The sequence below is a fragment of the Allobosea sp. TND4EK4 genome, from assembly GCF_900156025.1.
In the GTDB taxonomy this organism is placed as follows: Bacteria; Pseudomonadota; Alphaproteobacteria; order Rhizobiales; family Beijerinckiaceae; genus Allobosea.
This window is the reverse complement of record NZ_FTMO01000002.1, coordinates 222,356-334,101: the sequence shown is the minus strand read 5'-3', so window position 1 is coordinate 334,101 and position 111,746 is coordinate 222,356. Positions and strand designations below refer to the sequence as shown.

Here is a 111,746-nt window from a genome sequence, read left to right as displayed (position 1 = left end):
GCCAGGAATCGATCGCGATCTACGACGCCAATGCCCGCCCCGAACTCGCCGATGGCGAGCGGGCCGAGGTCGCGGTCATTTCCGCCTATCTGCCCAAGCAGATGTCGGAGGACGAGGTGAAGGCCGCGATCGACAAGGCCATCGCCGAGACCGGCGCCACCGCCGTGAAGGACATCGGCAAGGTCATCGGCCTGCTGCGGGGCGCCTATGCCGGGCAGATGGATTTCGGCAAGGTCAGCCCGATGGTGAAGGCCGCGCTCGGCGGGTAACGCGCCGCAGTCGGGCGGGCGCTCAAGCCCGCTCGATATCCGTTTCGGAGAAATCCGCGCCTTTGTAGAGCAGCGGCCAGCCCTGGGCCTTCGCCAGCGCATAGGCCGCGCAATCGCCCATGTTCAGGCGCGCCGGGTGCCGGCCCTTGCCGTAGCGAGCATAGGCTTCGAAGGCGAGGTTGGCGTGCGCTTCGACAAAAGGGACGATGTCGATCCCTCGTTGGAGATGAAGTCGTCAAGCCAGTCTCGCGGCAGGCCTTTCGCCCCCGACACGACGAGAAGAGCCTCCAGCAGGTTGACGCTGGACAGAACGCGCCGGTGCGCGAGCGCCAGAATCCGCATGGATTCGGGCCGCTCCGGCTCTCCTGTCAGGCAGGCGATGATCGCGGAGGTGTCGACGACGATGCTCACCACATTCCGTTCTCATCGTAGCCGATGATGGCGTCCATTTCGTCCTTGGTCATGGACCGTTCGGGTGGTTCAACTCCGTACTTGCGATCGAGAGCGTCCATTCGCTTCATCGCCTCCGCCACGCGCCGCGCCTTTTCCTCTCGGACAATTCGTCCTTGCCGAGCTCGCTCCTGACGGCCTGGCGCACGGCCTCGGTCAAGCTCAGGCCGCAGCGGCGCGCGAGCAGGCGCATGGCCTCCTCGGTTTCGCGGTCCTTGATGTTGAGCGCCATGGCTTTCTTCCTTTTTCGCCCTTTTCTTTGTCACGAAGGGGCTGCTGTGGATATGTCGGCCAAGTGCCGCGCGACGCTGCAGGCCGCTTGGCAAGCGGCGGCCGAGGGCTCAGATAGAACCCCATGAAGTTCCCGCCCTCCATCCTCGAGGAGATCAAGGCGCGGCTGCCGGTTTCGGCGGTCGTGGGCAAGCGCGTGCGCCTGCAGAAATCGGGGCGTGAATGGAAGGGGCTCTCGCCCTTCAACGCCGAGAAGACGCCCTCCTTCTTCGTCAACGACCAGAAGGCCTCCTTCTTCGATTTCTCCTCGGGCAAGAACGGCGACATCTTCAAATTCGTGATGGAGACAGAGGGGCTTTCCTTCCCGGAGGCGGTCGAGAAGCTGGCGGGCGAAGCCGGGGTGACGCTGCCGAAGATCAGCCAGGAGGCGCAGGTCCAGGAGGAGCGGCGCAAGGGGCTGCACGAGGTGGTGGAACTCGCGGCGCAGTTCTTCGAGGCGCAGCTGACGGGCGAGCGCGGCGCCGCCGCGCGGCGCTATCTCTCGACCCGCGGGCTCGACGGGGAGGCGCGCACGCGCTTTCGTCTGGGCTACGGTCCGGCCGATCGCTTCGCCTTGCGCGACCATCTCGCAGCCAAGGGCGTTCCGGCCGAGCTGATGATGGAGGCGGGGCTGCTGGTGCATGGCGAGGAGATCGCCGTCCCTTACGACCGCTTCCGCGACCGTATCATGTTCCCGATCCATGACGTTCGGGGCCGCGTGATCGCCTTCGGCGGGCGGGCGATGAGCGCGGAGGTCTCGGCGAAGTACCTGAACTCGCCGGAAACGCCGCTCTTCCACAAGGGCTCTCTGCTGTTCAACCATCACAATGCCCGCAAGGCGGCCCATGACACGGGCCAGGTGATCGTCGTCGAGGGCTATGTCGATGTGATCGCGATGGCGCTGTCGGGCTTCCCGCAGACGGTGGCGCCGCTCGGCACGGCGCTGACGGAGGACCAGCTCGGCCTGCTCTGGCGCATGGCGGACGAGCCGGTGATCTGCCTCGATGGCGACAAGGCCGGCCGGAAGGCCGCGAGTCGGGCGATCGATCTGGCGCTGCCGCTGCTCGAACCCGGCAAGTCGCTCTCCTTCGCGCTGCTGCCGGACGGGCAGGACCCGGACGATCTGGCGCGTTCCGGCGGCAAGTCGGCGATCGCGGAGGTCCTGGCCGCGGCGCGCCCGCTCGCCGACATGCTGTGGCAGCGCGAGGTCGAGGCCGGCCCGCTCGATACCCCGGAGCGACGCGCCGCCTTCGAGCGCCGGCTGAAGGAGCCGCTGGGCCAGATCCGCGACGAGGCGACCCGCCGGCATTATCGCCGCGAGATGGACGAGCGGCTGGCCCAGCTCTTCGCGAGCGCCGCGCCGGCCCGGCCCGAGCGGGGAAACGGAGGCTTCCAGCGCGGCAAGGGCAGCTTCTCGGGCGGCGGGCGCGGCGGCAGCTTCCGGCAGGTGCCGCCCTGGCTCGCCGGCCCGCTGCGGGCTTCGAGCGCGCTCACCCAGTCGCGGATGATCGCCAGGGTTCGCGGCGAGGACCAGCGCGAGGCCTTCATTCTGCTGGCTCTGGCCAGCCATCCCGAGCTGATCCTGCGTTGCCTCGACGACATCGCCGAGCTCTCGCTCGACGGGCCGGCGGCCGAGCGCGTGCGCCAGGCGCTGCTCGACGCGGTCGATGAAAGCCTCGACCGGGAGCGTCTCGCCGAGCGGCTGGCGCAGCCGCGGGTGAGGGAGGCCTACAGCCAGTTGCTGGCTGTCACGGGGCCGGCCGAGCGCCTGAAACTGGCGCAAGGCGCTGATCCTGAATCGGTTTTCGACTCGATTCATCAGGCCGTCGTCTTGCATCAGCGCGCGCGGACGCTAAATAGCGAGTTGCGAGCAGCCGAGCGTGCATTGGCTGACGAAGCGACCGAAGCCAATTTCGCCTGGATCAAGGACGTCAAGGCCCGCCTCGAAACGATCGAGGGCATCGAGGCCATGTCCGAGGATTGAAGCGCCGGGCCTTGGTGGTCGCTGCCCGTCGATGTGCGCGAAGGCCTCGGGTGGTTCACGATTCGTCAACGAGGTCGGGTGCCATCTGCGAACGAGTGATTTGGGTGGGTGAGCGCGCCGGGCCTGCGGTCGCGCCGCCCTTTTATGCGTCGGTATATGGCCACGGCCATTCCGGCGCAGGAGCGGAGCGCTATTGATGGCGACGAAAGCGAGCGAACGGGACAAGACCGATCAGGTTGCGCCGGATGCCCCTCCGACCACCGACGGTCCCCTGCTCGACCTGACGGATCAGGCCGTCAGGCGGATGATCAAGCTCGCGAAGAAGCGCGGCTATGTCACCTATGACGAACTGAACGAAGTGCTGCCCTCGGAGGAGTTCTCGTCCGAGCAGATCGAGGACGTGCTCGGCCAGCTCAGCGAGCAGGGCATCAACGTCGTCGACAACGAGGATCCGGAAGCCGCCGGCGAGGACCGCGCCAACCGCAAGGAAGGCGCCGCGGCCGGCGACGAGGACGAGGTCGAGGGCGGCGACCTGGTCGAGGCCTCGCGCCAGACCCTGCCGACGGAAACCAAGCGCAATCTCGAACCGACCGAGCGCACCGACGATCCGGTGCGGATGTATCTGCGCGAGATGGGCTCGGTCGAGCTGCTCTCCCGCGAGGGCGAGATCGCGATCGCCAAGCGCATCGAGGCCGGCCGCGAGGCGATGATCGCAGGGCTCTGCGAGAGCCCGCTGACCTTCCAGGCGATCATCATCTGGCGCGACGAGCTGGTGGACGGCAAGGTTCTGCTGCGCGACATCATCGATCTCGAGGCGACCTATGCTGGCCCGGACGGCAAGAACCCGGTCGTAGCCGGCGAGGAGGGCGCAGAGGAGGCCGAGGCCGCCGAGACTCCGGAGGGGGAGACCCCGCCGGACATGGACGACGACGACATGGAGAACAACGTGTCGCTTTCGGCCATGGAGGCCGAGCTCAAGCCGCGCGTTCTGGAAACCTTCAACGCCATCGCCGACGACTACAAGAAGCTGCGCCGCCTGCAGGACCAGGACATTGCCGGCCGGCTGGAGAACGCCAAGCTCTCCCCCTCGCAGGACCGCAAATACAAGAAGCTCAAGGACGACATCATCACCGCGGTGAAGTCGCTCTCGCTCAACAACAACCGCATCGAGGCGCTGGTCGAGCAGCTCTACGACATCAACAAGCGCCTGATCGGCCATGAGACGCGCCTGCTGCGGCTTGCCGAGAGCTATGGCGTCGGCCGCGAGGACTTCCTCAAGCAGCATGTCGGTGGCGAGCTCGATCCGAAATGGGTCCTGCGCGTCTCCAAGCTGGGCTCGCGCGGCTGGAAGGAATTCGTCGCCGCCGAGAAGGACCGGATCAAGGATCTGCGGGAGGAGGTGCACACGCTCGCCTCCGAGACGGGCCTGGAAATCCAGGAGTTCCGCAAGATCGTGCTGATGGTCCAGAAGGGCGAGCGCGAGGCGCGTCAGGCGAAGAAGGAGATGATCGAGGCAAACTTGCGTCTCGTGATCTCGATCGCCAAGAAATACACCAATCGCGGCCTGCAGTTCCTCGACCTGATCCAGGAAGGGAATATCGGCCTGATGAAGGCGGTCGACAAGTTCGAGTACCGCCGCGGCTACAAGTTCTCCACCTACGCGACCTGGTGGATCCGCCAGGCGATCACCCGCTCGATCGCCGACCAGGCCCGCACGATCCGTATCCCCGTCCACATGATCGAGACGATCAACAAGATCGTGCGGACCTCGCGCCAGATGCTGCACGAGATCGGCCGCGAGCCGACGCCTGAGGAACTGGCCGAGAAGCTCGCCATGCCGCTGGAGAAGGTGCGCAAGGTCCTCAAGATCGCCAAGGAGCCGATCTCGCTGGAGACCCCGATCGGCGACGAAGAGGACAGCCATCTCGGCGACTTCATCGAGGACAAGAACGCGATCCTGCCGATCGACGCGGCGATCCAGAGCAACCTGCGCGAGACCACGACGCGCGTGCTCGCCTCGCTCACCCCGCGCGAGGAGCGCGTGCTGCGCATGCGCTTCGGCATCGGCATGAACACCGACCACACGCTCGAAGAGGTCGGCCAGCAGTTCAGCGTCACCCGCGAGCGCATCCGCCAGATCGAGGCGAAGGCGCTCCGCAAGCTGAAGCATCCGAGCCGGAGCCGGAAGCTCAGGAGCTTCCTGGACAATTGAGGTCGTTCAACCTTCTGTCTTCAAAGGGCGCTCCGGCGCCCTTTTTCACAAAACGTTATCAAGGAACGCGAATACTCCGGGCTCGGACTGTCGGAACGGGCAGGGGCACAATGGCTTTGACACGCGGACAATGGATCGCGAGCGTCCTGCTGTCGCTGGTTCTGGCGTTCCCCATGACAACGCTCATCTCGTCGATGGTGATCTTCCCGATCTTGGCCTTCGGGCTCCTGGCCCTGATGGCCAATACCGGCCCAATCTTGCTGATCATCGTCGCGGGCTTGCGCCGCTTCGGCTGGGCCCCGGATTGGCCCCGCCTCCTTCCCATGTGGCAAGCCTCGGCCATCCTCTGGATTGGCTGTGCCTACGGCTTGTCGCATTGGGGCGATGTCGGTTCGAGCATCGGCGCGAAAAACAGTTCCTATCTCAAGATGCTGTTCGCGCCGTGGCTCTTCCTCGCAGGCCAGCCAATTGTGTAAGGCGCCGGCAACGCCGGGACTGAGCTAGGCGTCATAGACCGGCGAGGCAGGCCGCCTCCCTCACATCCCCTTCACCAGCGCCACCAACTGGTCGAGCGCCGTGCCCCAGCCCTGCTGGAAGCCCATCTCCTCGTGCTGCTTGCGGCCAGCCTCGTCCTTGTGCAGGGCGCGGGCGGTGTAGAGCGTTCCGATCGCCGTCGGCTCGATTTCGATCAAGGCGGTCATGAAGCCGGAGCCCAGCGGGCGGTAGCCGGGGCCGAGCGCGTCGGTGAAGACCAGCAGCGTCTCGGGGACGACGAAGAGAAAACAGCCGGTGCTGTCGTGCTTCTCGCCATTGGGGCCCTCCATCACGGTGCGGAATTGGCCGCCGGGGCGCAGGTCGATCTCGCAATGCGTGGTGCGCCAGGGGGCCGGCGTGAACCATTGCTTGAGCAGGGCCGGCTCGGTCCAGGCACGCCAGACCAGATGCGGCGGCACCGCGACCTCGCGCTTGAGTTCGAGATCGAGCGCCGGGTCGAAGGCGGCGGCGGGCAGGGTCGTCATGGGCGTTCCTCGTCATTTTTCAGTTGCAGGACGAAGGCGTCGAGCTGGTCCAGGCGCTGCGTCCAGAGGTTGCGCTGCGCCTCCAGCCAGGTTTCGGCGGCGGCGAGAGGCTCCCGGCACAGGGAGCAGGTGCGCACACGCCCGGATTTCGCCGTGGTGACGAGCCCGCTCTCCTCCAGGACCTTGAGGTGCTGAAGGAAGCTCGGAAGCGCCATTTCGAAAGGCCGGGCGAGTTCGCTGACCGAGGCCGGCCCCCGCCCCAAAGCCTGCACCACCGCGCGCCGGGTCGGATCGGCCAGGGCGCGGAAGGTGTCGTCGAGGGCGGGGGGCGTCGCGGACATGGCGCGATCCAAGCCCAGAAAAATACTTAGGTCAATACCTAAGCTTTATGGTCGCGGGCGGATAGGCCCGGCAGCGGGGTTGATCCCGGCCGCGGCTTGCGGCTTGCTGGCCGCTGCTCCCCGGAGGCTTGCGCCCATGTCCCCCGAATTCCTGCTCACCTCCCTGATCATCGTCGCCTCGCCGGGCACCGGCGCGCTCTACACCATCGCCGCCGGGCTCACGCGCGGCTCGCGGGCCAGCCTGCTCGCGGCCTTCGCCTGCACCCTCGGCATCGTGCCGCATCTGCTCGCGGCGATGCTGGGGCTGGCGGCGCTGCTGCATGCCAGCGCGCTCGCCTTCGCGGTCGTGAAATATGCCGGCGTCGCCTATCTGCTGTTCATGGCCTGGCAGACGCTGCAGGAGCATGGCGCGCTTTCGGTCGATACCAGGCCGGATGCGCGCTCTGCCTGGCGGGTGCTGCGCGACGGGCTGGCGCTCAACCTGCTCAATCCCAAGCTCTCGATCTTCTTCGTCGCCTTCCTGCCCCAGTTCATCGCAGCCGACGGGGCGGGCCCGATGGCGCGGATGCTGGAATTGTCGGGCGTCTTCATGGCGATGACCTTCGTGGTCTTCGCGCTTTACGGCGCTTTCGCCGCAGCGATGCGGGACAAGGTGGTGAGCCGCCCGGCGGTGATGGCCTGGCTCAGGCGCAGCTTCGCGGCCGCCTTCGTCGCGCTCGGGGCCAAGCTCGCCCTGACGGAGCGTTGAACTTGGCCCGCCAGACGCTTCTGACGGTCGAGACGCGCGGGCCCGGCCTTTACGAGTTCACGCGCCGGGCCGACGCGTTCCTGCGCGAGGGCGGGGAGGAGAGCGGGCTGATGACGGTCTTCGTCCGCCACACCTCCTGCTCGCTGCTGATCCAGGAGAACGCCGATCCGGACGTGCAGCGCGATCTCGACGCCTTCTTCCGCAGGCTGGTGCCATCGGCGGACGATCCGGCGATGGATTATCTCGTCCACCGGGCGGAGGGTCCGGACGACATGCCCGCCCATATCAAGGCGGCGCTGAGCCCGGTCAGCCTCTCGATTCCGGTGATGGGCGGGCGGCTGATGCTCGGCACCTGGCAGGGCCTCTACCTGTTCGAGCATCGCGTGCGCCCGCATCGCCGCGAGGTGGTTCTGCACCTCGCGGCGTGAGCAGGCTTCTCAGGCGGGTGGCGCCACCACGAGCGCGACCATCCTGCGGACCAAGGGCAGGATGACCAGGAGCGTCGGGAAGGCGACGAGCCAGGACAGGCCCCAGGAGATGGGCCAGACCCTGAGCAGATCGGGGCCGAAGCCCAGCGCCTTGAGGGTTGCGATGCCCGAGACCACGAAGGTCATCAGCACCGAGAGGATGAGCGGCATCACCACCGCGCCGTAGCGGGCAGGGAGCTTGCGGTATCCAGATCGTGACATGGGTTAGGTCTTTCGCAAGCGGCAGGCCATCGATGAGCATCCTGACGGCCGAGCCGAGGAGGATGCGTTGCCTGACGTGAGACGCTTACGAACGGGCATGGACCCGATGAGGGCTCCATAATCCAAGCCCTTGCCCTTGCCAAGATGCTGCTGGCCACGGGGAGGCCGCTCTGGTGGCGCTCGTGCCGGCGCTTGGCAGGAGGGATGCGGGCGACTACTTCTCCCTGCATCGACGATCATGGGCCAATCTGTTCGGGCCGGAGGAGTGCCGCGATGTCCTTCCTGAAATCGCTGTTCGGCGGCGGGCGCAAGCCGGCCGAGGAGAAGCCCGCCGGCCCGGTCAAGAGCATCGAGCACAACGGTTTCACCATCCATGCGACGCCCTACAAGGAAGAGGGCGGCTATCAGCTCTGCGGCGTGATCGAGAAGGTCGTCGAGGGCGAGACGAAGAGCCACCGCTTCATCCGCGCCGACCGCTTTCCGGGAGAAGAAGACGCGGCGAACTTCACCCTGACCAAGGGGCAGCAGATCGTCGATACGGAAGGCGAGCGCATCTTCCGCTGAGGTCATCTGCGAGCGCGAGACACGCGCGCGACCTTTTGTCCGGGAACGCTTCGGGCCGCCGGCTGTTCACCTGAACACATCCCCATCAAGTTCAGGAGAACGCCATGAGCGATCTGGCCGGTAAGAAAATCGCGATTCTCGCCACCAACGGCTTCGAGCAGTCGGAGCTCGACGTGCCGCATGCCGCGCTGAAGAAGGCCGGCGCCATCGTCGAGATCGTCTCGCCGGAGCAGGGCGAGATCAAGGGCTGGGACCAGAAGGATTGGGGCCGGCCGGTGAAGGTCGACCGCGCGCTGGACCAGGCTCGCGCCGATGATTACGACGCCATCGTGCTGCCGGGCGGGCAGATGAACCCCGACACGCTGCGCGGCAACGACAAGGCGCTGGCGCTGATCAAGAGCTTCTTCGAGCAGGGCAAGGTGGTCGCCGCCGTCTGCCACGCGCCGTGGCTGCTGATCGACACCGGCATCGCCAAGGGCCGCAGGCTCACCTCCTACAAGACGATCAAGCAGGACATGATCAATGCCGGTGCGCAGTGGGAGGACAGCGAAGTCGTCACCGACAAGGGCGTCGTGACCTCGCGCAATCCGAACGACCTGCCGGCCTTCGTCGCCAAGATCATCGAGGAAGTGAACGAGGGACGCCACGAGCGCCGCGCCGCCTGACCCGGCCTGTATCACCCGGTCTGCATCTCCGGAAGCCGCGGCCCTCGGGCTGCGGCTTTCTTGCGAAACGCATTCCTCGCCTGTGTCGGCGGCAGTTGTTCTCGCGCCGTTAGCTGCTAAGCCTCGGCTTGAAGGCCGCGAGAGCCAGCGCCGAGGAAACATGGCCCCGAACGACGATGCGGCGCGCTATGCGCCCGATTCTTCTTATGCCTGGCTGCGGCTCGCCGTCGCGCTGCTCGTCGGGACGGCCGCCTGCGTCGGCACATGGTCCGTGGTCGTGGTGCTGCCTTCGGTGCAGCAGGAGTTCGATACGCTGCGCGCGGGAGCGGCGCTGCCCTATACCTGCGTGATGCTGGGCTTCGGCTTCGGCAACATCGCGATGGGGCGCATCGCCGACCGCTACGGCATCCTCGTGCCGATCGTTCTGGGAGCGCTGCTGCTGGGCCTTGGCTACATGGTCGCGGGGCTGACTCAGACGCTCTGGCAGTTCGCGCTGGTCCATCTTTTCATCGGCGTCGGCGGCGGAGCGGGCTTCTCACCCCTGATCGCCGACCTCTCGCATTGGTTTCGGCGGCATCGCGGACTGGCCGTGGTGTTCGGCGCTTCCGGCAGCTACCTCGCCGGCGTGATCTGGCCGCAGGTGATCACCTGGGGCGTGGCGCATCACGGCTGGCGCGCGACGCATATCGGGATCGGCATCGCCGTGCTGGCGGTGATGCTGCCTCTGGCGGGTTTCTTCCGACGGCGGCCTTCGGCCGCGAGCCTCGCGGCCGCCGAAGCGGCCAGCGCCGGGGCGCGGGGCGATCTGGGTCTTTCGCCGAACCAGCTGCAATGGCTGCTCGCCGTCGCCGGCTTTTCCTGCTGTGTCGCGATGGCGATGCCGCAGGTCCATCTCGTCGCCTATTGCGGCGACCTTGGCTATGGCGTCGCGCGCGGCGCGGAGATGCTCTCGCTGATGCTGGCGCTCGGAATCGTCAGCCGCATCGGCTCGGGCTTCGTCGCGGACCGCATCGGCGGGGCGGCGACGCTGGCGCTGGGCTCGCTGATGCAGGGGCTGGCGCTCTTTCTCTATCTCTGGTTCGACGGGCTGACCTCGCTCTTCATCGTGACGGGCATCTTCGGGCTGTTCCAGGGCGGCATCGTGCCGATGTACGCGGTGATCATCCGCGAATACCTGCCGGCGCGGGAGGCGGGGACCCGCATCGGCATCGTCATGTCCGCGACGATCCTCGGCATGGCCTTCGGCGGCTATGTCTCCGGCGCGATCTTCGACGCCTTCGCCTCCTATCGCGCGGCCTTCCTGAACGGGCTGGCCTGGAACCTGCTTAACCTCGCGATCGTCTGCTGGCTGATGATGCGGGCGCGGCGCGCGGCGGCGGGCGGCGCAACGCCGGCCGCGGCCTGAGCAGGGGCCTTTTCGCCTGCGGCGGTTGATGGCGTTCGCGCTTGCCGCTACCGACGATGGCCGGACGCGGGGCGCGCTGCGGGGCGAGGAGAGGCATGATGGACGAGGTCGGTGTCACACGGGACGAGGCCCCTCGCGGCCAGCTGACGGTTCGCGTCAATGCGATGCCGGCAGATACCAATGCCAATGGCGACATCTTCGGCGGCTGGGTGATGTCGCGCATGGATGCTGCCGGCGGCATCGCCGGCGTGGACAGGGCGCAAGGGCGCGTCGTCACCGTTGCGGTGGAGGCAATGACCTTCATCCATCCGGTCAAGGTCGGCGACGTGCTCAGCGTCTATACCGAGATCGAATCGGTTGGCCGGACCTCGATGCGCATCCATATCGAGGCTTGGGCGAAGCGCTTCAGGACCACGCTGCACGAGAAGGTCACCGATGCGACCTTCACCTTCGTCGCGATCGATGAGGAGGGGCGCCCGCGGCCGGTGCCGCGGGAAGAGACCACGGACGAACCGAAAACCTAACGTTAGGTCAATCAGAGTGAATCCAGATTGATTCAAAACGGGCCAAGTTTAAACGTTCTTTAAGCGCAGTTGCGCATCTTTCCTCGACAAGCCGGGTCAAGCCGGCGCGGGGAAAATCCTTCATGTCCGTTCGACGCTGCATGCGGTTCCAGCCGCCCGGCCACCCCGCCGGGAGGATGAGGATTCGCGTGCCGGCCGCAACGGAATCGCCCTTTTCCCGGTTGGCGGACACACCGCCTCCGAGCCGCTGAATCCTTCTTCTCGCGTCGCGTAATGCGGAGACGACCTCATGACGAATGCCAAGCCAGCGCGTGAGCGCAAGCCGATGCGGATCGGCATCGCGACCCGCATCTATGCGGCGCTGGGCACGCTGACCGCGCTGACGATCGTCTCGACCGGCGTCGCGTTCCTGTCCTACCAGCGCGTCGAGACGACGGTCGACGATCTCGTCGAGCAGAAGATGCCGGTGGTCCAGCTCGCGCTCGAGCTGTCGCAGGCCGCAACGCAGTCGACCGCGCTCGCCGCCCGCTTCAGCGAGGTCGCGACGGTCCAGCAGCGCTCGGCCCTGACCGGCGAGCTCGACAAGGTCGAGTCGCGGCAGATGGATTTGCTGCGTCGCATCTCCCAGCAGGGCAAGGTCGACCAGTCGAAGACGCAGAAGGCGATCGACGCGCTCTCGCGGGAGATCAACGACATCAACGATCTCACAGGCGACCGCCTGCGTAACGGCGCCGACCAGGTGACGGCGCTTGCCAACCTGACCAAGGCCCGCGACGCTTTCAGCAGCATCGCCGACTTCGAGACTTCCGACGCACAGTTCAACCTCAAGATGGGCATCTCCAGCGCCGCTCAGGTGTCCAGCGACCAGGTCGAGGCCGCGGTCAACCAGATCATCGACAAGGATCTGGCCCTGGTCTCGTCGCTGCAGGCCCTGCAGCTCCAGACGAGCGAACTCGTCGGCCTGCTGCGCGAGATCTCCCAGGTGGACAGCCCGGTGCGCTTCGGGCAGCTCAAGACGCAGCTCAATGCCAATATCAAGCGCCTGATGGCCCTGCTCTCCGATGCCGAAGCCCTGCGGCAGAATCCCGAGCGGTCCAAGGCCGTGCAGGCGATCGTCAACCTGAGCGCCGACCGCAACGGCGTCGTCGCCATCCGCGACCGCGAACTCGAGACGCGTGCCGGCATGGACAAGGGGCTGGAGCAGACCCGCGCTGCGGCCGACGCCGTTCGTCACGAGGTGGACCAGCTCGTCACCGCCTCGCGCAACGGCGCTGCGGCGACCAGCGCTTCGACCAGTGAGATGATCCAGCAGAGCAAGATGTGGCTGGGAGTCATCGGGGCAGGCTCGCTGCTGATCGCGCTTGCGCTGGCGCTGCTCTATGTGCGGCCGGCGATCGTTGGGCGTCTCAACCGTCTGTGGGGCGCGACGCGCGCGATCGCCGACGGGGCCCTCGAGACCGTCGTCGATACCCGCGGCAACGACGAAATCTCCGACATCTCGAAGAGCGTCCTGCTCTTCCGGGACAATGCGGTGGCGCTGCGCGCCGCCGAGGCCGCCAAGCTCGAGGACGAGCAGCGGTCGCAGGAGCAGCGCCGCCAGATGATGCAGGAACTCGGCGAGGCCTTCGGCGTCGTCGTCGCCGCCGCCGCCGCCGGCGACTTCAGCCAGCGGGTCGCGGCGCAGTTCGCCGATCCGGAGCTCAATGCGCTCGCCGGCTCGGTCAACGAGCTGCTCGGGACCGTCCAGTCGGGCCTGTCCGAGACTTGCAACGTGCTGGCCGAACTTTCGGCCGGCCACCTCTCCACCCGCATCGAGGGTCTCTATCAAGGCGCCTTCGCCGAGCTCAAGGACGGTACGAACGCGCTGGCCGACGAGTTCGAGAGCACGCTGGCGCGTCTGTCGGAGACCGTCTCTGCCGTGCGCAGCGCCACGAGCGAAATTCTCGACGGCGTGACGGATCTCGCCGAGCGGACGAGCGAGGAGAGCAACGCCGTCTCGATGGCGACGAACCAGCTCGGCGCCTTCGCCGGCACCGTCAAGAAGACCGCGAGCGAGGCCGCGCAGGCGACCGGCATGGCCCAGAACGCCGAGGAGCGGGCCCAGCAGGGCGAGAAGGTGGTCGCCTCCGCGCTGGAAGCGATGCAGCGCATCCGGCAGTCCTCAAGCAAGATCTCGGAGGTCATCGCGATGATCGACGAGATCGCCTTCCAGACCAACCTGCTGGCGCTGAACGCCGCCGTCGAAGCCGCCCGTGCCGGCGATGCCGGCAAGGGGTTTGCGGTGGTCGCCACCGAGGTCCGCAGCCTCGCCAAGCGCTCGGCCGACGCGTCGAACGACGTCAAGAAGCTCGTCGAGGCCGCCCATGGCGACGTCAAGGTCGGCGTCGGCCTCGTCGAGGAAACCTCGGCGATGTTCGGCGCGATCGTCGGTTCGGTGAATGAGCTGACCGGTCTGATGAACGGCATCTCGCAGACGGCCCGCAGCCAGGCGAGCGACGTCTCGGCGATCAACACCGAGATCGACGGCATCGGCACGATGGCGCACCAGAATGCGGCGCTGGTCGAGGAGACCAACGCGGCGCTGGCGCTGACCGACGAACAGACCCGCGCCCTCACCGAGCACATCGCCCGCTTCCAGTTCCGCGAGGGCCACGCCGCCCATAGCGAAGGCCAGAATCTGGCGCACGCGGCCTGATCCCGGCCTCAGGAAACGACACAGTGAGGAGCCCCGCGGCGCATGCCGCGGGGCTTTTCTTTTTTCCGGGATGCTGTAGGCGAGGAGCGGGCCGGTAGCTCAATGGTTAGAGCTCGCTGCTCATAACAGCGCCGGTGCCGGTTCGAGTCCGGCCCGGCCCACCACTTCCGTTGAGGACAGCGAACCGACCGACCCCCGCGGTCTATCAGGCGGCGAGATCGAGCACGACGCGGCCTTCGATCTGGCCCTTGTGCATCCGCTCGAAGACATCGTTGATGTCCTCGAGCCTGGCGGTCTCCACCGTCGCCTTGACCTTCCCATCGGCCGCGAAGTCGAGCGATTCCTGCAGGTCGAGCCGCGTACCGACGATCGAGCCGCGCACGGTGATGCCGTTCAGGACCATCCCGAAGATGTCGAGCGGGAAGCCGCCCGGCGGCAGGCCGTTGAGCGCGATCGTGCCGCCGCGCGCGACCATGCCGATCGCCTGTTCGAAGGCCTTGGGGCTGACCGCCGTGACGAGCACGCCCTGCACGCCGCCGCCGGTCTCGCGGCGGATGACGGTCCGCGGGTCCTCGTTGCGGGCATTGACCGTGACGGTCGCGCCCAGCCGCCTGGCGAGATCGAGCTTCGCGTCGTCGATGTCGACGGCCGCGACGTTGAGGCCCATGGCCTTGGCGTATTGCACCGCCATGTGGCCGAGCCCGCCGATGCCGGAGATCGCGACCCAGTCGCCGGGCTTGGTGTCGGTGACCTTGAGCCCCTTATAGACCGTGACACCGGCGCAGAGCACCGGGGCGATTTCGGTGAAGGATATGTTCTTCGGCAGGTGGCCGACGAAGTTGGGGTCCGCGACGACATAGTCCGCGAAACCGCCATTCACCGAATAGCCGGTGTTCTGCTGCGTCTCGCACAACGTTTCCCAGCCGCCGAGGCAGTGCCGGCAATGGCCGCAGGCGGTGTAAAGCCAGGGCACGCCGACACGGTCGCCCTCCTTGACGTGCTTGACGCCCGCGCCCACCGCCGAGACGAAGCCGACGCCTTCATGGCCGGGGATGAAGGGCGGGTTGGGCTTCACCGGCCAGTCGCCCTCTGCGGCATGAAGGTCGGTATGGCAGACCCCGGAGGCCTTGATCGCGACCTGGATCATGCCTGGGCCGGGCTCGGGTACCGGCACCTCGTCGATCGTCAACGGCTTGCCGAACATCCGCACAACGGCGGCCTTCATCGTCCTGGCCATAGCTGGACCCTCCATCTGGAATGGTTCGGAACGTCGGACGCGATCCCGACTCCGGTGCGCGATAAACTATGAGCCCGCAGACGGAAGAGGCGCTTGATTCAACGCAAGGCGCGCCGGCTGGTGCGTTGTTGCCGGACGCAGGCCAAAAGAGAGCACCCCCTGGGGGCCGCGCTGCTGGAGCATAAGCGAAGATGATGAGAGGCCGCAATGATTCCGCGGGCCCCGAGGACATCGGGCGCGGCTCGTCGCGCTGTGGTACGACCCACTGTGCCTTCGTCCAGATGGGAGGCCGTCGTGAACCCTCCATCGCCCTTTAAACGGTCAGGGGCTTTGCGATAGGACAATGGGCGTGGCGTTCGGCTCGCCATGGAGGCAGGGTGAGTCGACCCGCGCAACGGCATAAGGCGAGATGGACTGAATGGCCGATCCGGCAGTGAACGACCCGAACGCCTTGCCGCCCGCTACGCATCCCCTGGCGAAAGCATTCCCGCTGGCCGAGGTCGTCAGCGATCTCGGACTCATCTTCATCGACGAGGGCGCGAAGATTGCGAGCTGGAATGTCGGGGCGGCTCATCTGACCGGGTGGGAGCCCGGAGAGATCATCGGCCAGGACATGGCGGAGCTGTTCGCGGCCGATGCGTGTTTCGGTGTCGAGGCGCTGCTGGCGGGAGCGCGTGCGGCGGGAACCGCCTCGGCGCTCTCGCGCCTGCGGCGCAAGGACGGGTCGTCTTTCCAGGCCAGCATCTCGGTGTCGCCTCTCGTCGATCGCCCCCCGATCCCTTCCGGATACGCGCTGGTGCTCCGCGACGTTTCGGCGGAGGTCGCGAATGACGAGGCGCGCCAGGCGCGCGAGGCCCATCTGCGGTCGATCCTGGAGACGGTCCCCGATGCCATCGTGGTGATCGACGAGCGGGGCGCCATCCAGTCCTTCAGCACCGCCGCCATCCGCCAGTTCGGCTATACGGCGGAAGAGGTGCAGGGCAGGAACATCAAGATCCTGATGCCGTCGCCCTATCGCGAGCATCATGACGGTTATCTTGAGCGCTACCTCGGGACGGGGGAGCGCAGGATCATCGGCATCGGCCGGGTCGTGGTGGGCCAGCGCAAGGACGGCTCGACCTTCCCGATGGAACTCGCGGTCGGGGAGATGCACTCCGGCGGGCGACGCTATTTCACCGGCTTCATCCGGGACCTGACCGAGCGCCAGAGGACGGAAACCCGGCTTCAGGAACTGCAAACCGAGCTCGTCCATATGTCGCGCTTCACGGCGCTCGGCGAGATGGCCTCCACGCTCGCCCACGAGATCAACCAGCCGCTCACCGCCATCGCCAACTACCTCAAGGGGTGCCGGCGTATCCTGCAGCGCATGGAGGGCGACCAGGTCGCCATGCTGGAAGACGGGCTGAACAAGGCGGCCGAGCAGGCCTTGCGGGCCGGGCAGATCATCCGCCACCTGCGCGACTTCGTGGCGCGGGGGGAAAGCGACCGCCATGTCGAGGTCCTGACCAAGCTGATCGAGGAGGCGAGCGCGCTCGCCCTGGTCGGCGCGAAGGAGCGGGGCATCCGCGTCGCCTATCTGTTCGACCCGAAGGCCACCTTCGTCCTGGCCGATCGCATCCAGATCCAGCAGGTGCTGCTCAATCTCATCCGCAATGCCATCGAGGCGATGAGCGGGGAGAAGCGGCGCGAGCTCGTCGTCGCGACCGCCCGCATCTCCCATGAAGCGATCGAGGTGTCCGTCACCGACACCGGGCCCGGGCTCGCACCGCAGATCGTCGAGCAGCTTTTCCAACCCTTCGTGACGACGAAGAAGCATGGCATGGGCGTCGGCCTCTCGATCTGCAGGACGATCGTCGAGGCGCATGGGGGGCGGATCTGGGCCGAGCCGGTCCCGGAAGGGGGAACCCGTTTCGTTTTTTCACTCAGGGCGGTCGATCCCGAGGAGATGACCCATGCAAAGTGATGCCATCGTCCATGTGGTCGATGACGACGTGGCCGTCCGGCAGTCCCTGTCGTTCCTGCTCGCCTCCGATGGGCTTCCGGTCCGGCTGCATGAATCGGCCGGGCATTTCCTGGCCAGCGTCAAGGAGCTTTCGGCGGGGTGCATCATCACAGATGTCCGCATGCCGGGCATCGACGGCATCGAGTTTCTGCGCCAGCTCGGGCAGCGCGGGATCGCGCTGCCCGTCATCGTGATGACCGGCCATGCCGATGTCCCGCTCGCCGTGGAGGCGATGAAGCATGGGGCGATCGATTTCATCGAGAAGCCTTTCGACGACGAGTTGATGATCTCGACCGTGAAGGCCGCTCTCGACCGGTATCAGCATCAGGCGAAGCGAGACGCCTTCAGCAGCGATATCCAGGCGCGGATCGATGCCCTGAGCGAACGCGAGCGACAGGTGCTCGAACGGCTGGTCGCCGGAAAGGCCAACAAGGTCATCGCCCATGAACTCGGGATCAGCCCCCGGACGGTCGAGATCTATCGCGCCAATGTCATGACCAAGATGCGCGCGACGAGCCTGCCCGAACTCGTGCGGTTCGTGCTGTTCACGTCTGGCGCTGCCTTGCCCTGAGCCGGACGCCCGGCGCGCCGCAGCGCCGCGCCGGGCGAGAGCTGCCATAGGGGATTTTCCTGAATTGGGGCGCCGGAGCGCTCCGGGCAGAATGCGCGCGGCAGGGCATCCAGCCCGCGTGGCCGAGGCAGGCGCGTTCATGACTGGCAAGACGGGGCCGACCGTCATCGTCGTCGACGACGACGATGCGGTGCGGCATTCACTTCAATTCGCGCTCGAGCTGGAAGGTTTCCAGGTCCGGACGTACGGAAACGGCGAGCAGCTCCTCTCGGCCGGCCTGATCGCCCGTGGCGGCTGCCTGGTGATCGACTACTCGATGCCGGGGCTCGACGGGCTCGCCCTCCTCGCCAGGCTGCGGGCGAACGGCGTCTGCGTCCCCGCGATCCTGATCAGCGCAAGGCTGACCGAAGACGTTCGCCGCCGTGCGGCCGAGGCGGGGTACCGGCGCATCCTGGAGAAGCCGCTCGAAGGGCCGGCCCTCGTCGACTGCATCCGCCAGGCCACATCTCCTGACGTTGGGGGATCCGGAACCTCCCTTAGGTGATCAATCCGAATAGGGGGCAGGCCCGCAGAAGGGTAGATTCGGGCATCGATTGACCGAACATGAGATTGATCCTCGTGCTCTCCCTGGCTCTGCAGACCTCCTCCCCCATCGCCGTCGCGCCCCAGCTGCGCCCGGCCGCCAGCACGCCGCGCATCTTCCGCAAGGACGAGGCGATCTTCATGCAGGGAGACCCCGCATCCTGCATCTACCAGGTGCTCTCGGGCGCGGTGCGGACGTGCCAGCTGCTTCGGGACGGAAGCCGGCAGGTGGACGGCTTCTTCCTCCCCGGCGACGTCTTCGGCATCGAGTGCACGAAGGTCTACAGCTTCAGCGCCGAGGCGATCGACACCACTGCGGTGCGGATCGTCCCGCGCCACCTGTGGAACGAACCGGGCGGCAGCGCCTTCGATGCGGTGATGCATGCGCTGGAGCGCACGCGCGCCCATCGTCTGCTGCTGGGCCGCAAGAACGCGGTGCAGAAGGTCGCCGCCTTCCTGCTCGACCTCTCCGACCGCATGGACGAGCAGGATTGCTTCGACCTGCCGATGTCGCGCCACGATATCGGCGACTATCTCGGGCTCACGATCGAAACCGTCTCGCGCACACTCTGCCAACTCGAGCGCGACGGAATCATCGAGCTGCCGAAGCACCGGCGCTGCATGGTCCTGCGTGACCGGCGGCGGTTGCAACGGCTCGATATCTGACTTTCACCTCGCCTTCAGGAACGTGACGACATCGTCGAGGACCGGAGCCTGCCACGGCAGGAGCCGGGAGAGGGCGATCGCGGTTCCGGCGTGGCCGAGGCCGGGATAGATCTTGAGCGTGACGGAGCCGGCGCCGGCCTGCCGCAGCGCCTGCGCGAGACGCTCGCTGTTGCGCGGCAGGACCGTCGTGTCGTCCGAGCCGGTGCCGAGGAAGATCGGCGGGGCGTCGCGACGGGCAAAGGTGACCGGCTGTGTCTGGGCCGGAACGCGCGCGTTGCCGAAGGCGTTTTTCGTGACGTCGATATCGAAAGGCAGGAAATCATAGGGGCCGGACAGGCCGACCGTGGAGCGGATGTCGCCGGCGCCAAGGCCCACGGCGGCGAGGTAGCGCCTGTCCAGCGTCAGCATCATCGCGTTATAGGCGCCGGCCGAATGCCCCATGAGGTGGATCTTGTCCGGCGCGCCGCCGAAGCGGGCGATGGTGTCGCGCACGACACGCAGCGCGAGCGCTCCATCCTCGATGAACGCCGGAAAACGGACCTCCGGCACAAGGCGATAATCCGCGATCACGGTGACGAAGCCGCGGGCCGACAGCGCATCGCCGACGAAGGAATAGGCTTCCTTCGTTCCATTGGCCCATGAGCCACCATAGATGAAGAAGACGACAGGCTTCGGGCCATCTCCGCCGCCCCTGGGCACATAGATGTCCATGCGCTGGCGGGCATGGGGGCCATAGGCGACATCGCGCGCGCCCTCGGTCAGGGCGCCCGGCCGCAGGGCGGCGCAGGCCGGCAGGGCAAGTCCCGCGAGCAGCGGAAGGAGCGTGCGGCGGGCGATCCGGGTCGTCATCGTCACCATGGGCCTGAGAAGCATGATTGCTGATACGGTGCGGCGCACCATGCCGGATCTACCCCGCCGTCGCATGACGCGCCTCGGTCGGTCCTCGACCGGACTGAACCAGCTTGCGGAAGCCCGCGTATCTCCCTTGAAAATCCTCGGAGATCGCCATGCGCTTCCTCGCCGGCTACATTGCCTTCCTCGTCGCCTTCGGCATCTGCGACGCCATCTGGCTCAGCACGATGACGGCGAAGCTCTACCGCCCCGCGCTCGGCGATCTGATCGTGGAGCAGGTGCGCTACTGGCCGGCGGCGCTGTTCTATTTCGGCTTCCCGCTCGGCGTGGTCTATTTCGCGCTGATGCCGGCGCTGCGGGACGGCAATGCCGGGTCGGCGCTGCTGAACGGTGCGCTGATCGGGCTGCTGGCCTACGCGACCTACGACCTGACGAACTACGCGACCTTGCGTCCCTGGACACTGACGATCACGCTCGCGGACCTCGCCTACGGCACCCTCGTCGTCGGTTTCTGCACCTGGGTTGCCTATCACGCGGTTCGCGTGGCGGGGCAGTGGGGCTGGGTCTGAGCCAGCTCTCCGCCCCATCTGCTCAGGTGGGGCTCAGCCTGTAGTGGTGGACGCCCCAGGCGTTTCCGCCCGCATGCCCGAAGAGGCCGCTGGTCGCCAGGAAGAACAGGCGCCAGCGTCGGCGCCAGAGCGCGGCATCCGAGCCATAGACCTCGCGCAGGATCGGATCGATCATCGGCAGGTTGCGGTCGAAATTCTCCAGCCACTGCTCGGCCGTCGCGCGGTAGTGCTCGCCGCTCCAGCGCCACTCGGCCTCGACGGCAAAGAGGTCGGGAAACTGGTGGGCGAGGGTCGCGCTGGGCATCAGCCCGCCGGTGAAGAAATGCTGCGCGATCCAGTCGCCGGCGTCGGCGGAATCGAAGCGGTAGCAGCCGCGGGCATGGGCGAAGACGTGGATGAAGAGCCGGCCATCCGGCTTCAGCCAGCCCCGAACCTGCCCGAGAAGCGCGCGCCAGTTCGCCATATGCTCGAACATCTCGACGGAGACGACGCGGTCGAACCGCTCCTCCGTCGCAAATTCGTTCATGTCCGCGGTGACGACTCGCAGATTTCCAAAATCGTGGCGGCGGGCCTGCTCCTCGATGAAGGCCCTCTGCGAGGCCGAGTTGGAGACTGCGACGATCCTTGCATCGGGATAATGCTCTGCCATCCACAGTGAGAGCGAGCCCCAGCCGCAGCCGAGCTCGAGGATGTCCTGCCCATCGGCAAGGCCGGCATGGTCCGCCGTCAGGGCCAGCGCAGTCTCCTCGGCAAAGGCGAGAGTGTCCCCCGGTGCGGCATAGTAGCAGCAGGAGTATTTCCGCCGAGGGCCAAGGATCTGGGCGAAGAAAGCGGAGGGCACCTCGTAATGCTGGGCGTTGGCGGCATCGGTATGGAGGGCGATCGGAAACGCCGCCATCTCGCGCGCGAAGGCGGCGGCGTCCGGCGATTGGGTGGCGAGAGACCGGTCGGTGCGCCCCACCAGCGAGGCGATCACCATGCGGCTGACCGCGTCCGGAACGGGAAGAGCCTCGCCCCAGTTCGAGAGCCTCCGCATGATGGTCATGGCGTCGCTCCTCCGGGGGGCAGCGGGATCAGGGCGCTCGTCCGCGCCTGGTAGGCGCGGTAGGCGTCTCCGTGCTTGGCGAGCATGTGCTCTTCCAGCGGCGGGATGCCGGAAATGCGGGTTAGCAGCAGCGTGATGCAGGCCGGCGCCAGCAGAGCGAGCCAGCCGAAGGCATAGCCCCCCGCCAGCGCTATCACCGCGTAGGAGCACCAGAGCAGACATTCGAAGAAGTAGTTGGGATGCCGCGACCAGCGCCACAGTCCGCGGTCGCAAACGCCGCCCGCGCCGGATCTGGCGAAGTCACGCAACTGGCCATCGGCGATGGCGCCGCCGGCAATGCCGGCGACGAAGACGAGGACGCCGATCAGGTCGCCCCAGCCGAGCGACGGGGCAGGGCCATGAGCGGCCAGCACGATCCCCATCCCCAGCGGGATGCTGGCCAAAGCCTGCATCTGCAGCATCCGGGCGAGTTGCCTGGGTGCGGCCGCGCCCCAGTCGCGCTTCAGTTTCGCATAGCGCGGGTCCTCGGTGATGCCCCTGGTCCGCCGGGCGATGTGCAGGCCGAGGCGCAGGGCCCAGGCGAGGGCCAGCGCAGCCACGAGCATGCGCCGCGACACCGGCCCCGTCCCGAACGGCAGCAACGCGCCCGCGACGCCCGTCGCTCCCAGACCGAAGGTCCAGACCACGTCGATCCAGCCGGAATTGCCGGTCCGGCGCTCGATCACGCTCGCCAATGCCATGGAGGCCGACATCGCCGCTGCCACGAAAACAAGGGCTGCTGCGAAGGATGCGAGCGTCAAAACCGCACCAGCGGTTGCAGCAGCCGGCCAAGCCAGCCCTGCAACTGCACGCCGCCGGTCATCGCGACGATGCAGGTGCATCCTTCGACGGGATCGACGCGCGGCGTATGCACATGCTCCGCATCGGCCTCGTCGAAATCGCCGGCCGCGTAGCGTCCATATTCATGCTCATAGGCGCCGGAGAGGATCGTGGTCCATTCGAACCCGGTGTGCTTGTGGTGCGGCAGGGCGATGCCGGGCCCGGCGCGCAGCATGAAGACGCGCGCCTCGGCGCGGGGGACGTCGACGCGCCGCATGGCGATGCGGATGCCGATCGGCCGCCACGGGCCGAGGCCATAGGGGCGCAGGACCGCCGGCATTTCCGGCTCGGTGGGCAAACCTGCCGGATCGTGAGGCCCGGCCGGCGTCCTGTGCTCCGGATCCGGCGGCCCGGCCGTCATCGGCACGGGCTCGACCCGGTCCAGCAAGGCGCCCTGCACGGCCTCGAGCTCGTGCACGCGCTCGCGGCTGCGGCGATCGGCGGCGACATGGCAGGCCACGACCACGGCCAGCCCTTCATCGAGCTGCCCGCCCGCGAAGGCGGCGAGCGTTTCGTCCGAGGGGCGATGGACGACGCTCATCGCAAATCCTCCAGCCGGCCGCGCAGATGCGAAAGCGCCAGCCTCAAGCGGGATTTCACGGTTCCCAGCGGAATGGCCAGACGCTTTGCGACATCCTGGTGGCTGAAGCCTTCCAGAAAGGCGAGCTCGACCACGCGGTATTGATCGGGCGAAAGATGGTTCATCGCGGCACGCACGCGCGCCTCGCGCTCGGCGCCGGACAGCACATCATCGGGGCGTTCGGGGTCTTCTTCATCCAAAATCTCGTAAACTTGCGACAGGCGCGAGCGTGTCTCGCGGCGGGCGATGTCGATGCGCAGGTTGCGCGCGATCGTGGCGATCCAGGTCGAGGCACTGGCTTTTGTCGGATCGAAGAGGGCCGCCTTTCGCCACACCGCCAGCAGCGCCTCCTGAGCGACCTCCTCGGCGAGCTCAGCCGAGGCCCCGCCGCGCATCAGCAGTCCCTTCACGCGCGGCGCGAAATGGTCGAACAGCTCGGCAAAAGCCTGCCTGTCGCCCGAGCGGGCGATGGCGGCTATCAATCGATTGGGGTCGAACAAGACGACGGACCGGCCTCTCTGCACCATGGCTCTCGCCTTGCGCATCCCATCGACATTCAGGGCGAGTGCGGGAACCATAGGACAGATACGCGGATCTCGTCAGGTCGGATCACAGGAGGCGCGGCCATACCTTCGGCACCGGCTCACGCGGCACTGGTTCACGGGGCTGCCGTCCAGTTCACGTCCCGGCAAAGAAGGCCGCCGACGATGCAGCCGCGGGTCGTCAACTCGCCTTCCCTGGCGATGATGGTCATTGCGTAGCTTCGGTCCCGCTTGGCGTCGTAGGCGCTGCCGGAGAAGGTGCCGTCAGGCTGCCTGGCCAGCGTCATGACCAGCTTGTCGCCGACCTCCTCACCCTTGCTGGTGTCGCCGATCCAGAGATTGGTGGCGCAGACCTTGTCGCCGCAGGGTGCGATGCGGACGCGGGCATTGCCGTCGTCGCGCAGCCAGGTCCCGTCGATACCGTTGGCAGCCGCCCCGCTGGCGGAAAGGGCGACCAGGGCCAAAGCAACAAGGCGCGTCATGACGATCTCCTTTCTGGGCGTGCCTGCTGTCTACGCTCCGGTGGTCCGGTCGGTTTCGTCCGGAGGCGAATTCGTGCCGGGCCGGGTGACGAAGAGCCAGCCGATCAGTGCGGTCAGCGAGGCCGCGCTCAGAAAGTTCAGGCGCTGCAAGGCCACGTATTCCGCCGGCTGATAGACATGAAGCGGCGCCCCCAGCAGCGAGGCCGGCAGCAGACAGGCGCCGAAGCCGAGCGCCGTGAAAGCGATGGCCAAGCCGCGCTCGGAGCGCCGGAACAGCAGCATTGCCAGCATGATGCAGGGGAACAGGAAGACCTCGACCCCAGAACCGGGACCGAAGGCGGCCCGGCAGAGCAAAGTGTTGCCGATCCCGGCCAGGACAAGCAGCGAGCGGCCGAGAACCGGGCTTCGCCGCATGGCGAGTGGAACGGCGGAAAAGAGAGGCGTCGACAGGAATGTGAGGTAGGACGGCGCGATGGCCGGCGAGACCGCCCAATACAGATAGAGCGGATAGAAGGGCTGGTTCGAGACGATGACCAGCGCGACGGTGTTGGCGATGGCGGCCCGCGGATCGCGATGTGCCGCATAGGCGCCGATCGCCGCTGTCAGACGCTTCATGTGCCATGTCTCCGCGGCAGGCCCTTACCGGAAAGCGGGCTTCTTCGGTTACGCAGGAAAGCCGGGGGCGGGTCACCGGGATCCACGGTTTTGTTGGCCCGCGAGACAAATCCAGTCCGACGCGCCCCGCGTATAGCCGACATGGACAATCGAGAGCGGATGATGGGGCGAGCGCAGTACAGGCCGATGAGGATCGCCGTGATCGGCGCCGGTATCTCGGGTCTCTCGGCCGCATGGCTTCTGGGACAGGCGCATGAGGTCGTGCTGTTCGAGGCGGCGCCCCGCCTCGGCGGGCACGCGAACACCGTACGCATCTCCGGGCCTGCCGGGGAAACCCCGGTCGATACGGGCTTCATCGTCTATAACGAGTCGACCTATCCGAACTTCGCCGCGCTGATGGAGCATCTCGGCGTCGCGACGCAGCCGACGGAGATGTCCTTCGCCGTCTCGCTCGACGCGGGGCAGCTCGAATATAGCGGCACCAGCCTGGATGGTCTCTTCGCCCAACGCGGCAATCTGGTGCGCCCGCGCTTCTGGTCGATGCTGCGGGACCTCACCCGCTTCTATCGCAACGCCTCCCGCGATGCGGCCGCCGACGTCGCCCCAGGTCTTTCGCTCGGTGATTATCTCGCCGCCGGCGGCTATGGCGAGGCGTTCCGCGACGATCATCTCCTGCCGATGGCCGCCGCGATCTGGTCGGCGCCTTGCGCGGAAATCCTGTCCTATCCGGCCGCCGCCTTCCTCCGCTTCCATCACAATCACGGGCTGCTCAAGCTCACCGACAGGCCGGTCTGGCGAACAGTGAGCGGTGGCAGCGATGTCTATGTGCAGAAGCTGCGCGCGGCTTTCTCCGGCGAAGCCAGAACGGCCGCCCCGGTGCGGCAGGTCCGGCGCGGGCCCAACGACGTCGTGCTGACCGGCGAAGGCTGGAGCGAGAGCTTCGACCATGTCGTCTTCGCCTGCCATGCCGACCAGGCTCTCGCGATGCTGGCCGATCCCGGGACGGCGGAGAGCGAAGCCCTCGGCGCCTTCCGCTACAGCCGCAACCGGGCCGTGCTGCATGGCGATGCGGCGCTGATGCCGAAGCGTCGCCGGGCCTGGGCGAGCTGGAACCATCTCGGCGAGCGGGTCCGGCCTGACGCAGCCTGCGCGGTCACCTACTGGATGAACCGGCTTCAGGGCCTGCCTGAGGCGCAGCCCCTCTTCGTCACCCTCAACCCGCCGGAGACCCTGCGCGCCGGGACGGTCCTGCATGAGGAGATGTACGAGCACCCGTTGTTCGACGCCGCCGCACTCGGCGCGCAGCAAAGCCTCTGGTCGCTGCAGGGCGCCCGGCGGAGCTGGTTCTGCGGCGCCTATTTCGGCTCGGGCTTCCATGAGGATGGCCTGCAGGCCGGTCTTGCCGTCGCCGAAGCGCTCGGCGGCGTGCGGAGGCCCTGGCAGGTGCGCGACGAGTCGGGACGCATTCCGGCCTCGCTGCCGCTGGAGCGGGCTGCGTGAAAGAGCGTTCCGCCCTCTATGTCGGCCGGGTGCGACACCACCGCTTCCGGCCCCGGCCCCATGCATTGTCCTACCGCGTGTTCTGGACGCTGCTCGACCTCGACGAGATCGACGGGCTCGCGGGCGAGCTCAGGCTGTTCTCGCGCGACCGCTTCAACCTCTACAGCTTCCGCGATGCGGATTACGGGGACCGCAGCGGGAAGCCGCTGCGGCCGCAGGTCGAGGCGATGCTGGCCGAGGCCGGGATCGCGCATGATGGCGGGCCGATCCGGCTGCTGACCATGCCGCGCATCCTCGGCTATGCCTTCAACCCGCTCAGCACGTATTTCTGCTACCGCCGCGACGGCAGCCTGTGCGCGACCGTCTACGAGGTGCACAACACCTTCGGCGAGGTCCACAGCTATGTCGCTCCGGCCGTCCTCGACGGCGGTGTGCTGCGGCAGGAGGCCGGGAAGGTCTTCCATGTCTCGCCCTTCATGGGACTCGACATGCGCTACGCCTTCACGGTCACGCCGCCCGACGCGCGTGTCTCCATCGCCATCGACGCCCAGGACGGCGAAGGCCGCATGATCGCGGCTGTTCTGAGCGGCGAACGGGTGGCCCTGAGCGATACCGCGCTGCTGCGCCTGCTGGTCACGCATCCGCTCCTCACCCTCAAGGTGACTGCCGCCATTCACTGGCACGCCGTGCGGCTGCTGGCGAAGCGGATCCGCTGGCGGCCTCATCCGGCAGCGCCGGCCCGCGGCTTCACCCTCGGCAGCGCCGCGGCACCCCATGCGAAAGGACCGTTGCAGCCATGAGCCGGCCCGAAACCGACCGCCCCCTCCGCTTGGCCGCACAGGAGTTCGCGTTGCCGCGCGGCCTCAGCCTCTCACGCTGGTTCCTGCGCCGGTTGCTGTCGCGCATCGCGATCGGCCAGCTGACGATCTTCACGCCGGATGGCGAGCGCCTGTGCAGCGGCCCCGCCGCGCCCGGCCCGCAGGCGACCCTGATCCTGCGCAACTGGCGCTCGATACGCCGGCTCCTGATCGATGGCGATATCGGCCTCGCCGAAGCCTATCGCGACGGCGATCTCCAAACGCCCGATCTCACCGCCCTGATCGAGCTCGGCGCGCGGAACGACGCTACCTTGCGCGAACTCGTCTCCGGCAGCTGGCCCGCTCGCCTGCTCAACCGCACGAGGCACCTGCTCAACGCCAACACCCGCAAGGGAAGCCGCCGCAACATCACGGCGCATTACGACCTCGGCAACGACTTCTACCGCCGCTGGCTCGACGAGAGCATGATGTATTCCTCGGCGCTCTACGCGCACCCGGCCGAGACGCTCGAGATCGCCCAGCAGAGGAGGCTCGACAGGATCGTCGCGATGCTCGACCTGTCCGGGGGCGAGCATGTCCTGGAGATCGGTTGCGGCTGGGGAGCACTGGCCGAGCGGCTCGCGCGCGAAGGTTGCCGGGTGACGGCCATCACGCTGTCGCCCGCCCAGCTCGAAGCCGCGCAAAGCCGCGTCGATGCGGCGGGGCTGAGCAGGCAGGTCGAGCTGCGGCTGCAGGATTATCGCGACATCACCGGCGAGTTCGACCGCATCGTCTCGATCGAGATGATCGAGGCGGTCGGCCGTGCCTATTGGCCGTCCTATTTCGCCACGCTGGCGCGATCGCTGAAGCCGGGCGGACGGGTGGTGCTGCAGGCGATCACGATCGAGGATGCGATCTTCGAGAGCTACCAGCAGGGTACCGACTTCATCCAGCGCTACATCTTCCCCGGCGGCTGCCTGCCGTCCGTGGCCGCCTTGCGCCGCCAGGCCGCCTCCGCAGGGTTCGCGGTCGCCGAGGAACTCGGCTTCGGCGAGAGCTATGCCCACACCCTCAAGGAATGGCGCCGCCGCTTCCATGAACGTTGGCACGAGATCGCGCCGCTGGGCTTCGACGACGCGTTCCGGCGGTTGTGGGAATTCTATCTCTGCTATTGCGAGGCCGGCTTCCGGGCCAAGACGATCGATGTCGAGCTGATCGCCCTGCGCGGAGCCTGATCCATGGGGCTGGAGGCGGGAGCCCACTCTCCCGCCAGGCGGTTCATCGGCAGCCCGCTTCGCCGAGCTGCGCCGCCGGAGCCTGCTCGGTCCGGCGGGTCCCGATGAGGACAGCGAGGAGGCCGAGCGCCGAGGTCGCGGCTCCCGCCAGCGCCACCGCCGGATAGCCCCAGCCCATGGCGATGACCCCGCCGCCGAGCGCCGCGCCCGCGGCGTTGCCGAGGTTGAACGCACCGATATTGACGGCCGAGGCCAGGTTCGGCGCGTCGGAGGCCGCCGACATCACCCGCACCTGCAGCGGCGGGACCAGGGCGAAGCTCGCGATCCCCCAGAGGAAGATCAGCACGGCGCTCACAGCGGCTTGCCCCATCAGCATCGCGAAGGCCACGAGCACGGCGGTGAGCGACGCCAGGGTCACAACCAGCGTCCGGTCGACCGAGCGGTCGGCGAAGCGGCCTCCGAGCCAGTTGCCCAGCGTCAGGCCGACGCCATAGGTGAACAGCATCGCCGTGACGAAGGCGGGGGAGGCTTTCGTCGCATCCCGCAGGATCGGCGCGATATAGGTGAAAACGGTGAACATCGCGCTCGATGCGATCACCGTCAGGGCCAGCGCGCCGAGCACGGCGCCGCGGGTCAGGGCCCGCAGCTCCGCCATGACCTTCGCCCCTTTCGGCGCCGGCAGCGGCGGCAGCGTCAGCCGCAGCGCCACCATGGTCAGCACGCCGAGCGCCGAGATGCCCCAGAAGGAGGCGCGCCAGCCGAGATGCTCCCCGGCCCAGGTGGCGAGCGGCACGCCGACGACATTGGCGATGGTCAGGCCCATGAACATGGCTGCGACAGCCCCGGCCTGCCGCTGCGGCGGGACGAGGCTTGCGGCCACGATCGAGCCCACTCCGAAGAAGGCGCCGTGGTTGAAGGAGGTGAGCAGGCGCGCCGCCAGCAGCATGCCGTAGCCATCCGACACGGCCGCCAGCAGGTTGCCGGCGGTGAAGATGCCGGCGAGCGCGATCAGCAGCCTGCGTCGCGGCACGCGGCCGGTCGTCAGCGTCATCAGCGGGGCGCCGATCATCACGCCCAGCGCATAGGCGCTGATCAGCAGCCCCGCGCTGGGAATCGAGACTCCGAGGTCGTTGGCGATGATGGGCAGCAGCCCCATCGGCGCGAATTCGGTGACGCCGATGCCGAAGGCGCCGACGGACAGCGCGATCAATCCGGGATTGAGTTTCATCACGAGGCCTCAGACGGCGCGCGGGGCGAGGCGGGCAAAGCCCTCCTGCTGCCGATAGGGGGTGTGGGGATAGGGCGGGAGCACCTCGCTCGCCGCATCGAGCGCCGCGACCTGCTCGGGCGTCAGCGACCAGCCGACCGCTTCGAGATTCTGGCGCAGCTGTTCCTCGTTGCGCGCGCCGATGATCACGGAGGATACGGTGGGGCGCCGCAGCAGCCAGTTGAGCGCGATCTGCGGCACGGTGCGACCGGTCTCGGCGGCGACAATCTCGATCGCGTCGATGACGCGGTAGAGATGCTGGGTCTCGACGGGCGGTGCGAATTGTTCGGTTTCGTGCAGGCGGCTGCCGGCCGGGATCGGCCTGTCGCGCCCGATCCTGCCGGTCAGGCGGCCCCAGCCGAGCGGGCTCCAGACCAGCGCGCCGATGCCCTGGTCGAGCCCCAGCGGCATCAGCTCGTCCTCATAAGCGCGCCCGATCAACGAGTAGTAGACCTGATGGGCGACGAAGCGCGGCCAGCCATGGCGGTCCGCCACGGCCTGCGCCTTCATCAACTGCCAGCCGGGGTAATTGGAGACTCCGGCATAACGCAGCTTGCCCTGTGCGATCAGCCCGTCGAGCGTGCCCATCAGCTCCTCGACCGGGGTCGAGGCATCGAAGGCGTGGAGCTGCAGCAGGTCGAGATGATCGGTGCCGAGGCGCTTCAGCGCGGCCTCGACCGCGCGGATGAGCCGCGCGCGCGACACGCCCCAATCCTGCGGGCCGTCGCCCATGGGCAGGCCGGTTTTGGTCGAGATCAGCACGTCGCCGCGGCGCCCGCGCAGAGCCTCGCCGAGAATTTCTTCGGAGGCGCCGTTCGAGTAGACATCCGCGGTGTCGAACAGCGTCACGCCGGCCTCGAGGCAGATGTCGATCAGGCGGCGCGCCTCGCGCGCATCGCTCTGGCCCCAGGCGCTGAACAGCGGCCCCTCGCCGCCGAAGGTGCCGGTGCCGAAGCTCAGGGCCGGCACGCGCAGCCCCGACGATCCCAGTTGACGATAGTCCATGGCTCACTCTTCCTTTGCGAGGGTGAGGCACAGATAGACACCGGGTCAGCCGGTGGTTATGGGCTGATTCAGCCTAGGATATTTGCGATGAACGCAAAGATGCAGCCCAGCTCCGACAGGGCCCATGCGCTGGCGATGTTCGCCGCGGTCGTCGAGCAGGGTAGCTTTTCGGGCGCGGCGCGGCAGCTTGGGCTCAGCCCCTCGGCCGTCAGCCGCACCGTCGACCGCATCGAGTCTCGGCTCGGCGTGCGGCTTCTGCTGCGTTCGACCCGGGCGCTGACCCTGACCGCCGAAGGGCAAAGCTATCTGCAGGCGGCGCGGCGCATCCTCGCCGATCTCGACGATGCCGAGCAGCAGATCGCCGATCAGGGAACGCCTCGCGGGCGCCTGCGTGTCAGCGCGGCGCATTCCCATGGTCGGCTCTGCGTCGTGCCGCTGCTCGGCGAATTCGCGGCGCTCTACCCGCATATCCTCGTCGACATCGCGCTGACCGATGCGGTGATCGATGTCGCCGCCGGACAGGCCGATGTGGCAGTGCGCTTCGGGCCGCTTGCCGACAGTACGCTCACCGCCCGCAAGCTGGGCGAAACACGGCGGGTCATCGTCGCCTCGCCCGATTATCTCGCCCGCTTCGGCATGCCGCAGATGCCGGAGGACCTGCACGGCCATAACTGCCTGAACTTCAACTTCCGGCGGGTCGAGCCCGTCTGGCCCTTCGTGCGCAATGGCCGCGACTTCGCCCTGAGCGTGAAGGGCACGATCGAGGCGAATAATGGCGAGACTCTGGGGCAGCTCGCGGCGATCGGGGTCGGCATCGCCCGCGTCGGCGCCTTCAGCGTCGCGCAGGAGATCGCGGACGGGCGGCTCGTTCCGATCCTGGAGGCGTTCAATCCCGGCGATGTCGAAATGATCCACGCCGTCTTCGTCGGTGGCGCGAGCATCCCGGCGCGCGTCCGCGCCTTCGTGGACTTTCTCGCCGCGCGGCTGCGCTGAAGCTTACCGGCGGCCGCGCACCAGAGAGAGGGCGCCCGCAATCGCGTCGCCCTGAACGGGGGAGAGCCTGCGGCGGACATCGGGGGCGAGCCAGGCTTCCATGGCGGAAGACAGGCCGCCGATCAGGCTGACGCGGGGCACGTCGCGGTCGAACAAGGTGCGCACCATCGCATCGATCATGGCCGCCGCGTTCTGCATGATGGAGCGGGCGTGGGCGTCGCCGAGATCGGCGTGACGCAGCACCAGTGGGGCGAGCGTCGCGTAGTCGGTGGCGTGGGCCTTGTCCATCCAGGCCACGACCTCGAAGGGATCGCCCTCGAAGCGGGCGAGCACGTCGCGGGTGAAGCGGGTGGCGGGCTCGCGCCCGTCATGGGCGCGCAGCGCGACCCGGATCGCCGCGAGGCCGAGATCGGCACCGCTGCCCTCGTCGCCGATCGGAAAGCCGTAGCCGCCGATGCGCAGCTCCGCGCCGGCGATCCGGGCGAGCCCGATCGAGCCGGTGCCGACGATGACGATGCCGCCATCCTCGCCGGCATGGGCACCGAGGCAGGCGCCGAGCCCGTCGCTCTCGAAGATGGCCTGGGCGAAGGGGCTTTGCCAGGCCGCAAGCCCTTCCCGCGCGCCCTTGCGGCCAATCCCGGCGAGGCAGATGCCGGCATGGATGCGGTTCAGATCGGTCTCGCTCAAGCCGGCTTCCGCCAGTGCGCCGCGTGTCGCCTGCAACACCGCTGCGAGCGAGATTTCCTGCCCCAGCCGCAGCGAGGCGGGGCCGGCGATGCCGGAGCCCAGCACCTCGCCTTCGGCCGTCTCCAGCCGGCAGCGACAGCCGGTGCCGCCGCCATCGACTCCGAGATAAAGCGGCACGGCGCTCATGCGGGCACCCGCTCGATATCGGCGCCGCAGCGCTTCAGCTTGCGGTCGAGCGCCTCATAGCCGCGATCGAGATGGTAGATGCGGCTGACAATCGTCTCGCCCTCGGCGACGAGGCCTGCGAGCACGAGGCTGACGGAGGCGCGCAGGTCGGTCGCCATCACCGGCGCCGCCTTCAGGCGGCCGACGCCGCGCACCGTGGCGCTGGTGCCCTTCAGGGTGATGTCGGCGCCGAGCCGGACAAGCTCGGGCACATGCATGAAGCGGTTCTCGAACACCGTCTCGCGGATCAGCGATGTGCCCTCCGCCACGCACATCAGCGCCATGAACTGCGCCTGCAGATCGGTCGAGAAGCCGGGATAGGCCTGGGTCATCACGTCGATGCCGCTGAGCGCGCCCGGCCGCGTCACCATCAGGCCCCGGTCGCTCGGCCAGAGCCGGACGCCCGCCGCCTCGAGCGCCTCGCCGACAGCAGCCAGATGCTCCAGCCTCGCTCCGACCAGCTCGAGCTCGCCGCCGGTGATGGCGGCTGCGACGGCATAGGTGCCGGCCTCGATGCGGTCGGCGACGATCTCGTGGCTCGCGGTTCGCAGCGTGCTCGTGCCCTGGACAAGCAGGCGATGCGTGCCGAGGCCCTCGATCGTCACGCCCATGGCGCGCAGGCATTGCGCGAGATCGGCGACCTCCGGCTCCTTGGCGGCGTTGACGATTTCGGTCTCGCCGCGGGCGAGGCTTGCCGCCAGCAGCGCGGTCTCGGTCGCGCCGACCGAGGAGAAGGGGAAGACGATCCGCGCGCCGGTGAGGCCATTCGGCGCGGCGGCCTCGATATAGCCGCCCGTGACCGTGATCGTGGCGCCGAGCGCTTCCAGCGCCTTGATGTGCAGATCCACCGGTCGCGCACCGATGGCGCAGCCGCCGGGCAGCGAGACACGCGCCCGGCCGAACCGGGCGACCAGCGGGCCGAGCACCAGAATGGTCGCGCGCATCTTGCGGACGATGTCGTAGCTCGCCTCGCGCGGCGCGGCGCCGGCTGCATCGAAGGTCAGCGTGTCGGTCGAGCGGCCCGAGACCACGACGCCATAGCCTTCCATCAGCGCCTGCATGGTGCGGACATCGACCACGTCCGGCAGGTTGCGCAGGGTCAACGGCTTGTCGGAGAGCAGGGAGGCGGCGAAGGCGGGCAGGGCGGCATTCTTGGCGCCGCGGATGTCGACGGTTCCGGACAGGCGATTGCCGCCGCGGATCAGGAGCTTTTCCATCAGAGACGAGCCTCTCCAAGGCGGGCAGTCTAGGCGGGGGGAACCCTCTCCCGGAGGGAGAGGGCAGGGCGAGGGGCAGGCCCGTTTGAGGCGAAGCCCCACCTGACTGACCGCGGCGAAGGCAAGGCAAACTGGGTCATCGGCCTACACCTCACCCCCATCCCTCTCCTTGCAGGAGAGGGATTCCCCACGCTTGCTGGATGAGTGTTTCTCGTAGCGCAGAAAGCGGTGCTCCGCTCCGGCGAATTCACGCTGATACTCACTCGCCACCCGCCAGCCAGCCCGCTCATAGAAGCGCCGCGCGCGGTCATTGGTGCCGAAGACTTCGAGCGAGCGCGCGCCTTGCGCCTCGGCATGAGCGAGAAGGGCGGTGCCATGGCCGCCGCCGGGCGTCGCGGCGAAGAGCATGGCGATGTGGCCCCCGGCGAGGAGGAGCAGGCCTTCGATGCCGCCGTCGTCGAAGACGGTCAGATCCGCCAGATCGCGGGCGAAGCGGGCCTCGAAATGGGCCTGGTCGAAACCCAGCGCCGCCTCGCCGATGATCGGGCGGAAATGCACGGCATAGGCCTTGGCCATCAACGCCGCGGCGGCGGGGATGTCTTCGGCGCGGGCCCGCCGGATCATGTCCGGTCCCGCAGGCGCGGGTCGAGCTCGTCGCGCAGCGCGTCGCCAAGCAGGTTGAAGCCGAGCGAGAGCAGCAGGATGCCGAGGCCGGCGAAGATCGCGTTCCAGGGGGAGAGCAGCACGAAGTTGCGACCCTCGGCCAGCATCAGCCCGAGCGAAGGAGTCGGCGGCTGGGTGCCGAGTCCGAGAAAGGAGAGCGAGGCCTCGACCAGGATCGCGGCCGAAAGCAGCAGCGAGGTCTGGACCAGGATGACGGAGGCGAGGTTCGGCAGGATATGGCGCAGCATGATCCGCAGGTCGCCAGCGCCGATCGAGCGCGCGCCGGCCACGAAATCGCTCTCCATCAGCACCAGCGCGGGGCCGCGCAGCAGGCGGGCGAAGATCGGCACATAGACCACGGCGATGGCGATGGCGGCGCTCTCCGTCCGCGGGCCGAGCATGGCGATGATGCCGATCGCCAGCAGCATCACCGGGAAGGCGAAGAGGATGTCCATCGCGCGCATGACGATGCGCTCGCACCAGCCGCGATAGAAGGCCGCGAGCAGGCCGAACCCGCCGCCGATCACGAGGGCGAGACCCACCGCGATGCCGCAGGCGATCAGCGCCGTGCGGTAGCCGTAGAGGATGCGCGAGAGGATGTCGCGGCCGAGATGGTCGGTGCCGAGCCAGTGGGCGAGGCTGGGGCCTTTGAGGCGGGCGACGATGTCCTGGGCCAGCGGATCATAGGGCGCGATCAGCGGCGCACTGACGGCGAGCGCGATCTGCAAGGCCACGAAGATACCTGCGACCAGCGCGATGCGGCGGCTCTGGCTCACGACGCCGTCCTCAGCCGCGGGTCGATCAGCGCATAGGCGAGATCGACCAGCGCGTTGACCGCGACGAAACCGACGGTGACGACGAGGATCGTCGCCTGCACCAGCGGGTAGTTGCGCTCGGCGATGGCCCCAAGGATGAGGCGCCCGAGGCCGGGGATCGAGAAGACCTGCTCGACCACGATGGCGCCGCCCAAGAGATAGCCCGCCATGATGCCGACACTGGTGACGAAGGGGATCAATGCGTTGCGCAGGGCATGGCGGTAGAGCACCGCGTTCTCGGCCAGCCCCTTGGCGCGGGCGGTGCGGACATAGTCCTGCCCGAGCGCATCCAGCATCGCCGAGCGGACGAGGCGCGAGAGGTTGGCGAGGATCGGCAAGGCCAGCGCGACCGCCGGCAGAAGCATGCGCTGGAGATTGCCGAGCGGGTCTTCCGAAAACGGCACATAGCCCAGCGAGGCGAAGCCCGGCAGCCAGGCGGCGACGGCGATCAGCATGACGATGCCGAGCCAGAACGAGGGGATGGTCAGCCCCGCGATGGCACCGAGCCGCAGCACGAGGTCGGCCTTGCCGCCGCGCCATTGCGCCATCAGGCAGCCGAGCGGCACAGCCAGCACCGCGCCGAACAGAAGGGCGAGAAAGGTCAGTTCCAGCGTCGGCCAGATCTGCGCCGCGATTTCCTGGATGACGGGGCGGCCGGTCCAGATCGAGGTGCCGAAATCACCGTGCAGCGCGCGGCCGACCCATGACAGGTATTGCTCGATCAGCGGCTTGTCCAAGCCGAGTTCGGCGCGCATCGCGGCGAGCCGCTCCGGCGTCACTTCGGTGTTGGCGCCGAGCATGATCGCGACCGCATCGCCCGGGATCAGCCGGATCATCAGGAAGACGATCGCGGAAATCCCGAACAGCACGATGACGAGATCGAGGCCGCGCTGGAGCAGATGGCGAAGCATGCCTCGATCCCTGGAGCCGTCCTTGAGGCGTCAGCGCAGGCTGGCGCCGCCGAGGGAGACGAGCGAGCGGTTGGCGTAGATCTGGTAGCCCTGCAGATTGCCGCGTACGGCGCTGAACAGCGTCGGGTAGGCGATATGCGCGGCCGGGCCGGTGCAGCCGAGGATCTTCTGCACGTCGCGATAGATCGTCTGGCGCGCCGGCTTGTCGAGCGTCGCGCGGCCCTTGTCGAGCAGGGCGTCGAGCTCGGGGTTCGAATATTTGAACACGTTGGTCGAGCCGCCGGTGCGGAAGGCGCGGTAGAAATAATCGTCCGGCTCGATGCTGCCGGCATTGGTCGAGGCGAAGAGGTCGAAGTTGGAGTTGCGCCAGTCCTGCACGAACTGGCCGAGCTCGGGATTCTTCAGCTCGACCTTGATGCCGACCTTGCCGAGTTGCTGCTGCACCACCTGGGCGATGTCGCGGATATCCTGTCGGGGCAGCATCGTCATGCTGACGCTGATCGGCAGGGCGACGCCGGATTCCTTGAGCAGCGCCTGGGCCTTGGCCGGGTCATAGGCGTAGCAGGGCAGGTCCTTCACTTCGACGGCCCAGTCCTTGAGCACGGGTGGAAGCGGCGCGGCCGGCGCGCCGGCGCCGAACAAAGCGGCGTCGATGATCTCCTTGCGGTTCAGCGCGTAGTTCAGCGCCTCGCGGACCTTCGCATTGTCAAAGGGCGGCTTGGAGACGTTCATGCCGATCAGGGTGTAGGCGAGCTCCTGCGTCTTCTGCATCGTGACATTCGGCTTGCCTTCGAGCTGCATCGCCGTGGCGGCGTCGATATGCGGCAGCAGGGCGAACTGGCCGTTGCCGATGCCGACGGCACGGGTCGCGGCCTCCGGCACGAAGTTGAACTTCACCCCGGCGAGCTTCACTCCGGCGGCGTTCCAGTAGCCGGCATGCTTGGCAAGGCGGATGAAGCCGTTGGGCCGCCATTCCTCGAACTTGAACGGGCCGGTGCCGACCGGCGCGCGCTGGAGCGCATCCTTGTTGGCCTCCAGCCCGCGCGGGACGATGGCGATGCCGGTGAGCGAGGCGAGCAGCGGGGCCGAGGGCTCCTTCAGCTTCAGCTCAAGCGTCGTGGCATCGACGGCGGTGGCACTCTCCATCGCGGCGAGGCGGCTGGCAAGCGGCGAGCCGACATCCTTCGAGACGACGCGGCGCAGCGAGGAGGCGACATCCTCCGCTTCCATCGGCTTGCCGTCATGGAAGGTGACGCCGGGGCGCAGCTTGAAGGTGACGGTCTTGCCGTCCGCCGACATGGTCCAGGATTGGGCCAGGCCCGGGACGATGTTCAGGTCCTTGTCGAGCGCGGTCAGCCCTTCATAGATCGGACCCAGCACGATCTGGGAGGAGGCGAAGGCGGTGACGATATGCGGGTCGAGCCCGGCCGGAGAAGCCTCGACGGCAACCTCGAGCGTCTGGGCGCCGGCTGTTCCGGCAGCGAGCAGGAAAGCGGCGGCGGCGATGCCGCAGCGCAGGCGGCGGGAGAGCTTGGAACCCTGACGGACGTCGCGATGCATGACCCACCCCTCGCTTATGATGTGGCACCGGCAGTGTCGCAGGTGGACCACTTATGGACCAATCTGGACAACGCTTAGCCGATCGCCTAGAGCCGATGCAAGCCTTTGCACGGCAAAGCAGGCAGGGGGAAGGGCCGAAACGATGCGCGATCTCGACAAGCCGGTATTGACCGCGATCGGCGTGATCAGCGGCACCTCGATGGACGCGATCGACGTCTCGATCGTGACCAGCGACGGGCGCGAGCAGCTGAGCTTTGGTCCCGGCGCCGGATATGCCTATCCGCCGGCGACCCGCCAGGCCCTGCAGGACTTGATCGCCGCTCCCGAGCGGGCCGTCGACGACCCCTTGATGGAGCTCGAAGCAGCGGTCACGGCGGCCCATCTGGACGCGGTGCGGCGCTTCGTGGCCGAGCAGAAGCTCGATCCGGCCACCATCGATCTCGTCGGCCTGCATGGCCAGACCGTCTATCATCGCCCGGAAATCCGCTTCACCCGCCAGCTCATCGACGGGCCGGCGGTCGCCGCTGCGCTTGGAATCCCGACCGTCGATCGCTTCCGCCATGCGGATGTGGCGGCTGGTGGCGAAGGCGCGCCGTTCGCGCCGCTCTATCACCAGGCGCTGGCGCAAAGGCTGGACCAGCCGGTGATGGTGCTGAACCTCGGCGGCGTCGGCAACGTCACCTATATCGATGGCGAGGAGGTCATCGCCTTCGACACGGGGCCCGCGAGCGCGATCCTCGACGATTTCGTGCTGAAGCGGCGAGGGCAGGCCTTCGATGCCGATGGTGAGCTTGCCGCGAGCGGAACCGTGCGGGAGGATCTCGTCACCGCGTTCATGACCAATCCCTATTTCGAGCGTCCGGCCCCGAAATCGCTGGACCGGAACGACTTCCACCGCCGGGCCCAGGTGGTCGAGCCCCTGTCGGATGCGGATGGGGCGGCGACGCTGGCGGCCTTCACCATCGAGAGCGTGGTCGACGCGCTGCGGCATGTGCCGAAGCGGCCCAAACGCTGGCTGGTGACGGGCGGCGGCCGGCTCAACCGGCATTTCATGCAACGCTTCGCAGAGCGCCTCGGCGTGCCGGTCGAGCCGGTGGAGGCCGCCGGCTGGGCCGGCGACGTGATCGAGGCACAGACCTTCGGTTATCTCGCGATCCGCTCTGTGAAAGGCCTGCCGCTCAGCCTGCCGGGCACCACAGGCGTGCCGGAGCCGCTGACCGGCGGGCGGCTGAACCTGCCGCGGTAGGATTTGGCGGGGCGAAGCCCGGCCGAAGCCTGAAGCGACGATTCAGGCGCGGGGTGCAAGCCGCTGAGTGCGAATCCGTTTTGCTGGAACACGAGGGGGCAGGCCTGCTGCGCAGGCGGGTGCGGCTGTCGCGTTGCGCGGTGCCCGGCCATGCTGATCCGGCTCGACCGAGCGGTTGGAGAAATCCACGAATTCCCAGGGGGTTGGAGACTCCTTTCGCCATGTTGATTCAAGGCGTTGCCATGGCGATTCAAGCGTGACGGCGATGAAAAGGCTCCGGGGCGCCGCAGCAAGCTGCTTCCCGAAGGGGGCCGGGACGGTCGCCGGCCGCTTTTTCCCAGGGCGGGCGCTTGCTAACCAGGTTCAAGTGGACTTATTTTGGTCTGGTCACAAAGAGGCTTTCCATGGCGACCGAAGATGTCAGCGCGCGCTATCAGGAGCTGGACGCCTGGGGCGATCTCGACATCCTGAAGGCGCTCTACGAGGGCCAGCTGATGGCGGTGGCGGCGATCATGCCCGCCCTGCCGGCGATCGGCGCGGCAGTGGCGGCGGCCGTGCCGCGGCTGGAGGCCGGCGGGCGGCTGATCTACGCCGGCGCGGGCACCTCCGGGCGCATCGGCGTGCAGGATGGGGCGGAGCTGACTCCGACCTTCGACTGGCCGGAGGAGCGCCTCGGCTTCGCCATCGCCGGTGGCGACGAGGCGATCCTGCATGCCGTCGAAAATGCCGAGGATTCCGTCGATGACGGCGCCGAGGCGATGCGCAACGCGGATGTCGGACCCAACGACGTGGTGATCGGCATCGCCGCCAGCGGGCGCACCCCCTTCACCCTCGCGGCCATCGCCGAGGCCAAGGCGCGCGGCGCGCTGACCATCGGCGTCGCCAACAACCGGGGTTCGGCCTTGCTGCACAGCCCCGACCACGCCGTGCTGATCGAGACCGGCGAGGAGGTTGTTGCCGGCTCGACCCGGATGAAGGCCGGCACGGCGCAGAAGATCGTGCTCAACCTGTTCTCGACGCTGCTGATGATCCGGCTCGGTCGGGTCTATCGCGGGCTCATGGTCCACATGCGGACCACCAACGCCAAGCTCAGGCACCGCGCCGCACAGATGGTGGACATGATCACCGGCTGCGGGATGGACGCTGCGGCCCGGCATCTCGACTGTGTCGGCGGCGACGTGAAGCGCGCTGTGCTGCTGGCCAGCGGGGCGGATCCGGCGCTCGCCGAGGCGCTCCTGACGGAGCATCGCGGCAATCTCAGGCATGCGCTGGTGGCGCTCGCGGGGGGCGGCGAGTTGCAGGGGGCGGCGGCGCGCCAGGCCGCGCCGTGAGCGCGCCCGGCCCCGTTCCCGCCAAGCAGGAAGCGATCCTGCAGGCGCTGGCGGGCGACGACCCGACGCCGCGCTATCTCAGGCTCGCCGGCGCGCTGGCGCGGCTGATCGAGAGCGGCGTTTTCCAGCCCGGGGACGCCGTGCCTTCCGAGCGTGACCTTGCGCACCTCACCGGCTATGCGCGCGTCACGGTGCGCAACGCGATCGACGCGTTGATCCGGAGTGGCACGCTCTCGCGCCGGCACGGCTCGGGCACCTTCGTCGCCTCGCGCATCGAGCAACCGCTGTCGGTGCTGGCCTCCTTCTCGACGGATATCGCCAATCGCGGCGAGCGGCCCGGCTCGGTCTGGCTGTCGAAGGAGGTGGCGCGGCCGAAGCCGCAGGAGACGATGGCGCTCGGACTCGCGCCGGGCGAGAACGTCGTGCGGCTGATCCGGGTGCGCACCGCCGATGGCGAGCCGCTGGCGATCGAATGCGCGGTGGTGCCGGCCGCGGTCCTGCCCTCGGCGGACCTGATCGAAGCCTCGCTCTATGCGGCACTGGCCGAGCGGGGCGCCGCGCCTGCCCATGGCGTCCAGCGCATCCATGCGGGTCTCGCGACGGCGGAGGAGGCGCGCCATCTCGGCGTGCCGGCCGGCAGCGCGCTGCTGCGCATCGAGCGGCGTGCCTTCCTGGCCAATGGCAAGCCGGTCGAGTTCACCGTCTCGGCCTATCGCGGCGACCGCTACGACTTCGTCGCCACGCTGAAGGGAGAAGCCATGGGGCAGCCGTCATGAGCGCGCAGGAACCGACGCCCTCGCGGATGGCGCGCGAGATCGCCGAAATTCCGCAAGCTGCTGCCAGGTTGCTCGATGGAGGGCAGGGTGCCGTCGCGTCGATCGCTCGCGCGCTCGATCTTGGCCGGATCAGCCATGCCGTGGTCAGCGGGCGCGGCAGCTCGGGCCATGCGGGGACGCATCTGCGCTACCTGCTGGAGACGCGGCTGGGCCTGAGTGCCGCACCGGCGGCCCCCTCGGTGGTGACGCGCTACGGGGCCGAGCCGCGGCTCGCCGGGGCGCTCTATGTCCTTGTCTCGCAGTCCGGCCGCAGTCCCGATCTCATCGCGGCAGCCGAGCAGGCGACGGCGGCCGGTGCGCAGACGATCGCGCTGGTGAACGACCCCGATTCGCCGGCGGCGCGCGCCTGTCGCCATGTCCTGCCGATCCTGGCGGGGCCGGAACTGGCCGTTGCGGCCACCAAGACGGTGGTCAACACCATGCTCGCGGGCTCACTGCTGGTCGCCGCGCTCTCGGATGACGAAGGCTTCCGGCGCGCCGTCGAGGCCGCGCCCAAGCGGCTCGGCGAGGCGCTGACGCTCGACTGGTCGGACTGGGCACGCCATCTGGCGAGCGCACCCGCGGGCTACGTCATCGGACGCGGCTTCAGCCTGGGACCGGCGCGGGAGGTGGCACTGAAATCCGCCGAGGTCATGGGCGTACCGGTGCTCGCCTATAGCGCGGCCGAGGTCCTGCATGGTCCGAAGGCGGCGATCCGGGCCGAGCATCCGGTGCTGGGGCTCGATCCCGGCGGCGAAGTGTCGGAGAGCATCGCGTCCTCCTTGTCCGCACTGGCACAGGCCGGCGCGCCGGTCTTCGCCTCCTGCGGCGCGCGGCCCCGACTGCAGAGGCTGTCGGCCGGCGGCGATCCGGCCTTGGATGCGATCGCGCTGCTGGCACCGGCCTATCGGGCGCTGGAGGCCGAGGCGAAACGGCAGGGTCGCGATGTCGACAGGCCGCCGGGGTTGCGCAAGGTAACGGAGACGCTGTGATGAGGCGCCAGGCCTGGCGCGCTGCGCGGCTGTTCGATGGCGAGCGGATGCTCGCCGATCGGGTCGTCGTCGCTGAGGGCGGCTGCGTCACGGCGATCCTGCCCGCCGATACAGAGCCCGGCTGCGCCATCGAGGACTTGCCGGACGATGCGGTGCTGGCGCCGGGTTTCATCGACATCCAGGTCAATGGCGGTGGCGGCGTGATGCTGAACGACGGGCCGAGCGTCGAGCGGATCGTGGCGATCTGCGAGGCTCATGCCCGTTTCGGCACGCGCCATCTGCTGCCGACGCTGATCAGCGCCAGCCGCGCCGGGATCGCGCAGGCGATCGCGGCGACGCGCGATGCGCTCGCTCAGGGCGTGCCGGGCTGCACCGGCCTGCATATCGAGGGGCCGTTCATCAATCCCGAGCGCCACGGCGCGCATCCGGTCGCCAACCTGCTGCGGCCCGAGCCGGAGGATGTCGCGCTTCTCTCGGCTCTTGGCCCGACCGGAGTCACGCTGGTGACGCTGGCTCCGGAATGCGTGCCGGAGGGCTTCATCCGGGCACTGGTGCAACGGGGCGTCAGGGTCTGCGCCGGGCACAGCGTCGCGAGCTACGAGCAGATGGCGCGTGCGCAGGCCGAGGGCTTGTCGGGCGTCACGCATCTCTTCAACGCGATGTCGCAGCTCGGCTCGCGCGAACCAGGCATCGTCGGCGCGGCTTTGGCCAATGAAGGGCTGGCGGCGGGGCTGATCGCCGATGGGCATCATGTCGCCTGGCCGAGCATCCGCGCAGCCTTCAAGGCGATGGGGCCGCGGCGGCTGATGCTCGTCACCGACGCGATGGCGACCATCGGCTCGCCGCGCGAGGCCTTCGAGCTCTTCGGCGAGACGATCCATGTCGAGGGCGGCAGGCTGGTCAATGCGGAAGGGCGTCTTGCCGGCGCGCATCTCGACATGAGCAGCGCGGTCCTGAACATGGCCCGCCATGGCGGCGCGAGCCTCGAACAGGCGCTCGCGATGGCGACGGTCACGCCGGCCGCGTTCCTCGGCCTGTCGGAGAGCCACGGCCGCATCGCGGTGGGGCGTCAGGCGGCACTCTCGATTTTGCGCAGCGGCTGAGCCGTCGAGTCATCGACGTGCGCTCGTTCCGGACGGAGCGAAGCCTCGACCCGGAATCCATGCCTGAACCTTGTCCGCGCGCGGCCGAACATGGATCCAGAATGGCGCGGCTCAAGCCGCTTGTCCGGGACGACGGTGTCGTCTCATTTGCGAGCCGGCTTGCTTTTGCATAACGGCAATACCGCCGTGCTCGATTGTTGCGCCCGGTCCGATCGTCTACAGAGCGCCCCCGGAGTCCGGGGCGGGAATCGGTTCCGTCACCCCTCCGGCGCGGAGCCTTTTTGCCATGGCCGTCAGCACGCCGACCGCCGCCTCGACCGCCCAGAAGGCGATGATGCCGGTGCTGCTTACGCTCAGCCTGACGCATCTGCTCAACGACATGATCCAGTCGCTGATCCCGGCGATCTATCCGATCATCAAGGAGAGCTACCGGCTCGATTTCGGTCAGATCGGGCTGATTACGCTGACCTTCCAGGTCTCGGCGTCGCTGCTCCAACCGGCGGTCGGGCTCTACACCGACAAGCATCCGTTGCCCTATTCGATGGTGGTGGGAATGGGCTTCAGCCTGATGGGACTGATCGGGCTCGCCTATGCCGGCAGCTACGGGCTCCTGCTGCTCTCGGCGGCCTGCGTCGGCATCGGCTCCTCGATCTTCCACCCGGAAGCGACGCGCATGGCGCGCAATGCATCGGGCGGCCAGCACGGGCTGGCGCAGGGCATCTTCCAGGTCGGCGGGCAGACGGGCGGGGCGCTCGGCCCCTTGCTGGCGGCCTTCATCATCGTGCCGCGGGGGCAGGGGAGCCTCGCCTGGTTCTCGGTCGCGGCCCTGATCGCGATGATGCTGATGGTCTGGACGGCGACCAGCTATGCGCGGCTGGACCGGGCACGCCCGCTCAAGCCAGCCGGCGCGGCGAAACCCGCACCGACGCGGCCAAAGGGCGCGGTCGCCTTCGCGATCGCGATCCTGATCATCCTGCTGTTCTCGAAGAACGCCTACACGTCGAGCTTCAGTTCGTTCTACACCTTCTATCTGATGGGCAAGTTCGGGATCTCGATCCAGAACTCGCAGGTCATGCTCTTCCTGTTCCTCGCCTCCTCGGCGGCGGGGGCGCTCGGCGGCGGCATGCTCGGAGACAGGATTGGCCGCAACAAGATCATCTGGTTCTCGATCCTGGGCGCGCTGCCCTTCACCCTGATCCTGCCCTATGCCGACCTGTTCTGGACGGGCGTGCTGACGATCGTGATCAACATCATCATGTCGAGCGCCTTCGCGGCGATCCTGATCTATGCGCTGGAACTCATGCCGGGCCGTGTCGGGCTCGTCGGCGGGTTCTTCTACGGGCTGTCCTTCGGCCTCGGCGGCCTGGCGGCGGCGCTGCTCGGCGAGTTCGCCGACTGGTACGGCATCGAGACCGTCTACCGGATGTGCTCGTTCATCCCGCTGATCGGCCTGCTGGCCTGGTTCCTTCCGCGGCTCAGCGAGGGCGGCGGGGTGAAGGCGGGGCACTAGCCTGCGCCGCGTAGGCTCGGATAGCGCGGGGAACCCTCTCCCAGAGGGAGAGGGCAGGGCGAGGGGTAGGCCCCTCACCGATTTCGCCGTGAGGCGGTCGCTGCGAAGCGGCGAGGCTGCAATTCACGGGCCCAGCGGCCAACACCTCACCCCTACCCCTCTCCTTGCAGGAGAGGGGTTCCCGCGCCTTTGCTGTCCTGGTCGGGAGTCAATCTAGATCGCCAGCTTGCCGGCCTTCGCTGCGGCGTAGCGCGCGTCGATCTTCTTCCAGTCGACCACGTTCCACCAGGCCTTGAGGTATTCCGCGCGGCGGTTCTGGTACTTCAGGTAGTAGGCGTGCTCCCAGACGTCGTTGCCGAACAGGACGGTGTGCTTGTCCATGATCGGGCTGTCCTGGTTCGCCCGCGGCAGCAGAGCGAGCTTGCCAGCCTTGTCGACCGTGACGAAGACCCAGCCGGAGCCGAAGACGCGCAGGCCGGCCGCCTCGAAGTCCGCCTTGAACTTGTCGAAACCGCCGAGATCGCGGGTGATCGCGGCCGCGACCTCGCCGGTCGGCGCGCCGCCGGCATTCGGGCCCATGATCTCCCAGAACATGGTGTGGTTGGCATGTCCGCCGCCATTGTTGCGCACGAGGGTTCGGATGCTTTCCGGCAACTGGTTGAGATCGGCCAGCAGTTCTGCGACGGACGAGGCCTTGGCGATGACACCGTGCTCCTTGGCGGCATTGTTCAGCCCGGTGACATAGGCCTGGTGGTGCCGGCTGTAGTGGATGTCCATCGTCGTCGCGTCGATGTGAGGCTCCAGCGCGTTCGCCTCATAGGCACGCTTGGGCAGGGAGAACGGGCCGGCGGGAGCGGCCGGGGCCGCAGCCTGCGCCCAAACGCGCGGCGCAGCGGCAAGAGCCGTGGCGGCCGCGCCGAAGGCGAGAAGGTTGCGGCGGGAAAGTCCGGTGGCGTGCATCATCTGTCGTGCTCCCTTGATCATCGTGGACCGACTGGTTCGGTACCGGACCCTACGCGCGGGCTTCGGGCATGGTTCTTGGCGTCCGTTCACATCCCCGTGGGTTCAGCTGCTGCATCGCCGGAAGGCTTCGCAGGCAAAATCCCTCTTAACCGCCGGTTTACCGCGTTTAGCTACGGTTCGGCGACATTTGTGCCGGGAACCGCTCCATCATGCACGCACTGGCTTTCGAGGCCGAGCGCCTGCCGCCGCGCGCGGCGGCAGCGACGACGGACCACACGCCTGCCCCGGGGGCCGAGCGCGCCGTGCGCGAGATCGCCGAGCGCTTCGGCAAGCTGGGCGCGGAAATCACCGACATCGCGGGACGCATCGGCGACGTGACGCGGGAACTGGAGGGCCAGACCGATGGCCTGCGCCGGGTTGTCGGTGCCGTCGCCCAGGTCTCCGACGCCAACCGCGCAATCCAGCAGTCGGCCGAGGGCGCGCAGGCCGCAGCCTCCTCGGTGCGCAGCGGCCTGGAGCGGGTGACCAGCTCGGTCAAGCTCGGCCTCAACGCTGCCCAATCCGATATCGGGACCCTCGCCGAAGAGGCGCAATCGATGTCGCGGGCGCTGGCGCAGGCCGTCGCCGACGCCCACAAGGCCCGTGCCTCCAGCGACGCGATCCAGTCCATCACCCGCGAGATCCAGCTGCTGGCGATCAATGCCGGCGTCGAAGCCGCGCGCAGCGGCGAGGCGGGGCGGGGCTTCGCCGTGATCGCGGCGGCGGTCAAGACGCTAGCGGAACAGACCCGCGAAGCCACGGCCGCCAGCGCTGGCCAGCTCGACCAGCTCGTGCGCGCCGTCGATGGCCTGTCGCGCCGCAGCGAAGGCAACGCGCAGACGGCCGAAAGGGCGATCAAGGGCAGCCGAACGATCGCGCAGCAGCTTGGCGAGTTCGACAGCTTCGGCCGCTCCGTCGTCGATCTCATCGGCGGCATCGAGGCGATCTCGCAGCCCACCCGGGAGAATGCCGCCGCCTGTGCCAAGGCGGGGCAGGACCTGGCGGCGCTGGTCGCGGGCGTCGACCACTCGACGGACAATCTCGAACAGGCGGCGCGGCGTACCGACGCCCTCGTCGCGATCAGCGAGGGCATCCTCGGTTCGATCGCGGCATCCGGTGTTCGCACGGCCCAGTCGGAGCTGATCGCCACGGTGATGGAGACGGCAGAGGCAATCTCGGCCCTGTTCGAGCAGGCGCTGCAGCGAGGCGAGATCGGCATGGCCGAACTCTTCGACGAGGCCTATCGCGAGGTGCCGGGTTCCAATCCGGTCCAGCACATGACGCGGTTCGTCAGCCTGACAGACCGGCTGCTGCCGCAGATCCAGGAGAAGCTGCTGGAGTCGAACGCACGCATCGTGTTCTGCGCGGCCGTCGACCGCAACGGCTTCCTGCCGACACATAACCGCAAATATGCGCAGCCGCAGGGCGCCGATCCGGTCTGGAACAACGCCAACTGCCGCAACCGCCGCATCTTCGACGACCGGACCGGGCTGACGGCGGCGCGCAATCGCAAGCCTTTCCTGCTGCAGAGCTACCGCCGTGACATGGGCGGTGGCGAATTCCTGGTGATGGAAGACCTGTCGGCGCCGATCATGGTGCGGGGCCGGCACTGGGGCGGCTTCCGGATCGGGCTCAAGGTCTAACGCCGCCGGCGCCCGGGTTTTTGTGTGTTGAGTCAGTGAGTTCTGTCAGGCCGGCATCATGCATATCGCGCCTTCCTTCCCAAACCTCTCAGTCCTGCTGATCGATGCGAGCCCGCATTACCGGCGGATCATACGCACGATGCTGTATCAGGCGCAGCTCCACCGCATCTTCGAGGCGGCCGACATCGCCTCTGCGGCGACGGTCTTCATCCAGAAGCAGCCCAACATCGTGATCCTCGACTGGGACCTGCCCGACGGGGGCGGCCCAAAATGCCTGACGGCAATCCGTTCGCAGAAGACCTCGCCTTTCGCCAAGGCGCCGGTGCTGGTGATGATGGAGCGCCCGGACAAGCGCGCGGTCGTGCAGGCGGCCAAGCTCGGTGCCCATGAGATCGTTACGAAGCCGATCTCCCCGAACAATCTCTGGATGCACCTGTCCGGCATCATCAACGTGCCGCGGAAATACCGCGAGAACGAAGGTCGGGTGACGTTGGTGCCGCGGGCCATCAGCAACAGTATGTTCTAAAGTCGCGGTTCTGCCTCGCTCACGTCCAAAATATTGACGGCCGCGCGAAGGTTTAGTGAAATTTTTACCAGTTCCGCCCGAAGCTTGACCACGCGTCATTCCGGGTTGAGCTCAATGGTCATCACCGTCTCGCTACCAGCTTTCCTCGGCCGCTCCGAGGCTGCCGCCTTCCGCAACCAGTTGCTCGTCGCACTGGAGCAGAAGGAGAGCATTGCCGTGGAGTGCGCCAGTGCCGGGCCCCTGCCCAGTCTCTGGGTCCAGCTCCTCCATTCCGCAGCCACAAGCGCGGCGGCGCGCGGGCTCTCGGTCACGCTCAAGGCGGCCTCTTCGGAGTGCCGTCAATCCCTGCAGGCGATCGGCTTCAATGCCGCGCAAAGCGCTCTCGTTCTGGAGTGACCGGCATGAAAATCCTGGCCATCGACGATACCAAGACCCTGCTCAGCCTCCTGAGCCTCACGCTGCGCAATGCAGGCCACGAGGTGGCCGAGGCCGAGAACGGCGAGGAGGGGCTGACCAAATTCGACCAGTTCAAGCCCGACGTGGTCATCACGGACCTCAACATGCCGATCATGGACGGCATCGAGTTCACACGGGCCTGCCGGGCGCGCCCTGCGGGCCAGAACACCCCCATCATCGTGCTGACCACCGAGAACGGCGCAGAGATCAAGGCCGAAGGTCGCCGTGCGGGCGCCAGCGCCTGGATGGTGAAGCCGTTCGAGCCCAATACCCTGCTCGGCCTCGTCGCGCGCTACCAGAACTGAGGCTGGCCGATGGATCCGTTGGCAGAACTCAAGCAAACGTTCTTCCAGGAATGCGAAGAGCTCCTTGGGGCGCTGGAGCTCAAGCTCCAGGCGCTCGAGGAGGGCTCGGTCGATCCGGAAGACGTCAATGCCGCCTTCCGCGCCATCCACTCGATCAAGGGCGGAGCGGGCGCTTTCGGTTGCACGGAGCTGGTCGGTTTCGCCCATGTCTTCGAGGCTGCGCTGGACCATCTCCGCTCCGGGCGCGTCGCGATCGAGGATGCGCCGTTCTCGCTGTTCCTGCGCTGCTCGGACGCCGTGGCCGATCTGGTGTCCGCCGCGCGCAACGACGAGCCGGCCACCGAACGCCCGGATCTGCTCGCGGCTCTCGCCCAGGTCGGGCAGGACAGGGTCAGCGCTCCCGCAGCTGCCGCCGCGCCGGCCCCTGTCGCCGCGGCGCCGGCTGCGCCCGCCAAATCCGATGACGCGCCTCCCGGCATCGCCGCGCTCGGCAATCTGCTCGCCATGGTCGAGGCCAAGGCGGGTGCTGCCGATGCTCCGTCCACCGCGGCAGCGAATGACGGCTGGGACGACGAAGCTCCGGCGCCCGCCAAGCCCGGCCGCGACGTTACGCTGAGGATCCGGCCCGAATCCGACCTGTTCCGGCGCGTCATCGAGCCGCGCGTCGTGCTCGCCTCCCTGCCGGCGGACGACATCGTCTCCATCATGTGCGATCTGAGCCGCGTTCCGCCGCTCGAAAGCCTGGACGTCACCGATTGCTGGATGGGCTTCGACGTCGCGCTGCGGACCGAGATGTCGGTCGAAGAGCTGCACGGGCTGTTCGACTTCACGCTCGCGGCCGAGGAGTTCACGATCGAGCAGGGCGACGCGGCCGTGGCCGCGGCGCCTGCCGCCGCCGCACAGGCGCCGGTGTCCGCTCCCCAGCCGGCTCCCGAACCTGCTTCCACCTCCGAGGTGCCGAGCACGGTGGCTGCCGATCTTTCGGCGATCCTTGCGAAGCTCGGCCCCGCGACCGAGGCTGCCGCCCAGCCGGATATCCAGCCGGCGCCCGCGCCCGTAACCCCGGTGCACGCTGCCGCCGTGCCGGCGGCGGAGCCTGCCGCGGCGCGGGCTGCCGCGGTCCGCGCGCCGGCCAATGACCAGGCGGCGGCACGCCAGCGCCAGGCCGTCAGCGTGCGCGTCGATCTCGACCGCATCGACAAACTGATGAACCTCGTCGGCGAGATCGTCATCACCCAGTCGATGCTGGTCGAATGCGTGCGGTCGCTGCCCTATGATGTCTATGCCAAGACCGCCGAGGGCATCCTGACTCTGTCGCGCCAGACCCGCGAACTGCAGGACCATGTCATGGCGGTCCGCGCGCAGCCGGTGAAGGCCGTGTTCCAGCGCATGCCGCGGCTGGTGCGCGAACTCGCCCAGACGCTCGGCAAGGAAGTGCGCCTCGTGCTCGAGGGCGAAAACACCGAGGTCGACAAGACGATCATCGAGGAACTCGCCGATCCGCTGACCCACATGATCCGCAACTCGATGGATCACGGGCTGGAGACGCCGGACGAGCGCGTCGAGGCGGGCAAGCCCCGCGAGGGCGTGATCAAGCTCGTCGCCGAGCATCGCGCCGGCCGCATCGTCATCTCCGTGACCGATGACGGGCGCGGGATCAACCGCGACCGGCTCCTGATGAAGGCGCGCTCGCGCGGCCTCGTCGGTGCCGACGAGCGGTTGCAGCCGGAAGAGATCGACCAGCTCATCTTCGCCGCGGGCCTGTCCACCGCCGAGGTCATCAGCGACGTCTCGGGCCGCGGTGTCGGCATGGACGTGGTGCGCCGGAACGTCGAATCGCTCGGCGGCCGCATCTCGGTCGATTCCGAGCCGGGGCGTGGCTGCAAGTTCACGCTGGCCCTGCCGCTGACGCTGGCCGTGCTGGAAGGCATGGTGATCCGCTGCGGCGATGACCGCTACGTCATCCCGATCGCCTCGGTGATCGAGACGCAGCATCTGGCTTCCACGCCGATCGAACGGCTGCCCTTCGGCCAGGAGGTCCTGCGCTGGCGCGGCGAGGTGACGCCGCTCTACCGCCTCGGCGACGTGATGGGCTCGATGGGCACCACCAACGAGAACATCGTGATCATCGCCGAGACCGAGCGCGGCAACAATGTCGGCATCGCGGTGGACGAGATCGTGGGCCAGCAGCAGGTCGTCGTGAAGAGCCTCGAGGCGAATTACGGAGCCGTCAACGGCGCCTCTGCCGCGACGATCCTGGGCGACGGCCTCGTCGCCCTGATCCTGGATATCGACTCCATGCTGCGTCTTGCCGCCCATAGCGAGCGCAATACCCAATCTGACCTCAAGATGGCTGGATGACCATGACCCTCCAACTCGGCGAAAAGCACTTCTCGTCTGCGCAGCCGGAAGCGGCGGCGCGTCGTATCGTCACCTTCAAGGTCGGCGATCGCACCTTCGGCATCGATGTCGGCATGGTCCGCGAGATCAAGGGCTGGCAGGCGACGACGCCGCTCCCGCATGCCTCGGCGCATGTGCGCGGCGTGCTGAACCTGCGCGGCGTGATCCTCGCGGTCTACGACCTGCGCACCGCGATCGGGATGGGCGTCACCGATGCCACCGCGACCCATGTCATCGTCGTCGTCGATGTCGAGGACAAGACGGCGGGCCTGCTGGTCGACTCGGTCTCGGACATCGTCGACGTGCCGGTCTCGGCCGTGCGTCCGGCTCCGGACCTGGAGCGCGACGAGCACGGGCTGATCGAAGGCCTCGTCCTGCTCGATACCGACATCGTCGCGCTGCTCGATCTGGCAGCCGTGATCAGGGACGGCGGCGAAATTCAGGTCAAGACCAGCCGCGCCGCCTGATCCATTCCTGCAAGAAGCCCGGCGTTGCGTGAGAGAGCGGGCAAGACCAAGAAACGAACGGATTTCATGGGCAACGCGCTCGGCCCTCTCTCACCGCTCTCGATCAGCCAGCCGTTGAACGCAGCCGGCTCGGCGCTGCTCGCGGCGGGCTGTGTCTATGCCGGCAACGCCGCCGGACTGCCGGCCGGCGGGGTCGCGGCAGCTGCCCTCGTGGCAGGCTTCGGCAGTCTCGCAGCATGGCTGGCGACACGGCGCATCAAGCCGCTGCGCGAGGCATTGGTGCGCCTGGCCGAAGGTCAGCCCGGCCCGATGCCCGCACCGTCCCAAAGCGGCGAGGCCGGCGAGCTCGCCCGTGCCCTGGCGTCGCTCAGCGGCAAAACGACGGACGCGGCCCGCATCCGCGCAGCGCTCGACCAGGGCCGCAGCGCCGTGATGATCTGCGACGCGAAGGGCCATGTCGTCTATGCGAGCAAGGCGCTGCTGCGCTTCTTCGCCGAAGCGCAGGACGATTTCCGCGCGGCCTTTCCCGGCTGCTCCGCCAAGGACATGCTCGGGCGGGTGATGGAGCGCATCGGCGCCGAGCACCGCGCCCGCAGCGGCGAGGCCGTGGAGATCGCGCTGGGCCGCCGGACCGTCCGGCTGGTGCTCACGGCGCTCGAGCAGGACGGCTCGCAGGCGACGGCTGTCGAGTGGCAGGAGCTCAGCGGCGACCGCGCCTTCTCGCTGGCGCTGCGCGAGATGGCCGCAGCGGCCGCCGAGGGCGATTTCTCGAAGCGCCTGCCCGTTTCTCCCGGCTCCGGCTTCAGCGAGGCGGCAGAAGCTCTGAATGCAGTCGCGGCCTGCGCCGAGGAGGCGCTCCATGACATCGCGACGGCCGCCGAGAGGCTGGCATGCGGGGATATGACGGGCCGGATGACCGGCCGCTACAGCGGTGCCCTGGCCACATTGCAGGCCGACCTCAACGAGGCGCTGGACCGCATCGCGCTCACGCTCGAGACGGTCCGTGCGGCGGCCGACGAGGCGGCCTGGTCGGCCGACAGGGTCGCAGGCTCGGTCGAGGATCTGGCTGGGCGGACGGGGCAGGGCGCCGGCATGCTCGGCGAGGCCACGGTTTCTGCGGGCGAGGTCGCCGCCAGCGTGCGCAGCAGCGCCGCCCGCTCCCGCGAGGCCGCCGATCTCGCCGGCGCGACCATGGGGGCGGCCGAGCACGGGCAGGGCGTCGTGGCGCAGGCCGTGGGCGCCATCGAGCGGATCGAGACATCCTCGTCGCGCATCTCCGACATCGTCGGCGTGATCGACGAGATCGCCTTCCAGACCAATCTGCTGGCGCTGAACGCCGCTGTGGAAGCGGCCCGGGCGGGTGACGCCGGCAAGGGCTTCGCCGTCGTCGCCTCCGAGGTCCGGGCGCTGGCGCAGCGCTCGGCGCAGGCGGCCAAGGACATCAAGGGGCTGATCGCAACCTCCAACGGGCAGGTGGGGGAGGGCGTGCGCCTCGTCCGCGACACCGGCGAGGCTTTGGGCCGGATCGTCGGCGCCGTCGGCAAGGTTTCCGCGATGGTCGCGGACATTTCCACCGCGACCGCCGAGCAGGGGCGCAGCGTCGAGGCGATGAGCCGCAAGGTCGGGCAGATCGACGGCGAGCTGCATGAGAGCGTGGAGCTCGCCAGGCAGAGCGCCGAGGCAACGGCGGCGCTCGGCGATCAGATCGCCCGACTGCAGCAGGCGGTGGCGGGCTTCACCACCGCCGCCGCCCAGCCGATGCGGCCGGCGCAGGAGCGCCAGCCCATCGCGGCCACAGCCTTCAACCCGGCGCAACGCCGCGTCGCAGCAGGGGGCCGGCCGGCTCCGCTGCGTGCAGGGAACGGATAGTCATGTCGCGATCAGGCCTCGTCCCTCTCCCCCCCATGGGCTTCGCATCGCCCGCGTCCGCGGCCGACGTCACGCTGACGCGCGACGACATGAAGTTCATCGCGGCCCTTGTCTATGAGCAGGCCGGGATCGTCATCCGCGAGCACAAGGAAGCGATGACGCGCGGGCGCCTGGCCCGCCGCGTCAAGGCGCTGGGCCTCAACTCGGTGGCGGAGTATTGCGCCTTCCTGAAGACGCCTCAGGCCGCGGGCGAGCTGCCCGAGCTGATCAACGCCGTCACCACCAACCACACGGCCTTTTTTCGCGAGCGCCACCATTTCGACCACCTGCGCAAGGATGTGATGCCGCGGCTGGTGCAGGAGCGGGCGAGCCGGAGGGGCCGCATCCGCATCTGGTCGGCGGCCTGCTCCTCGGGCGAGGAGCCCTACTCGATCGCGGCATCCTGCCGCGAGGCGATCGGCAACCGTCACGACATCGATTTCAAGATCCTCGCGACAGACATCGACACCGACATCCTGGCGCGGGCCGAGGCCGGCATCTATCCGACCGATCTGATCGAGCGGCTGCCGGCCGATGTGAAGCCGCTGATGAAGCTGGAGGGCAACGCCGCCCGCGGCGAGGTGCGCATGGCGGACGAGATGCGCCGGATGATCGCCTTCAAGCGCCTGAACCTGATCGAGAAATGGCCGATGAGCGGGCCGTTCGACGTGATCTTCTGCCGGAACGTCTTCATCTATTTCGACACCCAGACCAAGGCTTCGATTCTCGACCGGTTCGTAACGCTGCTCGCGCCGGGTGGCTTCCTCTATCTCGGCCATTCGGAATCCTTGCCGCAGCCGCACGCCAATCTTCGCCTCATCGGCCGGACGATCTACGAGAGGACAGCATGAGCGTTACACGGTCCTCTCGCCGCTATTTCGACCCGCGCTTCGACGCGACGATCATCACCGTCGCTCCGGGCGAGCATGAGATCACCTCCGCCAAGGACGAGATCGTCGCGACCGTGCTGGGCTCCTGCGTCTCGGTCTGCATGCGCGATCCGCAGGCCGGGGTCGGGGGGCTCAACCATTTCCTGCTGCCGAAGAACAACGGCAGCGACGCCAATGCCGGCGAGCGTTATGGCGACACCGCGATGGAGGTGCTCATCAACGGCCTGCTGAAGCGCGGTGCCAGGCGCGCCAATCTCGAGGCGAAAGTGTTTGGCGGTGCGCGGGTGCTCTCGGGCGCGACGATGCTGGCGATCGGCGACGGCAACATCGCCTTCGTCAACGAGTTCCTGAAGCGCGAAGGCATTCCGATCGTCTCCAAGGATGTCGGCGGCAACCGCTCGCGGAGGATCCACTACCAGCCCGCGACCGGCCGGGCCTGGGTGCAGCACGTGCAGTCGACCGCGCGCGATCCCGACCAGCAGCAGGAAATGGCCTACCTCAACCGGCTCAAGACGCAGCCGGTCGCCGGTGAAGTGGAGGTGTGGTGATGAGTTTCACACCCTCGTCCACGGCCCCTGTCAAAGTACTGGTCGTCGACGACTCCATCCTGATGCAGAAGCTGATGACGAAGATCATCGATGCTGCGCCGGGCTTCCAGGTCATCGGGGTGGCCGGCTCCGCCGAAGAGGGCTGGGACGCGATCCAGGAGTTGCGGCCGGATGTCGTCACGCTCGACCTCGAGCTGCCGGGCCGGCACGGGCTGAAGCTCCTCGCCCGCGTGCTGAAGCAGGACCCGCTGCCGGTGCTGATCGTCTCGGCTTTCGGCGGGCCGGGCGCCGACAACACCATTCAGGCGCTGGAACTCGGCGCCATCGACTTCATCGAGAAGCCGGACGGCACGACCAACACGCTCGAAGGCTTCATGGCCCATCTCGTCGGCGCGCTTCAGCGCGCGGCCGGCAGCCGCAAGATGATCGCCGCCGCACGCCAGATGGCACAGCCCTCTGCCCTGGCCTCGGCGCGGCCTGCATCGGCGCGCGAGCCGATGCGCCCGGGCAAGACCTCCTTCATCGCGATCGGCGCCTCGACCGGCGGCGTCCCGGCCGTGCAGACGGTGATGCGCGACCTGGCGCATCTGCGGCTCCCCATTGCGGTCGTCCAGCATATGCCGCCCGGCTACACCGCGAAGTTCGCGGGCAGGCTCGCCTCGGCAACCGGTCTCGACGTGCGCGAGGCGGCCGATGGCGACCGGCTCAGGCCCGGCATGGCAGTGGTCGCGCCGGGCGGGCCGCGCCACCTGGAAATCGAGGAGCGGCGCGGCGAATTCATCTGCTGCCTGAAGGAGGGTCCGCTGGTCAGCGGGCACTCGCCCTCCGTCGACGTGATGTTTCATTCGGTGGCGCGCAGCATCGGCGCCCAGGCGCTCGGCATCCTGCTCACCGGCATGGGGCGAGACGGCGCAGACGGATTGTTAGCCATGAGGAAGGCCGGGGCGGAGACGTTAATCCAAAGTGGGGAAACCTGCGTGGTAAACGGGATGCCGAAAGCGGCCTTCGAGATCGGGGCCGCCGACAGGGTGGTGCCGCTGGGCCAGATCGGCGCGGCTGTGAGCCACCTGCTCGGCGAGCGCCCCAATCTGCGGACGGCGTGAGGAGACGGACATGTCAAAGGCCAGAAGCGAGTACCGCATCCTGGTGGTGGACGACCAGAAGAGCATGCGCGGCCTGGCGACCTACTTCCTGAAGCAGATCGAGTTCCAGGACATCGACGAGGCGGAGAACGCCCGCGAGGCCCTGATGAAGATGCAGACCAAGCGCTACGATCTGCTTCTGCTCGACTGGAACATGGAAGGGATGAGCGGCATCGACCTGCTGCGCGCCATCCGCTCGGTGCCGGAGCTGAACCAGATCAAGATCATCATGGCGACCTCCGAGCGCTCGGTCGACAAGATGGACGAGGCGACCTCCAACGGGGCCGACCATTACGTCGTCAAGCCCTATGAGCTGCGCGACCTCGAAGTGCGGGTGAAGAAGGTCCTCGCCTGCTGAGGCCTCGGCATCGAACCGAAAAGTGGCATCCACTTTTCGGAACCATGCGATGCCCCTGCGATGATCCCGCCAGGCCGCCTGGGCGGCTCGCGCCAATGTGCATTGCCGATGCGCCCCGGAGCCGAGAGGCTTGCGGGGCGCATCCGTTCGTGCGCGCTCGACGTATCTGCATCGTGCGGAGGAGGATGCGATGATGGATCGGCGGATGGTGATGGCGGGGCTGGCGGCGAGCGTGATGCCCGGCGCGGCGAGAGGACAGGGCGCGGCAGGAGGCGCATATGGTTTCGCCTTCGGCAGGCCTGACGGAAAGACGCTGCCGCTTTCGGACTACCGCGGCCGGCCGATCCTGATCGTGAATACCGCCACCCGCTGCGGTTTCGCCGGCCAGATGGCGACGCTGGAGCAGCTCTGGCAGCGCTATCGCGAGCGCGGCCTGATGCTGGTCGCCGTTCCGAGCAATGATTTCGGCGGGCAGGAGCCGCTGGAGGGCGCCGCGATCGCGCAGGCGGCCCATGACGAATACGGCGCGACCTACACCTTCGTCGACAAGGCGCCCGTGCGCGGGCCGGAGGCGCATCCCTTCTATCGCTGGGCGGCAGCCTTGAAACCGGCCGAGGCGCCGCGCTGGAACTTCCACAAATACCTGATCGGCCGGGACGGCTCGCTCGTCGGCGGCTTCGGTGCCGCGACGGGCCCGCTGGCGCCGCAACTGGTGCAGGCGATCGGGCGGGAGCTGGGGACGGGCTGAGCTGTTTCTCCTGGGCTCTTCATCGCGGTCATCCCGGACAAGGCGAAGCGAAGATCCGGGATCCATTCCGGAACGCTGATAGGAAACCTTCCGGCATGGATCCCGGGTCTCCCCGCGGTCGCCCGGGTTGACCCGCGATTCTTTCTTGCAGGAAGACGGAACCCTACTTCTTCGGCCGGAACGCCGCGATCACCGCCGGATCCGTTTCCAGATAGGGGCCCTCGATCAGGTCGATGCAATAGGGGATCGCCGGCATCACCGCGTCGAGGCATTCGGCGATGGCGCGGGGCCGGCCCGGCAGGTTGACGATGAGCGTCCTGCCGCGGATGCCGGCGGTCTGGCGCGACAGGATCGCGGTCGGCACCTTGGCGAGGCTGACCTGGCGCATCAGTTCCCCGAAACCCGGCATCGGCTTCTCGACCACGTCCTCGGTCGCTTCCGGCGTCACGTCTCGCGGGGCTGGGCCAGTGCCGCCCGTGGTGACGACCAGACAGCAGCCTTCGCGGTCGGCGAGCTCGATCAGGGTTTGCGCGACCAGCGCCCGGTCGTCGGGGATGATGCGGGCGACGGCCTCCCAAGGCGAGGTGAGGACCTTCTCGAAATAGGCCCGGATCGCGGGACCGCCCTCGTCGGCATAGAGACCGGCCGAGGCGCGGTCCGAGACGGTGACGATACCGATCCGGGCTATCGAGGTCATCGCCGTCTCCGATGCTGCGGAAATGAGATCGACCATCGGGATGCCCTCGAAGGGGCGCGCGATGGCCGAGCCGTACGCCAATTTTCTGACGAGCGGCGGAGCACCGTGGTTAGCGACGCGTCGGCGTGCGGGTCAAGCGCCGGGCTTGGCAGCCCCCTTCTGCCGGTGCCGGTGCAGGACGGCCCGCAGGCGTCTCATCCAGTAGCGGGCGGCCGCGGCAATGCGCACCGGATCGAACCCTTTCTTGCCGATCTGCATCACGACATTGCCCATGCGCCGCCTCTCGCCCCAGACATAGGTGCCGGCATCGACCTCCTCGCCCGCGCCGCTGTCGAAGAAGGCGGGCGGCGCGCCGCCCAGGTCGGCGCGCAGCATCGCGACGGTCAGCAGCCGGCCCGGCGAATGGCGGGCCTCGGCTTCGTCATAGGCGATCTTGAGGAAATGGCGCCGGCCTGCGCTTTCGAGGAGCAGGCCCATCGCCAGCGTCTTGCCGTCGAGCAGCAGGGCGTCCACCAGCACGCCGTCCGCCTCCGCGAAAAGCTGCACCAGCCGGCGGATATAGCGGGCATGATCGGGATCGCAGGCGATGGCGGTGCCGCTCTTGCCCTTCCAGCCGGCGGCTTCCAGCACCAGAAAGGCCTCGAGCGCTTCGCTCGCCGCGGCGCCGCGGCTGCGGCGGAAGGTGAGGGCGCCGCTGCGGCCGACGGCGCGGACCTGCTGCATGCGCTTCTTGTAGCGGGAGCCGAGCGAGCGGCGCAGATAGCTTTCCGGCTCGTCGCCGGGTCGCGGGATCATGACCGGGCGCGACCAGCTCTCATAGACTGCCATGCTGCCGCCGATGTCGGCGCAAGCCTCGGACAGGGCATCGAATCCGGGCCCTTCGAGCGGCAGAAGCGGAAGGCTCAGGCTGTGGGGAAGGTCGCCGGAGGCCAGCACATGGCGCATCAGAGCGCGGCAGGCGTCCGCCGCGCGGTCGCGGTCGACCACCGGCAGCGAGGAGACCTCGTAGAGCGGCACCAGGGGCGAGACCAGCACGGGCGCGAAGCCGCTGCGCGGCCCGCTCATCCGGCGGAAGGCCCAGACGCCCACCAGCCTCTCGAAATCGAGCGCCTCGCTCAGCCAGGCGCAGAGCACCACGATCTCCTCGGGTGGGACGAGCTTCGTCGCAGCGCCCACGGCGGCAGGGGCCATATGCGGATTGGGTTCCAGCGCATGGCCCGCCAGCTCGGCGAAGGCCTCGCCCAGCCCGGCATAGGCGGCTGCGTCAAGCCGCCGGACGACGATGCCGCTGTTCACGAGCGCCGGCCGCCGCGCCTGACGCGGTCGAGCTCACCGCGCAGCGACAGCACGAAGGCGATGACCTGCGCGGTGGCGCGGTAGAGCTCCTCGGGGATCTCGTCGTCGAGCTCCACGGCGGACAGCGCCTGCGCCAGCACGACATTCTCCTCGACGGCGACGCCGTGCTCGCGCCCGGTCTCGACGATGCGATCGGCCAGCTCGCCGCGGCCCTTGGCGGTGACGCGCGGGGCGCCGTGCCCATCATATTCGAGCGCGACAGCGATGCGGGGCGGGCGCGGCGCGCTCATGACAGGCGGTCCAGGAACTGCCCCGCGGTGGGCTGTGCGACCTGCGGGCGGCCCGTATGGACATCGACCGCCCCTGCGCCGAAATCGGCATGGAGCAGCGCCGATTCCAGGCCGGGCGCGGCGCCGCGCAGCATCTGCCCGGTTTCCTCCCGCTCGGCCCAGAGCGTGACGCCGACGGCGCGGCCCTGCAACGTGACGACGCCCTGCAACGGCCCCATCGGCTCGACGTCGAGCGCGAAGCGAATGCGCCAGACCGGCGGCGAGATGCCCTCGACGCTGCGGCGGGGCGGGTCCCGCTCGACCTGCAACGGCAGAATCGCGGTCCCGTGATGGAAGGCCAGCGGGATCTCGGTCAGCCAGCGCTGCGGCGTGGCCTGCGGGCTCTCCGGCCGGGGCGTCTCCAGCGGCAGCGAGGCATATTGCGTCAGCTTGATCCGGTCGAGCCCCGCATCGGTCTGCTTGAGCACTGTCGCTGCGATTGAGGCAGGCGTGTCGCCGGGGACGATGCTGCGTTCCGCTGGGGCCTGCGGAGCGAGCGGGCCGTCGCGGCGCGGCGGGGGCGGGGCGATTGTGTCCTGAAGCGTGACATGGCTCCCCGCCTGTGCCTGCCGCACTGTCTGGGGCGAGGGAGAGAGAGCCTCGATCAGGGGCGCCAGCGTCTGGCGCAGCGCCGTCAGCGCCGCCTTGAGATCGCCGGTGGGCGGCACGACGCGTCCGGTGGCGGCGTTCGCCTCCATGAACAGGCCTGAGGCCTTCACCGCCTCCTGCAGCCTTGGGCCGGTCAGCTGCGCCCGTTCCACCGGAATCGCCTGGGCCAGGACATGATCGACCGCTGCCAGCATCGACTTCGGCAGGGCGAGGGCCAGCGCGCCCTCCGAAATTCCACGCAGATTGGCAAAGAGCGGCGCGAGGCTGTCCTGCCGCTGAAGCGCGGCGCCGAGCATCGGGCCGATCAGCGCGCGAGGCGAGGGGGTCGGCGCGGCGTCGGGGCTTCCGCCGGGGCCGCGCACCATGTCCGCTGCGGGACCTGCTTTCACCGCGGCTGCTCCGGCGGGGCCGGCCTCAGCAGACGAGGCGGCCGGGGCGGGTGCCGGCGGCGCCGAACCCGAAAGCGCGACTGGCGGGGCGGCGGCTCCTGCGGCACCTGACTGCGCGACCGTGGCCGGGAGCACGGGTGGGTTGCCGAGGGCAGGCGGTGCGGCGGGCGCCGGCTGCGGCGCGGTCCCCGCTGCCGGGGCCGGGCTTGGCAGGGTTGGGCGGGGGCGGATCTCGACGAGGGTGGCCCGAAGATCGCCGCCCGGCCGTTCGGGCGCCTCGAGGCGCAGCATCAGCGTCGCGCCGGGCTGGAGCGCGGCCTCCTTTGCCTGGGCACCCGCGAGCACGAGCGAGACCTTGGCGTCGCCGATCGCGGCGGTCGCGGTGCCGTCCGGCTCCAGCGCCAGCAGGCGTGCGGGCACGGTGCGCCCGGCCGTCAGCGCGCCGGCCTGGTCCAGCGCCTGCATCAGCAGCGCGAAGTTCTGGCTCTGGATGAGCTGGGCGAGATTCATCGGGTGACCGCAAGAGAATGCGTCACGGTCCCAGAAAAGCTTAAGGATTTCCTTGCGCGGCCGGCGGAGGCGCGGTGCGGGGCTGGCGCGCGTCGATGACTCTCGCGCGTCGATGGCTCTGGCGCCGCGGGCGCGGCCGTCGCAAGGTCGGGCGCGCCAGCACAAGGACATCGCCATGGATTATCGCCGCCTCGGCCGCTCCGGCCTCAAGGTCTCGCCGCTCTGCCTGGGTACGATGATGTTCGGCGGCCAGACCGACGAGGCGACATCCCTGCGCATCGTCGGCCATGCCCGCGAGGCCGGCATCAACTTCATCGACACGGCCGATGCCTACAATGAGGGCCGCTCGGAGGAGATCACCGGGCGCGCCATCGCAGGCCAGCGCCAGCACTGGATCCTGGCGACGAAGGTCGCCAATCCGATGGGGGAGGGGCCGAACCGGAGCGGCCTTTCGCGGCGCTGGGTGATGCAGGCCTGCGAAGACAGCCTGCGCCGGCTCGGGACGGACTTCATCGACATCTACTATCTCCACAAGGAGGATCACCAGACGCCGCTGGAGGAGACGGTGCATGCGCTGGCCGATCTCGTCCGCCAGGGCAAGATCCGCCATTTCGGCCTGTCCAACTATCGCTCCTGGCGGCTGGCGGAGATCTGCCGGATCTGCGACGGCTTAAGCATCGACCGGCCGGTGGTCAGCCAGCCCTGCTACAACGCGATGAACCGGATGCCCGAGGTCGAGCACCTTCCGGCCTGCGGGCATTACGGTCTCGGCGTCGCCTCCTATTCGCCGCTGGCGCGGGGCGTGCTGACGGCGAAATACGCGCCGGGACAGGCGCCTTCGGAAGGCACGCGGGCGGGGCGGGGCGACAGGCGGATGATGCAGGCGGAGTGGCGCCAGGAAAGCCTCGTCATCGCCCAGATCATCAGGGAGCATGCCGAAAAGCGCGGGCTGACGCCGATCCAGTTCGCGGTGCGCTGGGTGTTGAACAACGCCTTGCTGACCGCCGCGATCGCAGGCCCTCGCACCTTCGAGCAATGGCAGGCCTATCTCTCGGCGCTCGATGTCGATTTCACGGCGGAGGACGAGGCGCTGGTGGATTCGCTCGTGCCGCCGGGCCATCCCTCGACGCCGGGCTACAACGATCCGGCCTATCCGCTGGAAGGGCGCGTCAGCCGCGCCTGAGCGGCTGCTCCGTCAGTTCATCATGCAGAAGCCGCCGACCACGATATCGGTCTGGCACCACGGCTTCTTGGCCTCGCTGTTCGCCGAGAGGCGCAGCGGGACGGGCTCCTGCGTCCGATGGACCGTCGCAGGCGGGAAAGGCACACGCCCGGGCTGGCTGCCAGCGGCCTGCGCGCGGTTCGCGCCAAGGGCGACGCCAGGCGCGACAGCGATGCTGCGGCTGGTCGTGGTGGACGAGGCTGAGCTGCGCCCGCCGATGCGAATCTTGGCCGCCTCGGCCTGAACAGGCAGCAATGTGGCGGTCGCGAGCAGGCAGGCGATGGCAGCGATGCGGCGCATGAGGACGGACTCCCGATGGACGAGAGGATGTCACGATCTGCCGCTTCGGCAAGACAAGCCTCGGATCAGCCTCAGCGACGCGTTAACGTCGGCGTTCAGGCGGCTTGGCGTCCTTGACCCGGCGGCTGGGCCGTGCGGAACGCTAATGTCCCGGCAGGACGATCATGGCCGGCTTGGCCGGCAGCGTCGCCTTGCCCAGCGTGATCGTCGCCTGCTCGCGGCGCTCGACCGGCCAGAGCCCCTCGCTGCGCGCGAGGAAGCGGGCGAGCGTACCGCCGCCGAAGAAGTGCATCGGGATCATCACGCGCGCCTGCAGCGATTTCAGCACCTCCAGCATGCCGTCCTGGTCGAGCGTGTAGCTGCCGTCGACCGGGAAGAGCACGACATCGACGCGGCCGAGCGCGCGCAGATGGCCGGGCTCCAGCGGGTGGTGCAGATGGCCGAGATGAGCGATGCAGAGATCGCCGATCTCGAAGACGAAGATCGAGTTGCCGTCGTAATCGGTGCCGCCATCATAGCTGCGGATGTTCGTCGGTACGTTGCGGACGCGCACGTCGCCCACCGTGACGTCGTGCTTGGCGGCGCCCGCGCCGGCGGGGTCCCAGCCGCGCAGCAACTGCCTGATCGCGGGATCGGGATTGCGCGAATTATGGGTCGAATGCGCCTTGTTCATCGTGGCGATGTCGGGCGTCACCTGCGGCCGGACATAATCGTTGTAATCAGTCGCGACCTTCACCCCGGCGGGCGTCTCGATCAGGAAACTGGCGTGGCCGACGAAGGTCAGCCGCACCTCGTCTTTGGCGAGGTTGGCGAGGGCAAGATTGGCGGGCTGGATCGGCGGCCGCAGCGACGCCATCTCCGGCCGGCAGCCAGGTTCGTCGGATTGGGCCGCGGCGGGAGCCGCAGGTTGCAAGAACGCCGCCGCGGCCAGTCCGGCCAGCGCCAGGGTCCACCTGACAAGAGGCTTCGACATCGTCATCGACGGCTCCCATGCTGCCCAGCCCGTTCAGGCTGCGGCAAAAGCCGGGCCGAGGAAAGAGCCGGGTCACGGGTCTGGCGCGTTCGTGAAGCGCGCGCGTCATAATGAAGCCGTGGATCGCTGCGCCATACCTCACTCCTGACAAGCGCCCCCGGATTTCGGCGATGAGCATGATCGACCCCACGCGTCGCCGCCTGTTTGCGCTGGCCGCTTTTTCCTGGCTCGGTGCGGCGTCGGCCTTGCATGCGCGAGGCTCGGCGGGATCGAGCGCCGCCGCCAGCCTGGCGGACGAGCAATTTCGGGATGAGGCCCTGGCGGCCTTGATCGTCATGCGCGACGGCCAGCGGCTGGCGAGCCTGGGGAATGAGCGGCTTAAAATCGATGTCGCCTCGGTGCGCAAAAGCCTGCTCGGCGCGCTCCATGGGATCGCCATCGCCGAGAAGCGAATCGACCCGTCGGCGACGCTTGCGCAACTCGGCATCGACGATCTGCCGCCCGCCCTGACCGAGCCCGAAAAACAGGCGACGGTGCGCGATCTGCTCGGAGCGCGCTCAGGGGTCTATCATGTGTCCGCCCATGAGACCGCCGATATGCGCGAGAAGCGACCGGCGCGCGGCAGCCACGCCCCCGGCACGTTCTGGTTCTACAACAACTGGGACTTCAACGCTCTGGGCACCATCTACCGGCGGCAGACCGGCGAGGACATCTTCGCCAGCTTCGCCCATCGCATCGCGCGGCCCATCGGGATGGTGGACTTCGAAGCCGATGACGGTCGGTATGTGCGCGTTCCACAATCCCGTCATGAGGCCTATCCATTCAAGTTGACGGCGGGGGACGCGCTCCGTTTCGGCCAACTCATCCTCGATCGCGGCAACTGGGGCGGGCGCCAGATCATCCCATCGGACTGGGTCGCCCAGTCGCTGAGCGCGCATTCGACGACGGATCGCGGTGATCTCGGCTATGGCTATCTGTGGTGGACGTTGCCGGCCGCACGATTTGGACCGGGTGCGGCGTTCGCGGCGGGGTTCGGCGGCCAGTTCATCGCGGTGGTTCCCGCGCATCGGCTGGTCGTCGTGCAACTGGCGCAACGTCCCTCGGCCCGGCCTGGCCGGACGAAGCGGTTCGTGCGCTTCCTGGCCGGGCTGGTCGAGCCGGCTTGAGGGCGCTTCAGGCCTCCATCCTCACCGTCACTGCGGCCCTGGCCAGCCTCTGGTAGAGCCGCTTGCGGCGGAGCAGCGGCAGCCAGTCGTAGAGGAACATCTCGGCCGGGCGCCAGATCACCACCCAGCCGATGATCACGAGGCTTTCCTGCAGGACCCGGGCAAAGGGGCCTTCGGAGCGCTGGGTCAGCAGAAAGCTCAGGAAGAGGCAAAACGACAGGCCGGCGAAGCCGATCAGGAAGGCGAGCCTCCCGTCGCGAAACAGCGCCCGCAGGGCGTGGGATTCGGCGCGCGCCTTGGCGGCGAACCAGCCGGTGATGGCGGCGGCGAGATCGGGACGGGGCTTTCCGGGGTCCGCCGCCCCCTGCAGATGGATGACGATCGCGATGTCCGAGTCCTCGGGTAGGTCCTGCGCCCATTCGACGATGTAGCGCTCGGCATCGACATCGATGTCGCCCTCCCGAAAGGGAAAGGGATCGAGCGTGTTGAACAGCTGGTCGCTGTTGGCCAGACGCAGCTCGATGGTGGCGCGGCCTGTTTCATCTGACACGTCGGATGCCCCTTCGATGCTCGCCCGGCGCGGCATTATTCAGGCCGCCGATGTCGGTGTACAATCGCGCCACCGGTTGCGGCTTGCGATGCGCCTCGCTACATACGCGCCAGATTTCCCGACACGCCCGACCATCGGTCCGCCAGCGGAGCCCGCACGCCCCATGTCCCGCCAGTTCATCTACCATATGCGCGGCCTGTCGAAGACCTATCCGGGCGGCAAGCAGGTTCTGAAGGACATTCACCTCTCCTTCTATCCCGACGCCAAGATCGGCGTGCTCGGCGTCAACGGCGCGGGCAAGTCGACCCTGCTCAAGATCATGGCCGGCTTCGACAAGGAGTGGACCGGCGAGGCCTGGGTCGCTGAAGGCGCACGCGTCGGCTACCTGCCGCAGGAGCCCAAGCTCGACGAGACGCTGAACGTCCGCGACAACGTCATGCTCGGCGTGGCGCCGCAGAAGGCGATCCTCGACCGCTACAACGAGCTCGCCATGAACTATTCGGACGAGACCGCCGACGAGATGACCAATCTCCAGGACGAGATCGAGGCCAAGGGGCTGTGGGATCTCGATTCCAAGGTCGACCAGGCAATGGACGCGCTGCGTTGCCCGCCGGACGACTGGCCCGTGGACAAGCTCTCGGGCGGCGAGCGCCGCCGCGTCGCCATGTGCAAGCTGCTGCTGGAGCAGCCGGAGCTGTTGCTGCTCGACGAGCCGACCAACCATCTCGACGCCGAGACGACCGCCTGGCTCGAGGGCCATCTGCGCACCTATCCGGGCGCGATCCTGATCGTGACCCATGATCGCTACTTCCTCGACAACGTCACGAGCTGGATCCTCGAGCTCGATCGCGGCCAGGGCATCCCCTATGAGGGCAACTACTCGGCCTGGTCGGTGCAGAAGCAGAAGCGCCTGATGCAGGAAGGCCGCGAGGACGTCTCCCGCCAGAAGACGCTTGAGCGCGAGGCGGAGTGGATGGCCGCCTCGCCCAAGGCCCGCCAGGCCAAGAGCAAGGCCCGCATCCAGCGCTATGACGAACTCGTCCAGAAGGCCAACAACAAGGGGCCGGACACCGCGCAGATCATCATCCCGATCGCCGAGCGGCTGGGCAACAACGTCGTCGATTTCGAGGATCTGTCGAAGGGCTTCCAGGACAAGCTGCTGATCGACGGGCTGACCTTCAAGCTGCCGCCCGGCGGCATCGTCGGCGTGATCGGCCCCAACGGCGCCGGCAAGACGACGCTGTTCAAGATGATCACCGGCGCCGAGAAGCCGGATTCCGGCACGATCAAGGTCGGCGAGAGCGTCCAGCTCGGCTATGTCGACCAGAGCCGCGACTCGCTCGACGACAAGAAGAACGTCTGGGAGGAAATCTCCGGCGGCAACGACATCCTCTATCTCGGCAAGCGCGAGATCAATTCGCGCGCCTATTGCTCGGCCTTCAACTTCAAGGGCGGCGACCAGCAGAAGAAGGTCGGCTCGCTCTCGGGCGGCGAGCGCAACCGCGTCCACCTCGCCAAGATGCTGAAGTCGGGCGCCAACCTGCTGCTGCTGGACGAGCCGACCAACGACCTCGACGTCGACACGCTGCGCGCGCTGGAAGAGGCGCTGGAGGATTATGCCGGCTGCGCCGTGATCATCAGCCACGATCGCTGGTTCCTCGACCGCATCGCGACGCATATCCTCGCCTTCGAGGGCGACAGCCATGTCGAGTGGTTCGAGGGCAATTTCGCCGAATACGAGGAGGACAAGAAGCGCCGCCTCGGCATCGACTCCACCATCCCCAAGCGCATCCAGTACAAGAAGTTCTCGCGCTGAGGTTTTGTCCGGACACGGCGTCATCCCGGGCTTGGCCCGGGATGACGCCGTGATTCCAGGCTCGTGCTGCTCGGCGTCGAGCCGATGGCCGAGCAATGGGATTGCTCAGCCCGCAACCATTTGCCGCAATGTGCGGCACGCTGCCCGGCCATGCTGCGGCCATCGGTCACTTTAAGACCGGCTTAAGATACGCCTCACTAGCACGAAGGCGAATCCAAGCTTCTTCAGGCTTTGGTTCACCTTAGGTCAGTTTAGAACCGGCCCATTTATTGGCCGGCTTCTTTCTTGTTGTGATGTGAAGGTCGGCTATGAGCAGCGAAACGATTCAAGGCATGGTTGAAGATCTGAAGGAAGGCCGCCTGTCGCGGCGCTCCTTCATGAGGAACATGGCGGCCGTCGGCATCGCCGCCCCCGTCGCGAGCCAGATCCTGCTCTGGAACGGGGTCGCGATGGCGAATGCCACGCTCGACTACAAGCCGACCAAGGCCGGCGGCGGCGGCCCGCTGAAGATGCTGCTCTGGCAGGCGCCGACGCTGCTGAACCCGCACTTCGCCTCGGGCACCAAGGACCAGATCTCCTCGCGCATCTTCTACGAGCCGCTCGCCGGCTGGGACAAGGAAGGCAACCTCGTGCCGCAGCTCGCGGCGGAAGTGCCTACCAAGGAGAATGGTGGCCTCTCGGCCGACGGGACGACCGTCACCTGGAAGCTCAAGCCGGGCGTGAAATGGCATGACGGCAAGCCCTTCACCGCCGACGACGTCGTCTTCACCTGGCAGTATGCGGCCGATCCGGCGACGGCCGCCTACACCTCGGGCGCCTACAAGGACATCAAGGTCGAGAAGATCGACGACCTCACGGTCAAGGTGATCTTCGCCAAGCCGACGCCGTTCTGGGCCGACCCCTTCGTCGGTGTCGCCGGCATGATCATCCCGAAGCACCGCTTCGGCGAGTTCATCGGTGCCAAGTCGCGCGAGGCGCCCGAGAATCTGAAGCCCGTCGGCACCGGCCCCTACAAGTTCACCGACTTCAAGCCGGGCGACATCATCAAGGCGGAGCGCAACCCGGACTATCATGTCGCCAACCGGCCGCATTTCGACACGCTCGAGGTGAAGGGCGGCGGTGACGCGGTCTCGGCGGCGCGCGCCGTGCTGCAGACCGGCGAATACGACTATGCCTGGGACACCCTCGTCGAGGACGAGCTGCTGAAGCGCATGGAGACCGGCGGCCGCGGCAAGGTCAGCGCAGCCCCCGCCGGCGACATCGAGTTCATCACGCTCAACACCACCGATCCCTGGACCGAGGTCGATGGCGAGCGCTCCAGCGTCAAGACGAAGCATCCGACGCTGTCGGACCCGGCCGTGCGCAAGGCGATCAACCTGCTGATCGACCGCGACTCGATCCAGAAGTTCATCTATGGCCGCGCCGGCACCGCCACCGCGAGCTTCGTCAACCAGCCGGCGCGCTTCAAGTCGCAGAAGCTGAAATACGAGTTCAGCCTCGACAAGGCGAACAAGATCCTCGACGAAGCCGGCTGGAAGAAGGGCTCGGACGGCATCCGCGAGAAGGATGGCAAGAAGCTCAAATACGTCTTCCAGACCTCGATCAACGCCCCGCGCCAGAAGGTGCAGGCGATCATCAAGCAGGCCTGCCAGAAGGCCGGCATCGATCTGGAGCTGAAGTCGGTCACCGCCTCGGTGTTCTTCTCCTCGGACGTGGCGAACCCCGACACCTACACCAAGCTCTATGTGGACATGGAGATGTACACCACGACGCAGCCGCAGCCGGATCCCGAGCGCTTCCTCAACCAGTTCACCTCATGGGAGATCGCGAACAAGGAGAACAAGTGGCTCGGCCGCAACATCTCCCGCTACTCCGACCCGGCGGCGGACGAGGCCTACAAGGCCGCGCAGAAGGAGCTGGACCCTGCCAAGCGCGCCGAGCTGCTGATCAAGGTCAACGAGATCTTCTGCGAGGCCAACGTCATCCTGCCGATCCTCTCGCGCACCAAGGTCGTCGCCGCGGCGCAGAGCCTGATGCACGACCACTCAGGCTGGGACGTCGACACCTGGAACCTGGCGGCGTGGTATCGCGCCTGAGGCTGAACAAGGCTGCGCCGGGAGCGATCCCGGCGTTATGAGACAGCCATAAGGCAGAAAGGGCCCGCGTCGTTGATCGATGCGGGCCCCTTTTTTGAAAGACCCCGGCCTGAGATCGAATGCAGTGTCGTATTCTCGACCTCTGTGCCTGCGAGCGACGTTCGTCCTCGTACGGCTATTCGGGATTTTCGGCGTTCCAGGCCGCAGCGTAAGCCTCGCACATGCGATAAACGGCCTCGCGATCCGTTGCTCCAGCCGGGTTGGACCGGGAGGGGAGTGCGGTTTGAAACGGCACATAGCCCTGATGAGCCAATCGCCACAGGCGGCGAAGCTCCGTCAGTGGTTCGGGGTGATCGTCGACACGCAGGTCGAAACGCGAAAACGGCGCGTCCAACCAGATCTTCATGGCGCAGGACTGACGGCCGCGGCGATCACCGCCAGCCGCCTCGCCCGCTTCCATGGCGATGATGAGGCGCTCGTCGAAATCCGCCGCGGATGCCGATATGTAGGCGTCGAGCGTGCTCGCGACGACCTGTGGCCCGTGCAGCATGTTTCCCGCCACCGAAACCTCCGGTCCCTCCACACTGCCGCTCCAGTTCAGGCAGGCTGTACCGGTATAGGCAGCAGTTCGTCCTTCCCGGTCGATGAGATGGAACTGCCGGTGATCGCGTCCTTGATCGGCGCTCAACAAAGCCGCCACGATTTCCGGCGCGGTGCAGCCTTCCCTAAGCATCGCGAGACCATCGACGCCGCAGAACGGATTGGCGAAGGCCTGCGTTGCAATCGCGCCGGTCCGTCCGGCGCCATAGGGTACGACCGCCCCGACGGCTAGCGCGCGGGAGGCGCAGATAACGCCGAACGCGCCGGTTTCCGCGTCGCGCGCAACGATCGACCAGGTCACTCACCGTCCTTTCGCTCTGCCGAAAGCGAGCCCTTGAGGCGACGGCCTAGCCCTTCGAACCCTACCCCCCCGCCAGCCGCTTGATCGCTCCCTCGCGGCCGCCCACCAGAATGCGCTCGTCGACGTTCTGGATGTCGCGCAGGCCGCAGAGGGCCATGGTGGTGTCGAGCTCCTTGCGGATGATGTCGAGCGTCGCGGTGACGCCTTTCTCGCCCATGGCGCCGAGCCCGTAGAGGAAGGCACGGCCGATGAAGGTGCCGTGTGCGCCCAGCGCGAGCGCCTTGATCACGTCCTGACCGGAGCGGATGCCGCCGTCGAACAGCACCTCGATGCGGTTGCCGACCTGATCGACGACGCCTGGCAGCGCCTCGATGGAGGAGAGAGCGCCGTCGAGCTGGCGCCCGCCGTGGTTGGAGACGATCAGCGCATCGGCGCCGCTCTGCGCCGCGGTCTCGGCATCCTCGGGGTCGAGGATGCCCTTCAGGATCAGCTTGCCGCCCCACTGGTCCTTGATCCACTTGATGTCGTCCCAGTTCAGCTTCGGGTCGAACTGGCTGGCCGTCCAGGAGCCGAGCGAGGACATGTCGGCGACGCCGGTGACGTGGCCGACGATGTTGCCGAACTGGCGGCGCGGCGTGTCCAGCATCTTCAGGCACCACCACGGCTTGAAGGCGAGGTTGATCATGTTCGCCAGAGTGGGCTTGGGCGGGGCCGAGAGGCCGTTGCGGATATCCTTGTGGCGCTGGCCGAGGATCTGCAGGTCGAGCGTCAGCACCAGGGCCGAGCAGCCGGCGGCCTTGGCGCGCTGGATCAGCCGCGAGATGAAGTCGCGGTCCTTCATCACATAGAGCTGGAACCAGAAGGGCGCGCTGGTGTGGTTCGCCACGTCCTCGATCGAGCAGATGCTCATGGTCGAGAGGGTGAAGGGCACGCCGGCCTTGGCGGCGGCGCGGGCCGCGAGAATCTCGCCATCGGCATGCTGCATCCCGGTCATGCCGGTGGGTGCGATGGCGACCGGCATCGCGACCGGCTGGCCGATCATCGTCGAGGCCAGCGAGCGGTTGGTCATGTCGACCGCGACGCGCTGGCGCAGCTTGATCTTGGCGAAATCGGTCTCGTTGGCGCGGTAGGTGCCTTCGGTCCAGGCGCCGGAATCGGCATAATCGTAGAACATGCGCGGCACGCGGCGCCTGGCCATGATGCGCAGATCTTCGATCGTCAGGGGCTGGGCCATGTCTCGTCTCGCCGTTCGCTTTCGGCGTTTGAGTCGCATGATGGCCGGCACGGTGCAACCGCTCCGAAGGCAGGAGGCCCTGCGTCAGGATACCGCCATGTAGCGGCCGGGCTTGTGGTTCATCGCCAGGATGGCGTTGATGACGACGGTCCCGACGAGCGAGAGCGCGACCTTGTCGAGCGGAAGCAGGAAGAGTGCGGCGGCGAAGATCATCGCGTCGATGCCGAGCTGGACCCAGCCGGCGCGGATGCCGTGCCGCTCCTGCAGATAGAGCGCGAGGATGTTGACGCCGCCGATGGCGGTGCGATGGCGGGCGAGCGCGAGCAGGCCGAGGCCCATCGCGACACCGCCTGCGATGGCCGCATAGAGCGGCGCGACCGATTCGATGCGCAGCCAGAGCGGCGTCGCCCAGACGAAGACCGAGATGAGGGCGACGGCGGCGATGGTGCGCAAGGTGAAGGGCAGGCCCATGCGGCGCAGCGCCAGCCAGTAGAAGGGCAGGTTGATCACGAAGAACAGGACGCTGAAATTCCAGCCCGCTGCGAATTGCAACAGGAGCGCCAGGCCCGCGGCGCCGCCGGTCAGCACGGTCGCCTTGGCGAACAGCACCACGCCGATGCTGACCATCAGCGAGCCCAGCGGGATCGCGAGCAGGTCTTCGTAGAAGCGGTGCCGGTGCGGGGTCATGACGATGGCTGTCTGCGACATGGCTGCACACCTGTTAGCCGCTGGCGGGGGACATGGCCATCGTCATGCAATGGGTGCGCCACCGCCGATCCGGCCGCTGCGACGGAGCCAGCGGTTGAGCCGCCCCGTCCGATCCTGTAGGCGCAGGTCTTCCTTCACCGGAGAGATCGTCCTGATGCTTCTGCGGCTCGTCGCTGCCCTCCTGCTCTGCCTGCCGGCCGCCGCGGCCTTCGCCCAGCAGCCCCTCGCCTGGAAGACCGGCCGGGAGGCGCAGGCGATCGAGCGCAAGGTCGATGCGCTGCTGAAGCGGATGACGCTGGAGGAGAAGGTCGGGCAGCTGCATCTGTCGGGCCGCGGCGACGGGTTCGACGCCGGACAGATCCGCAGCGGCGACATGGGCGCGGTGATGAACTTCGTCGTGCCGGCCGAGGTGCTGGCCGTGCAGAAGGCGGTGCGGGAGAGCCGCCTGAAGATCCCGCTGATCATCGGGCTCGACGCCGTCCATGGCTTCTCGACCTATTTTCCATTGCCGCTCGGCCAGGCGGCGAGCTGGAATCCCGGGCTGATCGAGCAGGCGGCGTATTGGACCGGGCGCGAGGCTTCCGCCGCCGGCGTCAACTGGACCTTCGCGCCGATGGTCGACATCTCGCGCGATCCGCGCTGGGGCCGCGTGCTGGAGGGGGCGGGCGAGGACGCCTATCTCGGCTCGGTCGTGGCGGCGGCACGCACCCATGGCTACCAGCGCGGCGGGGTCGCGACGACGCCCAAGCATTTCGTCGGCTATGGCGCGGCCGAGGGCGGGCGCGACTACAACTCGACCTGGATCCCGACCAGCCAGCTCTTCGACCTCTATCTGCCGCCCTTCAAGGCCTCCTTCGATGCCGGCGCGATGACGGCGATGGCGGCCTTCAACGCGCTGAACGGCGTGCCGGCGACAGCCAACAAGGCGATGCTGACCGATTTGTTGCGTGGCAAATGGGGCTTCCGCGGCTTCGTCACCTCCGATTTCGGCTCGATCACCGAGCTGAGGCTGCACGGCATCGCCCGCGACGATGCGGAAGCCGCGCGCAAGGCGCTGCTCGCCGGCATCGACATGGACATGATGGGTGACGTCTACCACAAGCATCTGGCCGGCGAGGTGCGGGCCGGGCGCGTGCCGATGAAGGCGCTCGACGAGGCGGTGCGGCGGGTGCTGCGCGTCAAATATCATATGGGCCTGTTCGAGAAGCCCGATGTCGATCCGTCGCAGGCGCCCAAGCTCATGCAGACGGCCGAGGCCAGCGCGGTGGCGCTGCAGGCCGCGCGGGAAGGGGCGATCCTGCTCAGGAACGCCGACGGCATCCTGCCGATCCGTGAGGGCGTGAAGTCCGTCGCCGTGATCGGCGCGATGGCGGTGCCGGAGGAGGAGCGGGTCTGGACCGATCCGGCCGGGCTTGGGCGGCGCAAGATCACCTCGCTGCCGGATGCGCTGCGCGAGCGGCTGCCGGCCGGCGTTGCGATCGCCTATCAGCCCGCCTTCACCAGGAACTGCGGCACCGAATTCGCCGACAAGGAGGCCGCCATCCGCGCCGCCGCCGCGGCCGATCTCGTCGTCGCGATGCTGGGCGAGGATTGCGAGTTCATGGGCGAGGCGGCTTCGCGCACGAAGCTCGACCTGCCGGGCGTGCAGCAGGAGCTGCTGGAAGCGCTGGTCGCCACCGGCAAGCCGGTGGTGCTGGTGCTGCAGACCGGGCGGCCGCTCGTCCTCACCTGGGCGAGCGAGCATGTCGCGGCGATCCTGCAGACCTTCCATGGCGGCACCGAAGCCCGGCCCGCCATCGCCGACATCCTGACCGGGCGCTATAACCCCTCTGGGCGCGTGCCGATGAGCTTTCCGCGCTCGGTCGGGCAGATTCCGGTTTATTACAACCAGCTGCCGACCGGACGGCCGGAGAAGATCCGCCAGCGCTACGAGTCGATCTACATGGATGAGCGCAACGAGCCGCTCTACCCGTTCGGTTTCGGACTATCCTATAGCCGCTTTACCTATGCGAACGCGCGCGTCTCGGCCTCGTCCCTGCCGCTTTCGGGCACTGTCGAGGTCTCGGTCGACGTCACCAATGCAGGGCCGCTCGAGGGGCAGGAGGTGGCGCAGCTCTACATCCGCCAGCCTGTCGCCAGCCTGTCGCGGCCGTTGCGGGAGCTGAAGGGCTTCCAGAAGGTCATGCTCAAGGCCGGCGAGACACGCACGCTGCGGTTCCGGCTCGATGCCCGCCAGCTCGGCGTCCATGACGAGCAGGGGCGGTCTGTCGTCGATCCCGGGGAGGTCGAGATCTATCTCGGCGGCTCTTCCCGAGCGGAAGCCAAGACGCAGGTTCTGCTGACCAAGACTTGATCGAAGAGATGATGCATCTGCACGGCGTTTCATCTCGACAAGGTGCCGATTTCGGTCAATCCTCATGGTTGCGGGCTGTCGGCGATCGTCCACGTGTCCGCAGGCGCGGCTGCGAGGGATACGGCTATGGCGACCGGAACCGTGAAGTGGTTCAATACCGAGAAGGGCTTCGGCTTCATCCAGCCTTCGGATGGCGGCAAGGATGTCTTCGTGCACATCACCGCCGTCAAGGAAGCAGGCTTGATGACGCTGAACGAGGGGCAGAAGCTTTCGTTCGAACTCAAGACGGAGCGCGGCAAGACGGCTGCCGGGGATCTGAAGGTCCTCTGACAGGGCGGCGCGCCGCCCTGCCGGCCGCCCGGCCCCGGCCGGGGCTGTGAGGGCTGTGCGGACCATCGGCCGTGTCGAGGGCGTGTTTTCGGCAGCGGCGGGCGTCGGGCCGCATGCTTTCGTCACGCAGGCCGCGGCGAGCCTGACGATCGATCTGGCCGGTATCGTCGGCGACCGGCATTCCGGCGCCAGCCGAAAGGCTGGGCCACGCGAGCCCTGGCTGCCGCGTGGCGCTGTGCTGCGCAACGACAGGCAGCTCTCGGCGCTCTGCCCTGCGGAACTTGGCGTCATCGCCGGCCGGCTCGGTGCCGAGCGGATCGAGCCCGAATGGCTCGGCGCCAATCTGCTGATCTCCGGCTTTCCCGATTTTTCGTCCATGGCGCCGGGCAGCCGGCTGGCCTTCGGTGGCCAATGGGGCGGCAAGGGCCGGTTCGACGGCGGCGCCGTGCTGCGCGTGGAAGCCTATAATACCCCCTGCCGAAAGGCGGGGCGGGCGGTGGCCGAGGCCCTCGGGCGGGCCGATCTCGAATTCAGCTTCGTGCGGGCAGCGGCGGAGCTGCGCGGGCTCGTGCTCTCGGTGGATCTCGCCGGGCCGATCGTGGCGGGCGACCCCGTCGTGCTGCTGCCGCCGATCCTGGCGAAGCGGCGCGTCAGCGAGCGCGCCTGACCTGATCAGCGCCGCATCGACAGGAGCGCGTGTCATCCCGGACAAGCCGTCTTCGGCGGCGCCGATCCGGGGTCCATTCCCGAACCTTGATCGCGAGCGCTCCGGCATGGATCCCGGATCTCCGCTTCGCTGCGTCCGGGATGAGACGCGCCTGATGCCAGAGGTTCCAAACCGATCTCGACGACGCACCGAACCCCCCGTCCAGGCGTGGCCTGCGGGGTTTCGGGCTTAGACCATCGCGCGTCCGCTGGATGCGGTTACGATGTTCTAATTTCTTGCTGGAGCATCGGATTCTTCCGGAAAGTGGATTCCCCTTTTCGGTCCGATGCTCTCGCATCCGGGGGATGCGCGGAGCCGGGCGGCGTTCGCAGTCGACGGCTGCGTGCCGATGTCGAGTCGATGTCGATGTGTCGAACAGCGACGACCTCGCGCTGCCCGGCTCCGCGCACGGGTATCTGGGGGTCCGCTTCGCATTAATGCCCGGCGAGGGCCAGGGCCTGCCTGTTCGGCCCGTGCGAAGTCGGCACCTCCGCGTCCGACGGACCCGCAACGGCCCGGTGACGCGAAACCCGCTCCCCATCCGGCCCACGATGCCTCGCGAAGCCCCCCGGTCGGATGGACGCGCGCAGGATAGAGGCGCGGCGAAGGAGCGGGGATAAATCGGCCTGCCTCTGTCTCAGTGAGTTGGCAATGCGCGATCCAGGGCGGCGCGATCAGGACGCTGTTGTGCTGAGCAAAGGACCGATATGGGCCGATAGCGGACCTTGACTTGATTTGATCGAAGACTAGTCAGGTTGCCATGCTACGCTCGATGTTGAGGTCGCTTATTGCAGTCGTAGCCGCCATTTTGGCCGCTATTGGCTTTGTCACGATCATGATCGGGCTCTCGCGGTACATTGGCCCAGTCGTGCGGCGCGACGAGGAGCCCCAGCTTATCAACCAAATTTTGTCCCCTGACGGACGCTACAAAGTGGTCGCCGCACAATGGGCAGGCGGCGGAGGAATCTCTCCGTACTGCTATAACCGCGTGTCGATTGTTCCTGTCGAGGCCTTGGACCCGTCAACAGCGGGACGCGATAACGCGGTCTTCGAGGCCGAATGCCCTCCGTCTCCATCGATCAGTTGGGAGAGTGACCGAGTTCTCAGGATAGGTTTCTCGCTATCGTACTCCAGGCTTGGTCCAATCACCCTCAAGCTGAGAAGACGCGACGCGTCGGGAAGCGTGGCTGTGAAATACGATTTTGGAGACTAGCCCCCTAAGGTCCGCAACGGGCCGATCGCGGAAATTGCGCATCAGGCTGCGTCGCTCGCTGTGATGGATCGGTTCCCAACCTGAGGCCGCCACCAAAAGAGACGTCGCGGTTGCGTCCTGTTTTCCGGCCCGACAATCCGCTTGCACGAACGCCGCTTTCGACATAAAGATATCTTTATATCTCTTTGGGGCGCGGGAGGCGTTCGCGTGCAGCAGCCAACGGCCTTGTCCTCGGATGTTCTCCTCGCGGCCTTGCGGGCTGCGGGAGAGGAGACGCGGCTGCGTGTCCTCGCCTTGCTGTCGCAGGGCGAACTCTCGGTCTCCGACCTCACGGACATTCTCGGCCAGTCGCAGCCGCGCATCTCGCGCCATCTCAAGCTGCTGACGGAGGCGGGGCTGGTGCGGCGCTCGCGCGAGGGGGCGTGGGCCTTCTTCCGTCTGGACGAGACCGGAACGGGCGGGGCCTTCGCCGCCTCGCTCGCGGCCTGGCTCGATCTCGCCGATCCCGTGCTCGCAGCCGATCGCGAGCGGCTGGCGGCGGTGCGGGCGAGCCGCGCGGAAGCTGCGCAAAGCTATTTCGCCAGCGTCGCGCGCGACTGGGACCGGCTGCGCAGCCTGCATGTGCCGGATCATCTGGTCGAGGCGGCGGTCGAGCAGGCCGTGGGCCAGGGCTCGCCCGGCGCGATGCTCGATCTCGGCACCGGGACGGGCCGCATGCTGGAGCGGATCGCGCCGAAATATGGCCGAGCCGTCGGGGTCGATGCCAACCACGCGATGCTCGCGGTGGCGCGCGCCAATCTGGAGCAGGCGGGACTTTCCCGCGTCGAGCTCCGGCAGGGCGATATCTATGCGCTGCCCTTCGCGCGCGGCTCCTTCGACCTCGTCGTGGTCCATCAGGTGCTGCACTTCCTCGATGATCCGGGGCGCGCCATCCGCGAGGCGGCCGCCGTGCTGGCGCCGGGCGGGCGGCTGATCGTGGTCGATTTTGCGCCGCATGAGATGGAGTTCCTGCGCAGTGAGCATGCGCATCGGCGCCTCGGCTTCTCGCGCCAGCAGATATCGGGCTGGTTCACCGAGGCGGGCCTCGCCTGCGATCTGGCCCAGGAGGTCACGCTGGCGGACGGAAAATCCGGGCGGTTGCCCGTCATGCTGTGGCGCGGCCGGGACCGGCGCCTGCAGTCCGATGCGCCGCTGCGCCAAGACAATCTCGAGGTTGCCTGATGAACGCCTTTCGCCCCAGCCGGCACGGCTCGCGCCGCCCCAGCGTCTCCTTCGAATTCTTCCCGCCCAAATCGGAGGAGATGGAAGTCGCGCTGTGGGAGAGTGTGCGCCGTCTCGAACCGCTCGGCCCCAGCTTCGTCTCGGTGACCTATGGCGCCGGCGGCTCCACCCGCGAGCGGACCCACGCCACGGTCAAGCGCATGGTCGAGGAGACGCAGCTGAAGCCCGCCGCGCATCTGACCTGCGTCTCGGCGAGCAAGGCCGAGGTGGACGAGGTGATCCGCGCCTATTGGGACGCCGGGGTGCGGCATGTCGTGGCGCTGCGGGGCGATCCGGCCGGCGGTCTCGGGACCGTCTACGAGCCGCATCCGGAGGGCTATCACCAGACCTGCGATCTCGTGGCGGGGCTGAAGCGCATCGGCGATTTCGAGGTGACCGTCTCCGCCTATCCGGAGAAGCATCCGGAGGCCGCCTCTCTCGACGCCGATATCGAGGCGCTGAAGATGAAGGTCGATGCCGGCGCGACGCGGGCGATCACCCAGTTCTTCTTCGATAACGACGTCTATTTCCGCTATCTCGACAAGGTGCGTGCGGCCGGGATCGACATCCCGATCCTGCCCGGCATCGTCCCGGTCCAGAACTTCAAGCAGACGGCCAACTTCGCCCGCAAGACCGGCGCCAGCGTGCCGCAATGGCTGGCCGACCGCTTCGAGGGGCTGGAGGAGGATGTGGCGACGCGCCGGCTCGTGGCTGCGGCGGTCTGCGCCGAGCAGGTGCTGGACCTGATCGACCGCGGCGTCGCCGACCTGCACTTCTACACGATGAACAAGGCCGACCTCGTCTACGCCATCTGCCATCTCGTGGGTCTCAAGCCCGAGAAGGCCGCGGCGCAGGCGGTGGCGGCGGAGTGATCCCGATGTCCGACTATACACCCACCCCCGTCGACGGCGCCGAGGTCGAGCGTTCGCTGCGCCAGGCCGCGTCCGAGCGCATCCTCGTGCTCGACGGCGCGATGGGGACGCAGATCCAGAACCTGAAGCTCACGGAGGCGGATTTCCGCGGCGAGCGCTTCAAGGGGTTCAACCACGACCTCAAGGGCAACAACGACATCATCGCGCTGACGCTGCCCGATGCGCTGCGCGACATCCATCTCGCCTATTTCCGGGCTGGGGCCGATATCGTCGAGACCAACACCTTTTCCGGCACCTCGATCGCCCAGGCCGATTACGGCCTGGAAGCGATCGTCTATGAGCTGAACGTCGAATGCGCGCGGATCGCGCGCGAGGCGGCCGAGATCGCGCGCCTGGAGGACGGGCGTCGCCGCTATGTCGCCGGCGCGATCGGCCCGACGAACCGCACGCTCTCGATCTCGCCGGACGTCAACAATCCCGGCTTCCGGGCGGTGACGTTCGACCAGGTGCGCGAGTCTTACGCCGAGCAGGTGAGGGGGCTGATCGACGGCGGCTCCGAGCTGCTGCTGATCGAGACGATCTTCGACACGCTCAACGCCAAGGCGGCCATCGTCGCGATCGAGCAGGTCTATCGCGAGAAGGGCCTGCGCCTGCCGGTGATGATTTCCGGCACGATCACCGACCTTTCCGGCCGCACGCTGTCGGGCCAGACGGTCGAGGCGTTCTGGAATTCGGTGCGCCACGCCGCCCCGCTGACCATCGGGCTCAACTGCGCGCTCGGCGCACGCGAGATGCGGGCGCATATCAAGGACATGGCGCGCATCGCCGATACGCTGGTCTGCGCCTATCCGAATGCCGGGCTGCCGAACGAATTCGGGCTCTATGACGAGCGGCCGGAGGCGACGGCCGGCATGCTGGCCGAATTCGCCGATGCCGGTCTCGTCAATGTCGTCGGCGGCTGCTGCGGCACGACGCCGGATCATATCCGCGCCATCGCGCAGGCTGTGGCGGGCAAGCCGCCGCGCCAGGTGGCCGAGGTGAAGCCTTATCTCAGGCTCGCCGGGCTGGAGCCCTTCACGCTCGACGAGACGATTCCCTTCGTGAATGTCGGCGAGCGGACCAACGTCACCGGCTCGGCCAAGTTCAGGAAGCTGGTCACGGCCGGCGACTATGCCGCCGCGCTGGACGTCGCGCGCGACCAGGTCGCCAACGGCGCGCAGGTCATCGACATCAACATGGACGAGGGCCTGCTGGATTCGCAGCGGGCGATGACCGAGTTCTGCAACCTGATCGCGTCCGAGCCGGATATCAGCCGCGTGCCTATCATGGTCGACTCGTCGAAGTTCCCGGTCATCGAGGCGGGACTGAAGACGATCCAGGGCAAGCCGATCGTCAATTCGATCTCGATGAAGGAGGGCGAGGAGGCTTTCCTCGAGCAGGCGCGGATCTGCCGGCAGTACGGCGCGGCGGTGGTGGTGATGGCCTTCGACGAGAAGGGCCAGGCCGACACCTATGAGCGCAAGATCGAGATCTGCACGCGCGCCTACAAGCTGCTGACCGAGGAGATCGGTTTCCCGCCGCAGGACATCATCTTCGACCCCAACGTCTTCGCGGTGGCGACGGGCATCGAGGAGCACGACAATTACGGCAACGATTTCATCGAGGCCACGAAGACGATCCGCGAGACCCTGCCGCACGCCCATATCTCGGGCGGCGTCTCGAACCTGTCCTTCTCGTTCCGCGGCAATGAGAAGGTCCGCGAGGCGATGCACTCGGTCTTCCTCTACCACGCCATCAAGGTCGGCATGGATATGGGCATCGTCAATGCGGGCCAACTCGGCTCCTATGACGATCTTGACCCGGAGCTGCGCGAGCTTTGCGAGGATGTCGTTCTCAACCGCCGCAAGGATTCGACCGAGCGGCTGCTCGACGCCGCGCCGCGCTTCAAGGGCGACGGGTCCGTCGCGGTCTCCGGCAAGGATCTCGCCTGGCGCGAGCAGCCGGTCGAGAAGCGGCTGGAGCACGCGCTGGTCAACGGCATCACCGCCTTTATCGATCAGGATGTCGAGGAAGCACGGCTGAAGGCCGAAAAACCGCTTCACGTCATCGAGGGGCCGCTGATGGCCGGGATGAACGTCGTCGGCGACCTGTTCGGCGCCGGCAAGATGTTCCTCCCCCAGGTGGTGAAGTCGGCCCGGGTGATGAAGCAGGCCGTCGCCTATCTCATGCCGTTCATGGAAGAAGAAAAGCGCCTGAACGGCGGCTCCGAGCGCTCGGCGGCCGGCAAGGTGCTGATGGCGACGGTGAAGGGCGATGTCCACGACATCGGCAAGAACATCGTCGGCGTCGTGCTCCAGTGCAACAATTACGAGGTGATCGACCTCGGCGTGATGGTGCCGACGCAGAAGATCCTCGAAACCGCGCGCAGGGAGAAGGTCGACATCATCGGCCTGTCGGGGCTGATCACGCCCTCGCTCGACGAGATGGTCACCGTCGCCTCCGAGATGGAGCGCGAGGGCTTCGATATTCCCCTGCTGATCGGCGGGGCGACGACGAGCCGCGTCCATACGGCGGTGAAGATCCACCCGGCTTATGAGAAGGGCCAGACGGTGCATGTGAACGACGCCTCGCGCGCCGTCGGCGTCGTTTCCAGCCTGCTCTCGGCCGAGCAGAAGCCGGGCTACATCGCCGGGGTGCAGGCGGAATATGCCAAGGTCGCGGAGGCGCATCGCCGCTCGGAGGCCGACAAGCAGCGCCTGCCGATCGCCAAGGCGCGCGCCAATGCCTTCAAGCCTGACTGGGCTGCGTACCTGCCGCCCAAGCCCAGCTTCCTCGGCACGCGCACCTTCCGCACCTACGATATCGCCGATCTCGTGCCGGTGATCGACTGGACGCCGTTCTTCCAGACCTGGGAGATGAAAGGGCGCTATCCTGCGATCCTGCAGGACGAGAAGCAGGGCGAGGCGGCGCGCGCGCTCTGGGACGATGCGCAGGCCATGCTGAAGCGCGTGGTCGAGGAGCGCTGGTTCAACCCGAAGGCGGTGGTCGGCTTCTGGCCGGCCAATGCCGTCGGCGACGATATCCGGCTCTATACCGGCGAGAGCCGGCAGGACACGCTGGCGACGCTGCATGGGCTGCGCCAGCAGCTTTCCAAGCGCGACGGCAAGCCGAATATGTGCCTGTCCGACTTCGTCGCGCCGGAGGGCGTCGCGCCGGACTATATCGGCGCCTTCGTGGTCACGGCTGGCGCGGAGGAGGAGCGCATCTCCGAGAAGTTCGCGCGCGACAATGACGACTACCGCTCGATCATGGTCAAGGCGCTGGCGGATCGCTTCGCCGAGGCGTTTGCCGAACGGATGCACCAGCTCGTGCGCACCGAATTCTGGGGCTATGCGCCGGACGAGACGCTGGCCAACGAGGACCTGATCCGCGAGGAATATCGCGGCATCCGGCCGGCACCGGGTTATCCGGCCCAGCCCGACCATACCGAGAAGGAAACCCTGTTCCGGCTGCTGGAGGCCGAGCGGCGTGTCGGGGTCAAGCTGACGGAGAGCTATGCGATGTGGCCGGGCTCGTCGGTGTCGGGGCTCTATTTCGCCCATCCTGACGCCTATTACTTCGGCGTCGCCAAGGTCGAGCGCGACCAGGCCGAAGACTACGCCGCTCGCAAGGGCATGAGCATCGAGGAGGTCGAGCGCTGGCTGGCGCCGATCCTCAATTACGATCCAGTGAGCTACCGGCTGCAGGCGGCGGAGTAGGCGGACGAAGGCGCGTCATGCTCGGGCCTGACCCGAGCATCTCTGGAAGAGCGCGCGCGCTTTTCCGCAGGAGATTCTCGGGTCCGAGCCATGCTTCGCCCGAGAATGACGGGCTGGCCGGCGGTAATTATACAGATATCGGTCGTTGAATTATGCCTCTTGCTCGGCTAACGCAGTCGGGCCGGGGCTTTTCCCGCGATCATGGGACAGGCTGAGCAAGATGGCCGACGACGAATACGTCTATGACGAGGCGACCGGCGAGTGGCGGCCGGCTTCCGAGATGGCGGCTGCGGCCGCCGCGGCCGGGAAGGTCGAGGTCAAGGATGCCGCCGGCAACCTCCTGGCCGACGGCGATTCAGTCGTGCTGATCAAGGACCTCAAGGTGAAGGGCGCCGGACAGACCCTGAAGCAGGGTACGGTGATCAAGACGATCCGCCTGACCGAGAATCCCGAGGAAATCGACTGCCGTCACGATGCGATCAAGGGCCTCGTGCTGCGCACGGAGTTCGTCCGCAAGCGCTGAGGGACCTGCCTCGAGCCATCGATCACGGCTTGCGTCATTGCCAGCGTGGCGAAGCAGTCCAGCGGCGACAGCGCGCGACGTCCTTCGGGAATGCTTCGCTCCGCGCGCAATGACGATGATTGCGAAAGGATTGCCGCCACGCCAGCGCGATCATGCAGGATTGCAACGGCGCAAGCGTTGCGCTCGTCGCTGCGCCGCAACATCTTCCTGTCACCTTCCGGTTCAGACAGGAGCCACGCCATGACCCAGATCGCCATCGTCTTCCATTCCGGCTACGGCCACACCAAGCGCGTCGCCGAGACCGTCGCCCAAGGCGCGGGCGCCGAAGGCGCCAAGGTCGAACTGATTGCCATCGATGCCGAAGGCAACGTCCCCGAGAGCGCCTGGGACGTGTTGAAGGCGTCCGACGCCATCATCTTCGGCTCGCCGACCTATATGGGCACCGTCTCCTGGCAGTTCAAAAAGTTCGCCGACGCCTCGTCCAAGCCCTGGTACACCATGGACTGGAAGGGCAAGGTCGCGGCCGGCTTCACCAATTCCGCCACGCTGAACGGCGACAAGGGCAACACCATCACCTATCTCTCGGCGCTGGCCGCGCAGCACAAGATGCTCTGGACCGGCACGGGAATGCATCCCTCCAACGCCAAGACGTCCACCCGCGACGATCTCAACAATCTCGGCGGCTATCTCGGACTGCTGGTGACGTCGCCTTCCGACGCTTCGGTCGAGGAGATGGTTCCGGGCGACCTCAAGACCGCCGAAGCCTTCGGGCGGAACGTCGCCGACGTGGTCAAGAGCGTGAAGGGCTGAGGGTCTTCACGGCCGCATCATGGACAGGCGCGCGCCAGAGTTGCGCGCCCGTCAACGGGCGGTCGAACAGCCTGAGCTTGTCGCCGCCCGTCATCCGGGCGGCCTTGAGCCCGGCTTCGGCCGCAGCCATCAGCCTGGGCTGGGTAGCGGTTCCGCCGATGGAGCTGCTCGTCGCGGCACCGGCCGAGATATTGAACTCGATCGTGACCGAGCCTCGGGTGACCGGCCGGCGCAGGAGCCGGCGGGCACTTTCGAGCGTGGAAACAAGCCTCTCCGGATCGTGCTGGCTCGGGTAGAGCACCGCGAAGGAGCCGTCCGCCAACCTTCCCGAAGCAAGCGCATCGGGAAAAAGCCGGAGCAGGCGCTGCCCGAGATGCTCCGACATGTCGTCACAGGCGACGGTGCCGTATTTCGCGAGCAGGCTCGGATAATCATCGACGGCATAGATGACGAGCGCGCAGTCCAGGCCGCCGGATCGCTCGGCAAACCCCAGAAGGGCCTCGTCGAAGCTCCGCAGCATCGCGCCGCTCGCCATCGCGCGTGGCTCGCAACTGCGGGCGAGGTCGGTCCAGAAGCCCTTTTCCGCCGTCACGTCCTGCTTAGAGCCGAAGATGCGTGCCGGCCGACCATGGGAGCTCTCGACGCCGACGATCAGCCGCATCCAGCGCTTCCTGCCGTCCGCCGACCTGATCCGGCAATCGAGCGAGAAGGGCCTGCCCGTCGCGATGGCCTGGCTGCGCAGCCGGTTCATCTCCAGCCGGGAGCGCTCCTCGTAGAGATCGAGCATATCGGGCCGGTGGATCCTGGCGCCGCGCCGCAGTCCGAAGATGTCGTAGACGCCATCTGTCCAGGACAGCACGTCGCCGGCCAGACGGCATTCCCACGCGCCGATCGCGCCGGGGTTCAGGCCATTCGGAAGCGCCGGGCTGTGACTGACAGAAAGGTTGTTCAAGCAGTCGTTCTCCGGCTGCCGGGTTGACCCAACGACGCTAGTCATCAGCCGTTAAGCGACCGTTGCTCCTTTTGTCGGATAACCGGTCGTTATGGCGCGTTCACGCGATCCGGGAGGATGCGCTCGTCGCCAGCAGATCGCGCAGGGTGGTGATCGTCGAGGCATCCGCCACTCCGTCCACCTTTTCCTGCCGCCAATGGCGCTGGAAGGCGGCGACCACCGCTTCGGTCTTCTCATCGAACAGGCCATCGACCGCGATGCCGTAGCCCAGCATCGCGAACATCGCCTGCAGTGCCTCGACGGGCTGGCCGGCATCGCCCTTGCTGAAATAGCGCCCGCCGCGGATCGGGGCGGGCTGGGTCCACAGGCCGATGCCGGCTTCGGCGAAGCGCCGCCACGGGAATTTCTCGCCGGGGTCGATCTTGCGGCCCGGCGCGATGTCGGAATGGGCCAGCACGCGCTCGGGAGGAATGGACCAGCGCTCGCAGATGTCGCGGCAGAGGTTCAGCGTCGCAACGAGCTGCTCTTCGGGGAAATCGGGCAGGCCGCCGGGATGGCCCGGATTGGCGATTTCGATGCCGATCGAGCAGGAGTTGATGTCGGCCTCGCCGGCCCAGTGCGAAGCGCCGGCATGCCAGGCGCGGCGGCCCTCCGGCACGAGCTGGAGCGTGTGGCCGTTCTCGAAGACGAAATAGTGCGAGGACACCTGCGAGACCGGGTTGCACAGCCATTGCAGCGCTTCGCCCGCGACCGGCATGCCGGTGTAGTGCAGGATCAGCATGTCCGGCCGCCGGCCGGGCGTGCCGTCGGCGTGCTTGCGCTCGCCATGGTTGGGCGAGGCAAAGATCTTGCTGGCGAAGCGGCTGTCGGGCGCCGGTGCGTCGGTCATCGCGGTCAGGCCGGCTCGTGCGACAGGCGGCGGGCGAGGCCGCGCTCATGGGCGATCATGTCCCAGGCCGCGTTGATCGCCGACAGGCGCCGGGTCGCGATCGCGACCGCTTCCTGAGGCAGACCGCGGGCGATCTCGCGGTCGGGATGGTTCTCGGCGACCAGGCGGCGGTAATGCCGCTTCAACTCGTCGTCTGCCATCTCGCGGCTGGCGCCGAGGATGAGATAGGGGTCGTCCGGCCGGCGGACATGGCGCGCCTCGATACGGGCGAAATCGGCATCGGCGATCCCGAAGATCGCTGCGACCCCACGCAGATAGGCGTATTCCGCCTCATGAACCGCGCCGTCCGCCGCGGCGATCAGGAAGAGGCCGTCGAGCACGCCCTCCAGCAGCGCCGGTTCGTCGCGGAAGGCGGCGGCGATCTGGCCGGCATAGGCCTCGAAGCCGGCACTGGTCTGCTTGGCCAGGTCGAACAGCCGCGCGACGCGCTGTTCCTCGCCCGGCGGCACCGTGACGATCCGGCGGAAGGCTGTGACCTCGTCGCAGGTTACGACCCCATCCGAGCGCGCCATCTTCGCCGCGAGCGCGACGAGGCCGGTGGTGAAGACGAGCTCGCGCGGAGCGGGCCCAAAGGGCGCTCCCTCACGATCGACGAGGACGTGACCGGCGAGGGCTCCGAGCAGGGCGCCCAATGGGCCGCCAAGGGCAAAACCGACGCCGCCGCCGCCGAGCGCGCCCCAGAACGAAGAGGACATGAAAGGAACAGGTCTCCGAACTCGCCACCGCTCTCGCGACGGCAGGTGCGCGCATCGCCGAAGCACAATGCGGGCGATGATGGGCGCTGCCTGCGCCTCGATCAAGAGGTGGGTGCCTCGGAACCTGCGATGAGCCCCGCGGTTCCGCGATTCGGTCGCGCGAGCCGAAATATGGCGAAAAAGAGGCGGCGCCCGCGTTTTCCTGATTCGCGATCCCTGTCTCACGCCGGCAAAGTTTTGCGGTCAGCCAATACCTGAAAATACTCTATAGTGAAGTAGAGATCAAAGACACATAACCTTTGAAGTCGGAGGCATTTTCTTTCTCGCTGAACAGATTATCGTCACATTCAGTCAGCATTTGACCCCGCCGCTCAGTGAGATGTGGCGCAGCAGGGTTCAGTTGATCATGAAGTATGTCTATGGCGGTCTCGCAGCCGCGGTTCTGATTAGCCTCACCGGGATGGCTTCGGCGGAGGAATTCGTGAACTCGGAAACGGATCCCAGGGCTATCGTCGTGCGCGACGCCGAAATTGCCCGGCTGAAGGCCGAGGAAGCCAAGGGCTCCGAGCAGGCGGCCGAGGCGCCGAGCAAGCCGATGAGCGCCAAGGAGCGGCGGGCGGCGCGGATCGAGGCGCGAAAGGCGAAGGCCGAGGAGGTCGCCGCGGCCAGGCAGGCAGCCAAGGCTGGAGGAATGAAGCCGCAGGCAGCCGCTGCGACTGCGGATGCGAAGGTGCAGGAGCCGACCGCCACCGCATCGGTGGCCCGCAGTGAAGACAAGGCCGAGGCGAAGCCAGTTGCCGCGCCGGCCGGGGTCGAGGGGATCAAAGCGATCGTCGCGCGGCATGCCGCGGCCAACGGCGTGCCGTTCTCGCTGGCGGATGCGATCATCCGCGTCGAAAGCCGCTACAATCCACGCGCTGCCCATGCCGGCAATTACGGCCTGATGCAGATTCGCCACCAGACGGCCCGCGGCATGGGCTATTCGGGCGGAGCTGGCGGCCTGCTCGATGCCGAGACCAACGCCCGCTATGGCATGAAATATCTGGCCGAGGCCTATCGCATGGCCGGCGGCGATACCTGCCGCACCGTCATGAAGTACCAGAGCGGCCACATGGCGACCCGGCTGAGCGGCGCCAACCGCACCTATTGCGCCAAGGTGCGCACGATCACCGCGCGCAACTGACGTGCTGCACGGTCAGGCACCCCCGCGCGCTTGACGCGGGCGGCGCCAGCGCGCATGTCCCCCCTCGCCAGTCGGCCGGACGGCCGCTCTCGCTCGCGAGGGAGGAAAGTCCGGGCTCCACGGAAACACGGTGCCGGATAACGTCCGGCGGGGGCGACCCCAGGGAAAGCGCCACAGAGATCGAACCGCCCGCGAGCCTCGGCTCGCAGGTAAGGGTGAAAAGGTGCGGTAAGAGCGCACCGCGGACCCGGCAACGGGGACGGCATGGCAAGCCCCACCGGGAGCAAGACCGAATAGGGACGATGCTTTCCGCGCAAGCGGGGAGGGGCCTGTTTCTGGGCCTGGTCGTCCGGGTTGGTTGCTTGAGGCCCGCAGCAATGCGCGTCCCAGAGGAATGGCCGTCACGTCGGGGGAGCGATCCTCCGGCCATACAAAACCCGGCTTACAGGCCGACTGGCACCCTATCCCACCGGAAACCTGCACATCGTCCCGCAGCGGGTGTCAGGGCCCGGCTCGCCGGTCCAGCTCCCGGCGCAGGAAATCGACGGCCTGGCCGTTCAGCTCGACATGAAAGGCGGCGCGGTCGAAACCCGCCGCATCGGTGCAGATCGCAGGCTGCTCCCTCGCCAATGCCTCAGGGCAGACGCTGAGAAAGGCGAAATGGCCGGCGCCGGCGGCATCATGAAACTCAGCCTTCTCGGGCAGGCCGGCCGCGATGGCCGCGACATCCGCGGGCGCGACCCCGTCACCCCCGTTCTGGGAACGCCAGAGTTGCAGGGGGGCCCTGATCTGCCTTAGCCCGCTCCCGTTCGGGAAGACGCTGGCCAGAGGGTCGGCGATTACGAATGCCTTGATCCGGGGGTCGCTGACCGGCTCCCCTGGCGGGACCATCCCAGCGGGAATGCGGTCGCACTTCGCCCCGGTCGGGTCCTGGCAAACCGCGCGCAGTTGTCGGATGTCTGGCTGCGCCCCGGCGAGGACGAGGCCGGTGTAGCCACCGCGGGAGAATCCGAAAAAGCCGATCCGTTCGGGGTCGATCCTCGCCGCGGCGGGGGCTGGGCCGAGCATGTGGTCGACCAGCCGTCTCACATCGATCGGCCGCGTCCTCAGCGCCGCGAGGCTGTCGAACCTGGCCGCGTTGAAAGCATTGTCATCGGGATGATTGAGAGCGACCACCACGAAACCCGCGTTCGCCAGAGCTTCGGCCGTGTCGTGATGCGCGAGATACGTCCCGCCGAAGCCATGCGAGATCACGATCAGCGGCAGCTTGCCGTCTCCGGCGATGGGGCAGTCGCGCACCGCCGGGATGGCGAAGGGCCCCAGCCTGACCGTATCGGCCGGCCTGGCGCAGGGGGACCATTGCAGAACCTTCAGAGCGGGGCCTGAGACGTCGGCCGGAACCTCGAAGGCCATCAGGCCTGCCGCCTGGCCCAGGCTGGCTGAGCAGCATAACGCCGCCGCCGCGACGAGTGCTTTGAGGCGCATTCTTCGTCCAGTTCCGCGAGGATCGACAGATGCCTCGCTTTAGCGGAACGGTTTACTCGTGTCATGCGACCGTTCGACAGCGGCGTCGGCAGCGCGGCTGCCGGGCTCGCTGGACCTCGCGGCGGCAGGATGTCCGATCGGCAGGAACGCGACCGGCCATCCTGCCGATGGGCGTTTCGGCGCGGCCTCAGCCGACGACCGTCTCGACCTCGATGTTGCCCTTGGTCGCGTGCGAGTAGGGGCAGATCACATGGGCCTTCTTGACGAGGTCCTCGACCACCGCCTTGTCGACGCCGGGGACCGTGACCGTCAGCTTGGCATTGATGCCGAAGCCCTGGCCGTCGTCGCGCGGACCGATGCCGATATCGGCCGCGACCTTCGCATCCTCCGGGATCTTGACGTTCTCCTTGCGGGCGGCCGCCTTCAGCGCGCCGAGGAAGCAGGCCGAGTAGCCGAGGGAGAAGAGCTGCTCGGGATTGGTGCCGTCGCCGCCGGTGCCGCCGAGTTCCTTGGGGGTATGCAGGATCAGGTTCAGGTTGCCGGTATCGGTCGCGGCCTGGCCTTCGCGGCCACCGGTGGCGGAACCATGGGCGGTGTAGAGGGTTTTCATGATCGCTCTCCTTGCTTGCTTGAATGACGATGGTTGCGATTTATATCGTGCGCAATTAGATTGTCAACAATTCAATTTGACGAACCGCAGGGTTGATCGCGGTCGCACTCCGCGCTTTGTGGAGGAGAGGAGAGCGAGCATGGGCGACGGGCAGGGCGACAGGGCGGAGATGCTGCGGCTGGAGGAGCATCTGTGCTTCGCCGTCTACCAGGCCGGCCATGCCTTCAACCGCGCCTATCGGCCCATCCTTGCCGAACTCGGCCTGACCTACCCGCAGTACCTCGCGATGCTCGTTCTGTGGGAGAATGAGGGGCTGACCGTGAAGGCGATGGGGGAGCGGCTGATGCTGGATTCCGGCACGCTCACCCCCCTGCTCAAGCGGCTCGAAGGGGCGGGGCTGATCCGGCGCATGCGCGATCCCGAGGATGAGCGCCAGGTCCGCCTGTACCTGACGGCGGCCGGCGAAAAGCTGCGCACCAAGGGGCGCTGCGTGCCCGAGGCCATCGGCAGCGCGCTGGGCGGCAACGCCGCGCAAGCCGAGGAGCTGCGCCGCGCGTTGGAGCAGGTGCGAGACGCGCTGCTCGCGGCCTCCGGCGCCGCCTGACGCACCGGAAAAATTTGTCGGGCTGGGAACCGCGGTTTTGCCGTGGCCCGCTCTGGCACGTCGTCGAAATCCTCGTGGTTACCGGACCTTAACCTTAACGGGTTGTGATGGACGGGAGTCCTTGCAGAGGCATGCTTGCGCCTGCGATTCCATTGACGCCCATGGTAGCCCATGCTATCCCAAATCATCCCGTCGAAGCCGGCAGGCAAATCACTGGTCAGGGTCCGTGTGCCGCGCGGAATTTGGCTGTCCGATGCGCCATGCCTGCTTCGATGGGGGGCTACTTCGCCGCTGCCCCCGGGCTGCGGCGTCGACGTGAAGAGCAGGCCGGGAGGCGGCGTTGACGGACCGCTTCGTCTCGAACTTCACCAACCGGCTGGACTCCAAGGGCCGGGTCTCGATCCCCTCCAGTTTCCGCTCCGTGTTGGCCAAGGACGGCTACGAGGGGCTGTACGTCCATCAGGCGCTCGACCTGCCGGCGCTCGATGCGGGCGGGCATGCGCTGCGGGCGACGATCGACGAGATCCTGTCGCGCTTTTCTCCCTTTTCGGACGAGTGGGAGCTGCTCTCGACGGCGTTGAACGGAACCTCGGAAGTGCTGAGGGTCGATCCGGAGGGGCGCATGACGCTCAGCGAGGCGCTGAAATCCCATGCCGGGATCGGCGACGCCGTGACCTTCGTCGGCCACGGCCACAAATTCCAGATCTGGGAGCCCGAGCGTTTCCGCGCCCATCTCGACACCGCACGGACGCGGCTGCGCGACGTGAAGCGCTCGCTCGGTTCCCTTCCCCCATCGGCAGGAGGCGCAGCATCATGACGGACCATGGCGACCGTTCAGGCGGAGCCATCGGCGGACCGGTTCGTCATGTGCCCGTGCTTCTTGCCGAGGTTCTCGCCGCGCTCGCGCCTCAGGCCGGCGGGCGCTATCTCGACGGCACCTTCGGCGCCGGCGGCTACAGCCGCGCGATCCTGGAGGCTGCGCCCGACGTCACGCTGCTGGCGCTCGACCGCGACCCGAACGCGGTCGCCGGCGGGGCCGATCTGGTCGCGGCGATGGGCGGGCGCCTGACGGTCTCGCAGGCGAATTTCGGCGAGCTGGCGCAGGAGGCCGAGCGCTTCGCGATGACGCCGCTCGACGGCGTGGTGCTCGATATCGGCGTTTCCTCGATGCAGATCGACCAGGCGGAGCGCGGCTTTTCGTTCCGCTTCGACGGGCCGCTCGACATGCGCATGAGCGGGCAGGGGCAGAGCGCCGCCGACATCCTCAACGAGGCGGAAGAGGGGCTGCTCGCCAACATCTTCTACCACTATGGCGAGGAGCGTCGCTCGCGTGCGGTGGCACGCGCCGTGATCGAGGCGCGCCGCAAGGCGCCGCTGACCACCACCAAGCAATTGGCCGATCTCGTCGCCGGGATCGTGCGCGGGGAGCCAGGCGGAGCGCATCCGGCGACGCGGGTGTTCCAGTCGCTGCGCATCGCGGTGAACGACGAGCTGGGCGAACTGGTCAAGGCGCTGCACGCGGCCGAAGCGGTGCTGAAGCCCGGCGGGCGGCTCGTCGTCGTCACCTTCCATTCGCTGGAAGACCGTATCGTCAAGCAGTTCATGGCCGAGCGCTCCGGCCGGATGCCGGCCGCCTCCCGGCACGCGCCGGCGGTGACCGTGGCGCAGCCGACCTTCAGGCTCGTCGAAAAGGGGGCCGTCGCGCCGTCCGAGGCCGAGATGCGCGCCAATCCGCGCGCCCGCTCGGCCAAGCTGCGCGCAGCCGAGCGCAACGACGCCCCGGCCCGCCAGGCGGAAGCCGGACTCGTCGCGCTCGCGGGCCTTCCCGAACCCTCGCCCCGCCGGAGAAGCTGAGCGTGATCAAGTTTCTCCACGCCGTCGCGATCGGAGCGCTCGTCTCCTCGGCGGTCTACGCCTACACCATCAAATACGAGACGACGCTGGCGGCCGAGCAACTCCAGAAGCTCAAGGCGAGGACCCAGCGCGAGCGCGACGCCATCCAGGTGCTGAGGGCCGAGTGGCAGTTCCTCAACCGGCCTGACCGAATCCAGACGCTGGCCGACCGCCATCTCGACCTCCAGCCCTTTCAGGCGACGCAGGTGGTCAATCCCTCCGAAATCCCGAACCGGGGCCCGAAGGTCGATACGATCGGCCGCAAGCTCGAGGACCTCGGCTTGGGCCTGCCGACGGAGACGCCGCGCGACCGCAAGGCGAGCGCGACCACGCCCGGAGCCATGCCATGACCGAGCCGCATCAGACCGGGGCGCCGGAGCCCGCGCACCAGGTCGTCACCGAGCCGGTGGCGGCACGCTCGCGCTTCGCCTGGCTGCGCGATGTCTTCCGCATGAGCGGCCACAAGGCGCAGCCTCGCGTCGGGCTGGTCATCCTCGGCTTTTCGGTGCTGTTCCTCGCCATCACCGCCCGGCTCGCATTGCTGGCGACGCTGCCCAACGAGCAGGTCGGCATCCGGCGCGCGACATCGAACGCCATCGCGGCGGCCCGGCCCGACATCGTCGACCGCAACGGCGACATCCTGGCCACCGATATCGGTGTCGTCTCGGTCTTCGCAGAGCCGCGCAAGATCCTCGACAAGGACGAGGCGACGGAGCTGCTGACGGCTGTCCTGCCCGAGCTCGATGCCAAGGATCTGCGCGACAAGCTCGGCACCAAGAAGGGCTTCGTCTGGGTCAAGCGCGAGATCACGCCGCGCCAGCAGGCGGAGGTCTACCGCCTCGGCATTCCCGGCGTCGGCTTCCTGCCCGAGCACAAGCGCGTCTATCCGAACGGCCCGGCGGCCGCCCATATCCTCGGCTTTGCGAATGTCGACAATATCGGCATCGCCGGGATGGAGAAGTATATCGATTCCCAGGGCCTGCAGGACCTGAACGGCGCCGGATTTGCCAGCCAGGCGAGCGATCTCAAGCCCGTGCAGCTCTCGCTCGACCTGCGCATCCAGCATCTGCTGCGCGACGAGCTGGTCAACGGCATGGCGCGCTTCAAGGCGATCGCCGCAGCCGGCGCGATCATGGACGTCACCACAGGCGAGGTCCTCGGGCTGGTTTCGCTGCCGGATTTCGACCCGAACAACCCGGTCGATGCCCTGGAGAAGGACCGGATCAACCGGATGAGTGTCGGCGTCTACGAGATGGGCTCGACCTTCAAGGCGCTCACCATCGCGATGGCGCTCGACTCCGGCAAGGTCAACATCAATTCGAGCTTCTCGACCGCTGGCGGCATGATGCGTTTCGGCCGGCAGGTCATCAAGGAATACCACGGCACCGGGCGCACGCTGACCGTGCCGGAGGTGTTCCTGCATTCGTCCAATATGGGCTCGATCAAGATGGCGCTGGCCGTCGGCGTCGAGGGCCACAAGGCCTTCCTCAAGAAGATGATGCAGCTCGACCGGATGACGACCGAGCTGCCCGAGAGCGCAGCCCCGATCGTCCCGCAGCGCTGGGGCGAGATCAACACCGCGACCATCGCCTTCGGCCACGGCCTCGCCGTCGCGCCGATCCAGGCGATGGCGGCGGTGGCCGCGCTGGTGAACGGCGGCTACCTGATGAAGCCGACCTTCCTGAAGCGCTCGCAGGAGGACGCGATGAAGGTGGCGACGCGGGTGATCAAGCCGGAAACCTCCGAGGCGCTGCGGTTCATCATGCGGCTGAATGGCGAAAAGGGCTCGGCCAAGAAGGCGGACATCGCCGGCTACTTCGTCGGCGGCAAGACCGGTACGGCCGAAAAGGTCATCGGCGGTCGCTACGCCAAGAACCGCAACTTCACGACCTTCACGGCCATCGCCCCTTCCGACAAGCCGAAATACCTGTTCCTCGCGATCTATGACGAACCGAAGGGCTACGCCGAGAGCGGCGGCTATTCGACCGCAGCCTGGAACGCCGGCGTGACGACGGGCCGGCTGATCGAGCGGGCCGCGCCGCTGCTGGGGCTGGCCCCACGCTTCGATCCGCCGCCCGCGCCGTTCCCGCTGATGGCGAAGCTGGGGGCCTGGGGTTCGCGATAGGGCGGTCTGCCGGCGTCATGCTCGGGCTTGACCCGGGCAAGACGCTGCGGAGGTTCGGCGGAACCACAGCGACGAGCACCGGTCAAAGAAAGGCGCTTGATCCTTGGGGAGATTCTCGGGTCTACGCTTCGCTTCGCCCGAGAATGACATCAGGGTCTTGCAGCGCAGGGGTATCGGCTTTTGACAGACGCCATCGCCTATCGTCTCGCAGATCTCTTCCCCGGCGCCTTCCGCCCCGAGGAGGACCGACGCGTCGACGGCCTCGCCTTCGACAGCCGCACGGTCGGCCCGGGGCAGGTGTTCGTCGCGCTCGCCGGAGCGAAGGCGGATGGCGGAAGCTTCATTGCGGATGCGGTCGCGCGCGGGGCCGTGGCGGTTGTGGCGAGCCAGTCGCGCCCCGGCGATCTGCCGGCCGATGTGGCCTATGCGCAGGTGCAGGAGCCCCGCCTGGCGCTCTCTCTGGCGGCGGCCAGGATCCATCCGCGCCAGCCCGAAACCATCGTCGCGGTCACCGGCACCAGCGGCAAATCCTCCGTCGCCGATTTCACCCGCCAGATCTTCCAGGCGCTCGGCCATGGGGCTGCGAGCCTCGGCACGGTCGGGATCGTCACCGCGACATCGGCCAAATACGGCTCCCTGACGACGCCGGACCCGCTCTCGCTGCACGCGTCCCTCGACAAGCTCGCCGGAGACGGGATCACGCATCTGGCGATGGAGGCCTCCTCGCACGGGCTCGATCAGCACCGGCTGGACGGGGTGCGGCTGAAGGCCGGCGCCTTCCTCAATCTCGGCCACGACCATCTCGACTATCACCCCACCGTCGAGGACTATCTGGCGGCGAAGCTCAGGCTGTGGAAGCTGCTGCCGGCCGGTGCGCCGGTGGTGATCAACCGCGATGAGCCTTTTGCGCAGCAGGCCGCCGAGGCTGCCGAGGCCGGGGGGCACCCGATCATCGGCGTCGGGCGCGAGGGTGAGACATTGCGCCTCATCGCCAATGAGCGGGACGGCTTCACGCAGCGGCTGACAGTCAGCTTCGCGGGGGGCGAGGCCTCGGTGGTGCTGCCGCTCGTCGGCGACTTCATGGCGGGCAATGCGCTCGTCGCGGCCGGCCTCGCCATCGCGGCCGGCGAAGACCCGCGTCGCGCGCTCGCGGCGATTGCCGGGCTGCAAGGCGTCCCCGGCCGGCTCGAACGCGTCGGCGAAGGCAATGGCGGGCTCGTGGTCGTCGATTACGCCCACAAGCCCGACGCGCTCGCGGCGGTCCTCACGACACTGCGTCCCTATGCGGCCGGGCGGCTGATCTGCGTCTTCGGCTGCGGCGGCGACCGCGACAAGGGCAAGCGGCCGTTGATGGGTGCGATCGCGGCGGAGAAGGCCGACATCGCCATCGTCACTGACGACAATCCACGCAGCGAGGACCCGGCGACCATCCGGTCCGAGATCATGGCAGCTTCGCCGAAGCTGCGGGAAATCGGTGACCGCGCGGAGGCGATCCGCCATGCGGTCGGCATGCTCAAGGCTGGGGATTTGCTGGTCGTCGCTGGGAAAGGCCATGAAAGCGGCCAGATCGTAGGCGACCGGACGCTGCCTTTCTCCGACCATGACGTGGTGCGGACGGCCTTGGCGGAGATGAAGCGATGAAGGACCCTCTCTGGACGGGCGACCGCTTGATCGCGGCGCTCGGCGCCCGCGCGGACGGGCCCGTGCCAGCCGCCGTCACTGGCGCATCGATCGACACCCGGACGCTCGAGCCCGGCGACGCCTTCTTCGCGATCACCGGGGAGGCGCGCAACGGGCATGACTTCGTCAAGGCGGCCCTGGACAAGGGCGCTGCGCTCGCCGTGATCGACGAGGCGCATGCGGCGGGGTTCGCCGGCGCGGGTTCCCTGGCCATCGTGCCCGATGTGCTGAAGGCGATGGAGAAGGCCGGCTCGGCCCGCCGGGCCGAGCTGTCGGCCAAAATCGTCTCCGTCACCGGTTCGGTCGGCAAGACCGGCACCAAGGAGGCACTGCGCCTCGTGCTGTCGCGCCAGGGCAAGACCCATGCGCCCGTCGCCTCCTACAACAATCATTGGGGCGTCCCGCTCACGCTGGTGCGCACGCCGGCCGATGTCGCCTATGGCGTCTACGAGATCGGCATGAACAGCCCCGGCGAGATCCTGCCGCTGGCGCGGCTGGTGAGGCCGCATGTCTCGATCATCACCACGATCGCGCCGGTGCATCTGGCGGCCTTTTCCTCGCTGGAAGGGATCGCCGAGGAGAAAGCAGGAGTCTTCTGGGAGCTGGAGGAGGGCGGCACGGCGATCATCAACGCCGACATCCCGCAGTCGCAGCTCCTGCGGGACATCGCCAAATCCGGCCCCGCAGGCGAGATCCTGACCTTCGGGACAAGCCCCGACGCCGATGTGAGGCTGATCTCCTGCTCGCTGAAGCCCAACATGTCGACCGTCGAGGCGCGGGTTCTGGGCGAGCCGGTGACCTACCGGCTGGGCAGCCCCGGACGCCACATTGTGCTGAACTCGCTCGCCGTTCTGGCCGCGGTGAAGGCGCTCGGGGCCGATCTCGCGCTGGCGGCGCTGTCGCTGGGCGACCTGACCCCGCCCGCCGGGCGGGGTGCGCGCCAGCGGCTGCAGATGCCGGGCGGGGTGCTGACGCTGCTCGACGAGAGCTATAACGGCAACCCCGCCTCGATGCGCGCCGCGATCGAGAATCTGGGGCGCCTGCCGGTGGAGGGCAGGGGCCGGCGCATCGCCGTGCTCGGCGACATGCTGGAGCTCGGCCCGAGCGGGGGCGACCTGCACAAGGGCCTCGGCGAGCCCCTCGCCACCAACGCCATCGACAAGGTCTTCGCCTGCGGACCGCTGATGAAAGGGCTCTATGAGAGCTTGCCTTCGGCCATGCGGGGGGCTTATGCGAACGATGCCGGCGCACTCGAGCCTCTCGTTCTCGACGCGGTGCGTGCCGGCGACGTGGTCACGGTCAAGGGCTCGCTGGGCTCGCGCATGGGGCCGATCGTCAAAGCGCTCATCGCGCGTTTTCCGGCCGTGCCTGCCGAAGACTGACTTCATCGAGCCGGGCGCGAACCGCCCCGGCGCCAACGAGATCGCGCAAGAGACGCCAAGACCATGTTCACCTGGCTCGCCGAATTTTCCGGCACTTTCCCCATCCTGAACGTCTTCCGCTACATCACCTTCCGCGCAGGCGGGGCGACGGCGACGGCGCTGCTCTTCGTGTTCTTCTTCGGCCCGGCCGCGATTTCCTGGCTCAGGATCAAGCAGGGCAAGGGCCAGCCGATCCGCGCCGATGGCCCGCAGACCCATCTCGCCAAGCGCGGCACGCCGACCATGGGCGGGCTGATGATCATGTCCGGCCTGTTCGCGGCGGTGCTGCTCTGGGGCAACCTGCGCAATCCGTACGTCTGGATCGTGCTCGGCGTGACGGCGGCCTACGGCGCCATCGGCTTCTATGACGACTATCTCAAGGTGACGAAACAGTCCCACAAGGGCTTCTCGGGGAAGGCGCGCATCGCCATCGAGATCGTGGTCGCGCTCGCTGCCTGCACGCTGATCATGCAGACACAGCCTCCGGCGATCTCGTCCGGCTTCGCCATGCCCTTCCTCAAGGACGCCATCATCCCGCTCGGCATCCTGTTTCCGCTGGTGACGGCCGTCGTCGTGGTCGGCGCGGGCAATTCGGTGAACCTGACCGACGGGCTCGACGGACTCGCCATCGTGCCGGTGATGATCGCTGCGGGCACCTTCGGCTTCATCTCCTATCTCGTCGGCAACGCCATCTTCGCCAACTACCTGCAGATCAACCACGTGCCGGGCTCGGGCGAGCTGGCGGTGATCTGCGGCGCGGTGATCGGCGCCGGCCTCGGCTTCCTCTGGTTCAATGCGCCGCCGGCGCAGATCTTCATGGGCGACACCGGCTCGCTGGGGCTGGGCGGCCTGCTCGGCACCATCGCGGTCGCGACCAAGCACGAGATCGTGCTGGCGATCGTCGGCGGGCTGTTCGTGGTCGAGGCGCTGTCGGTGATCATCCAGGTCGGCGTCTACAAGCGCACCGGCAAGCGGGTGTTCCTGATGGCGCCGATCCACCACCATTTCGAGAAGCTGGGCTGGACCGAGCCGCAGGTGGTGATCCGCTTCTGGATCATCTCGGTGGTGCTGGCCCTGGTCGGCCTGTCCACGCTCAAGCTGCGCTGAACGTCTAGAGGCATCATGTCGCCCGAAAACCGGTTCCCACTTTTCGGCATGATGCCGCGATGACCACCCCCGTCACGGTGTTCGCCGGGCGCAAGGTCGCCCTGTTCGGGCTCGGAGGCTCCGGCGTCGTCACGGCGCTGGCGCTGATGGCGGGCGGGGCCGAGGTCGCGGCCTGGGACGACAACGAGGCCAGCCGGGAGAAGGCCGCAGCGCAGGGGATCGGCATCGTCGATCTCGCCGCGGCCGATTGGACCGGCTTCGCCGCTCTGGTGCTGGCGCCGGGCGTGCCGCTGACGCATCCGCAGCCGCACTGGACCGTCGGGAAGGCGAAGGCTGCCGGCATCGAGATCATCGGCGACATCGAATTGTTCTTCCGCGAGCGGGCGAAGATCGCCCCGGATTCGCCCGTGATCTGCATCACCGGCACCAACGGCAAGTCGACCACCACCGCGCTGATCGCCCATGTGCTGAAGCAGGCGGGGCGCGATGTGCAGATGGGGGGCAATATCGGCACCGCCGTGCTGGCGCTGGAGCCGCCGGCCGAGGGCCGCATCCATGTGATCGAGTGCTCGACCTTCCAGATCGATCTGGCGCCGTCCATCAAGCCGAGCGTCGGCCTCCAGATGAACCTGACGCCCGACCATCTCGACCGGCACGGCAAGCTCGAAGACTATGCCGCGATCAAGGAGCGGCTGGTCACAGCGGCTGACGTTGCGATCATCGGGGTCGACGACGAGCCATCCCGGCAGATGGCCGGGCGACGGGGGGCGAGCGGGCGCCCGCTGGTGCGTATCAGCGGCGACGAGGCGTTGGCCGAGGGTGTCTTCGCCGAGGTGACGGAGCAGGGCGGGCTGCGCACGACGCAGATCGTCGAGAGCCGGGACGGGCAGCGGACCATCGTTGCCAGTCTCGCCGATATCGGCTCGCTGCGCGGCTCGCACAATGCCCAGAATGCTGCGGCCGCCTTTGCGGCCTGCGCGGCGTTGGGCCTGGGCGCCGGGGAGATCGCCACGGGCTTTCGGAGCTTTCCCGGCCTGCCGCACCGCATGGAGGAGCTCGGCCGGATCGGCCGCGTCGTCTTCATCAACGATTCCAAGGCGACGAATGCCGATTCGACGGAAAAGGCGCTGACCTCCTTCCGCGATATCTTCTGGATCCTCGGCGGCAAGGCCAAGGAGGGCGGCATCGAGCCGCTGCGCCGCTATTTCCCGAACATCGCCAAGGCCTATCTGATCGGTGTGGCGAGCGACCTTTTCGCCGCGACCTTCGACGGCGATGGGCGCGTCTCCTACGAGCGCAGCGTGACGCTCGACCAGGCCGTCGCGGCCGCGACGCGTGACGCGTCGGCGCATCCGGGCGCGGGCGAGATCGCGGTGCTGCTCTCTCCGGCCTGCGCCTCCTATGACCAGTTCCCGAATTTCGAGGTGCGGGGAGAGACCTTCCGCAGTCTGGTCCAGGCGCTGCCGGGTTTCGTTCGGAGCGGTGGACGCTCGTAAACACGGCGGCATCCGGAGCTGCCCCAAGGCGGCGGCGGTGCGGCTCTTCGTTCGGGCCAGGCCAGGCCGTGTCCCTCGGCGCTGCGTGAGGTTGCCGCATCGAAACGAGGATGGCATAGCTCCGGCGGGTGCGTGATCCGGCCGTGGGTCAGCAGGCAATGCCGCTGGTCGGGCCGCCAGCGCCGGAGACCCGTTGATGGCCCGTCGTCCTCTGTCGCTCCTGCGAAATTTCCTCGATAGTCAGGCCGCGGCCGGACTCCTGCTGATGGGCAGCGCGGCGCTGGCGCTCATCGTCGCCAACTCGCCGCTGGCTCCGGCCTATTTTGCCCTTCTCAAGACCTATCTCGGCCCGCTCAGCGTGCTGCACTGGATCAACGACGCGCTGATGGCGCTGTTCTTCCTGCTCGTCGGCCTCGAGATCAAGCGGGAGCTGATCGACGGGCAGCTGCGCACCTGGCCCGACCGCGTCCTGCCGGGCGTCGCGGCGCTGGGAGGAATGATCGGCCCCGCGCTTGTCTATGTGGCGGTGAACTGGAATTCCCCCGCCACCTTGCGCGGCTGGGCGATCCCGGCCGCGACCGACATCGCCTTCGCGCTCGGTGTCCTGACGCTGCTCGGCAGCCGCGTCCCGGTCTCCCTCAAGGTCTTCCTGACGGCGCTCGCGATCATCGATGACCTCGGTGCTGTCGTGATCATCGCGGCGTTCTATACCGCCGAACTGTCGCTGCCGATGCTGGCAGGCGCGTTGGTGACGCTCGCGGTCCTCTATGGGATGAACCGCGCAGGCGTCCGTCATCTCGTCCCTTATCTCCTGCTCGGCCTCGTGCTCTGGTTCTTCACCTTCCAGTCCGGCGTCCATGCGACGATCGCGGGGGTGCTGCTCGCCCTCACCATCCCGCTGCGGCCGAGTGCCGGCAAGCCGGATGACATGGCTTCGCCGCTGCATGCGCTGGAACATGGCCTGCACCCGTGGAGCGCGTTTCTCGTGGTGCCGATCTTCGGCTTCGCCAATGCCGGCGTCTCGCTGGCGGGCGTGACGCCGGCCCAGCTGCTCGACCCGGTGCCGCTGGGCATCGCGCTTGGGCTTCTCGTCGGCAAGCAGCTCGGCGTCTTTGGCGCCGTCGCTGCGGCGGTCGGCTTCGGCTGGGCGCAGCGGCCTGCCCGTGCGAGCTGGGCGCAGGTCTATGGAGTCGCGCTGCTGTGCGGCATCGGCTTCACCATGAGCCTGTTCATAGGCCTGCTCGCCTTCGCCAACAATGCCGCTCTTGAGACCGAGACCAAGATCGGCGTGCTGTCGGGCTCGCTCGTCTGCATGGCACTCGGGGCGATGGTTCTTTGGGCGACGGCGTCGAAACCGCAGTCGAAGCATGAGGCGGAAGTGGCCTGACGGCCGTCCTTCCCGTTGCTGCGCCGTGCATAGGCCCGGCCTCGGAATCAAACGGTTAACCATTCATTGACAGAATGATTCGTCTTGAAGGCGCGCCTCGCGCGCCGGCTCGCCGATGGAATGGTCCCATGGTTTCACGCGCCGAACCCTCGCTCAGCGGCCGCTGGTGGTGGTCGATCGACCGGCTGATCCTCGCCGCGCTGATCGCGTTGATGGTCTCGGGCGTGGTGCTGCTGATGGCAGGCGGCCCGCCCGTCGCCGAGCGTCTCGGCCTCTCGACCTTTCATTTCGTCAACCGGCAGGCGGCCTATCTCGCCGCGGCGATCGTGATCTTCCTCTGCGTTTCCTTCATGAGCCCGCGGCAGGTGCGGCGCACGGCGCTGCTGATCTATGTGGTCTCGCTCGCCATGGTGTTCGCGACGCTGTATTTCGGCGTCGAGGTGAAGGGCGCCAAACGCTGGCTGACGCTCGGGCCGCTGGGCTCGGTCCAGCCCTCCGAATTCGTCAAGCCGGCCTTCGTCGTGCTCGCGGCCTGGGCCTTCGCCGAGGGCACGCGCCGCCCCGACCTGCCGGGCACGATCCTGGCGCTGCTGATCCTGCCCTTCACCATCGTGCCGCTGGTGCTGCAGCCGGATTTCGGCCAGACCATGCTGATCAGCCTGGTCTGGGCCGGGCTGTTCTTCGTCGCCGGCCTGCACTGGTTCTGGGTGATCGGGCTAGGGGGCATCGGCGCCACCGGCATCTTCATCGCCTATGAGCTCGTGCCGCATGTCCGCGCCCGCATCGAGCGCTTCATGGACAAGGGCTCGGGCGACACCTTCCAGGTCGACACGGCGCTGGAGAGCTTCGCGCAGGGCGGCTGGCTCGGCAAAGGGCCGGGCGAGGGCACGGTGAAGCGCATCCTGCCCGACGCGCATACGGACTTCATCTTCGCCGTGACGGCCGAGGAGTTCGGCGTCGTCGTCTGCATGATCCTGGTTGCGCTCTTTGCGGTGATCGTCATCCGCTCGCTGTTCGTGGCGCAGAAGTCGGAAGACCCGTTCACCCGGCTGGCGGTGACGGGGCTCGCGCTGCTCTTCGGCATCCAGGCCTCGATCAACATGATGGTGAACCTGCACATGATGCCAGCCAAGGGCATGACGCTGCCTTTCATCTCCTATGGCGGGTCCTCGCTGCTCTCGCTGGCGATTGGCACCGGCTTTCTGCTCGCGCTGACGCGCCGCCGCCCTCGTTCGACCGAGATCGGGATGTATGGGCGCTGAGATGGCGGAGGCTCCTCTCATCATGCTGGCGGCCGGCGGGACCGGCGGCCATCTCTTCCCCGCCGAGGCGCTGAGCCACGCGCTGCATGCGCGGGGCGCCCGCGTCATGCTGATGACCGATACGCGCGCCGCCGGATATGCCGGCAGCTTCCCCGCCGAAGCGCTGCATGCCGTGCCGGCAGCGACCCCATCCGGGCGGTCCCCGCTGAAGATGGCCGGCGCGATGCTCAAGCTCGCGCAGGGCACTTTCGCGGCGCGGCGCATCATCGGGCGAGTCAAACCCGCCGTCCTCGTCGGCTTCGGCGGCTATCCCACGGTGCCGCCGGTACTGGGCGCGTCGCTGGCCGGCGTGCGGACCGTGATCCACGAGCAGAACGCGGTGATGGGGCGGGCCAACCGCTTCCTCGCCGGGCGGGCCACGCTGATCGCGACGGGCTTCGCCGAGGTGGGCGGCCTCTCCGACGCCCTGAAGGCCAAGTGCCGCCATGTCGGCAATCCCGTCCGCCCCGCGGTGCTGGAAGCGGCGGAGCAGGACTATGGCTGGCCCGGCGAGGGCCAGGTCCGGCTCCTCGTCTTCGGCGGCAGCCAGGGCGCGCGGGTGATGGCCGACATCGTGCCGCAAGCCGTCCAGCTTCTGACAGACACCGAGCGTGCGCGGCTCTCCATCGTGCAGCAGGCGCGTGTCGAGGACGACGCGCGCGTGCGCGGCAGCTACGACACGCTCGGAGTGCGCGCGACGATCTCGCCCTTCTTCAAGGACCTGCCGGCCCAGATGGCGGCGGCGCATCTCGTCATCGGCCGCTCGGGCGCTTCCACCGTGGCGGAGCTGACGGTGATCGGCCGGCCGGCCATTCTGGTGCCGTTGCCCGGTTCGCTCGACCAGGACCAGGCGGCGAACGCGGCCTTCCTCGAAAAGGAGGGTGGCGCGATGCGCATCCTCCAGGCCGATTTCACCCCGCGCCATCTCGCAGCCGAACTCTCCAGGATGATCGCCCAGCCGGCGCACTTGACGACCATGGCCGCAAACGCGAAGAGCGCCGGCATCCCCGACGCTGCCGACCGCCTGGCCGATCTCGTGATCGCCACCGCGCATTCCCAGAACTGACAGGACCGCAGGATCATGAAGCTGCCGCCGAAGCTCGGCCCCATCCATTTCGTCGGAATCGGCGGCATCGGCATGTCCGGCATCGCCGAGGTCCTGCACAATCTCGGCTACAAGGTGCAGGGTTCCGACGCATCGGACGGCGCCAATGTGAAGCGCCTCGCCGAAAAGGGCATCACCACCTTCGTCGGCCACAAGGCCGAGAATCTCGGCGATGCCGAGGTCGTCGTCGTCTCGACCGCGATCAAGGGCGACAACCCCGAGCTGGTGGCCGCGCGCGCCCGGCGCCTGCCGGTGGTGCGCCGGGCCGAGATGCTGGCCGAGCTGATGCGGCTGAAGACGGCCGTCGCCATCGCCGGCACCCACGGCAAGACCACCACCACCTCGCTCGTCGCGACGCTGCTGGAGAAGGGCGGGCTCGACCCGACCGTGATCAATGGCGGCATCATCAACGCCTACGGCACCAATGCGCGCATGGGCGAGAGCGACTGGATGGTGGTGGAAGCCGACGAATCGGACGGCACTTTCCTGAAGCTGCCGGCGGATGTCGCCATCGTCACCAATATCGACCCCGAGCATCTCGACCATTTCGGCACCTTCGACGCGATCAAGGCGGCCTTCCGCAGCTTCGTGGAAAATCTGCCGTTCTACGGCTTTGCCGTGATGTGCATCGACCATCCGACGGTGCAGAGCCTCGTCGGGCAGATCACCGACCGCCGCGTCGTCACCTATGGCGAGAATCCCCAGGCCGATTTCCGCCTGCTCGACATCGATCTCACAGGCGGCCAGTCGCGCTTCACCCTGCTGATCCGCGACCGCAAGACGGGCAAGGACGAGGTCGTCCGCGACCTCATGATGCCGATGCCCGGCCACCACAACGCGCTGAACGCCACGGCGGCCATCGCGGTCGCCTATGATCTCGGCATTCCGGTCGAGCGCATCCGGGAGGCGCTGGCCGGCTTCGGCGGCGTGAAGCGGCGCTTCACCAAGACCGGCGAATGGAACGGGGCGCTGGTCTTCGACGATTACGGCCATCACCCGGTCGAGATTGCCGCCGTGCTGCGCGCAGCGCGCGCCTCGACCAAGGGCAAGGTCGTCGCGATCGTACAGCCGCACCGCTACACCCGCCTTTCGAGCCTGTTCGACGATTTCGCGGCCTGCTTCAACGATGCCGATACGGTGATCGTGGCCGACACCTATGCGGCTGGCGAAGCGCCGATCGCCGGAGCGGACCGCGATTCGCTGGTCGCCGGCATCCGGGCGCGGGGCCACCGCCACGTGCTGCCGCTGGAAGCTCCCGGCAAGCTCGCCGGCATGGTGGCCGAACTGGCGGGCCCTGGCGACTACGTCGTCTGCTTGGGCGCCGGCAACATCACCCAATGGGCCTATGCGCTGCCGGGGGAACTCGCGGCGTTGAAGGGCTGAGCAGCGCCGGCCCATGACCTTTCCCGACCTCTCTGCCGCCATCCGCGCCGCCGCCCCCGATCTGCGAGGGCGGCTGCTGGCGAATCAGGATCTTTCGGCCCTGACCTGGTTTCGGGTGGGTGGCCCGGCGCAATTGCTCTTCACGCCGGCCGACGAGGAGGATCTGGCGTATCTGCTGGCCCGGCTGCCGGAGGAGATTCCGGTGACCGTGATCGGTCTCGGCTCCAACCTGATCGTGCGCGACGGCGGCATTCCTGGGCTGGTGATCCGGCTCGGCGGCAAGGCCTTCGCCGGTATCGAGGTCGATGGCGGCAGGCTCAGAGCCGGTGCGGCCGTGCCCGACGTCAAGGTGGCGCGGGCTGCGGCGGATGCGGCGCTGGACGGGCTCGCCTTCTTCCGCGGCATTCCAGGCTGCATCGGCGGAGCGCTGCGGATGAATGCCGGTGCCCATGGCGGCGAGACGACGGACGTCCTGGTCGAGGCGCGCGGCGTCCGGCGCGGCGGCGAGAGCGTCACGCTTTCCCACGCCGATATGGGCTTCAGCTACCGCAAGAGCGCCGAGAGTCTTGCCGATGTGATCTTCACCTCGGCGCTGTTCCAGGGGCGGCCCGGCGACAGGGCTGCGATCCAGGCCGAGATGGACCGGGTGACGGCGGCGCGTGAGGCGGCGCAGCCAATCAAGGAGCGCACCGGGGGCTCGACCTTCAAGAATCCGGAGGGCGGCAAGGCATGGCAGCTCATCGATGCGGCCGGCTGCCGCGGCCTGCGCGTCGGCGGCGCGCAAGTCTCGGAGATGCACTGCAACTTCCTGATCAACACCGGCGGCGCCACCGCCGCCGATGTTGAGGGGCTTGGGGAAGAGGTGCGGCGCCGGGTGCGCGAACACTCCGGCGTCGAACTGCACTGGGAGATCAAGCGGCTGGGCATCGCCCGCGCGTCCTGAGCCGACAGCGGCACCGGAATTAACCACGCGTTAACCATGGTTAACCGAAGTTCGGCGTGAGCGCAGGAGCGAAGCGTCGATGACGAAGCATGTGGCGGTTCTGATGGGCGGCTGGTCCGTCGAGCGGGAGGTCAGCCTCAACAGCGGGGCTGCCTGCGCGCGGGCGCTGGAGGCCGAAGGCTACCGCGTGACGCGAATCGACGTGCAGCGCGACATTGCCGAGGTGCTGGCGAAGCTGCAGCCGGATGCCGCCTTCAACGCACTGCATGGCCGCTTCGGCGAGGACGGCACGATCCAGGGCGTGCTCGAAATCCTGCGCATTCCCTACACCCATTCCGGTGTGCTCGCCTCGGCGCTCTCGATTCGCAAGGACCGCGCCAAGATCGTCGCGGCGGCGGCCGGCGTGCGCGTGGCGCCGGGCGTCACGGTTTCGCGCTTCGAGGCGGCGAAAGCGCACGTTCTTCCGGCGCCCTACGTGCTGAAGCCCGTCGACGAGGGCTCCTCGGTGGGCGTCGTGATCGTGAAGGAGGGGCGCGAGCATCCGCCGCAGGAGATCGCCCGCGAGGACTGGCCCTGCGGCGACATGCTTCTCGCCGAGAGCTTCGTCAAAGGGCGGGAGCTGACCTGCGCCATCATGGACGGGCGCAGCCTGGGCGTGACCGAGATCCGAGCCGCCACCGGCGAGTTCTACGACTACGATGCGAAGTACGCAAAAGGTGGTTCGATCCACATCTGCCCGGCTCAAATTTTACCGAAAATTTACCAGCAGATCGAAGAGTGGTCGTTAACGGCGCATCAAGCAATCGGATGCCGGGGCGTCAGCCGATCTGACTTCCGCTACGACGACGAGACCGACACGCTCGTCTGGCTGGAGGTCAATACGCAGCCCGGGATGACCGAGACCAGCCTGGTGCCTGAATTGGCTGCCCATGCGGGCCTGAACTTCGGTGAGCTCGTCAAATGGATGGTGGCGGACGCCTCCCTCGATCGGTGAAAGCGATGACGGCACGATCCTCCTCGCGCCTGCCGGCCGCGGCGCCAGCGCCCCAGCTGCTCATCGGCAGCGAAAGGCAGGGCCGCTGGCTCCGGCGCCCCAGGCGCTCCCAGCCGCTGGCCGAAAGGCTGCCGCGGAATGTCGGCACCTGGCTCGCGCTGGGCTTCCTGTCGCTCTGCCTCGGCAGCGGCATGGTGATCGGCGGCCAGTACCAGTCGATCCAGGACAGTTACGGCCCGCCGCGCGACATCGTCGCGCGCATCCTCGGGCTCGGTCTCGATCGGGTGACGATCTCGGGGCTCTCCGGCATCTCCGAGCAGGAGGTGCTGGTGGCAGCCGGCATCGATTCGAAGACCTCGCTGCCGTTCTTCGATGCCGATGCGGCGCGCCAGCAGCTCGAGGCTAACCCGCTCATCCGCGAGGCCGCGGTCCGCAAGCTCTATCCCGGCGAGATCGCGATCGCGCTGACGGAGCGCGAGCCCTATGCGCTGTGGCAGGTCAAGGGCGAGCTGTTCGTGATCGCGGCGGACGGCGCGGTGATCGACAAGATGGATGACGGGCGCTTCGCCTATCTGCCGCTGGTGGTGGGTCCCAACGCCAATATCCGCGCGAGCGAATATCTGGCGCTGCGCAAGGAAGCGGGCCCCCTGGCCGAGCATATCCGCGCCGGCACGCTGGTTTCCGACCGGCGCTGGAGCCTGAAGCTCGACAACGGCATGGATGTTCGCCTGCCCGAGACGAAGCCCGAGGTGGCGGTGCAGCGTCTGGTCTCGCTGCAGACCAACGATCGCATCATGGACAAGGACGTGCTGTCGCTGGACTTCCGCGAGCCGGGCCGCGTGATCGCGCGCCTGTCCGAGGAAGCTGCCGCCGCACGCGCCGACATGCTCAAGAGCCGCAGCAAGGCCAGGAAGAAGGGAGGCGAGGCGTGAACCATGTCACCTCCCAGGGCCTGACGCCGCGGATGCGACCGCTCTCGTCGCGCAAGAGCGCGATCCTTTCGATCCTCGATATCGGCACGAGCAAGGTCGTCTGCCTGATCGCCGAGCTGAACCCGGCCGAAGCCAATGAGCGGCTGCGCGGCCGCACCCATGTGGCGCGCATCATCGGTATCGGCCATCAGCGCTCGCTTGGCCTGAAGGGCGGCGCGATCATCGACCTGGAAAGCGCCGAACGCGCCATCCGTGCCTCGGTGGACGCCGCCGAGCGCATGGCCAAGGTCGAGGTCCAGTCGGTCATCGTCAACCTGACGGGCGGACGCATCGGCTCTCAGCATTACGCGGCGAGCGTCGATCTGCGCTCCGGCTCGGTCGGCGATGCGGATGTCAGGCGCGTGCTCGCCACCGCCGCGACGCATGCGATCCGTCCCGGCAAGGCCGTGCTCCATGCGCTGCCCACCGGCTATGCGCTCGACGGTGTGCCGGGCGTGCTCGACCCGCGCGGGCTGATCGGCGGGAAGCTCTCGGTCGACATGCATGTCGTCGCCAGCGAGGCGTCGGCGGCGCGCAACGTCATGCTGGCGGTCGAGCGCTGCCATCTCGAGGTCGAGGCCGTGGTCGCCACCCCCTACGCGTCGGGCCTCTCGGTGCTCGTCGACGACGAGGCCGAGATGGGCGTCGTCGTGGTCGACATGGGCGGCGGCACAACCTCGCTCGGCGTGTTCTCCGGCGGCCACCTGATGCATTCCGACGCGATCGCCGTCGGCGGCAATCACATCACCATGGACGTGGCGCGCGGCCTTTCGACCCGCGTCTCGGCGGCCGAGCGGCTGAAGACGCTGCACGGCTCCTGCATCTCATCGGCCTCCGACGAGCGCGACATGATCGCGGTGCCGCAGGTCGACGACGACGAGCGCGACATGCCGAACCATCTGGCGAAATCGCATCTCATCCGCATCATCAAGCCCCGGGTCGAGGAAATCCTCGAACTGGTGCGCGACCGGCTGGCGAATGCCGGCTTCTCGGCCCAGGCCGGGCGGCGCGTCGTGCTGACCGGCGGGGCCTGCCAGCTCACCGGCCTGCCCGAGGTCGCGCGGCGCATCCTGGGCGGCCAGGTTCGCACCGGGCGCCCGCTCGGCATCAAGGGACTGCCGGAGGCCGGCAAGGGGCCGTCCTTCGCGGCGGCGGTGGGCCTGCTCGTCTATCCGCAGGTGGCGAGCGCCGAGCATTTCGAGCCCCGCGCGGCCGGCGGCCGCTACGCCGCAACGGGGACGGACGGCTACTTCTCGCGCGTCGGGCGGTGGCTGAAGGACAGTTTCTGAACTTGGCGCGGAAAAGTGGGAACCGGTTTTCCGGTGAAGCCAAGTTCGAAGAGTAAGTGAGTAAACCGCCCACCCCGGTGGGCACGGCGTCAAACGAAGCTCAAGACGGCTCCCGCCAGGCGCCGGTCACAGGGATCAAAAGAGGCAACCATGGCGATGAATCTGCAAGCCCCGGACATCCGGGAACTCAAGCCCCGGATCACCGTGTTCGGTGTCGGCGGAGCGGGCGGCAACGCGGTCAACAACATGATCGAGGCGGGCCTCGACGGTGTCGACTTCGTCTGCGCCAACACGGACGCCCAGGCGCTCGCGCTGTCGCGCTCCTCGCGGATCATCCAGATGGGCCTGCAGGTGACCGAGGGTCTCGGCGCCGGCTCGCAGCCCGAGGTTGGCCGTGCGGCCGCCGAGGAAGTCATCGACGAGATTCGCGATCACCTGGCGGGCGCGCATATGGTCTTCATCACGGCCGGCATGGGCGGCGGCACCGGTACCGGCGCCGCGCCGGCCATCGCCCGCGTCGCCCGCGACATGGGCATCCTGACCGTCGGCGTGGTGACCAAGCCGTTCCAGTTCGAGGGCCAGCGCCGCATGCGGATGGCCGAGGCCGGCATCAACGAGCTGAACGAGGCCGTCGACACGCTGATCGTCATCCCCAACCAGAACCTGTTCCGTGTCGCCAACGAGACGACCGGCTTCGCCGACGCCTTCGGCATGGCCGACCAGGTGCTCTATTCGGGCGTCGCCTGCATCACCGACCTGATGGTCCGCCCGGGTCTCATCAACCTCGACTTCGCCGACGTGCGCGCCGTGATGCGCGGCATGGGCAAGGCGATGATGGGCACCGGCGAGGCGCAGGGCGAGAAGCGCGCGCTGACCGCGGCCCAGGCCGCGATCAACAACCCGCTGCTCGACGACATCTCGATGAAGGGCGCGCGCGGCCTGCTGATCTCGATCACCGGCGGGCGCGACATGAAGCTCTATGAGGTCGACGAGGCCGCCACCCGCATCCGCGAGGAGGTCGATTCCGAGGCCAACATCATTGTCGGCGCGACCTTCGACGAATCGCTGGAAGGCACCGTGCGCGTCTCGGTCGTCGCGACCGGCATCGACAAGCCTATCCTGCAGCAGGGCGAGGTCGACGAGACCGAGGCCCGCATCGCGCAGGTCGCCGAGCGGCTGAAGCAGGAAGCCCGCCTGCGCAGCACCGCGCCGGCGCCGCAGGCGATGCGCGCCGCCCCGCAGCCTGTTCCGGCCATCGAGACGAGCCGCATGATGCCCGCCGCCGAGCCTGCGCCCGCCGCGCAGGTGACGCAGGATATCCGCATCGAGCCGATGCAGCCGCGCCCGGCCATGGCCGCCGCCCCCCTCGCGCCGGAGCCCGCTCCGGTCCATGAGCAGCCGCTGCACATGGAGGAGAGCTTCATCCCGCCGATGCCGGAGCGCGCCGTGCGCCCGACCCGGATGCCGCGGATCGAGGATCTTCCGGCTCCCGGCCAGGCGCAGCTCCATGCCCAGCGCGGCGCCCAGCCCGTGCCCCAGGCTCCGACGGCCGAGCAGAAGCGCATGTCGCTGATGCAGCGCCTCGCCTCCGTCGGCTTCGGCCGCAAGGAGGACGAGGAGGCGGCCCAGCCGGCTCCCGCTCCCGCCCAGCTGCGCCAGGCCCCGGCCGTGCCGCAGGCCGCCGCTCCGAGCGCGGCCCATGCCGAATATATGCGCCGCCCGGCTCCGCAGCCGGCGCCGCGCCCGGCCCAGGGCCAGCTCGATCCGCATGGCCGCATGGCGCCGGTCCGCAACAGCGAGGACGACCACCTGGAGATCCCCGCGTTCCTGCGCCGCCAGGCGAACTGATCCGGCCCATATGACGGGCCTGTAACAGAGCCCGCCGCGGTCTTCCGCGGCGGGCTTCGTCGTCGTTAGAAAATCTTTATCTTTCAGCCTTTTAAGTGCATTCGCAGCGCGCGCTCCGACTGTAACAGAGCGTAAGAAAGAGTGATTTTGAGAGGCCGCTCCCGAAGCCTATGTTGCGGCTGCTTCAAGAGGATAACCCATCGAGTCGGTTTGATCGGCGGATGGGGATGTCGCCGCCAAGCTGCCCGGCAAGGGCCTGAAGCAGCGGTTGCGGCGCACAGAGATTGGATACCGGAATGAGCTTCGATCGGCAGACGACCCTGCGGACGGCGGTGACCCTGACCGGAATCGGCGTCCATTCCGGAGCGCCCGCCAGCATCACGCTCAAGCCGTCCAGCGCCAATTCGGGCATCGTCTTCCTGCGGACCGGCATCGAGGGCATGCCGCCCCAGCTGATCCACGCCAAGCATACCAAGGTCAGCGCCACCGAGCTCTGCACCGTGATCGGCGATCGCGGTCCGGCCTCGGTCTCGACGGTCGAGCACCTGATGTCGGCCTGCATGGGCCTTGGCCTCGATAACGTGCTGGTCGAGATCGACGGGCCGGAAATGCCGATCATGGACGGCAGCGCCCGCGAGTTCGTCGCCGCGATCGAGGCGACCGGGGTCGTCACGCTCGGCGCCGCCCGCCGCTATCTCAAGGTGCTGCAGCCGGTTCGCATCGAGCAGGGCCGTGCCTTCGCCGAGCTGATGCCGGCCGAGCAGGGCTTCCGCCTGGATGTCGAGATCGATTTCGACTCGGCGGTGATCGGCCGCCAGCGCAAGATCTTCGATCTCGACGCCAAGGACTATGCCAGCGAGATCTCCAAGGCCCGGACCTTCGGCTTCATGCGGGATGTCGAGCAACTCTGGAAGGCCGGCTTTGCGCTGGGCGCCTCGCTGGAGAACACCGTCGCGGTGGGCGAGGACAAGGTCATCAACCC

The 111,746-nt window shown here is 67.8% G+C and carries 108 protein-coding genes, 1 tRNA gene and 1 other RNA gene (2 of these 110 running past the window's edge); 72 read left to right on the top strand and 38 right to left on the bottom strand.

Annotation, left to right across the window (positions count from 1 at the left end):
• Positions 1-269, top strand: the 3' portion of a protein-coding gene (locus BW981_RS06560; protein WP_076437389.1) for a GatB/YqeY domain-containing protein. 193 nt of this gene lie to the left of the window's left edge; the window shows 269 of its 462 coding nt (coding positions 194-462); its start codon lies beyond the left edge, outside the window; its stop codon occupies positions 267-269.
• A 22-nt stretch (positions 270-291) separates the two neighbouring features.
• On the opposite strand, the gene BW981_RS23600 is transcribed toward BW981_RS06560, so the two are convergent.
• From BW981_RS23600 to BW981_RS06550, 3 genes are all read right to left on the bottom strand, one after another.
• Complete coding sequence (locus BW981_RS23600) at positions 292-477, bottom strand: type II toxin-antitoxin system VapC family toxin (RefSeq protein WP_280174187.1); 186 nt, start codon at positions 475-477, stop codon at positions 292-294.
• Complete coding sequence (locus BW981_RS22995) at positions 393-680, bottom strand: type II toxin-antitoxin system VapC family toxin (RefSeq protein WP_175624062.1); 288 nt, start codon at positions 678-680, stop codon at positions 393-395. Before BW981_RS22995 ends, BW981_RS23600 begins: the two co-directional genes overlap by 85 nt.
• Positions 681-786: 106 nt before the next feature.
• A complete protein-coding gene (locus tag BW981_RS06550) occupies positions 787-951 on the bottom strand; it encodes a type II toxin-antitoxin system VapB family antitoxin (protein WP_083712208.1) in 165 nt (54 codons plus the stop codon).
• A gap of 123 nt (positions 952-1,074) precedes the next feature.
• Here BW981_RS06550 and dnaG point away from each other — a divergent pair, with 123 nt between their 5' ends.
• The 3 genes from dnaG to BW981_RS06535 all read left to right on the top strand — a co-directional run bounded on the left by dnaG (position 1,075) and on the right by BW981_RS06535 (position 5,661).
• Positions 1,075-2,973, top strand: coding sequence for a DNA primase (gene dnaG / locus BW981_RS06545; RefSeq protein WP_076437387.1), 1,899 nt, complete (start codon positions 1,075-1,077; stop codon positions 2,971-2,973).
• Positions 2,974-3,169: 196 nt separating this feature from the next.
• Positions 3,170-5,185, top strand: a complete 2,016-nt coding sequence (rpoD, locus tag BW981_RS06540; protein ID WP_076437386.1) for an RNA polymerase sigma factor RpoD — start codon at positions 3,170-3,172, stop codon at positions 5,183-5,185.
• 110 nt (positions 5,186-5,295) lie between these two features.
• Positions 5,296-5,661: a hypothetical protein gene (locus BW981_RS06535; RefSeq protein WP_076437384.1), complete on the top strand. Its 366-nt coding sequence runs from the start codon at positions 5,296-5,298 to the stop codon at positions 5,659-5,661.
• Between the two features lie 60 nt (positions 5,662-5,721).
• On the opposite strand, the gene BW981_RS06530 is transcribed toward BW981_RS06535, so the two are convergent.
• Both BW981_RS06530 and BW981_RS06525 read right to left on the bottom strand, forming a co-directional pair.
• On the bottom strand, positions 5,722-6,204 hold the full coding sequence (locus BW981_RS06530; RefSeq protein WP_076437383.1) for an SRPBCC family protein: 483 nt from the start codon (positions 6,202-6,204) through the stop codon (positions 5,722-5,724).
• On the bottom strand, positions 6,201-6,545 hold the full coding sequence (locus BW981_RS06525; RefSeq protein ID WP_076437381.1) for an ArsR/SmtB family transcription factor: 345 nt from the start codon (positions 6,543-6,545) through the stop codon (positions 6,201-6,203). The genes BW981_RS06530 and BW981_RS06525 overlap by 4 nt, the downstream gene beginning before the upstream one ends.
• Before the next feature lie 136 nt (positions 6,546-6,681).
• Between BW981_RS06525 and BW981_RS06520 the strand changes: the two genes are divergently transcribed.
• Together BW981_RS06520 and BW981_RS06515 are read left to right on the top strand one after the other, a co-directional pair.
• Positions 6,682-7,293 (top strand): LysE family translocator, encoded by a 612-nt coding sequence (locus BW981_RS06520; protein WP_076437380.1) that lies wholly within the window; start codon positions 6,682-6,684, stop codon positions 7,291-7,293.
• 2 nt (positions 7,294-7,295) lie between these two features.
• On the top strand, positions 7,296-7,721 hold the full coding sequence (locus BW981_RS06515; RefSeq protein ID WP_076437378.1) for a secondary thiamine-phosphate synthase enzyme YjbQ: 426 nt from the start codon (positions 7,296-7,298) through the stop codon (positions 7,719-7,721).
• A 9-nt stretch (positions 7,722-7,730) separates the two neighbouring features.
• Here the strand turns inward: BW981_RS06515 and BW981_RS06510 are convergent, their stop codons facing one another.
• Entirely contained in the window at positions 7,731-7,982 is a 252-nt protein-coding gene (locus BW981_RS06510) for a DUF2798 domain-containing protein (protein ID WP_076437377.1), read from the bottom strand.
• Between the two features lie 273 nt (positions 7,983-8,255).
• On the opposite strand from BW981_RS06510, the gene BW981_RS06505 reads away from it, so the two are divergent.
• From BW981_RS06505 to BW981_RS06480, 6 genes are all read left to right on the top strand, one after another.
• Positions 8,256-8,546, top strand: a complete 291-nt coding sequence (locus tag BW981_RS06505) for an HlyU family transcriptional regulator (protein WP_076437375.1) — start codon at positions 8,256-8,258, stop codon at positions 8,544-8,546.
• A 104-nt stretch (positions 8,547-8,650) separates the two neighbouring features.
• On the top strand, positions 8,651-9,211 hold the full coding sequence (locus tag BW981_RS06500; RefSeq protein ID WP_076437374.1) for a type 1 glutamine amidotransferase domain-containing protein: 561 nt from the start codon (positions 8,651-8,653) through the stop codon (positions 9,209-9,211).
• Between the two features lie 160 nt (positions 9,212-9,371).
• Positions 9,372-10,616 (top strand): MFS transporter, encoded by a 1,245-nt coding sequence (locus BW981_RS06495; protein ID WP_076437372.1) that lies wholly within the window; start codon positions 9,372-9,374, stop codon positions 10,614-10,616.
• 98 nt (positions 10,617-10,714) lie between these two features.
• Entirely contained in the window at positions 10,715-11,140 is a 426-nt protein-coding gene (locus BW981_RS06490; protein ID WP_076437789.1) for an acyl-CoA thioesterase, read from the top strand.
• A 289-nt stretch (positions 11,141-11,429) separates the two neighbouring features.
• Positions 11,430-13,835 (top strand): methyl-accepting chemotaxis protein, encoded by a 2,406-nt coding sequence (locus BW981_RS06485; protein WP_076437371.1) that lies wholly within the window; start codon positions 11,430-11,432, stop codon positions 13,833-13,835.
• 88 nt (positions 13,836-13,923) lie between these two features.
• Positions 13,924-13,999, top strand: a tRNA-Ile gene (locus BW981_RS06480).
• Positions 14,000-14,040: 41 nt separating this feature from the next.
• Here BW981_RS06480 and adhP read toward each other — a convergent pair.
• Positions 14,041-15,072 (bottom strand): alcohol dehydrogenase AdhP, encoded by a 1,032-nt coding sequence (gene adhP / locus BW981_RS06475; protein WP_076437369.1) that lies wholly within the window; start codon positions 15,070-15,072, stop codon positions 14,041-14,043.
• A gap of 418 nt (positions 15,073-15,490) precedes the next feature.
• On the opposite strand from adhP, the gene BW981_RS06470 reads away from it, so the two are divergent.
• The 4 genes from BW981_RS06470 to BW981_RS06455 all read left to right on the top strand — a co-directional run bounded on the left by BW981_RS06470 (position 15,491) and on the right by BW981_RS06455 (position 18,893).
• Positions 15,491-17,035 (top strand): PAS domain S-box protein, encoded by a 1,545-nt coding sequence (locus BW981_RS06470; RefSeq protein WP_083712207.1) that lies wholly within the window; start codon positions 15,491-15,493, stop codon positions 17,033-17,035.
• On the top strand, positions 17,025-17,645 hold the full coding sequence (fixJ, locus tag BW981_RS06465; protein WP_076437367.1) for a response regulator FixJ: 621 nt from the start codon (positions 17,025-17,027) through the stop codon (positions 17,643-17,645). The genes BW981_RS06470 and fixJ overlap by 11 nt, the downstream gene beginning before the upstream one ends.
• Positions 17,646-17,763: 118 nt before the next feature.
• Positions 17,764-18,189, top strand: a complete 426-nt coding sequence (locus BW981_RS06460) for a response regulator transcription factor (RefSeq protein WP_244560244.1) — start codon at positions 17,764-17,766, stop codon at positions 18,187-18,189.
• Between the two features lie 59 nt (positions 18,190-18,248).
• Entirely contained in the window at positions 18,249-18,893 is a 645-nt protein-coding gene (locus BW981_RS06455; RefSeq protein WP_076437365.1) for a helix-turn-helix domain-containing protein, read from the top strand.
• Positions 18,894-18,896: 3 nt separating this feature from the next.
• On the opposite strand, the gene BW981_RS06450 is transcribed toward BW981_RS06455, so the two are convergent.
• On the bottom strand, positions 18,897-19,766 hold the full coding sequence (locus tag BW981_RS06450; RefSeq protein WP_244560243.1) for an alpha/beta hydrolase: 870 nt from the start codon (positions 19,764-19,766) through the stop codon (positions 18,897-18,899).
• A 134-nt stretch (positions 19,767-19,900) separates the two neighbouring features.
• Here BW981_RS06450 and BW981_RS06445 point away from each other — a divergent pair, with 134 nt between their 5' ends.
• Positions 19,901-20,314 (top strand): DUF2177 family protein, encoded by a 414-nt coding sequence (locus tag BW981_RS06445; RefSeq protein WP_076437363.1) that lies wholly within the window; start codon positions 19,901-19,903, stop codon positions 20,312-20,314.
• A 22-nt stretch (positions 20,315-20,336) separates the two neighbouring features.
• Here the strand turns inward: BW981_RS06445 and BW981_RS06440 are convergent, their stop codons facing one another.
• The 6 genes from BW981_RS06440 to BW981_RS06415 all read right to left on the bottom strand — a co-directional run bounded on the left by BW981_RS06440 (position 20,337) and on the right by BW981_RS06415 (position 24,457).
• Positions 20,337-21,359 carry an SAM-dependent methyltransferase gene (locus BW981_RS06440; protein ID WP_076437361.1) on the bottom strand — a complete coding sequence of 341 codons (1,023 nt, stop codon included), beginning with the start codon at positions 21,357-21,359 and terminating at the stop codon, positions 20,337-20,339.
• A complete protein-coding gene (locus BW981_RS06435; protein WP_244560242.1) occupies positions 21,356-22,111 on the bottom strand; it encodes a DUF1295 domain-containing protein in 756 nt (251 codons plus the stop codon). The genes BW981_RS06440 and BW981_RS06435 overlap by 4 nt, the downstream gene beginning before the upstream one ends.
• A gap of 44 nt (positions 22,112-22,155) precedes the next feature.
• The gene (locus BW981_RS06430; protein WP_076437358.1) at positions 22,156-22,779 is read right to left on the bottom strand and encodes a ChrR family anti-sigma-E factor; all 624 of its coding nucleotides are present in this window, start codon (positions 22,777-22,779) and stop codon (positions 22,156-22,158) included.
• Positions 22,776-23,318, bottom strand: coding sequence for a sigma-70 family RNA polymerase sigma factor (locus BW981_RS06425; RefSeq protein WP_244560241.1), 543 nt, complete (start codon positions 23,316-23,318; stop codon positions 22,776-22,778). Before BW981_RS06425 ends, BW981_RS06430 begins: the two co-directional genes overlap by 4 nt.
• A gap of 158 nt (positions 23,319-23,476) precedes the next feature.
• Positions 23,477-23,842: a DUF2147 domain-containing protein gene (locus BW981_RS06420; protein WP_076437356.1), complete on the bottom strand. Its 366-nt coding sequence runs from the start codon at positions 23,840-23,842 to the stop codon at positions 23,477-23,479.
• 30 nt (positions 23,843-23,872) lie between these two features.
• Positions 23,873-24,457: a hypothetical protein gene (locus BW981_RS06415; RefSeq protein WP_076437355.1), complete on the bottom strand. Its 585-nt coding sequence runs from the start codon at positions 24,455-24,457 to the stop codon at positions 23,873-23,875.
• 186 nt (positions 24,458-24,643) lie between these two features.
• Between BW981_RS06415 and BW981_RS06410 the strand changes: the two genes are divergently transcribed.
• The 3 genes from BW981_RS06410 to BW981_RS06400 are packed head-to-tail and all read left to right on the top strand — an operon-like array spanning position 24,644 to position 27,989.
• The gene (locus tag BW981_RS06410; protein ID WP_348521399.1) at positions 24,644-25,957 is read left to right on the top strand and encodes an NAD(P)/FAD-dependent oxidoreductase; all 1,314 of its coding nucleotides are present in this window, start codon (positions 24,644-24,646) and stop codon (positions 25,955-25,957) included.
• Positions 25,954-26,757: a DUF1365 domain-containing protein gene (locus tag BW981_RS06405; protein WP_076437351.1), complete on the top strand. Its 804-nt coding sequence runs from the start codon at positions 25,954-25,956 to the stop codon at positions 26,755-26,757. The genes BW981_RS06410 and BW981_RS06405 overlap by 4 nt, the downstream gene beginning before the upstream one ends.
• Positions 26,754-27,989 (top strand): SAM-dependent methyltransferase, encoded by a 1,236-nt coding sequence (locus BW981_RS06400; RefSeq protein ID WP_076437349.1) that lies wholly within the window; start codon positions 26,754-26,756, stop codon positions 27,987-27,989. The genes BW981_RS06405 and BW981_RS06400 overlap by 4 nt, the downstream gene beginning before the upstream one ends.
• A gap of 43 nt (positions 27,990-28,032) precedes the next feature.
• On the opposite strand, the gene BW981_RS06395 is transcribed toward BW981_RS06400, so the two are convergent.
• Positions 28,033-29,217, bottom strand: coding sequence for an MFS transporter (locus BW981_RS06395; protein ID WP_076437347.1), 1,185 nt, complete (start codon positions 29,215-29,217; stop codon positions 28,033-28,035).
• A 9-nt stretch (positions 29,218-29,226) separates the two neighbouring features.
• On the bottom strand, positions 29,227-30,261 hold the full coding sequence (locus BW981_RS06390; protein ID WP_076437345.1) for an aldo/keto reductase: 1,035 nt from the start codon (positions 30,259-30,261) through the stop codon (positions 29,227-29,229).
• A gap of 87 nt (positions 30,262-30,348) precedes the next feature.
• On the opposite strand from BW981_RS06390, the gene BW981_RS06385 reads away from it, so the two are divergent.
• Complete coding sequence (locus BW981_RS06385) at positions 30,349-31,254, top strand: LysR family transcriptional regulator (RefSeq protein WP_076437343.1); 906 nt, start codon at positions 30,349-30,351, stop codon at positions 31,252-31,254.
• A 3-nt stretch (positions 31,255-31,257) separates the two neighbouring features.
• Here BW981_RS06385 and BW981_RS06380 read toward each other — a convergent pair whose 3' ends face one another.
• The 6 genes from BW981_RS06380 to BW981_RS06355 all read right to left on the bottom strand — a co-directional run bounded on the left by BW981_RS06380 (position 31,258) and on the right by BW981_RS06355 (position 37,332).
• On the bottom strand, positions 31,258-32,127 hold the full coding sequence (locus BW981_RS06380; RefSeq protein ID WP_076437340.1) for a glucosamine kinase nucleotide-binding domain-containing protein: 870 nt from the start codon (positions 32,125-32,127) through the stop codon (positions 31,258-31,260).
• A complete protein-coding gene (gene murA, locus BW981_RS06375; protein WP_076437338.1) occupies positions 32,124-33,383 on the bottom strand; it encodes a UDP-N-acetylglucosamine 1-carboxyvinyltransferase in 1,260 nt (419 codons plus the stop codon). Before murA ends, BW981_RS06380 begins: the two co-directional genes overlap by 4 nt.
• Before the next feature lie 144 nt (positions 33,384-33,527).
• Positions 33,528-34,007, bottom strand: coding sequence for a GNAT family N-acetyltransferase (locus tag BW981_RS06370; RefSeq protein ID WP_076437336.1), 480 nt, complete (start codon positions 34,005-34,007; stop codon positions 33,528-33,530).
• The gene (locus BW981_RS23245; RefSeq protein ID WP_076437334.1) at positions 34,004-34,822 is read right to left on the bottom strand and encodes an ABC transporter permease; all 819 of its coding nucleotides are present in this window, start codon (positions 34,820-34,822) and stop codon (positions 34,004-34,006) included. The genes BW981_RS06370 and BW981_RS23245 overlap by 4 nt, the downstream gene beginning before the upstream one ends.
• Positions 34,819-35,772 carry an ABC transporter permease gene (locus BW981_RS23240; RefSeq protein WP_076437333.1) on the bottom strand — a complete coding sequence of 318 codons (954 nt, stop codon included), beginning with the start codon at positions 35,770-35,772 and terminating at the stop codon, positions 34,819-34,821. Before BW981_RS23240 ends, BW981_RS23245 begins: the two co-directional genes overlap by 4 nt.
• Positions 35,773-35,802: 30 nt before the next feature.
• Positions 35,803-37,332, bottom strand: a complete 1,530-nt coding sequence (locus BW981_RS06355) for an ABC transporter substrate-binding protein (protein ID WP_076437330.1) — start codon at positions 37,330-37,332, stop codon at positions 35,803-35,805.
• A gap of 142 nt (positions 37,333-37,474) precedes the next feature.
• On the opposite strand from BW981_RS06355, the gene BW981_RS06350 reads away from it, so the two are divergent.
• The 6 genes from BW981_RS06350 (at position 37,475) to BW981_RS06325 (ending at position 44,329) form a co-directional block, all read left to right on the top strand.
• Positions 37,475-38,578 (top strand): anhydro-N-acetylmuramic acid kinase, encoded by a 1,104-nt coding sequence (locus BW981_RS06350; protein ID WP_076437328.1) that lies wholly within the window; start codon positions 37,475-37,477, stop codon positions 38,576-38,578.
• Positions 38,579-38,982: 404 nt separating this feature from the next.
• Positions 38,983-39,909, top strand: coding sequence for an N-acetylmuramic acid 6-phosphate etherase (locus tag BW981_RS06345; RefSeq protein ID WP_076437326.1), 927 nt, complete (start codon positions 38,983-38,985; stop codon positions 39,907-39,909).
• Positions 39,906-40,685 carry a GntR family transcriptional regulator gene (locus tag BW981_RS06340; RefSeq protein ID WP_244560240.1) on the top strand — a complete coding sequence of 260 codons (780 nt, stop codon included), beginning with the start codon at positions 39,906-39,908 and terminating at the stop codon, positions 40,683-40,685. Before BW981_RS06345 ends, BW981_RS06340 begins: the two co-directional genes overlap by 4 nt.
• A complete protein-coding gene (locus BW981_RS06335; RefSeq protein ID WP_076437324.1) occupies positions 40,682-41,716 on the top strand; it encodes an SIS domain-containing protein in 1,035 nt (344 codons plus the stop codon). Before BW981_RS06340 ends, BW981_RS06335 begins: the two co-directional genes overlap by 4 nt.
• Positions 41,716-42,819, top strand: a complete 1,104-nt coding sequence (gene nagA / locus BW981_RS06330) for an N-acetylglucosamine-6-phosphate deacetylase (RefSeq protein ID WP_076437322.1) — start codon at positions 41,716-41,718, stop codon at positions 42,817-42,819. Before BW981_RS06335 ends, nagA begins: the two co-directional genes overlap by 1 nt.
• 286 nt (positions 42,820-43,105) lie before the next feature.
• Entirely contained in the window at positions 43,106-44,329 is a 1,224-nt protein-coding gene (locus BW981_RS06325) for an MFS transporter (protein WP_076437320.1), read from the top strand.
• A gap of 213 nt (positions 44,330-44,542) precedes the next feature.
• On the opposite strand, the gene BW981_RS06320 is transcribed toward BW981_RS06325, so the two are convergent.
• Complete coding sequence (locus BW981_RS06320) at positions 44,543-45,292, bottom strand: superoxide dismutase (RefSeq protein ID WP_244560239.1); 750 nt, start codon at positions 45,290-45,292, stop codon at positions 44,543-44,545.
• A 209-nt stretch (positions 45,293-45,501) separates the two neighbouring features.
• Between BW981_RS06320 and BW981_RS06315 the strand changes: the two genes are divergently transcribed.
• The 12 genes from BW981_RS06315 to BW981_RS06260 all read left to right on the top strand — a co-directional run bounded on the left by BW981_RS06315 (position 45,502) and on the right by BW981_RS06260 (position 56,722).
• The gene (locus BW981_RS06315; RefSeq protein ID WP_083712206.1) at positions 45,502-46,974 is read left to right on the top strand and encodes a methyl-accepting chemotaxis protein; all 1,473 of its coding nucleotides are present in this window, start codon (positions 45,502-45,504) and stop codon (positions 46,972-46,974) included.
• A gap of 58 nt (positions 46,975-47,032) precedes the next feature.
• Positions 47,033-47,500, top strand: a complete 468-nt coding sequence (locus BW981_RS06310; protein ID WP_076437318.1) for a response regulator — start codon at positions 47,033-47,035, stop codon at positions 47,498-47,500.
• 114 nt (positions 47,501-47,614) lie between these two features.
• Positions 47,615-47,896 carry an STAS domain-containing protein gene (locus BW981_RS06305; RefSeq protein ID WP_076437316.1) on the top strand — a complete coding sequence of 94 codons (282 nt, stop codon included), beginning with the start codon at positions 47,615-47,617 and terminating at the stop codon, positions 47,894-47,896.
• Between the two features lie 5 nt (positions 47,897-47,901).
• Positions 47,902-48,261, top strand: coding sequence for a response regulator (locus tag BW981_RS06300; RefSeq protein WP_076437777.1), 360 nt, complete (start codon positions 47,902-47,904; stop codon positions 48,259-48,261).
• Between the two features lie 18 nt (positions 48,262-48,279).
• Positions 48,280-50,622 carry a chemotaxis protein CheA gene (locus BW981_RS06295; protein WP_175624061.1) on the top strand — a complete coding sequence of 781 codons (2,343 nt, stop codon included), beginning with the start codon at positions 48,280-48,282 and terminating at the stop codon, positions 50,620-50,622.
• Positions 50,619-51,128 carry a chemotaxis protein CheW gene (locus BW981_RS06290; RefSeq protein ID WP_083712205.1) on the top strand — a complete coding sequence of 170 codons (510 nt, stop codon included), beginning with the start codon at positions 50,619-50,621 and terminating at the stop codon, positions 51,126-51,128. Before BW981_RS06295 ends, BW981_RS06290 begins: the two co-directional genes overlap by 4 nt.
• A 66-nt stretch (positions 51,129-51,194) precedes the next feature.
• Positions 51,195-52,997 carry a methyl-accepting chemotaxis protein gene (locus BW981_RS06285; protein ID WP_076437313.1) on the top strand — a complete coding sequence of 601 codons (1,803 nt, stop codon included), beginning with the start codon at positions 51,195-51,197 and terminating at the stop codon, positions 52,995-52,997.
• A gap of 2 nt (positions 52,998-52,999) precedes the next feature.
• Positions 53,000-53,887, top strand: a complete 888-nt coding sequence (locus tag BW981_RS06280; RefSeq protein ID WP_244560238.1) for a CheR family methyltransferase — start codon at positions 53,000-53,002, stop codon at positions 53,885-53,887.
• Entirely contained in the window at positions 53,884-54,474 is a 591-nt protein-coding gene (locus BW981_RS06275; protein WP_076437310.1) for a hypothetical protein, read from the top strand. The genes BW981_RS06280 and BW981_RS06275 overlap by 4 nt, the downstream gene beginning before the upstream one ends.
• Complete coding sequence (gene cheB / locus BW981_RS06270; RefSeq protein ID WP_076437308.1) at positions 54,474-55,577, top strand: chemotaxis-specific protein-glutamate methyltransferase CheB; 1,104 nt, start codon at positions 54,474-54,476, stop codon at positions 55,575-55,577. The genes BW981_RS06275 and cheB overlap by 1 nt, the downstream gene beginning before the upstream one ends.
• A 10-nt stretch (positions 55,578-55,587) precedes the next feature.
• Complete coding sequence (locus BW981_RS06265; protein ID WP_076437307.1) at positions 55,588-55,974, top strand: response regulator; 387 nt, start codon at positions 55,588-55,590, stop codon at positions 55,972-55,974.
• A 190-nt stretch (positions 55,975-56,164) separates the two neighbouring features.
• Positions 56,165-56,722 (top strand): glutathione peroxidase, encoded by a 558-nt coding sequence (locus tag BW981_RS06260; RefSeq protein ID WP_076437305.1) that lies wholly within the window; start codon positions 56,165-56,167, stop codon positions 56,720-56,722.
• 163 nt (positions 56,723-56,885) lie between these two features.
• Here BW981_RS06260 and mog read toward each other — a convergent pair whose 3' ends face one another.
• From mog to BW981_RS06240, 4 genes are all read right to left on the bottom strand, one after another.
• A complete protein-coding gene (gene mog / locus BW981_RS06255) occupies positions 56,886-57,419 on the bottom strand; it encodes a molybdopterin adenylyltransferase (protein ID WP_076437774.1) in 534 nt (177 codons plus the stop codon).
• 132 nt (positions 57,420-57,551) lie between these two features.
• On the bottom strand, positions 57,552-58,715 hold the full coding sequence (locus BW981_RS06250; protein ID WP_076437303.1) for a GNAT family N-acetyltransferase: 1,164 nt from the start codon (positions 58,713-58,715) through the stop codon (positions 57,552-57,554).
• Positions 58,712-59,005, bottom strand: a complete 294-nt coding sequence (locus BW981_RS06245) for an EscU/YscU/HrcU family type III secretion system export apparatus switch protein (RefSeq protein WP_076437302.1) — start codon at positions 59,003-59,005, stop codon at positions 58,712-58,714. Before BW981_RS06245 ends, BW981_RS06250 begins: the two co-directional genes overlap by 4 nt.
• Complete coding sequence (locus BW981_RS06240) at positions 59,002-60,552, bottom strand: flagellar hook-length control protein FliK (RefSeq protein ID WP_076437300.1); 1,551 nt, start codon at positions 60,550-60,552, stop codon at positions 59,002-59,004. Before BW981_RS06240 ends, BW981_RS06245 begins: the two co-directional genes overlap by 4 nt.
• Before the next feature lie 175 nt (positions 60,553-60,727).
• On the opposite strand from BW981_RS06240, the gene BW981_RS06235 reads away from it, so the two are divergent.
• The gene (locus BW981_RS06235; protein ID WP_076437773.1) at positions 60,728-61,735 is read left to right on the top strand and encodes an aldo/keto reductase; all 1,008 of its coding nucleotides are present in this window, start codon (positions 60,728-60,730) and stop codon (positions 61,733-61,735) included.
• Between the two features lie 12 nt (positions 61,736-61,747).
• Here BW981_RS06235 and BW981_RS06230 read toward each other — a convergent pair whose 3' ends face one another.
• Together BW981_RS06230 and BW981_RS06225 are read right to left on the bottom strand one after the other, a co-directional pair.
• Positions 61,748-62,074: a hypothetical protein gene (locus BW981_RS06230; protein ID WP_076437299.1), complete on the bottom strand. Its 327-nt coding sequence runs from the start codon at positions 62,072-62,074 to the stop codon at positions 61,748-61,750.
• Between the two features lie 142 nt (positions 62,075-62,216).
• Complete coding sequence (locus tag BW981_RS06225) at positions 62,217-63,053, bottom strand: MBL fold metallo-hydrolase (protein ID WP_139333650.1); 837 nt, start codon at positions 63,051-63,053, stop codon at positions 62,217-62,219.
• 164 nt (positions 63,054-63,217) lie between these two features.
• Here BW981_RS06225 and BW981_RS06220 point away from each other — a divergent pair, with 164 nt between their 5' ends.
• On the top strand, positions 63,218-64,213 hold the full coding sequence (locus BW981_RS06220; RefSeq protein WP_076437298.1) for a serine hydrolase domain-containing protein: 996 nt from the start codon (positions 63,218-63,220) through the stop codon (positions 64,211-64,213).
• A gap of 7 nt (positions 64,214-64,220) precedes the next feature.
• Here the strand turns inward: BW981_RS06220 and BW981_RS06215 are convergent, their stop codons facing one another.
• A complete protein-coding gene (locus BW981_RS06215; protein ID WP_139333649.1) occupies positions 64,221-64,763 on the bottom strand; it encodes a hypothetical protein in 543 nt (180 codons plus the stop codon).
• Positions 64,764-64,926: 163 nt separating this feature from the next.
• Between BW981_RS06215 and ettA the strand changes: the two genes are divergently transcribed.
• Complete coding sequence (ettA, locus tag BW981_RS06210) at positions 64,927-66,579, top strand: energy-dependent translational throttle protein EttA (RefSeq protein ID WP_076437295.1); 1,653 nt, start codon at positions 64,927-64,929, stop codon at positions 66,577-66,579.
• Between the two features lie 308 nt (positions 66,580-66,887).
• Positions 66,888-68,675, top strand: a complete 1,788-nt coding sequence (locus tag BW981_RS06205; RefSeq protein WP_076437294.1) for a peptide ABC transporter substrate-binding protein — start codon at positions 66,888-66,890, stop codon at positions 68,673-68,675.
• 175 nt (positions 68,676-68,850) lie between these two features.
• Here the strand turns inward: BW981_RS06205 and BW981_RS06200 are convergent, their stop codons facing one another.
• The 3 genes from BW981_RS06200 to BW981_RS06190 all read right to left on the bottom strand — a co-directional run bounded on the left by BW981_RS06200 (position 68,851) and on the right by BW981_RS06190 (position 71,518).
• The gene (locus BW981_RS06200; protein WP_076437292.1) at positions 68,851-69,576 is read right to left on the bottom strand and encodes a DUF1028 domain-containing protein; all 726 of its coding nucleotides are present in this window, start codon (positions 69,574-69,576) and stop codon (positions 68,851-68,853) included.
• Between the two features lie 61 nt (positions 69,577-69,637).
• On the bottom strand, positions 69,638-70,810 hold the full coding sequence (locus BW981_RS06195; protein ID WP_076437291.1) for an alpha-hydroxy acid oxidase: 1,173 nt from the start codon (positions 70,808-70,810) through the stop codon (positions 69,638-69,640).
• A gap of 84 nt (positions 70,811-70,894) precedes the next feature.
• Positions 70,895-71,518, bottom strand: a complete 624-nt coding sequence (locus BW981_RS06190; RefSeq protein ID WP_076437289.1) for a YitT family protein — start codon at positions 71,516-71,518, stop codon at positions 70,895-70,897.
• A gap of 154 nt (positions 71,519-71,672) precedes the next feature.
• Here BW981_RS06190 and BW981_RS06185 point away from each other — a divergent pair, with 154 nt between their 5' ends.
• The 8 genes from BW981_RS06185 to BW981_RS06150 all read left to right on the top strand — a co-directional run bounded on the left by BW981_RS06185 (position 71,673) and on the right by BW981_RS06150 (position 83,343).
• A complete protein-coding gene (locus tag BW981_RS06185) occupies positions 71,673-73,871 on the top strand; it encodes a glycoside hydrolase family 3 N-terminal domain-containing protein (protein WP_076437287.1) in 2,199 nt (732 codons plus the stop codon).
• 126 nt (positions 73,872-73,997) lie between these two features.
• Positions 73,998-74,201 carry a cold-shock protein gene (locus BW981_RS06180; protein ID WP_076437285.1) on the top strand — a complete coding sequence of 68 codons (204 nt, stop codon included), beginning with the start codon at positions 73,998-74,000 and terminating at the stop codon, positions 74,199-74,201.
• Positions 74,202-74,256: 55 nt separating this feature from the next.
• The gene (locus BW981_RS22990; protein ID WP_083712203.1) at positions 74,257-74,868 is read left to right on the top strand and encodes an MOSC domain-containing protein; all 612 of its coding nucleotides are present in this window, start codon (positions 74,257-74,259) and stop codon (positions 74,866-74,868) included.
• Positions 74,869-76,327: 1,459 nt separating this feature from the next.
• The gene (locus BW981_RS06170) at positions 76,328-77,341 is read left to right on the top strand and encodes an ArsR/SmtB family transcription factor (protein WP_076437281.1); all 1,014 of its coding nucleotides are present in this window, start codon (positions 76,328-76,330) and stop codon (positions 77,339-77,341) included.
• A complete protein-coding gene (metF, locus tag BW981_RS06165; RefSeq protein ID WP_139333648.1) occupies positions 77,341-78,252 on the top strand; it encodes a methylenetetrahydrofolate reductase [NAD(P)H] in 912 nt (303 codons plus the stop codon). The genes BW981_RS06170 and metF overlap by 1 nt, the downstream gene beginning before the upstream one ends.
• A gap of 5 nt (positions 78,253-78,257) precedes the next feature.
• Entirely contained in the window at positions 78,258-82,010 is a 3,753-nt protein-coding gene (gene metH, locus BW981_RS06160; protein WP_076437768.1) for a methionine synthase, read from the top strand.
• Positions 82,011-82,230: 220 nt separating this feature from the next.
• Positions 82,231-82,533: an alkylphosphonate utilization protein gene (locus tag BW981_RS06155; protein ID WP_076437279.1), complete on the top strand. Its 303-nt coding sequence runs from the start codon at positions 82,231-82,233 to the stop codon at positions 82,531-82,533.
• A 240-nt stretch (positions 82,534-82,773) separates the two neighbouring features.
• The gene (locus tag BW981_RS06150) at positions 82,774-83,343 is read left to right on the top strand and encodes a flavodoxin family protein (RefSeq protein WP_076437278.1); all 570 of its coding nucleotides are present in this window, start codon (positions 82,774-82,776) and stop codon (positions 83,341-83,343) included.
• Here BW981_RS06150 and BW981_RS06145 read toward each other — a convergent pair.
• The 3 genes from BW981_RS06145 to BW981_RS06135 all read right to left on the bottom strand — a co-directional run bounded on the left by BW981_RS06145 (position 83,324) and on the right by BW981_RS06135 (position 85,939).
• On the bottom strand, positions 83,324-84,295 hold the full coding sequence (locus BW981_RS06145; protein ID WP_076437276.1) for a PAS domain-containing protein: 972 nt from the start codon (positions 84,293-84,295) through the stop codon (positions 83,324-83,326). The two genes, BW981_RS06150 and BW981_RS06145, sit on opposite strands and share 20 nt — an antisense overlap.
• A gap of 100 nt (positions 84,296-84,395) precedes the next feature.
• The gene (locus BW981_RS06140; protein ID WP_076437274.1) at positions 84,396-85,184 is read right to left on the bottom strand and encodes a peptidoglycan recognition protein family protein; all 789 of its coding nucleotides are present in this window, start codon (positions 85,182-85,184) and stop codon (positions 84,396-84,398) included.
• A gap of 5 nt (positions 85,185-85,189) precedes the next feature.
• A complete protein-coding gene (locus tag BW981_RS06135; protein ID WP_076437272.1) occupies positions 85,190-85,939 on the bottom strand; it encodes a molecular chaperone DjiA in 750 nt (249 codons plus the stop codon).
• A 481-nt stretch (positions 85,940-86,420) separates the two neighbouring features.
• Here BW981_RS06135 and BW981_RS06130 point away from each other — a divergent pair, with 481 nt between their 5' ends.
• Positions 86,421-87,122, top strand: coding sequence for a transglycosylase SLT domain-containing protein (locus BW981_RS06130; RefSeq protein ID WP_244560237.1), 702 nt, complete (start codon positions 86,421-86,423; stop codon positions 87,120-87,122).
• 67 nt (positions 87,123-87,189) lie between these two features.
• Positions 87,190-87,583: RNase P RNA component class A (rnpB, locus tag BW981_RS06125), an RNA gene on the top strand.
• A gap of 40 nt (positions 87,584-87,623) precedes the next feature.
• Here rnpB and BW981_RS06120 read toward each other — a convergent pair.
• Positions 87,624-88,607: an alpha/beta hydrolase family protein gene (locus tag BW981_RS06120; RefSeq protein WP_076437271.1), complete on the bottom strand. Its 984-nt coding sequence runs from the start codon at positions 88,605-88,607 to the stop codon at positions 87,624-87,626.
• Between the two features lie 187 nt (positions 88,608-88,794).
• Positions 88,795-89,217, bottom strand: a complete 423-nt coding sequence (locus tag BW981_RS06115) for an organic hydroperoxide resistance protein (protein ID WP_076437269.1) — start codon at positions 89,215-89,217, stop codon at positions 88,795-88,797.
• A 139-nt stretch (positions 89,218-89,356) separates the two neighbouring features.
• On the opposite strand from BW981_RS06115, the gene BW981_RS06110 reads away from it, so the two are divergent.
• From BW981_RS06110 to lpxC, 19 genes are all read left to right on the top strand, one after another.
• Positions 89,357-89,821: a MarR family winged helix-turn-helix transcriptional regulator gene (locus BW981_RS06110; protein WP_076437267.1), complete on the top strand. Its 465-nt coding sequence runs from the start codon at positions 89,357-89,359 to the stop codon at positions 89,819-89,821.
• A 340-nt stretch (positions 89,822-90,161) separates the two neighbouring features.
• Complete coding sequence (locus BW981_RS06105; protein WP_076437265.1) at positions 90,162-90,638, top strand: division/cell wall cluster transcriptional repressor MraZ; 477 nt, start codon at positions 90,162-90,164, stop codon at positions 90,636-90,638.
• Positions 90,635-91,675, top strand: a complete 1,041-nt coding sequence (rsmH, locus tag BW981_RS06100) for a 16S rRNA (cytosine(1402)-N(4))-methyltransferase RsmH (RefSeq protein WP_076437264.1) — start codon at positions 90,635-90,637, stop codon at positions 91,673-91,675. Before BW981_RS06105 ends, rsmH begins: the two co-directional genes overlap by 4 nt.
• A gap of 2 nt (positions 91,676-91,677) precedes the next feature.
• Positions 91,678-92,064: a cell division protein FtsL gene (locus BW981_RS06095; RefSeq protein ID WP_076437262.1), complete on the top strand. Its 387-nt coding sequence runs from the start codon at positions 91,678-91,680 to the stop codon at positions 92,062-92,064.
• Positions 92,061-93,839, top strand: coding sequence for a peptidoglycan D,D-transpeptidase FtsI family protein (locus tag BW981_RS06090; RefSeq protein ID WP_076437261.1), 1,779 nt, complete (start codon positions 92,061-92,063; stop codon positions 93,837-93,839). Before BW981_RS06095 ends, BW981_RS06090 begins: the two co-directional genes overlap by 4 nt.
• 192 nt (positions 93,840-94,031) lie before the next feature.
• A complete protein-coding gene (locus BW981_RS06085) occupies positions 94,032-95,480 on the top strand; it encodes a UDP-N-acetylmuramoyl-L-alanyl-D-glutamate--2,6-diaminopimelate ligase (protein WP_076437765.1) in 1,449 nt (482 codons plus the stop codon).
• A complete protein-coding gene (locus BW981_RS06080) occupies positions 95,477-96,901 on the top strand; it encodes a UDP-N-acetylmuramoylalanyl-D-glutamyl-2,6-diaminopimelate--D-alanyl-D-alanine ligase (RefSeq protein WP_076437259.1) in 1,425 nt (474 codons plus the stop codon). Before BW981_RS06085 ends, BW981_RS06080 begins: the two co-directional genes overlap by 4 nt.
• A 63-nt stretch (positions 96,902-96,964) precedes the next feature.
• Positions 96,965-98,047, top strand: a complete 1,083-nt coding sequence (mraY, locus tag BW981_RS06075; protein WP_076437257.1) for a phospho-N-acetylmuramoyl-pentapeptide-transferase — start codon at positions 96,965-96,967, stop codon at positions 98,045-98,047.
• A gap of 59 nt (positions 98,048-98,106) precedes the next feature.
• Positions 98,107-99,543, top strand: a complete 1,437-nt coding sequence (murD, locus tag BW981_RS06070) for a UDP-N-acetylmuramoyl-L-alanine--D-glutamate ligase (RefSeq protein WP_076437256.1) — start codon at positions 98,107-98,109, stop codon at positions 99,541-99,543.
• Positions 99,544-99,739: 196 nt separating this feature from the next.
• Entirely contained in the window at positions 99,740-100,930 is a 1,191-nt protein-coding gene (gene nhaA / locus BW981_RS06065; protein WP_076437254.1) for a Na+/H+ antiporter NhaA, read from the top strand.
• Between the two features lie 128 nt (positions 100,931-101,058).
• Positions 101,059-102,192 (top strand): FtsW/RodA/SpoVE family cell cycle protein, encoded by a 1,134-nt coding sequence (locus BW981_RS06060; RefSeq protein ID WP_076437252.1) that lies wholly within the window; start codon positions 101,059-101,061, stop codon positions 102,190-102,192.
• Between the two features lies 1 nt (position 102,193).
• Complete coding sequence (gene murG, locus BW981_RS06055; protein WP_076437763.1) at positions 102,194-103,297, top strand: undecaprenyldiphospho-muramoylpentapeptide beta-N-acetylglucosaminyltransferase; 1,104 nt, start codon at positions 102,194-102,196, stop codon at positions 103,295-103,297.
• Positions 103,298-103,312: 15 nt separating this feature from the next.
• The gene (murC, locus tag BW981_RS06050; protein WP_076437250.1) at positions 103,313-104,719 is read left to right on the top strand and encodes a UDP-N-acetylmuramate--L-alanine ligase; all 1,407 of its coding nucleotides are present in this window, start codon (positions 103,313-103,315) and stop codon (positions 104,717-104,719) included.
• A gap of 13 nt (positions 104,720-104,732) precedes the next feature.
• Positions 104,733-105,662, top strand: a complete 930-nt coding sequence (gene murB / locus BW981_RS06045; RefSeq protein ID WP_076437248.1) for a UDP-N-acetylmuramate dehydrogenase — start codon at positions 104,733-104,735, stop codon at positions 105,660-105,662.
• A gap of 79 nt (positions 105,663-105,741) precedes the next feature.
• Entirely contained in the window at positions 105,742-106,656 is a 915-nt protein-coding gene (locus tag BW981_RS06040; RefSeq protein WP_076437247.1) for a D-alanine--D-alanine ligase, read from the top strand.
• 5 nt (positions 106,657-106,661) lie between these two features.
• Positions 106,662-107,588 carry a cell division protein FtsQ/DivIB gene (locus tag BW981_RS06035; protein WP_244560236.1) on the top strand — a complete coding sequence of 309 codons (927 nt, stop codon included), beginning with the start codon at positions 106,662-106,664 and terminating at the stop codon, positions 107,586-107,588.
• 32 nt (positions 107,589-107,620) lie between these two features.
• Positions 107,621-108,916: a cell division protein FtsA gene (ftsA, locus tag BW981_RS06030; protein WP_076437762.1), complete on the top strand. Its 1,296-nt coding sequence runs from the start codon at positions 107,621-107,623 to the stop codon at positions 108,914-108,916.
• 150 nt (positions 108,917-109,066) lie between these two features.
• Complete coding sequence (gene ftsZ / locus BW981_RS06025) at positions 109,067-110,764, top strand: cell division protein FtsZ (protein ID WP_076437244.1); 1,698 nt, start codon at positions 109,067-109,069, stop codon at positions 110,762-110,764.
• 296 nt (positions 110,765-111,060) lie between these two features.
• Positions 111,061-111,746 carry the 5' portion of a UDP-3-O-acyl-N-acetylglucosamine deacetylase gene (gene lpxC, locus BW981_RS06020; protein WP_076437242.1) on the top strand. It continues 262 nt past the right edge of the window, so only the first 686 of its 948 coding nucleotides appear in the window; it begins with the start codon at positions 111,061-111,063; its stop codon lies beyond the right edge, outside the window.

What these genes read in the sequence shown, in the direction of transcription:
- BW981_RS06550 (WP_083712208.1), bottom strand. Translation starts at nt 951, where the DNA reads ATGGCGCTCAACATCAAGGACCGCGAAACCGAGGAGGCCATGCGCCTG.
- dnaG (WP_076437387.1), top strand. Translation starts at nt 1,075, where the DNA reads ATGAAGTTCCCGCCCTCCATCCTCGAGGAGATCAAGGCGCGGCTGCCG.
- rpoD (WP_076437386.1), top strand. Translation starts at nt 3,170, where the DNA reads ATGGCGACGAAAGCGAGCGAACGGGACAAGACCGATCAGGTTGCGCCG.
- BW981_RS06535 (WP_076437384.1), top strand. Translation starts at nt 5,296, where the DNA reads ATGGCTTTGACACGCGGACAATGGATCGCGAGCGTCCTGCTGTCGCTG.
- BW981_RS06530 (WP_076437383.1), bottom strand. Translation starts at nt 6,204, where the DNA reads ATGACGACCCTGCCCGCCGCCGCCTTCGACCCGGCGCTCGATCTCGAA.
- BW981_RS06525 (WP_076437381.1), bottom strand. Translation starts at nt 6,545, where the DNA reads ATGTCCGCGACGCCCCCCGCCCTCGACGACACCTTCCGCGCCCTGGCC.
- BW981_RS06520 (WP_076437380.1), top strand. Translation starts at nt 6,682, where the DNA reads ATGTCCCCCGAATTCCTGCTCACCTCCCTGATCATCGTCGCCTCGCCG.
- BW981_RS06510 (WP_076437377.1), bottom strand. Translation starts at nt 7,982, where the DNA reads ATGTCACGATCTGGATACCGCAAGCTCCCTGCCCGCTACGGCGCGGTG.
- BW981_RS06505 (WP_076437375.1), top strand. Translation starts at nt 8,256, where the DNA reads ATGTCCTTCCTGAAATCGCTGTTCGGCGGCGGGCGCAAGCCGGCCGAG.
- BW981_RS06500 (WP_076437374.1), top strand. Translation starts at nt 8,651, where the DNA reads ATGAGCGATCTGGCCGGTAAGAAAATCGCGATTCTCGCCACCAACGGC.
- BW981_RS06495 (WP_076437372.1), top strand. Translation starts at nt 9,372, where the DNA reads ATGGCCCCGAACGACGATGCGGCGCGCTATGCGCCCGATTCTTCTTAT.
- BW981_RS06490 (WP_076437789.1), top strand. Translation starts at nt 10,715, where the DNA reads ATGGACGAGGTCGGTGTCACACGGGACGAGGCCCCTCGCGGCCAGCTG.
- BW981_RS06485 (WP_076437371.1), top strand. Translation starts at nt 11,430, where the DNA reads ATGACGAATGCCAAGCCAGCGCGTGAGCGCAAGCCGATGCGGATCGGC.
- adhP (WP_076437369.1), bottom strand. Translation starts at nt 15,072, where the DNA reads ATGGCCAGGACGATGAAGGCCGCCGTTGTGCGGATGTTCGGCAAGCCG.
- BW981_RS06470 (WP_083712207.1), top strand. Translation starts at nt 15,491, where the DNA reads ATGGCCGATCCGGCAGTGAACGACCCGAACGCCTTGCCGCCCGCTACG.
- fixJ (WP_076437367.1), top strand. Translation starts at nt 17,025, where the DNA reads ATGCAAAGTGATGCCATCGTCCATGTGGTCGATGACGACGTGGCCGTC.
- BW981_RS06455 (WP_076437365.1), top strand. Translation starts at nt 18,249, where the DNA reads ATGAGATTGATCCTCGTGCTCTCCCTGGCTCTGCAGACCTCCTCCCCC.
- BW981_RS06450 (WP_244560243.1), bottom strand. Translation starts at nt 19,766, where the DNA reads ATGCTTCTCAGGCCCATGGTGACGATGACGACCCGGATCGCCCGCCGC.
- BW981_RS06445 (WP_076437363.1), top strand. Translation starts at nt 19,901, where the DNA reads ATGCGCTTCCTCGCCGGCTACATTGCCTTCCTCGTCGCCTTCGGCATC.
- BW981_RS06440 (WP_076437361.1), bottom strand. Translation starts at nt 21,359, where the DNA reads ATGACCATCATGCGGAGGCTCTCGAACTGGGGCGAGGCTCTTCCCGTT.
- BW981_RS06435 (WP_244560242.1), bottom strand. Translation starts at nt 22,111, where the DNA reads ATGTCGGCCTCCATGGCATTGGCGAGCGTGATCGAGCGCCGGACCGGC.
- BW981_RS06430 (WP_076437358.1), bottom strand. Translation starts at nt 22,779, where the DNA reads ATGAGCGTCGTCCATCGCCCCTCGGACGAAACGCTCGCCGCCTTCGCG.
- BW981_RS06420 (WP_076437356.1), bottom strand. Translation starts at nt 23,842, where the DNA reads ATGACGCGCCTTGTTGCTTTGGCCCTGGTCGCCCTTTCCGCCAGCGGG.
- BW981_RS06415 (WP_076437355.1), bottom strand. Translation starts at nt 24,457, where the DNA reads ATGAAGCGTCTGACAGCGGCGATCGGCGCCTATGCGGCACATCGCGAT.
- BW981_RS06410 (WP_348521399.1), top strand. Translation starts at nt 24,644, where the DNA reads ATGAGGATCGCCGTGATCGGCGCCGGTATCTCGGGTCTCTCGGCCGCA.
- BW981_RS06400 (WP_076437349.1), top strand. Translation starts at nt 26,754, where the DNA reads ATGAGCCGGCCCGAAACCGACCGCCCCCTCCGCTTGGCCGCACAGGAG.
- BW981_RS06395 (WP_076437347.1), bottom strand. Translation starts at nt 29,217, where the DNA reads ATGAAACTCAATCCCGGATTGATCGCGCTGTCCGTCGGCGCCTTCGGC.
- BW981_RS06390 (WP_076437345.1), bottom strand. Translation starts at nt 30,261, where the DNA reads ATGGACTATCGTCAACTGGGATCGTCGGGGCTGCGCGTGCCGGCCCTG.
- BW981_RS06385 (WP_076437343.1), top strand. Translation starts at nt 30,349, where the DNA reads ATGAACGCAAAGATGCAGCCCAGCTCCGACAGGGCCCATGCGCTGGCG.
- BW981_RS06380 (WP_076437340.1), bottom strand. Translation starts at nt 32,127, where the DNA reads ATGAGCGCCGTGCCGCTTTATCTCGGAGTCGATGGCGGCGGCACCGGC.
- murA (WP_076437338.1), bottom strand. Translation starts at nt 33,383, where the DNA reads ATGGAAAAGCTCCTGATCCGCGGCGGCAATCGCCTGTCCGGAACCGTC.
- BW981_RS06370 (WP_076437336.1), bottom strand. Translation starts at nt 34,007, where the DNA reads ATGATCCGGCGGGCCCGCGCCGAAGACATCCCCGCCGCCGCGGCGTTG.
- BW981_RS23240 (WP_076437333.1), bottom strand. Translation starts at nt 35,772, where the DNA reads ATGCTTCGCCATCTGCTCCAGCGCGGCCTCGATCTCGTCATCGTGCTG.
- BW981_RS06355 (WP_076437330.1), bottom strand. Translation starts at nt 37,332, where the DNA reads ATGCATCGCGACGTCCGTCAGGGTTCCAAGCTCTCCCGCCGCCTGCGC.
- BW981_RS06350 (WP_076437328.1), top strand. Translation starts at nt 37,475, where the DNA reads ATGCGCGATCTCGACAAGCCGGTATTGACCGCGATCGGCGTGATCAGC.
- BW981_RS06345 (WP_076437326.1), top strand. Translation starts at nt 38,983, where the DNA reads ATGGCGACCGAAGATGTCAGCGCGCGCTATCAGGAGCTGGACGCCTGG.
- BW981_RS06335 (WP_076437324.1), top strand. Translation starts at nt 40,682, where the DNA reads ATGAGCGCGCAGGAACCGACGCCCTCGCGGATGGCGCGCGAGATCGCC.
- nagA (WP_076437322.1), top strand. Translation starts at nt 41,716, where the DNA reads ATGAGGCGCCAGGCCTGGCGCGCTGCGCGGCTGTTCGATGGCGAGCGG.
- BW981_RS06325 (WP_076437320.1), top strand. Translation starts at nt 43,106, where the DNA reads ATGGCCGTCAGCACGCCGACCGCCGCCTCGACCGCCCAGAAGGCGATG.
- BW981_RS06320 (WP_244560239.1), bottom strand. Translation starts at nt 45,292, where the DNA reads ATGATGCACGCCACCGGACTTTCCCGCCGCAACCTTCTCGCCTTCGGC.
- BW981_RS06315 (WP_083712206.1), top strand. Translation starts at nt 45,502, where the DNA reads ATGCACGCACTGGCTTTCGAGGCCGAGCGCCTGCCGCCGCGCGCGGCG.
- BW981_RS06310 (WP_076437318.1), top strand. Translation starts at nt 47,033, where the DNA reads ATGCATATCGCGCCTTCCTTCCCAAACCTCTCAGTCCTGCTGATCGAT.
- BW981_RS06305 (WP_076437316.1), top strand. Translation starts at nt 47,615, where the DNA reads ATGGTCATCACCGTCTCGCTACCAGCTTTCCTCGGCCGCTCCGAGGCT.
- BW981_RS06300 (WP_076437777.1), top strand. Translation starts at nt 47,902, where the DNA reads ATGAAAATCCTGGCCATCGACGATACCAAGACCCTGCTCAGCCTCCTG.
- BW981_RS06290 (WP_083712205.1), top strand. Translation starts at nt 50,619, where the DNA reads ATGACCATGACCCTCCAACTCGGCGAAAAGCACTTCTCGTCTGCGCAG.
- BW981_RS06285 (WP_076437313.1), top strand. Translation starts at nt 51,195, where the DNA reads ATGGGCAACGCGCTCGGCCCTCTCTCACCGCTCTCGATCAGCCAGCCG.
- BW981_RS06280 (WP_244560238.1), top strand. Translation starts at nt 53,000, where the DNA reads ATGTCGCGATCAGGCCTCGTCCCTCTCCCCCCCATGGGCTTCGCATCG.
- BW981_RS06275 (WP_076437310.1), top strand. Translation starts at nt 53,884, where the DNA reads ATGAGCGTTACACGGTCCTCTCGCCGCTATTTCGACCCGCGCTTCGAC.
- cheB (WP_076437308.1), top strand. Translation starts at nt 54,474, where the DNA reads ATGAGTTTCACACCCTCGTCCACGGCCCCTGTCAAAGTACTGGTCGTC.
- BW981_RS06265 (WP_076437307.1), top strand. Translation starts at nt 55,588, where the DNA reads ATGTCAAAGGCCAGAAGCGAGTACCGCATCCTGGTGGTGGACGACCAG.
- BW981_RS06260 (WP_076437305.1), top strand. Translation starts at nt 56,165, where the DNA reads ATGATGGATCGGCGGATGGTGATGGCGGGGCTGGCGGCGAGCGTGATG.
- mog (WP_076437774.1), bottom strand. Translation starts at nt 57,419, where the DNA reads ATGACCTCGATAGCCCGGATCGGTATCGTCACCGTCTCGGACCGCGCC.
- BW981_RS06245 (WP_076437302.1), bottom strand. Translation starts at nt 59,005, where the DNA reads ATGAGCGCGCCGCGCCCGCCCCGCATCGCTGTCGCGCTCGAATATGAT.
- BW981_RS06240 (WP_076437300.1), bottom strand. Translation starts at nt 60,552, where the DNA reads ATGAATCTCGCCCAGCTCATCCAGAGCCAGAACTTCGCGCTGCTGATG.
- BW981_RS06235 (WP_076437773.1), top strand. Translation starts at nt 60,728, where the DNA reads ATGGATTATCGCCGCCTCGGCCGCTCCGGCCTCAAGGTCTCGCCGCTC.
- BW981_RS06230 (WP_076437299.1), bottom strand. Translation starts at nt 62,074, where the DNA reads ATGCGCCGCATCGCTGCCATCGCCTGCCTGCTCGCGACCGCCACATTG.
- BW981_RS06225 (WP_139333650.1), bottom strand. Translation starts at nt 63,053, where the DNA reads ATGACGATGTCGAAGCCTCTTGTCAGGTGGACCCTGGCGCTGGCCGGA.
- BW981_RS06220 (WP_076437298.1), top strand. Translation starts at nt 63,218, where the DNA reads ATGAGCATGATCGACCCCACGCGTCGCCGCCTGTTTGCGCTGGCCGCT.
- ettA (WP_076437295.1), top strand. Translation starts at nt 64,927, where the DNA reads ATGTCCCGCCAGTTCATCTACCATATGCGCGGCCTGTCGAAGACCTAT.
- BW981_RS06205 (WP_076437294.1), top strand. Translation starts at nt 66,888, where the DNA reads ATGAGCAGCGAAACGATTCAAGGCATGGTTGAAGATCTGAAGGAAGGC.
- BW981_RS06195 (WP_076437291.1), bottom strand. Translation starts at nt 70,810, where the DNA reads ATGGCCCAGCCCCTGACGATCGAAGATCTGCGCATCATGGCCAGGCGC.
- BW981_RS06190 (WP_076437289.1), bottom strand. Translation starts at nt 71,518, where the DNA reads ATGTCGCAGACAGCCATCGTCATGACCCCGCACCGGCACCGCTTCTAC.
- BW981_RS06185 (WP_076437287.1), top strand. Translation starts at nt 71,673, where the DNA reads ATGCTTCTGCGGCTCGTCGCTGCCCTCCTGCTCTGCCTGCCGGCCGCC.
- BW981_RS06180 (WP_076437285.1), top strand. Translation starts at nt 73,998, where the DNA reads ATGGCGACCGGAACCGTGAAGTGGTTCAATACCGAGAAGGGCTTCGGC.
- metF (WP_139333648.1), top strand. Translation starts at nt 77,341, where the DNA reads ATGAACGCCTTTCGCCCCAGCCGGCACGGCTCGCGCCGCCCCAGCGTC.
- metH (WP_076437768.1), top strand. Translation starts at nt 78,258, where the DNA reads ATGTCCGACTATACACCCACCCCCGTCGACGGCGCCGAGGTCGAGCGT.
- BW981_RS06155 (WP_076437279.1), top strand. Translation starts at nt 82,231, where the DNA reads ATGGCCGACGACGAATACGTCTATGACGAGGCGACCGGCGAGTGGCGG.
- BW981_RS06150 (WP_076437278.1), top strand. Translation starts at nt 82,774, where the DNA reads ATGACCCAGATCGCCATCGTCTTCCATTCCGGCTACGGCCACACCAAG.
- BW981_RS06140 (WP_076437274.1), bottom strand. Translation starts at nt 85,184, where the DNA reads ATGACCGACGCACCGGCGCCCGACAGCCGCTTCGCCAGCAAGATCTTT.
- BW981_RS06135 (WP_076437272.1), bottom strand. Translation starts at nt 85,939, where the DNA reads ATGTCCTCTTCGTTCTGGGGCGCGCTCGGCGGCGGCGGCGTCGGTTTT.
- BW981_RS06120 (WP_076437271.1), bottom strand. Translation starts at nt 88,607, where the DNA reads ATGCGCCTCAAAGCACTCGTCGCGGCGGCGGCGTTATGCTGCTCAGCC.
- BW981_RS06115 (WP_076437269.1), bottom strand. Translation starts at nt 89,217, where the DNA reads ATGAAAACCCTCTACACCGCCCATGGTTCCGCCACCGGTGGCCGCGAA.
- BW981_RS06110 (WP_076437267.1), top strand. Translation starts at nt 89,357, where the DNA reads ATGGGCGACGGGCAGGGCGACAGGGCGGAGATGCTGCGGCTGGAGGAG.
- rsmH (WP_076437264.1), top strand. Translation starts at nt 90,635, where the DNA reads ATGACGGACCATGGCGACCGTTCAGGCGGAGCCATCGGCGGACCGGTT.
- BW981_RS06090 (WP_076437261.1), top strand. Translation starts at nt 92,061, where the DNA reads ATGACCGAGCCGCATCAGACCGGGGCGCCGGAGCCCGCGCACCAGGTC.
- BW981_RS06080 (WP_076437259.1), top strand. Translation starts at nt 95,477, where the DNA reads ATGAAGGACCCTCTCTGGACGGGCGACCGCTTGATCGCGGCGCTCGGC.
- mraY (WP_076437257.1), top strand. Translation starts at nt 96,965, where the DNA reads ATGTTCACCTGGCTCGCCGAATTTTCCGGCACTTTCCCCATCCTGAAC.
- murD (WP_076437256.1), top strand. Translation starts at nt 98,107, where the DNA reads ATGACCACCCCCGTCACGGTGTTCGCCGGGCGCAAGGTCGCCCTGTTC.
- nhaA (WP_076437254.1), top strand. Translation starts at nt 99,740, where the DNA reads ATGGCCCGTCGTCCTCTGTCGCTCCTGCGAAATTTCCTCGATAGTCAG.
- BW981_RS06060 (WP_076437252.1), top strand. Translation starts at nt 101,059, where the DNA reads ATGGTTTCACGCGCCGAACCCTCGCTCAGCGGCCGCTGGTGGTGGTCG.
- murG (WP_076437763.1), top strand. Translation starts at nt 102,194, where the DNA reads ATGGCGGAGGCTCCTCTCATCATGCTGGCGGCCGGCGGGACCGGCGGC.
- murC (WP_076437250.1), top strand. Translation starts at nt 103,313, where the DNA reads ATGAAGCTGCCGCCGAAGCTCGGCCCCATCCATTTCGTCGGAATCGGC.
- murB (WP_076437248.1), top strand. Translation starts at nt 104,733, where the DNA reads ATGACCTTTCCCGACCTCTCTGCCGCCATCCGCGCCGCCGCCCCCGAT.
- BW981_RS06040 (WP_076437247.1), top strand. Translation starts at nt 105,742, where the DNA reads ATGACGAAGCATGTGGCGGTTCTGATGGGCGGCTGGTCCGTCGAGCGG.
- BW981_RS06035 (WP_244560236.1), top strand. Translation starts at nt 106,662, where the DNA reads ATGACGGCACGATCCTCCTCGCGCCTGCCGGCCGCGGCGCCAGCGCCC.
- ftsA (WP_076437762.1), top strand. Translation starts at nt 107,621, where the DNA reads ATGCGACCGCTCTCGTCGCGCAAGAGCGCGATCCTTTCGATCCTCGAT.
- ftsZ (WP_076437244.1), top strand. Translation starts at nt 109,067, where the DNA reads ATGGCGATGAATCTGCAAGCCCCGGACATCCGGGAACTCAAGCCCCGG.